This is a genomic window from Burkholderia cepacia GG4 (genome assembly GCF_000292915.1).
GTDB lineage: Bacteria > Pseudomonadota > Gammaproteobacteria > Burkholderiales > Burkholderiaceae > Burkholderia > Burkholderia cepacia_D.
The window spans coordinates 515,051-627,140 of record NC_018514.1 but is presented as its reverse complement, the minus strand read 5'-3'; the positions used below and the strand labels follow the sequence as shown (position 1 = coordinate 627,140).

107 protein-coding genes and 3 pseudogenes (2 of these 110 cut by a window edge) are annotated in these 112,090 nt (G+C 67.8%); 49 read left to right on the top strand and 61 right to left on the bottom strand.

Annotation, left to right across the window (positions count from 1 at the left end; genetic code table 11):
• From GEM_RS18645 to GEM_RS18635, 3 genes are all read right to left on the bottom strand, one after another.
• Window positions 1–465, bottom strand: the start of a protein-coding gene (locus tag GEM_RS18645) for an IclR family transcriptional regulator (protein WP_014898922.1). The gene continues 480 nt to the left of window position 1, outside the view; only the first 465 of its 945 coding nucleotides appear in the window; its start codon is at window positions 463–465; the stop codon falls past the left edge of the window.
• Window positions 466–844: 379 nt separating this feature from the next.
• On the bottom strand, window positions 845–1,051 hold the full coding sequence (locus GEM_RS18640; RefSeq protein WP_014898921.1) for a hypothetical protein: 207 nt from the start codon (window positions 1,049–1,051) through the stop codon (window positions 845–847).
• A 435-nt stretch (window positions 1,052–1,486) separates the two neighbouring features.
• Window positions 1,487–2,092, bottom strand: coding sequence for an alpha-ketoglutarate-dependent dioxygenase AlkB family protein (locus tag GEM_RS18635; RefSeq protein WP_014898920.1), 606 nt, complete (start codon window positions 2,090–2,092; stop codon window positions 1,487–1,489).
• Window positions 2,093–2,328: 236 nt separating this feature from the next.
• Here GEM_RS18635 and GEM_RS18630 point away from each other — a divergent pair, with 236 nt between their 5' ends.
• Window positions 2,329–2,913, top strand: coding sequence for a malonic semialdehyde reductase (locus GEM_RS18630; protein ID WP_014898919.1), 585 nt, complete (start codon window positions 2,329–2,331; stop codon window positions 2,911–2,913).
• A gap of 6 nt (window positions 2,914–2,919) precedes the next feature.
• Here the strand turns inward: GEM_RS18630 and GEM_RS18625 are convergent, their stop codons facing one another.
• Complete coding sequence (locus GEM_RS18625; protein ID WP_014898918.1) at window positions 2,920–4,068, bottom strand: metallophosphoesterase; 1,149 nt, start codon at window positions 4,066–4,068, stop codon at window positions 2,920–2,922.
• Between the two features lie 633 nt (window positions 4,069–4,701).
• Here GEM_RS18625 and GEM_RS18620 point away from each other — a divergent pair.
• The 5 genes from GEM_RS18620 (at window position 4,702) to GEM_RS18600 (ending at window position 10,667) form a co-directional block, all read left to right on the top strand.
• The gene (locus tag GEM_RS18620) at window positions 4,702–4,995 is read left to right on the top strand and encodes a hypothetical protein (RefSeq protein ID WP_041490741.1); all 294 of its coding nucleotides are present in this window, start codon (window positions 4,702–4,704) and stop codon (window positions 4,993–4,995) included.
• The gene (mdtN, locus tag GEM_RS18615) at window positions 4,992–6,041 is read left to right on the top strand and encodes a multidrug transporter subunit MdtN (RefSeq protein ID WP_014898916.1); all 1,050 of its coding nucleotides are present in this window, start codon (window positions 4,992–4,994) and stop codon (window positions 6,039–6,041) included. Before GEM_RS18620 ends, mdtN begins: the two co-directional genes overlap by 4 nt.
• Window positions 6,022–8,118 (top strand): FUSC family protein, encoded by a 2,097-nt coding sequence (locus tag GEM_RS18610; RefSeq protein WP_014898915.1) that lies wholly within the window; start codon window positions 6,022–6,024, stop codon window positions 8,116–8,118. Before mdtN ends, GEM_RS18610 begins: the two co-directional genes overlap by 20 nt.
• Window positions 8,105–9,652: a TolC family protein gene (locus GEM_RS18605; RefSeq protein ID WP_014898914.1), complete on the top strand. Its 1,548-nt coding sequence runs from the start codon at window positions 8,105–8,107 to the stop codon at window positions 9,650–9,652. The genes GEM_RS18610 and GEM_RS18605 overlap by 14 nt, the downstream gene beginning before the upstream one ends.
• A gap of 307 nt (window positions 9,653–9,959) precedes the next feature.
• A complete protein-coding gene (locus GEM_RS18600; RefSeq protein WP_014898913.1) occupies window positions 9,960–10,667 on the top strand; it encodes an MgtC/SapB family protein in 708 nt (235 codons plus the stop codon).
• Window positions 10,668–10,713: 46 nt separating this feature from the next.
• Here GEM_RS18600 and GEM_RS18595 read toward each other — a convergent pair whose 3' ends face one another.
• Entirely contained in the window at window positions 10,714–11,433 is a 720-nt protein-coding gene (locus tag GEM_RS18595) for an autoinducer binding domain-containing protein (protein WP_014898912.1), read from the bottom strand.
• 73 nt (window positions 11,434–11,506) lie between these two features.
• On the opposite strand from GEM_RS18595, the gene GEM_RS18590 reads away from it, so the two are divergent.
• From GEM_RS18590 to GEM_RS18580, 3 genes are all read left to right on the top strand, one after another.
• Entirely contained in the window at window positions 11,507–11,950 is a 444-nt protein-coding gene (locus GEM_RS18590) for a DUF4902 domain-containing protein (protein WP_014898911.1), read from the top strand.
• A gap of 209 nt (window positions 11,951–12,159) precedes the next feature.
• Window positions 12,160–12,768, top strand: coding sequence for an acyl-homoserine-lactone synthase (locus tag GEM_RS18585; RefSeq protein WP_014898910.1), 609 nt, complete (start codon window positions 12,160–12,162; stop codon window positions 12,766–12,768).
• A gap of 52 nt (window positions 12,769–12,820) precedes the next feature.
• Window positions 12,821–13,582, top strand: coding sequence for a hypothetical protein (locus GEM_RS18580; protein ID WP_014898909.1), 762 nt, complete (start codon window positions 12,821–12,823; stop codon window positions 13,580–13,582).
• Between the two features lie 531 nt (window positions 13,583–14,113).
• On the opposite strand, the gene GEM_RS18575 is transcribed toward GEM_RS18580, so the two are convergent.
• Both GEM_RS18575 and ribA read right to left on the bottom strand, forming a co-directional pair.
• Window positions 14,114–14,695, bottom strand: a complete 582-nt coding sequence (locus GEM_RS18575; protein ID WP_014898908.1) for a GNAT family N-acetyltransferase — start codon at window positions 14,693–14,695, stop codon at window positions 14,114–14,116.
• A 243-nt stretch (window positions 14,696–14,938) separates the two neighbouring features.
• Window positions 14,939–15,589, bottom strand: coding sequence for a GTP cyclohydrolase II (gene ribA / locus GEM_RS18570; protein WP_014898907.1), 651 nt, complete (start codon window positions 15,587–15,589; stop codon window positions 14,939–14,941).
• Window positions 15,590–15,766: 177 nt separating this feature from the next.
• Here ribA and GEM_RS18565 point away from each other — a divergent pair, with 177 nt between their 5' ends.
• Window positions 15,767–16,228: a CBS domain-containing protein gene (locus GEM_RS18565; protein WP_014898906.1), complete on the top strand. Its 462-nt coding sequence runs from the start codon at window positions 15,767–15,769 to the stop codon at window positions 16,226–16,228.
• Between the two features lie 152 nt (window positions 16,229–16,380).
• On the opposite strand, the gene GEM_RS18560 is transcribed toward GEM_RS18565, so the two are convergent.
• The gene (locus GEM_RS18560) at window positions 16,381–16,710 is read right to left on the bottom strand and encodes a DUF4148 domain-containing protein (RefSeq protein WP_014898905.1); all 330 of its coding nucleotides are present in this window, start codon (window positions 16,708–16,710) and stop codon (window positions 16,381–16,383) included.
• 513 nt (window positions 16,711–17,223) lie between these two features.
• On the opposite strand from GEM_RS18560, the gene GEM_RS18555 reads away from it, so the two are divergent.
• Window positions 17,224–17,622, top strand: coding sequence for a GreA/GreB family elongation factor (locus GEM_RS18555; RefSeq protein ID WP_014898904.1), 399 nt, complete (start codon window positions 17,224–17,226; stop codon window positions 17,620–17,622).
• Between the two features lie 187 nt (window positions 17,623–17,809).
• On the opposite strand, the gene GEM_RS18550 is transcribed toward GEM_RS18555, so the two are convergent.
• On the bottom strand, window positions 17,810–18,910 hold the full coding sequence (locus tag GEM_RS18550) for a porin (RefSeq protein WP_014898903.1): 1,101 nt from the start codon (window positions 18,908–18,910) through the stop codon (window positions 17,810–17,812).
• A gap of 608 nt (window positions 18,911–19,518) precedes the next feature.
• Between GEM_RS18550 and GEM_RS30235 the strand changes: the two genes are divergently transcribed.
• Window positions 19,519–19,890, top strand: coding sequence for a YXWGXW repeat-containing protein (locus tag GEM_RS30235; RefSeq protein WP_014898902.1), 372 nt, complete (start codon window positions 19,519–19,521; stop codon window positions 19,888–19,890).
• Window positions 19,891–20,443: 553 nt separating this feature from the next.
• Here the strand turns inward: GEM_RS30235 and GEM_RS18545 are convergent.
• Complete coding sequence (locus tag GEM_RS18545) at window positions 20,444–20,830, bottom strand: winged helix-turn-helix transcriptional regulator (protein ID WP_014898901.1); 387 nt, start codon at window positions 20,828–20,830, stop codon at window positions 20,444–20,446.
• 267 nt (window positions 20,831–21,097) lie between these two features.
• Between GEM_RS18545 and GEM_RS18540 the strand changes: the two genes are divergently transcribed.
• The 3 genes from GEM_RS18540 (at window position 21,098) to GEM_RS18530 (ending at window position 24,563) form a co-directional block, all read left to right on the top strand.
• Window positions 21,098–21,574, top strand: coding sequence for a nuclear transport factor 2 family protein (locus tag GEM_RS18540; RefSeq protein WP_014898900.1), 477 nt, complete (start codon window positions 21,098–21,100; stop codon window positions 21,572–21,574).
• Between the two features lie 185 nt (window positions 21,575–21,759).
• Window positions 21,760–22,575 (top strand): helix-turn-helix transcriptional regulator, encoded by an 816-nt coding sequence (locus GEM_RS18535; RefSeq protein WP_272148435.1) that lies wholly within the window; start codon window positions 21,760–21,762, stop codon window positions 22,573–22,575.
• A 362-nt stretch (window positions 22,576–22,937) separates the two neighbouring features.
• Window positions 22,938–24,563, top strand: coding sequence for an amidohydrolase (locus GEM_RS18530; protein ID WP_014898898.1), 1,626 nt, complete (start codon window positions 22,938–22,940; stop codon window positions 24,561–24,563).
• Window positions 24,564–24,614: 51 nt separating this feature from the next.
• Here GEM_RS18530 and GEM_RS18525 read toward each other — a convergent pair whose 3' ends face one another.
• The 3 genes from GEM_RS18525 to GEM_RS18515 all read right to left on the bottom strand — a co-directional run bounded on the left by GEM_RS18525 (window position 24,615) and on the right by GEM_RS18515 (window position 28,148).
• A complete protein-coding gene (locus GEM_RS18525) occupies window positions 24,615–25,226 on the bottom strand; it encodes a cysteine hydrolase family protein (protein WP_014898897.1) in 612 nt (203 codons plus the stop codon).
• A gap of 204 nt (window positions 25,227–25,430) precedes the next feature.
• On the bottom strand, window positions 25,431–26,681 hold the full coding sequence (locus GEM_RS18520; protein WP_014898896.1) for an MFS transporter: 1,251 nt from the start codon (window positions 26,679–26,681) through the stop codon (window positions 25,431–25,433).
• Between the two features lie 150 nt (window positions 26,682–26,831).
• The gene (locus GEM_RS18515; RefSeq protein WP_014898895.1) at window positions 26,832–28,148 is read right to left on the bottom strand and encodes an MFS transporter; all 1,317 of its coding nucleotides are present in this window, start codon (window positions 28,146–28,148) and stop codon (window positions 26,832–26,834) included.
• 292 nt (window positions 28,149–28,440) lie between these two features.
• Between GEM_RS18515 and GEM_RS18510 the strand changes: the two genes are divergently transcribed.
• From GEM_RS18510 to GEM_RS18500, 3 genes are all read left to right on the top strand, one after another.
• Entirely contained in the window at window positions 28,441–29,358 is a 918-nt protein-coding gene (locus GEM_RS18510; protein WP_014898894.1) for a LysR family transcriptional regulator, read from the top strand.
• A 204-nt stretch (window positions 29,359–29,562) separates the two neighbouring features.
• Window positions 29,563–30,099 (top strand): VOC family protein, encoded by a 537-nt coding sequence (locus GEM_RS18505; RefSeq protein WP_014898893.1) that lies wholly within the window; start codon window positions 29,563–29,565, stop codon window positions 30,097–30,099.
• 43 nt (window positions 30,100–30,142) lie between these two features.
• On the top strand, window positions 30,143–30,898 hold the full coding sequence (locus GEM_RS18500) for a glucose 1-dehydrogenase (RefSeq protein WP_041490916.1): 756 nt from the start codon (window positions 30,143–30,145) through the stop codon (window positions 30,896–30,898).
• 190 nt (window positions 30,899–31,088) lie between these two features.
• Here the strand turns inward: GEM_RS18500 and GEM_RS18495 are convergent, their stop codons facing one another.
• Window positions 31,089–32,630, bottom strand: a complete 1,542-nt coding sequence (locus tag GEM_RS18495) for a purine-cytosine permease family protein (protein WP_014898891.1) — start codon at window positions 32,628–32,630, stop codon at window positions 31,089–31,091.
• A gap of 178 nt (window positions 32,631–32,808) precedes the next feature.
• Window positions 32,809–33,042, bottom strand: a pseudogene (locus tag GEM_RS18490) (glutathione binding-like protein); the annotation flags it as partial.
• On the opposite strand from GEM_RS18490, the pseudogene GEM_RS18485 reads away from it, so the two are divergent.
• Window positions 33,031–33,540: pseudogene (locus GEM_RS18485) on the top strand (transketolase-like TK C-terminal-containing protein); the annotation flags it as partial. The pseudogenes GEM_RS18490 and GEM_RS18485 overlap by 12 nt on opposite strands.
• 65 nt (window positions 33,541–33,605) lie before the next feature.
• On the opposite strand, the gene GEM_RS18480 reads toward GEM_RS18485, so the two are convergent.
• Genes GEM_RS18480 through GEM_RS18470 form a run of 3 tightly spaced genes read right to left on the bottom strand, consistent with a single transcriptional unit; the run spans window position 33,606 to window position 39,485 of the window.
• Window positions 33,606–35,087, bottom strand: coding sequence for an efflux transporter outer membrane subunit (locus tag GEM_RS18480; protein WP_014898888.1), 1,482 nt, complete (start codon window positions 35,085–35,087; stop codon window positions 33,606–33,608).
• Window positions 35,084–38,257: an efflux RND transporter permease subunit gene (locus tag GEM_RS18475; protein ID WP_014898887.1), complete on the bottom strand. Its 3,174-nt coding sequence runs from the start codon at window positions 38,255–38,257 to the stop codon at window positions 35,084–35,086. Before GEM_RS18475 ends, GEM_RS18480 begins: the two co-directional genes overlap by 4 nt.
• Window positions 38,258–38,270: 13 nt before the next feature.
• Window positions 38,271–39,485, bottom strand: coding sequence for an efflux RND transporter periplasmic adaptor subunit (locus GEM_RS18470; RefSeq protein ID WP_014898886.1), 1,215 nt, complete (start codon window positions 39,483–39,485; stop codon window positions 38,271–38,273).
• Between the two features lie 79 nt (window positions 39,486–39,564).
• Here GEM_RS18470 and soxR point away from each other — a divergent pair, with 79 nt between their 5' ends.
• The gene (gene soxR / locus GEM_RS18465) at window positions 39,565–40,041 is read left to right on the top strand and encodes a redox-sensitive transcriptional activator SoxR (RefSeq protein ID WP_014898885.1); all 477 of its coding nucleotides are present in this window, start codon (window positions 39,565–39,567) and stop codon (window positions 40,039–40,041) included.
• A 207-nt stretch (window positions 40,042–40,248) separates the two neighbouring features.
• Here soxR and GEM_RS18460 read toward each other — a convergent pair whose 3' ends face one another.
• On the bottom strand, window positions 40,249–40,902 hold the full coding sequence (locus GEM_RS18460; RefSeq protein WP_014898884.1) for a TetR/AcrR family transcriptional regulator: 654 nt from the start codon (window positions 40,900–40,902) through the stop codon (window positions 40,249–40,251).
• 148 nt (window positions 40,903–41,050) lie between these two features.
• Here GEM_RS18460 and GEM_RS18455 point away from each other — a divergent pair, with 148 nt between their 5' ends.
• The gene (locus GEM_RS18455; protein ID WP_014898883.1) at window positions 41,051–42,343 is read left to right on the top strand and encodes an NAD(P)/FAD-dependent oxidoreductase; all 1,293 of its coding nucleotides are present in this window, start codon (window positions 41,051–41,053) and stop codon (window positions 42,341–42,343) included.
• A gap of 44 nt (window positions 42,344–42,387) precedes the next feature.
• On the top strand, window positions 42,388–42,777 hold the full coding sequence (locus tag GEM_RS18450; protein ID WP_014898882.1) for a DUF3331 domain-containing protein: 390 nt from the start codon (window positions 42,388–42,390) through the stop codon (window positions 42,775–42,777).
• On the opposite strand, the gene GEM_RS18445 is transcribed toward GEM_RS18450, so the two are convergent.
• Together GEM_RS18445 and ggt are read right to left on the bottom strand one after the other, a co-directional pair.
• The gene (locus GEM_RS18445) at window positions 42,774–44,102 is read right to left on the bottom strand and encodes a dicarboxylate/amino acid:cation symporter (RefSeq protein ID WP_014898881.1); all 1,329 of its coding nucleotides are present in this window, start codon (window positions 44,100–44,102) and stop codon (window positions 42,774–42,776) included. The two genes, GEM_RS18450 and GEM_RS18445, sit on opposite strands and share 4 nt — an antisense overlap.
• Window positions 44,103–44,321: 219 nt before the next feature.
• Window positions 44,322–46,073: a gamma-glutamyltransferase gene (gene ggt, locus GEM_RS18435; protein ID WP_014898880.1), complete on the bottom strand. Its 1,752-nt coding sequence runs from the start codon at window positions 46,071–46,073 to the stop codon at window positions 44,322–44,324.
• Window positions 46,074–46,439: 366 nt separating this feature from the next.
• Between ggt and GEM_RS18430 the strand changes: the two genes are divergently transcribed.
• Window positions 46,440–47,318: a MurR/RpiR family transcriptional regulator gene (locus GEM_RS18430; RefSeq protein ID WP_014898879.1), complete on the top strand. Its 879-nt coding sequence runs from the start codon at window positions 46,440–46,442 to the stop codon at window positions 47,316–47,318.
• Window positions 47,319–47,345: 27 nt separating this feature from the next.
• Here the strand turns inward: GEM_RS18430 and GEM_RS18425 are convergent, their stop codons facing one another.
• The 3 genes from GEM_RS18425 to GEM_RS18415 form a co-directional block, all read right to left on the bottom strand.
• Entirely contained in the window at window positions 47,346–48,695 is a 1,350-nt protein-coding gene (locus GEM_RS18425) for an AAA-associated domain-containing protein (protein WP_014898878.1), read from the bottom strand.
• Between the two features lie 11 nt (window positions 48,696–48,706).
• Complete coding sequence (locus GEM_RS18420; RefSeq protein WP_014898877.1) at window positions 48,707–50,461, bottom strand: ABC transporter permease; 1,755 nt, start codon at window positions 50,459–50,461, stop codon at window positions 48,707–48,709.
• Between the two features lie 80 nt (window positions 50,462–50,541).
• Window positions 50,542–52,131 carry an inorganic phosphate transporter gene (locus tag GEM_RS18415; protein ID WP_014898876.1) on the bottom strand — a complete coding sequence of 530 codons (1,590 nt, stop codon included), beginning with the start codon at window positions 52,129–52,131 and terminating at the stop codon, window positions 50,542–50,544.
• A 253-nt stretch (window positions 52,132–52,384) separates the two neighbouring features.
• On the opposite strand from GEM_RS18415, the gene GEM_RS18410 reads away from it, so the two are divergent.
• The 3 genes from GEM_RS18410 (at window position 52,385) to GEM_RS18400 (ending at window position 54,949) form a co-directional block, all read left to right on the top strand.
• A complete protein-coding gene (locus GEM_RS18410) occupies window positions 52,385–53,329 on the top strand; it encodes a metallophosphoesterase family protein (RefSeq protein WP_014898875.1) in 945 nt (314 codons plus the stop codon).
• Window positions 53,330–53,352: 23 nt separating this feature from the next.
• The gene (locus GEM_RS18405; protein ID WP_014898874.1) at window positions 53,353–53,694 is read left to right on the top strand and encodes a cupredoxin domain-containing protein; all 342 of its coding nucleotides are present in this window, start codon (window positions 53,353–53,355) and stop codon (window positions 53,692–53,694) included.
• 115 nt (window positions 53,695–53,809) lie between these two features.
• The gene (locus GEM_RS18400; RefSeq protein WP_014898873.1) at window positions 53,810–54,949 is read left to right on the top strand and encodes a patatin-like phospholipase family protein; all 1,140 of its coding nucleotides are present in this window, start codon (window positions 53,810–53,812) and stop codon (window positions 54,947–54,949) included.
• Window positions 54,950–55,101: 152 nt separating this feature from the next.
• Here GEM_RS18400 and GEM_RS18395 read toward each other — a convergent pair whose 3' ends face one another.
• From GEM_RS18395 to GEM_RS18350, 10 genes are all read right to left on the bottom strand, one after another.
• Window positions 55,102–56,826, bottom strand: coding sequence for a sigma-54 interaction domain-containing protein (locus GEM_RS18395; RefSeq protein WP_272148434.1), 1,725 nt, complete (start codon window positions 56,824–56,826; stop codon window positions 55,102–55,104).
• A 231-nt stretch (window positions 56,827–57,057) separates the two neighbouring features.
• Complete coding sequence (locus GEM_RS18390; RefSeq protein WP_272148433.1) at window positions 57,058–57,531, bottom strand: thioesterase family protein; 474 nt, start codon at window positions 57,529–57,531, stop codon at window positions 57,058–57,060.
• Window positions 57,532–57,599: 68 nt separating this feature from the next.
• Window positions 57,600–58,721, bottom strand: coding sequence for a branched-chain amino acid ABC transporter substrate-binding protein (locus tag GEM_RS18385; RefSeq protein WP_051138030.1), 1,122 nt, complete (start codon window positions 58,719–58,721; stop codon window positions 57,600–57,602).
• A gap of 14 nt (window positions 58,722–58,735) precedes the next feature.
• A complete protein-coding gene (locus GEM_RS18380; RefSeq protein ID WP_014898869.1) occupies window positions 58,736–59,455 on the bottom strand; it encodes an HAD family hydrolase in 720 nt (239 codons plus the stop codon).
• Window positions 59,452–60,216: an enoyl-CoA hydratase/isomerase family protein gene (locus tag GEM_RS18375; protein WP_014898868.1), complete on the bottom strand. Its 765-nt coding sequence runs from the start codon at window positions 60,214–60,216 to the stop codon at window positions 59,452–59,454. The genes GEM_RS18380 and GEM_RS18375 overlap by 4 nt, the downstream gene beginning before the upstream one ends.
• A complete protein-coding gene (locus GEM_RS18370) occupies window positions 60,216–61,559 on the bottom strand; it encodes a phenylacetate--CoA ligase family protein (protein ID WP_014898867.1) in 1,344 nt (447 codons plus the stop codon). The genes GEM_RS18375 and GEM_RS18370 overlap by 1 nt, the downstream gene beginning before the upstream one ends.
• Before the next feature lie 13 nt (window positions 61,560–61,572).
• Window positions 61,573–61,989 carry a thioesterase family protein gene (locus GEM_RS18365; RefSeq protein ID WP_014898866.1) on the bottom strand — a complete coding sequence of 139 codons (417 nt, stop codon included), beginning with the start codon at window positions 61,987–61,989 and terminating at the stop codon, window positions 61,573–61,575.
• A 507-nt stretch (window positions 61,990–62,496) separates the two neighbouring features.
• Window positions 62,497–63,426 (bottom strand): DMT family transporter, encoded by a 930-nt coding sequence (locus tag GEM_RS18360; RefSeq protein ID WP_272148432.1) that lies wholly within the window; start codon window positions 63,424–63,426, stop codon window positions 62,497–62,499.
• A 52-nt stretch (window positions 63,427–63,478) separates the two neighbouring features.
• Window positions 63,479–63,949: a RidA family protein gene (locus tag GEM_RS18355; protein WP_014898864.1), complete on the bottom strand. Its 471-nt coding sequence runs from the start codon at window positions 63,947–63,949 to the stop codon at window positions 63,479–63,481.
• Window positions 63,950–64,011: 62 nt separating this feature from the next.
• The gene (locus GEM_RS18350; protein ID WP_014898863.1) at window positions 64,012–64,716 is read right to left on the bottom strand and encodes an SDR family oxidoreductase; all 705 of its coding nucleotides are present in this window, start codon (window positions 64,714–64,716) and stop codon (window positions 64,012–64,014) included.
• A gap of 120 nt (window positions 64,717–64,836) precedes the next feature.
• On the opposite strand from GEM_RS18350, the gene gcvA reads away from it, so the two are divergent.
• Complete coding sequence (gene gcvA, locus GEM_RS18345; protein ID WP_014898862.1) at window positions 64,837–65,736, top strand: transcriptional regulator GcvA; 900 nt, start codon at window positions 64,837–64,839, stop codon at window positions 65,734–65,736.
• Window positions 65,737–65,846: 110 nt separating this feature from the next.
• On the opposite strand, the gene GEM_RS18340 is transcribed toward gcvA, so the two are convergent.
• Genes GEM_RS18340 through GEM_RS18330 form a run of 3 tightly spaced genes read right to left on the bottom strand, consistent with a single transcriptional unit; the run spans window position 65,847 to window position 68,353 of the window.
• Complete coding sequence (locus tag GEM_RS18340; protein ID WP_051138029.1) at window positions 65,847–66,533, bottom strand: trimeric intracellular cation channel family protein; 687 nt, start codon at window positions 66,531–66,533, stop codon at window positions 65,847–65,849.
• Window positions 66,534–66,565: 32 nt separating this feature from the next.
• Window positions 66,566–67,855 carry a M20 family metallopeptidase gene (locus GEM_RS18335; RefSeq protein WP_014898860.1) on the bottom strand — a complete coding sequence of 430 codons (1,290 nt, stop codon included), beginning with the start codon at window positions 67,853–67,855 and terminating at the stop codon, window positions 66,566–66,568.
• A gap of 54 nt (window positions 67,856–67,909) precedes the next feature.
• Window positions 67,910–68,353, bottom strand: a complete 444-nt coding sequence (locus GEM_RS18330; RefSeq protein WP_014898859.1) for a MarR family winged helix-turn-helix transcriptional regulator — start codon at window positions 68,351–68,353, stop codon at window positions 67,910–67,912.
• Between the two features lie 296 nt (window positions 68,354–68,649).
• Here GEM_RS18330 and GEM_RS18325 point away from each other — a divergent pair, with 296 nt between their 5' ends.
• A complete protein-coding gene (locus GEM_RS18325; protein ID WP_014898858.1) occupies window positions 68,650–68,958 on the top strand; it encodes an ArsR/SmtB family transcription factor in 309 nt (102 codons plus the stop codon).
• Window positions 68,959–69,037: 79 nt separating this feature from the next.
• Complete coding sequence (locus GEM_RS18320; RefSeq protein ID WP_014898857.1) at window positions 69,038–70,099, top strand: alkene reductase; 1,062 nt, start codon at window positions 69,038–69,040, stop codon at window positions 70,097–70,099.
• 15 nt (window positions 70,100–70,114) lie between these two features.
• Here the strand turns inward: GEM_RS18320 and GEM_RS18315 are convergent, their stop codons facing one another.
• Entirely contained in the window at window positions 70,115–70,642 is a 528-nt protein-coding gene (locus GEM_RS18315) for a GNAT family N-acetyltransferase (protein ID WP_014898856.1), read from the bottom strand.
• An 83-nt stretch (window positions 70,643–70,725) separates the two neighbouring features.
• Between GEM_RS18315 and GEM_RS18310 the strand changes: the two genes are divergently transcribed.
• Window positions 70,726–71,337 (top strand): LysE family translocator, encoded by a 612-nt coding sequence (locus GEM_RS18310; RefSeq protein WP_014898855.1) that lies wholly within the window; start codon window positions 70,726–70,728, stop codon window positions 71,335–71,337.
• 143 nt (window positions 71,338–71,480) lie between these two features.
• Here GEM_RS18310 and GEM_RS18305 read toward each other — a convergent pair whose 3' ends face one another.
• From GEM_RS18305 to GEM_RS18295, 3 genes and pseudogenes are all read right to left on the bottom strand, one after another.
• Window positions 71,481–71,843 (bottom strand): helix-turn-helix domain-containing protein, encoded by a 363-nt coding sequence (locus tag GEM_RS18305; RefSeq protein WP_041490738.1) that lies wholly within the window; start codon window positions 71,841–71,843, stop codon window positions 71,481–71,483.
• 4 nt (window positions 71,844–71,847) lie between these two features.
• Window positions 71,848–72,131, bottom strand: a pseudogene (locus GEM_RS18300) (type II toxin-antitoxin system HigB family toxin).
• A 130-nt stretch (window positions 72,132–72,261) separates the two neighbouring features.
• Window positions 72,262–73,182, bottom strand: a complete 921-nt coding sequence (locus tag GEM_RS18295; protein WP_014898853.1) for a phosphatidylinositol-specific phospholipase C — start codon at window positions 73,180–73,182, stop codon at window positions 72,262–72,264.
• 6 nt (window positions 73,183–73,188) lie between these two features.
• Between GEM_RS18295 and GEM_RS18290 the strand changes: the two genes are divergently transcribed.
• The gene (locus tag GEM_RS18290) at window positions 73,189–74,211 is read left to right on the top strand and encodes a LacI family DNA-binding transcriptional regulator (RefSeq protein WP_014898852.1); all 1,023 of its coding nucleotides are present in this window, start codon (window positions 73,189–73,191) and stop codon (window positions 74,209–74,211) included.
• A gap of 9 nt (window positions 74,212–74,220) precedes the next feature.
• On the opposite strand, the gene GEM_RS18285 is transcribed toward GEM_RS18290, so the two are convergent.
• The 11 genes from GEM_RS18285 to GEM_RS18235 form a co-directional block, all read right to left on the bottom strand.
• A complete protein-coding gene (locus tag GEM_RS18285) occupies window positions 74,221–75,081 on the bottom strand; it encodes a carbohydrate ABC transporter permease (RefSeq protein WP_014898851.1) in 861 nt (286 codons plus the stop codon).
• Window positions 75,078–75,947 (bottom strand): carbohydrate ABC transporter permease, encoded by an 870-nt coding sequence (locus tag GEM_RS18280; protein ID WP_014898850.1) that lies wholly within the window; start codon window positions 75,945–75,947, stop codon window positions 75,078–75,080. Before GEM_RS18280 ends, GEM_RS18285 begins: the two co-directional genes overlap by 4 nt.
• 34 nt (window positions 75,948–75,981) lie before the next feature.
• Window positions 75,982–77,220, bottom strand: coding sequence for an ABC transporter substrate-binding protein (locus GEM_RS18275; protein WP_014898849.1), 1,239 nt, complete (start codon window positions 77,218–77,220; stop codon window positions 75,982–75,984).
• 187 nt (window positions 77,221–77,407) lie between these two features.
• Entirely contained in the window at window positions 77,408–78,616 is a 1,209-nt protein-coding gene (locus GEM_RS18270; RefSeq protein WP_014898848.1) for a porin, read from the bottom strand.
• 170 nt (window positions 78,617–78,786) lie between these two features.
• Entirely contained in the window at window positions 78,787–79,725 is a 939-nt protein-coding gene (locus GEM_RS18265) for a helix-turn-helix domain-containing protein (protein WP_014898847.1), read from the bottom strand.
• Between the two features lie 69 nt (window positions 79,726–79,794).
• Complete coding sequence (locus GEM_RS18260) at window positions 79,795–80,385, bottom strand: DUF3156 family protein (RefSeq protein ID WP_014898846.1); 591 nt, start codon at window positions 80,383–80,385, stop codon at window positions 79,795–79,797.
• Window positions 80,382–81,884 (bottom strand): APC family permease, encoded by a 1,503-nt coding sequence (locus GEM_RS18255; protein WP_014898845.1) that lies wholly within the window; start codon window positions 81,882–81,884, stop codon window positions 80,382–80,384. Before GEM_RS18255 ends, GEM_RS18260 begins: the two co-directional genes overlap by 4 nt.
• A 254-nt stretch (window positions 81,885–82,138) precedes the next feature.
• Window positions 82,139–83,479: an aspartate aminotransferase family protein gene (locus GEM_RS18250; RefSeq protein ID WP_014898844.1), complete on the bottom strand. Its 1,341-nt coding sequence runs from the start codon at window positions 83,477–83,479 to the stop codon at window positions 82,139–82,141.
• Between the two features lie 76 nt (window positions 83,480–83,555).
• Window positions 83,556–85,058, bottom strand: a complete 1,503-nt coding sequence (locus GEM_RS18245; RefSeq protein WP_014898843.1) for an aldehyde dehydrogenase family protein — start codon at window positions 85,056–85,058, stop codon at window positions 83,556–83,558.
• A gap of 242 nt (window positions 85,059–85,300) precedes the next feature.
• Entirely contained in the window at window positions 85,301–86,032 is a 732-nt protein-coding gene (locus GEM_RS18240; protein ID WP_014898842.1) for a helix-turn-helix transcriptional regulator, read from the bottom strand.
• Window positions 86,033–86,368: 336 nt separating this feature from the next.
• Entirely contained in the window at window positions 86,369–87,250 is an 882-nt protein-coding gene (locus GEM_RS18235) for a neutral zinc metallopeptidase (RefSeq protein WP_014898841.1), read from the bottom strand.
• Between the two features lie 435 nt (window positions 87,251–87,685).
• Here GEM_RS18235 and GEM_RS18230 point away from each other — a divergent pair, with 435 nt between their 5' ends.
• From GEM_RS18230 to GEM_RS18210, 5 genes are all read left to right on the top strand, one after another.
• A complete protein-coding gene (locus tag GEM_RS18230; protein WP_014898840.1) occupies window positions 87,686–88,477 on the top strand; it encodes an SDR family NAD(P)-dependent oxidoreductase in 792 nt (263 codons plus the stop codon).
• Window positions 88,478–88,677: 200 nt separating this feature from the next.
• A complete protein-coding gene (locus GEM_RS18225; protein ID WP_014898839.1) occupies window positions 88,678–89,715 on the top strand; it encodes a LysR family transcriptional regulator in 1,038 nt (345 codons plus the stop codon).
• Window positions 89,716–89,815: 100 nt separating this feature from the next.
• Entirely contained in the window at window positions 89,816–90,502 is a 687-nt protein-coding gene (locus GEM_RS18220; protein WP_014898838.1) for a DUF4286 family protein, read from the top strand.
• An 89-nt stretch (window positions 90,503–90,591) separates the two neighbouring features.
• Window positions 90,592–91,911 (top strand): MFS transporter, encoded by a 1,320-nt coding sequence (locus tag GEM_RS18215; protein ID WP_041490908.1) that lies wholly within the window; start codon window positions 90,592–90,594, stop codon window positions 91,909–91,911.
• Window positions 91,912–91,960: 49 nt separating this feature from the next.
• Complete coding sequence (locus tag GEM_RS18210) at window positions 91,961–92,662, top strand: DUF2848 domain-containing protein (protein WP_014898836.1); 702 nt, start codon at window positions 91,961–91,963, stop codon at window positions 92,660–92,662.
• Window positions 92,663–92,738: 76 nt separating this feature from the next.
• Here the strand turns inward: GEM_RS18210 and GEM_RS18205 are convergent, their stop codons facing one another.
• Entirely contained in the window at window positions 92,739–93,719 is a 981-nt protein-coding gene (locus GEM_RS18205; protein WP_014898835.1) for an NAD-dependent epimerase/dehydratase family protein, read from the bottom strand.
• 98 nt (window positions 93,720–93,817) lie between these two features.
• Between GEM_RS18205 and GEM_RS18200 the strand changes: the two genes are divergently transcribed.
• Window positions 93,818–94,717, top strand: a complete 900-nt coding sequence (locus GEM_RS18200; RefSeq protein ID WP_014898834.1) for a LysR family transcriptional regulator — start codon at window positions 93,818–93,820, stop codon at window positions 94,715–94,717.
• A gap of 42 nt (window positions 94,718–94,759) precedes the next feature.
• On the opposite strand, the gene GEM_RS18195 is transcribed toward GEM_RS18200, so the two are convergent.
• On the bottom strand, window positions 94,760–95,080 hold the full coding sequence (locus GEM_RS18195) for a DUF7660 family protein (protein WP_014898833.1): 321 nt from the start codon (window positions 95,078–95,080) through the stop codon (window positions 94,760–94,762).
• Between the two features lie 60 nt (window positions 95,081–95,140).
• Window positions 95,141–96,013, bottom strand: coding sequence for a LysR family transcriptional regulator (locus tag GEM_RS18190; RefSeq protein ID WP_014898832.1), 873 nt, complete (start codon window positions 96,011–96,013; stop codon window positions 95,141–95,143).
• A 159-nt stretch (window positions 96,014–96,172) separates the two neighbouring features.
• On the opposite strand from GEM_RS18190, the gene GEM_RS18185 reads away from it, so the two are divergent.
• Entirely contained in the window at window positions 96,173–97,633 is a 1,461-nt protein-coding gene (locus GEM_RS18185; protein WP_014898831.1) for an MFS transporter, read from the top strand.
• Between the two features lie 69 nt (window positions 97,634–97,702).
• Here GEM_RS18185 and GEM_RS18180 read toward each other — a convergent pair whose 3' ends face one another.
• Window positions 97,703–97,900, bottom strand: coding sequence for an oxidoreductase-like domain-containing protein (locus tag GEM_RS18180; protein ID WP_041490737.1), 198 nt, complete (start codon window positions 97,898–97,900; stop codon window positions 97,703–97,705).
• 117 nt (window positions 97,901–98,017) lie between these two features.
• On the opposite strand from GEM_RS18180, the gene GEM_RS18175 reads away from it, so the two are divergent.
• On the top strand, window positions 98,018–98,428 hold the full coding sequence (locus GEM_RS18175) for a RidA family protein (protein ID WP_014898830.1): 411 nt from the start codon (window positions 98,018–98,020) through the stop codon (window positions 98,426–98,428).
• 32 nt (window positions 98,429–98,460) lie between these two features.
• Here GEM_RS18175 and GEM_RS18170 read toward each other — a convergent pair whose 3' ends face one another.
• Window positions 98,461–99,174, bottom strand: a complete 714-nt coding sequence (locus tag GEM_RS18170; protein ID WP_014898829.1) for an SDR family NAD(P)-dependent oxidoreductase — start codon at window positions 99,172–99,174, stop codon at window positions 98,461–98,463.
• 103 nt (window positions 99,175–99,277) lie between these two features.
• On the bottom strand, window positions 99,278–100,186 hold the full coding sequence (locus GEM_RS18165) for a sterol desaturase family protein (protein ID WP_014898828.1): 909 nt from the start codon (window positions 100,184–100,186) through the stop codon (window positions 99,278–99,280).
• 558 nt (window positions 100,187–100,744) lie between these two features.
• Here GEM_RS18165 and GEM_RS18160 point away from each other — a divergent pair.
• The 6 genes from GEM_RS18160 (at window position 100,745) to GEM_RS18135 (ending at window position 106,196) form a co-directional block, all read left to right on the top strand.
• Entirely contained in the window at window positions 100,745–101,860 is a 1,116-nt protein-coding gene (locus GEM_RS18160; RefSeq protein WP_014898827.1) for a hypothetical protein, read from the top strand.
• Window positions 101,861–101,971: 111 nt separating this feature from the next.
• The gene (locus tag GEM_RS18155; RefSeq protein ID WP_041490907.1) at window positions 101,972–102,268 is read left to right on the top strand and encodes an EF-hand domain-containing protein; all 297 of its coding nucleotides are present in this window, start codon (window positions 101,972–101,974) and stop codon (window positions 102,266–102,268) included.
• Between the two features lie 44 nt (window positions 102,269–102,312).
• Window positions 102,313–103,026 (top strand): response regulator, encoded by a 714-nt coding sequence (locus GEM_RS18150; protein ID WP_014898825.1) that lies wholly within the window; start codon window positions 102,313–102,315, stop codon window positions 103,024–103,026.
• On the top strand, window positions 103,026–104,372 hold the full coding sequence (locus GEM_RS18145) for an ATP-binding protein (protein ID WP_014898824.1): 1,347 nt from the start codon (window positions 103,026–103,028) through the stop codon (window positions 104,370–104,372). Before GEM_RS18150 ends, GEM_RS18145 begins: the two co-directional genes overlap by 1 nt.
• A gap of 203 nt (window positions 104,373–104,575) precedes the next feature.
• Complete coding sequence (locus tag GEM_RS18140) at window positions 104,576–105,352, top strand: DUF4410 domain-containing protein (protein ID WP_014898823.1); 777 nt, start codon at window positions 104,576–104,578, stop codon at window positions 105,350–105,352.
• Between the two features lie 151 nt (window positions 105,353–105,503).
• On the top strand, window positions 105,504–106,196 hold the full coding sequence (locus GEM_RS18135) for a dihydrodipicolinate reductase C-terminal domain-containing protein (protein ID WP_014898822.1): 693 nt from the start codon (window positions 105,504–105,506) through the stop codon (window positions 106,194–106,196).
• 88 nt (window positions 106,197–106,284) lie between these two features.
• On the opposite strand, the gene GEM_RS18130 is transcribed toward GEM_RS18135, so the two are convergent.
• Both GEM_RS18130 and GEM_RS18125 read right to left on the bottom strand, forming a co-directional pair.
• Window positions 106,285–107,094, bottom strand: a complete 810-nt coding sequence (locus tag GEM_RS18130) for an SDR family oxidoreductase (protein WP_014898821.1) — start codon at window positions 107,092–107,094, stop codon at window positions 106,285–106,287.
• Window positions 107,091–107,924 carry a molybdenum cofactor biosynthesis F family protein gene (locus GEM_RS18125; RefSeq protein WP_014898820.1) on the bottom strand — a complete coding sequence of 278 codons (834 nt, stop codon included), beginning with the start codon at window positions 107,922–107,924 and terminating at the stop codon, window positions 107,091–107,093. The genes GEM_RS18130 and GEM_RS18125 overlap by 4 nt, the downstream gene beginning before the upstream one ends.
• A gap of 170 nt (window positions 107,925–108,094) precedes the next feature.
• On the opposite strand from GEM_RS18125, the gene GEM_RS18120 reads away from it, so the two are divergent.
• The 3 genes from GEM_RS18120 to GEM_RS18110 all read left to right on the top strand — a co-directional run bounded on the left by GEM_RS18120 (window position 108,095) and on the right by GEM_RS18110 (window position 110,960).
• Window positions 108,095–108,889: an AraC family transcriptional regulator gene (locus GEM_RS18120; protein ID WP_014898819.1), complete on the top strand. Its 795-nt coding sequence runs from the start codon at window positions 108,095–108,097 to the stop codon at window positions 108,887–108,889.
• Window positions 108,890–109,090: 201 nt separating this feature from the next.
• Complete coding sequence (locus GEM_RS18115; protein WP_041490906.1) at window positions 109,091–110,050, top strand: DMT family transporter; 960 nt, start codon at window positions 109,091–109,093, stop codon at window positions 110,048–110,050.
• A gap of 337 nt (window positions 110,051–110,387) precedes the next feature.
• Complete coding sequence (locus GEM_RS18110) at window positions 110,388–110,960, top strand: hypothetical protein (protein ID WP_014898817.1); 573 nt, start codon at window positions 110,388–110,390, stop codon at window positions 110,958–110,960.
• Window positions 110,961–111,050: 90 nt separating this feature from the next.
• Here the strand turns inward: GEM_RS18110 and GEM_RS18105 are convergent, their stop codons facing one another.
• Window positions 111,051–111,185: an entericidin A/B family lipoprotein gene (locus tag GEM_RS18105; RefSeq protein WP_006485835.1), complete on the bottom strand. Its 135-nt coding sequence runs from the start codon at window positions 111,183–111,185 to the stop codon at window positions 111,051–111,053.
• Between the two features lie 239 nt (window positions 111,186–111,424).
• Between GEM_RS18105 and GEM_RS18100 the strand changes: the two genes are divergently transcribed.
• A protein-coding gene (locus tag GEM_RS18100) for an aspartate carbamoyltransferase (RefSeq protein ID WP_014898816.1) crosses the window boundary here: on the top strand, window positions 111,425–112,090 show its 5' portion. It continues 630 nt past the right edge of the window; 666 of the gene's 1,296 nt are visible here — the first part of the coding sequence; its start codon is at window positions 111,425–111,427; the stop codon falls past the right edge of the window.

Here is a 112,090-nt window from a genome sequence, read left to right as displayed (position 1 = left end):
GACGAACACGACATCGCGCTGGTCACGGATCAGCAGGTGCGTCGACAGGCCCGTCGCGTCGCGCAGCCGTTCGAGCACGGGCGTGCCGAGATCGGTCAGTTCGAGCGAATTCAGGTATTCGAAGCCGAGCCGCAGCACGCCGACACCGAGCCGGAAATAGCGATCGCCGTTCACGCGTTCGAGAAAGCCGAGCGCTTCGAGCGTCTGCAGCAGGCGGAAGGTGGTCGTGCGCGGGATGCCGATGCGCTTCGACAGCTCGGGCGCGCCGAGCACCGGCTCGCGCGCGGAGAATTCGGCGAGGATCCGCAGCCCGCGTTCGAGCCCCGGCACCAGATACGACGACGCGCCGCCGGACGATTCGTCGTCGCCCGCGCCCTGCTTCGACGCGTCGTTGTCGGCGTCGTCGCTTGCTGCCGCGCGCGGCGCGCTTGCCGGCCTGGCCGGCGGTTTCGGTGCACCGCTCATCGTTGAGTTGACCCTGTGCACATGGACGGAATGGAAGCGTTCACGAAAGACCCGCAATGCTTGATTATGGATTTTCGACCGGACCGGATCAACACGATCCGGCGCAGGCGGCCGACAGCCCGGCGCGCCGGACCGGACAGGCGGACTGCCGTATAGCCTGACGCGATCGAAAGGATAACAGCGATAGACAGGGCTGCCCACCGGAACGTCGCCGCGCGCGGCGGCAGCGCGCTGGCCCTACTCGATACGCGTTCGCGACGCGTCACGCGCGAGATCGGGCGACGCAATCACGGTCGATGTGCAAGGGGGAGACGAATGGAAAAACGTGTGCCAATGAACGACCGCACCGATCCGCGAACGGGATCGGCGCGCCGTGGCGTCAGGCCGTCACGGCGTCGTCATACTCGGCGCGCGCGAGCTGACCGGCGGCGTACGCGTCGGCTTCGCCGCGAAAGCCATCGGTGCTGAATGCAACGACTTTCACACCGACGCCGGACGCCCGCTTCACCGTCAGCGCCCATTGCCATCCGCCGTCTTGTTCGAAGACGTGCAGCGAGGGTTCGAGGGATGAGTCCAGTACGGTCACGGGTTGTGCTCCTGCCCTGCGCGTCGCATCGGCGACGCTCGGGCATGTCCAAAAGGTGCGCCTGCTCTCGGCGCGTTTCTGCCATTCGACAGTCTAGTCAATGAATGTTGCGACGCACCATCAGGGCTTTCACCTGCCTATCGGAACCGGGCGGTCGATGAAATCCACCTGAAACCCATATGGCACGGGCCTCGCCGGCAGATTCCCGCAGCACGGTACCCCACCCGTGCGGCAACGTGCCGCATGGACGACCGATTGCCCGGATCGGTCGAAAAACGGGTCACGACCCCGGCTGCCTGATGCGGCTGCCTGATGCGGCTGCCTGATGCGGCTGCCTGATGCGGCTGCCTGATGCGGCTGCCTGATGCGGCTGCCTGATGCGGCTGCCTGGTGCGGCTGCCTGGTGCGGCTGCCTGGTGCGGCTGCCGGGCGCGGCTACCGGCTCGCGTCCGCGGATATCACGCGCCGGAACGTCAGGTTGACGCGCTCGCCCTGCACCGCGGGCGCCTTCGGCACGCGGTGCTGCCACTCGGCCTGCGTGCGGCCACGCATCACCAGCAGGCTGCCGTGCGTCAGCCGGTACGCATGCACGACGCCGGTCGCGCGATGACGCAGGTCGAACACGCGCATCGCGCCGAGGCTCACCGATGCGATCACGGGCGCCTCGCCGAGCTCGGGCTCGTTGTCGGCATGCCAGCCGAGGCTGTCCTGGCCGTTCCGGTAGCGATTGAGCAGCACGCTGTTGAAACGCGCGCCGCAGGTCGCCTCGACCGCGCGCTTCAGGTCGAGCACGGCCGGCGTCCAAGGCTCCGGCACGTTGCGGATCCCCGAATACACGTAGACGGCGTCCGGCTCGCCCTGCCACGCGGTGAGCCGCGGCAACGGGATGCGACCGCGCGGCGTGCGGATCGTGTCCTGCCGCCACGCGACCTCGTCGACCAGCGCGGCCAGCACACGATCGGCGTCGGCCGGCGCGAGCCAGTCCGGGTACCAGTCCACGTCGGGCGCGGGGGCATCGGCGAACAGATCGGGTGTCGACATGGCGGAATCAGGCGGGCAATGAACGGTGCGTGGGAACCCTGTCTGCATGGTAGCCAACGGCGCGGCACGCCGCCATGCGCTGTCATTGCGGCCCGTCGCGCGCCGCGCGCGAAGCCGCCGCGTTTGCGCGCGCCACGCTATCATCGCGCCGTGTCGCAGCGCGCCCTTATCCAGGGCGCCGCCTTCTTCCGCAATGCCGGCCGGCGCGACCCGGCCGATTTCTTCCCGAACCCACCATGACGCTCTCCGATTCCGCCCTCGACCAATTGTTCCTCACCGCGCGCACGCACAACGCATGGCAGGACAAACCCGTCGACGACGCGCTGCTGCACCGGCTGATCGACCTGACCAAATTCGGCCCGACGTCGGCGAACGCGAGCCCCGCGCGCTTCGTGTTCGTCAAGTCGCCCGAAGCGAAGGCGCGCCTGAAACCCGCACTGTCCGAAGGCAATCTCGCGAAGACGATGGCCGCGCCCGTCACCGTGATCGTCGGCATGGACTTCGCGTTCCACGAGCACCTGCCGCGCCTGTTCCCGCACGCCGACGCGCGCAGCTGGTTCGCCGGCAACGATGCGCTGATCGAAGCCACCGCATTCCGCAACTCGTCGCTGCAGGGCGCGTACCTGATCCTCGCCGCGCGCGCGCTCGGCCTCGACGCGGGCCCGATGTCGGGTTTCGACGCCGCGAAGGTCGACGCCGAATTCTTCGCAGGCACCGCGATCCGGACCAACTTCCTCGTGAATCTCGGCTATGGCGATCCGGCGGGCCTGTTCCCGCGCAGCCCGCGCTTCGATTTCGACGACATCGCGCGCATCGACTGACGTGCGCTAGCGGCCGCGCGTCAACCGGATCAGCGTGATTTCGGACGGCACGCCGAAGCGGTTCGGCGGCCCCCAGTAGCCCGTTCCGCGGCTGGTATAGAGCCACATCCCGCCGAACCGGTCCAGCCCGCCGATCACGGGCTGCTGCAGGCGCACGAACGGCGGCCACGGCAGGAACTGGCCGCCGTGCGTATGCCCGGACAGCTGCACGGTGTAGCCGGCCCGACTCGCCGCCTCCGCGCTGCGCGGCTGGTGCGCGAGCAGGATCTTCGTGGCGACGTCGCGCGGCGCGCCCGCCAACGCCCCTTCGGGGTCGCTGCGATGCGTGGGATCGAACCCGCCCGCCGTGAAATCGGTCACGCCCGCGAGCACCGCGCGTGCGCCATCGTGCTCGATCAGCACATGCTCGTTCAGCAGCACCGTCAACCCGATCCGCCGGAATTCGTCGATCCACGCGTGCGCGCCGGCGTAGTACTCGTGATTACCCGTCACGAGGAAGCTGCCGTGCCGCGACTGCATGCGCCCGAGCGGCGCCGTGTGTTCGCTCAGCCGCTTGACCGAGCCGTCGACCACGTCGCCCGTCACGACGACGAGATCGGCATCGAGCGCATTGACCGCCCGCACGATCCGCTCGATGTAAGGCCGCTTGATCGTCGGCCCGACGTGAATGTCGGACAGTTGCACGATCTTCAGCCCGTCGAGCGCGGCGGGTAGCCCGTCGACCGGAATCGACACGCGCTTGACCGCCGCCGTGCGGCGCGCGCCGACGAACCCGATCGCGCTGACCAGCACCGCGCCCGCCACCACGACGAGCGCCGTGTCGGATGCCGCGCCGCTCCACGCGGCGTCGTGCCCCAGATAGCGCCTGACGACGACGCCGAGCAGCACCAGCTCGCGCAGGAACGTCAGCACGAGCAGCGACGAGAAGAAGCCCATCACGAGCGAGCCGGTCCAGCCGACCAGCGTCGCGGCCCAGCCTTCGTCGAAGCGGCGCGAAAACATCCCGACCGGGATCAGCACGACGAAGCTCGCCAGCACCAGCGCCGCAATCGTGCGCGCGAGCGGCGACGCGAATGCGTCGGGAATGATCCGCAGCCCGACATACAAATGGAACAGCACGCCGATTGCAATGAACCGGACAAAGAAACTTCGCATGGAACGCTCATCCTGGTTGCGATACCGCTTCCGCGCCGCGCGTCGAACGGAGCCGTGACCTCAGATCTCCTCATGCCCCGCGCCACACGTCGCGCCATACGTACGATGGTACACAGATACCGGCCGGCATGACCGGGCACGGCCGCCGCGGGCGGGCCGGCCCGCTTCACGCGATGGCCGGGGGCAGCGTTCCGGTCGATCGCACCGCCCGATGCATCGCCAGGACGACGACACGGCGCCGAACCTCGGTTGTCCGCTCACGTCGCGGAAGAACCCGGCCGCTCCCGTGCACGAGCGGACGCCAATTCACTCGCATCCGGGCGGCAATCCCGCGTTCACGCGCCGATTCCGCCGCGTCCGCAAACAAACACGGCACGTGTGGTTTCGTCTGACGATCCTTTACAGTCCGTTAGCAACCCTACCGGAGCTCGCGCTGGCAGAATCGCGGACCGTCCGCCACCGCACCGCGCAGCCTGCCGACCGGCCGGCCCTTGCCACAAGCGCGCTCGGCACGGCTGGCGGTCTGCATCGCGCTGATTTATGATCGGCTCCGTATCGCGGAATCGTCGTCGCGGCGGCGAACCGTATTGCGCCGCGCCCGGCATCCACCCCCACCGTCGAGCTCGCCCCACCATGAGAAAAACAATGCCGCGCGCGCCGCTGCGCGTCGTCGCCACCCTGGTGCCAGCCCTGCCGCTCGCGGGCTGCGCATCGCGCGGCGCACCGTCGTTCGCGTTGTTCGGCGCGTATTTCCCGCTCTGGCTCGTCAGCGCGATCGCCGGCATCGTCGGCGCGATCGTCGCGCACCGCGTGTTCGTCGCGACCGGCTGGGCCGCCACGGTGCCCTACCAGCTCGCCGTGTGCACCGCGATCGGGATCGTGGTCGCCGTGATCGTCTGGCTCACCGGCACGGGGCCGTTCGCATGAAGGCCGCCGGAACCGCCCGCCCCTCCACCAAAGGCCGCGCGATCGCGCTGGCGATCGTCGCGCTCGGCATCGCGGCGCTCGCGTACGCGTACCACCGCACGACCGCCTACCCGTCCACCGACGACGCATCGATCGACGCGGACGTCGTGCACGTCGCGTCGCCCGTCGGCGGGCGCATCGTGCAGCTCGCGGTGCACGAGAACCAGCGCGTCGCGAAAGGCGACCTGCTGTATGAAATCGATCCGGTGCCGTATCGGCTGACGGTCGCGCAGGCGCAGGCCGATCTCGAACTCGCGCGCGCGTCGCTCGACACGCGCCGCCGGTCACTGATCGGCGAGCGCTCGAACGCCGCAGTCGCCGCCGAGCAGGTCAAGCGCGCGACCCAGAATCACGATCTCGCGCTGCGCGACGTGAACCGGCTCGCACCGCTCGCCGCGCAGGGCTACGTCAGCGCGCAGCAGTTCGACCAGGCGAAGGTCCGGCAGCGCGACGCGGCCGTGTCGCTCGCGCAGGCGCAGGAACAGCAGCGGTCGTCCGCGCAGACGATCGGCGACGATGCCGACGCGATCGCGACGCTCCACGCACGCGAAGCCGCGCTCGCCCGCGCGCAGCACGCGCTCGACGATACGGTCGTGCGCGCGCCGCACGATGGGCTCGTGACGGGCCTGACCGTGCTCGCCGGCGAAACCCTCGCGCCGAACCAGTCGATCTTCACGTTGATCGACGCGAGCGAATGGTTCGCGGTCGGTAATTTCCGCGAGACGTCGCTGAATCGCATCGCGGTCGGCGACTGCGCGACCGTTTATTCGATGATCGACCGCAGCCGTCCGCTGACGGGCAAGGTCGTCGGCATCGGCGCGGGCATCGCGGACAGCGATCGCATCAACCTGCCGCGCGCGCTGCCGATCGTGCAGCGCTCGGTGAACTGGGTGCATGTCGCCCAGCGCTTCCCCGTGCGCGTGAAGCTCGACGAACCCGACGGCAAGCTCGTGCGCGTCGGCGCGAGCGCGATCGTCGAGGTCCGGCATGGCCCAGCCTGCCGCTGAGGTCCGCTCGCCGGGCCCGCGCGAAGTCCTGCGACTGCTCGCGCCGTTTCCTGGACGCAGCGCAATGGCCGTGCGGGTCGCGCTGATCTGCGCGCTCGTCGTGCTGGTGACGAGCGGCTACGGCACGCCGGAAGCCGCGATCTCCGCGTATGTCGTGTTCTTCCTGAACCGCGCCGATCGCGTGACGAGCGTCGTGCTCGCGGTCGCGATGATGCTCCTCATCACGCTCGTGATCGCGCTCGTGATCGGCGTCGCGATCGTCAGCATCGAGTATTCGGTGCTGCGCGTCGCGTGCATGGCCGTGCTGTCGGTCGGGCTGCTGTACCTCACTTCGGCGAGCAAGCTGCGCCCCGTCGGCGCGATCCTCGCGATGATCGTCGGCTTCGGGCTCGACCAGCTCGGTCTCGCGCCGGTCGGCGAAGCCGCGACGCGCGCGCTGCTCTATGCATGGCTGATGGTCGCGATTCCGGTCGGCGTCGCGATCGTCGTCAACCTGCTGATCGCACCGTCGCCGCGCAAGCTCGCGCTCGCGCAACTCGCGACACGGCTGCGGCTCGCCGCGCGGCGGCTGCGCGGCGACGAAGACGCGCGCGCGGCCCTCGACGCGAGCCTGCGCGAAGGCGACAAGCAATTGCTCACGTGGCTCAAGCTGTCGACGCTCGAAGGCTCGACGCCGGCCGCCGACGTGCCCGCGCTGCGGCAAGCCATCGCATCGAGCACCGCCCTGCTCGTCGCGGTCGCGCTCGCCGACCGGGAACCGGACGCGCGGCTGCCCGCCGCGTTCGCGGAACCAGCTGCGGCGACGCTCGACGAGATGGCCGGGATCCTCGAACAAGGCGGCTATCCGGTCGACGTAACGCTTGCGCTGCCGCCGGCCGATACGCTGCCGCCACTTGCGCGCGTCGTCGCAACCGACCTGCACACGGCCATCACGCATTTCGCCGAGCCGGTCAAACCGGCTGCACCGGCTGCTGCACCGCCCGACGCGTCGGCGTCGGCGTCGGCGTCGGCGTCGGCTTCGGCTTCGGCTTCGGCTTCGGCGGCGAACGCGCCCGCCGCACCGCCCGCGCCGCACGGCGGCTTCTTCCTGCCGGACGCCCGCACCAACCCCGATCACATCCGCTACGCACTGAAGACGACCGTCGCGGCGATGTTCTGCTACCTGCTGTATTCGCAGCTCGACTGGTCGGGCATCCATACCTGCTTCATCACCTGCTATATGGTGTCGCTCGGCTCGACGGCCGAAACGGTCGAGAAGCTCACGCTGCGGATCGCCGGCTGCATCGTCGGCGCGCTGATCGGGACCGCGGCGCTCGTGTTCGTCGTGCCGGCGCTGTCGTCGATCGGCGAGCTGATGGCACTCGTGTTCGTCGGCGCGTGGCTGTCCGCGTGGGTCGCGTTCGGTTCGCCACGCATCGCGTACGCGGGCTTCCAGGTCGCGTTCGCGTTCTTCCTGTGCGTGATCCAGGGCGCGGGCCCCGGCTTCGACCTGACGCTCGCGCGCGATCGCACGATCGGCATCCTGCTCGGCAACATCGTCGTGTATCTCGTGTTCACGCGCATCTGGCCCGTCAGCATCGGCAAGCAGATCGACGTCGCGCTCACGGCGCTACTCGATCAATGGCGCCGTGTCGCGCTGATCGTTCAGCCGGCCGAACGCCGCACGCTCGCCGCCGAAGCCTTCGCGCGCCATGGCGCGATCGCGCAGGAGCTCGGCCTGATCCACTACGAGCCGTCGTGGGTGCGGCCGGCCGCCACGTGGCTCGCCACCCGGCGCCGCGCGCTCGCGGAACTCGGCGCGCTCGAGGGCCCGCTGTTCCTGCTCGCCGAGCGCGCGCCGGGCGACGCGGCGATCGATGCGCGGCTCGCGCGCGTGGTCGAACTGCTCGACGGCGAACCGGCCGCCCACACCGCTGCGCCGCCACCTTCGGCAGCCGCAGGCACGGCGCCGGCCGGCGCCCCGGCGGACTCCGCACACGACGCACTGCTGAATCTGATCGACACGCGGCTCGCGCAGATCGCCGACGCCGACCGTCAAGCCACCTCGAAGGAGCCTGCCCCTCATGTGCGTCCCTGAACCGCCGGCCGCGTCGATCGCCGCCGCAGCACTCGCGACCGCTGTCGCGCTGGCCGGCTGCGCGACGTCGTCGATCGATCTGGCGCCGCAGGCGCCCGACCGACCGTGGCAGCCGCAGACCTCGGCTGCCGGCGACATCGTGCCGGCCCCGGCGCTCGCGTCCGCGCAACGCGCACCGCACGACTACACGCTGCCGGCATCGCCCGCGCTCGCGTCGGTATCGCCGCCCGCCGCGCTCGACGCCACGCATCCGTACACGCTGCCCGAGCTGATCGACCTCGCCGAATCGACGAACCCGCTGACCCGCATCGCGTGGAACGACGCGCGCAACGCGGCGCTCGCAGTCGGCATCGCGAAGGCCGCGTACCTGCCGAACCTGTCCGCGACCGCGATGGGCGCATACCAGGCGAGCCACGGCTCGACCTCGACGATCCTCGGCGACGCGTCGAGCAACACGACCGTGCACGGCACGATCTCCGCGCTGTCGCTGCAATGGCTGCTGTTCGATTTCGGCGGTCGCGCGGCGCGCGTCGAGGCGGCCGAACAGGCGTCGGTCGCATCGAACGTCGCGTTCACGGCGGTGCACCAGCAGGTGATCCACGACGTGACCGTCGCGTACTACCGCTACGAAGCCGCACGCTCGCGCGCGGCCAGCGCGCAGCAGGGCCTGGCAAACGCGGACGCGATCCTCGCGGCATCCCGCGCGCGGCTCAGGCAAGGCGTCGGCACGGTCGTCGAGCTCGCGCAGGCGACGCAGAACCGCGCACAGGCGAATCTCGCGCTCGTGCAGGCCAACGGCATGGAAAGCGACAGCTACCTCGCGCTGGTTTCCGCGCTCGGCATCTCGCCGCTGTCGAAGCCGTCGATCGCCGCGCTGCCGAAGCGGCCGCTGCCGCCCGCCCTCGCTTCGTCGGTCGACGCGATCGTGTCGGACGCGATCGCGCGCCGCCCCGATCTGCAGGGCGCGTACGCGCTCGAGCAGGCCAATCGCGCGAAGATCAAGGCTGCGGAAGCCGCGTTCATGCCGAAGATCTTCCTGTCCGCATCGACATCGTATGCAAGCGGCGGCACGGCGATTTCCGCGCTGCCCGCGATCGGCGACCAGGCACCGACCGTCAACCTGAATGGCAGCCGCTACGGCGGCGGCGTGTTCCTCGGCGTGACGATCCCGCTGTACGACGGCGGCCTGCGCTCGGCGGTGCTGATGCAGGCGCGCAACGATGCGCAAAGCGCGTCCGCGCGCCTCACCCGGACCAAGGAAGAAGCCGTCCGCCAGGTCGTCGCCGCGCAGAACGCGGTGCAGACGAGCCTTGCGTCTCACGATGCCGCGACGGCGCTCGTCGATGCCGCGCAAACGAGCTACGACGCGGCACTGACCGCGTACCGGAACGGCGTCGGCTCCGTCACCGACGCGACGATCGCGCAAAGCCAACTGCTCGCCGCGCGCAACGCGGAAGTCGACAGCTACGCCGGCGCGCTGTCGGCCGCCGCCGCGCTCGCGCTCGCGACGGGGACGATCGGATCGTCGCAGTGACGCGCCGCCCGACCCGAACCGATTGACGCCTGCGCGGGCGACCCACTAGAATGCCGCCCATTCTTCCTTCAGGAACCATCGTGGACAGTTGCAGCACTCCGTTGCGTGCGCCGCTTGCCGCCTGAACGCCTGTCCGCCGCAGTTCTCCTGCCGCGGCTCGCGTTCCGCGAGCCCGCACGCCGCCCGTTTCACACTGAATGACGCATTCGCGCGGTACAGTACCGCGCGCTGACGGCCATCGTGTCGCCTTCGGCATCGCGCCGCCGCGACGCGGGCCGGCACGCGCTCTTTGCACGGCAGGACAACCATGACTCTCGATTTCGCACTCCGTCTTTTCACCGCGTTCGCCTGCGGCGTCGCGATCGGCCTCGAACGCCAGATGCGCCAGCGCACGGCGGGCCTGCGCACCATCACGCTCGTCGCGAGCGGCGCGTGCCTGTTCGTCACGCTCGGCGTGCTGACCGGCAACGGCGTGGCCGGCGTCACGCAGATCGCCGCGTACGTCGTGTCGGGCGTCGGCTTCCTCGGCGGCGGCGTGATCATGCGTGACAAGGGCTCGATCCAGGGCATCAACACGGCCGCGACGCTGTGGTGCTCGGCCGCCGTCGGCGTGCTGGCCGGCTCCGGCCATTTCGTGCCGGCGCTCGCCGGCACGGGCGTCGTGCTGCTCACCAACACCGTGCTGCGCGGCGTCAGCCAGGCGATCAATGCGACCCCCGTGTCGAACGCCGATCTCGTGCGCGAATACCAGATCACCGTGATCTGCCTGACCGCCGACGAAGTGCACATCCGCACGCTGCTGTCGAATTCGATGTACGCGAAACCGTTGTCGTTCCAGAGCCTGACGAGCGAGGACGTGCCCGACCAGCCGGACCGGCTGAAGGTGACCGCGACGCTGAAGCTGCATCCGAAGGATCAGCAGAAGCTCGAGCAGATCGCGAGCCGGATGAGCATGGAGAAAAGCATTTCCAGCGTGAGCTGGACCGCGAAGGAAGCGGAGCCGATGATGGAGTGAGCGGCTGCGGCCCGTGCGACACGGCCGCCCCGCCGCCGCGGCCGTGTCAGGGCGTCTCGATGAGCCCGGCCCCAATCGCCTTGACGACCGCCTGGACCTTGTTTGTCGCGCCGAGCTTCTCGAGGATGTTGTTCACGTGGAAGTTGACCGTGCGCTCCGAGATGCTGAGGATCTGGCCGATCTCGCATGCGGTCTTGCCTTCGGCCGTCCAGCACAGCACCTCGCGCTCGCGCGCGGTCAGCGTGACGCCCGACTCGGGCGACAGCTTCGGCACCACGAAGCGGCTCATCAGCGAATGCGACAGGTTCGCGAGCCAGTTCGTCTGCAGCGTCAGCATGTTGATCTCGGCCGGCGTGAGCCGGTCGGCATGGCGCGCGATGCTCAACAGCCCGAACGCACCGCGCGCCGCCCAGCTCGACTGCGCGACACCCACCGACAGCCCGTAGTCGCGTGCGTCCTGCCACAACGGGCACGGCTCGATCCGGTCGACGTCCGGCCAGACGATCATGTTGGTGCTCTGCACGCCGTCGCGAACCGTCGAGTCGATCTCGATGTAGTTCTGCGCCTGGTAGTGCGCCATCCAGCCGTCCGGATAGGTGTTGAAGATCGCGACCGCCGGCTTCGAGACGGGCAGCGGCACGCGAATGCCGTAACAGCAATATTCGAAGCCCAGGCGTTTAGAATAAGCAGCGATCCGCTGGAAGAGCTGCTGCTCGTCTTCCGCGGCACTGAATTGTTGGTAGGCATCCTGCCAGCGCAATTCCATTCTTTCTCCGACAACGTCACGCTGTCATACCTGTCAGGTGCCAGCGCCGGTTCGGGGCTGATACATTCCGCGCATGACTTCACTTTTGTTGCACCCGGTCCGCAGTCCGTCTCCGGACGGCTACGTGCGCCTGTCCGAAAGCGCACTGGCCGCGCTCGCGCTCGACCATGTCGCGAGCGGCGTCGATGCATCGCTGCTCGCGGAACTGCGCGACAACACCATCGACGCGCGCCTGGCCGGCTATACCGAATGGCAGCGCCCGGCCAGCGCCGGCGTCGCATACCTGACGGTCGGGTGGGACTGGTATCTCGAACGCGCGACGGGCACGTTCGTGATCGCGGGCGGCGACGTCCGCAGCAACATCATGGCCGTCGACGCCACGGGCGCCGACCTCGGCATGTTCCGCACGGCCGCCGTGCTCGCCACGCGGCTCGCGTGCATCGACTGGCCCGCCGCGGTCGCGTCGTCGCTGCTCGGTCGCAACGACGCCTATCATGCCGGTCCAACGCTCCAGTGACAACCGGCCGCGCTTTCCTCTGATGTTTCCGCAAGACTGGCGCTCTTTATAAGCAAAAGCCGCCGGTATTTCAATCCCGCCGATCAAGAAACCGTTCCCACCGGTCGAATGGTGTCGGCGCGGCCTCACCCTGTAAGAGTTACCAGTTACCGCCTCCTCGGGACGCGCGATGTAATGCGGGCATACCAAAGTACCGATCCGAGGACACCATGCGGACCTTCGTTCACGAGGAAGGGCGGTTGCCACACGAACTTGCAGCGGATCTCGGGCGCTATCGGCGCCGCGTGTTCGTCGAGCAGCTCGGTTGGGCGCTCCCGTCGGCGAACGAAAGCTTCGAGCGCGACCAGTTCGATCGCGACGATACCGTCTACGTGTTCGCGAGAAACGCCGGCGGCGACGTGTGCGGATGTGCGCGCCTGTTGCCGACCACTCGCCCGTATCTGCTGAAGTCGCTGTTTGCCGACCTGATCGCCGAAGACGTCGCGCTGCCGCAATCGGCCGCCGTCTGGGAGCTGTCGCGGTTCGCGGCGAGCGACGACGAAGGCGGGCCGGGCAACGCCGAGTGGGCCGTCCGCCCGATGCTCGCCGCGGTCGTCGAATGCGCGGCGCAACTGGGCGCGCGGCAGCTGATCGGCGTGACGTTCGCGAGCATGGAGCGGCTGTTCCGCCGGATCGGCGTGCACGCGCACCGGGCAGGTCCCCCGAAACAGGTGGACGGTCGTCTGGTTGTCGCGTGCTGGATCGACATCGATCCGCAAACGTTTGCCTCACTAGGAATCGAGCCGGGACGGGCTGCCCGGCAAGCCATCGCCGCCTGAGCCGGAACGCGCGTAGTCCGGCCGGGCGGCATCGTAACGAAGGAGAACCACCTTGGACCAGTCTCAGGTCTTTCGCGCGATGATGCCCGGGTTGACGAGCGCCGGCGGCGCCCGCATCACGGTCGCCTACCCGTCGTTTCCGCGGCCGCTGCCGCTCGTGCGGCTCGATCGCCGCGGGCTCGTGTTTCGTGCGGCCGGCGCCGCGCCGCTCGTCTGCGGGCTGCCGCGCGCGGCGACGCTGCTGGTCGCCGACGAGCCGCTCTGCTCGCTGCGGCTCGTGATCCGCGACATCGCCGCTACCGGCGACGGCCGGCACGATCTGACGATGCAGCCGTCCGGCGCCGCCGGCGACGAACTGCTGTGGCACGCGCTGCGCGATCATGAACCGTACCGGCACATCCGGCACCCGCTCGCACCCGTCGATGCCGCCATCGCGCCAACCGGCGAGCCGCAGGCCACGGGCGACGCCACGCAGCGGCCGTCGCGCAGCGCGGCGTTCCGCCTGCGGTGCCACAGCGATGCACTGTTCTTCGCCGACTGGCTCGAATATCACTTCGACGAATTGCGCGTGCTGTCGCAGCGGCACGGGCCGCAACTGCAACTCAACCAGTTGCAGCGCCAGGTGTCCGACGACGAGGTGGGCGTGCGATTCGTCTACGACATCGACGGGCACACGACACGGCACGCGCTCACCGATTGCGCACGCGAGGCCTGTGCGTGGATCGAGACGGAGATGCGCGACAAGTACGCGCTGCCGGTCGCGCAGGAACGGTTCGGTGCGTTTGCCGCGCATGCGCGGGCAGGCGGCCTGTGAGCGCGGGAACGGCGGTGCCGAACTGCGACAGCCGCCGCCGCACTGGCGGACGACCGGCCTGCGGCAGGACTCGGCGGGACGATGAAACAGGCCCGACGAACGGCTGCCCCGCCCTCGCGGAGAGGATCCGGCAGCGCTGCGTTGCACAATTACAACTAGGGCTTGCCATCCCTCGGGTTTTCCCTTAAAGTTGCGTCTGTCTCCTCCATGTCTCCAAACATGGATTCAGCCCGCTCCAGTAGCGGGCTTTTTCTTGCCTGCGTGGTTTATCGGGGACATATCGCCGCCACGCGCATTTGCCTTCCACGCACACCGAGCGCCCTCTCGCTCGCCCATCCGTGCATCAGCCGTCGCACCACCCGAAGTCCTGACCGTGGGGCGTCGCATGCGCACGCGCAACCGCACCGCTTCATGCGCGTGAGGTCGTTCAATCCGTATCGGGAAACATGCAGACAGACGTCGAGGACGCCGGGCTACCGGATCGCCCTGCAGAACGCTGGATGGCGTTGACAGGCACGCATGCCCTGGCCGTCAAGCCCGGACGTCGCCGTCGAAGCCCACGGTCGCTGCGCGCGCAACAAACACGACATGCCGCCGCAACGCATGCCCTTCCGGCAACGCCGGATGATCGAAGTCGCGTGCCGATTGCCGCAGCATCCCGAGGCGCTGTGCCACACACCGCGAACGCAGGTTGGTAGCGGCCGTCCACGCGAAGATCTCATCGAGTCCGATCCGTCCGAACCCGTCGGCCAATACCGCAGCAGCCGCCTCGGCGACATGGCCATGCCCCCACGATGAGCGGGCCTGGCGCCACAGGATCTCGACGCACGGCGCCATCGGATGTTCGCGGCGCACTTCGCGCGACAGGCCGCAGAGCCCGATCAGCGCGCCATCGGCGCGGCGTTCGATCGCCCACACACCGAAACCATGTGCGTCGAAAGGCGTGTCGAAGCGTGCGATGACGCCACCTGCTTCATCGGCGGACATCGGTCCACGCGCGAGCCACGCGGTCACGTCGGGATCCGCATGCATCGCCGCCAGCGCGCCGGCGTCGTCCGGTCGCCAGCGACGCAACGTCAAACGCTCGGTGTCGATCTTCAACGGCAGGTTCATGCGTGATCGCAACGTCCAGAAGGTGCCGGGGCGCGACGGACCACATGCACGCAACACCGTCGCGTCACAAGCCCGAATGCGGAAGCGGAGGAATCGCGATCGACGCGCCGAACGGCAGGCAATGCTGACGGCCGAGCGTACAGGCCGCGAGAAATGAATGCCGCGGGATGCACCTTCCCGCACGGGGTTCGCCGGATGAGCGAGCGCGCGACGCCCGAACGGACGTCCGCGCGCCGACCGGGGTTACTCGTTTTCTTCGAAGTAATGCCCGAACTTCGCCTGCTTGGTGCGGATATAACGCTCGTTTTCCTCGCGCACCGGCACCGCGAGCGCCACGCGTTCGCAGACGGGAATGCCGTGCTTCACGAGCGTGTCGAACTTCTTCGGGTTGTTGCTCATCAGGCGCACCGACGTCACGCCGAGGATCCGCAGAATCGCGGCGGCCGAATCGTATTCGCGGGCATCGTCGGGCAGGCCGAGGTCGAGATTCGCCTCGACGGTGTCGCGCCCTTGCTCCTGCAGCGCGTATGCGCGGATCTTGTTGCTCAGGCCGATGCCGCGCCCTTCGTGGCCGCGCAGATACAGCAGCACGCCGCGGTCTTCCGCCGCGATGTAGCGCAACGCGAGATCGAGCTGCTCGCCGCAATCGCAGCGGTAGGAGCCGAAGACGTCGCCGGTCAGGCACTCGGAATGCAGCCGCGTCAGCACGGACTGCTCGCCGGCAACGTCACCCATCACGAGCGCGAGATGTTCGGCATCGCTGCCCGATACGCGGAAAGCGTACGACGTGAACGTACCGTAGCGCGTGGGTAGCGACGCGGTGGCGACGAGCGTCACGCACTCGTCGGCCTGGCCATTGCCCGGTGTGGGCGATTCGGGACGCGAAGACATCATGAATTCAATCGAAACGATCAGGAATGTAGGAGTTGTGTGGATAGTGCGTGACCGGAGTTTACCGCTAATCTGGAAACGTCACGCGACTGCCGCAGCCGGCCCGGCTATACTGGGCCCGTCGGATGCCGCGCATCTCGCCCTGCCTTCCCTGCATCGTCCTGCACACGGAGCAAGCAAATGAGCACGACCGTCGCGCAAATTCTCAAAGCCAAGCCGGATTCGGGCCGCACCATCTACACCGTCGCGAAAGCCGATTTCGTCTACGACGCCATCAAGCTGATGGCGGAAAAGGGGATCGGCGCATTGCTGGTCATGGACGGCGAAGACATCGCAGGCATCGTCACCGAGCGCGACTACGCGCGCAAGGTCGTGCTGCAGGATCGTTCGTCGAAAGCCACCCGCGTCGAGGAAATCATGACGGCCAAGGTGCGCTACGTCGAACCGTCGCAATCCACCGACGAGTGCATGGCGCTGATGACCGAGCACCGGATGCGCCACCTGCCCGTCCTCCACGACGGCAAGCTGATCGGCCTGATCTCGATCGGCGACCTCGTGAAAAGCGTGATTGCCGACCAGCAATTCACAATCAGCCAGCTCGAACACTATATCCACGGCACCCCGGCGGTCACGTCCGTCTGACCCGCACCAGCAAAAAAGGCCCAAACGCGCGAGCGTCTGGGCGGGAAAGCCGCCGGAATGCGGCGACGGAGGTTCTGCTCTTGCTGACGGAGGCGCGCAATTGGTGCGCGCTCCGTCGCTCACATGCTGTGCTCGGGCAGACCCGGGGGTGTTCAGTTGCCGAAGTAGACCGAGTTCACGGGATTCGGGGCTTCACGCGTCACGCGGCGGCCCGACTGGCCGGCAGCGCTCGCCACCGCACCGTAGCCGCTCGTATCGGCTTGTGCGAGCATCGGCTGGTTCGGCTGGATCCGTTGTTCCGCGGCCTGGATGTTCTGCGGGTATTGCGAATCGCTCGCCAGCGGCTTGTAGCCGTTCTGTTCGAGTTGCACGAGGTCGGCCCGGACCTGCTCACGGGTCAAGCCCTGCTCGGACTGCGCGAACGATGCGATCGGGGCGGCAAGGACGGATGCAGCGATCGCTGCGTAGATGATCGACTTCATGATGAACCTCCGAAATATGTTCTCTTTTGACCTCGCTTCCGGCTGGACTGTCTGAAGCGATGGAGGAAGTGTAGTGCTCGCAATACCAAGGGGAAACCCTTGGTTTGAACATACAGCGTTGCAATTTTGGAAAATATCAGCGGCTCCCGCTCGGCGAGATCGCTATCACTTGAACCATTTCCACAACAATGCCTGACGAAAGGCCGACATCCGGATCACCGATCCGGAAGGTTGTGTTGTAGAATCGTAAGGTTTTATTCGCCCGCCGATATTCCATCCACCATGCACGCGCTCACGCCCCTTTCGGTTTCGCTGTCCGGCCCGGCCGGCGTGCGTGTGCGCGCCGGTCATCCGGCGCACCCCTGCGTTCGACGCACGGCCCAGGCGCCGCTCGCCCCTGCCCGGCGCCTGATCTGACAGCTCGGTCTCCTCCCGGAGCCAGGTCAGACAGGCTCCGGGCGATCCTCATAGGCACGCCACGCCTGCCCCATGCCGATCATTTGGAGAACTTCCATGAAGCAACGCCTTTACCAGTTGACCGAACTCGACGTCGCTCGCCTCGAGAAGCACGCCGAGCACAACCCGCGCTTCCAGGCGATGCTCGACACGCTGCTCGAGCGCGCCGACATCGTGCAGCCCAACGCCATCAAGGCGAACGTCGTCACGATGAACTCACAGATCACGCTGCTCGACGAGGCATCCCAGGAGCAGGCTACCTGGACGATTGTTTATCCGGATGCCGCCAATCTCGAACTCGGGCGCCTGAACGTGTTCTCGCCGGTCGGTATGGCGCTGCTGGGCACGCAACGCGGCCAGTTGGTGAAAGTGATGCAGCCGAGCGGCGCGGAGAAGCTGATGAAGGTCTCGGCGATCGTGTTCCAGCCGGAGGCCAACGGCGAATACACGCGCTGACGCCACCGCCGGCCTGCGGCGCACCTCACGGCACAAAAACGTAAAGCGAGGTCCAGGGCCTCGCTTTTTTGCGTCCTGACGCGATGCATCGTCGCTGCTGGATGCGTTGCTGCCACCGATGGACGAAAAAAAGGCGCCCGAAGGCGCCTTTTTTGATGCTGCGAAGCTGGTTACCCAGCCGTCACGCTTAGAAGCGGTGACGCAGACCAACCGTTGCTGCGGTTTGGTTGATCGACGAGCTCGGAGCCGTGTTGATGTCGCCGTTGTAGATCGAAGCGCCGCCGGCGTTCTTCGATGCACGTTGGTACACAGCTTGTGCGTACACGTCCGTGCGCTTCGACAGCGAGTAGTCAGCTTGCAGGCCGAACTGGTTCCAGTGCGCGCTGCTGCCTTCGAACTTCGCGTTCGTGTACGTGTAAGCAGCACCCAGGCCGAGAGCCGGCGTCAGGTTGTACTTTGCGTTGACTTCGTAGTTGTCAGCGCGCAGCGAGCCCGTGCCGTTTGCTTGGTTGTCCAGACGCGATTGCGTCCATGCTGCACCGACTTGCGCCGGGCCGAATGCGTATGCAGCAGCTGCGCCGAACGTACGGTTGCGGCCTTGTGCGGCGAACGCGTTGACTGCGCCTGCCGTGTTCAGCGGATCACCGATGTTCGATTGCGAGTAAGCTGCACCCAGCTTCAGGCCTTGGAACTGGTACGACACGCCGCCGCTGTATGCGCGGTTGTTGCCGAAGTTCGTGTTGTTCGAGAACGAGTACGTGCCGCCGAATTGCAGGCCAGCGTAGTTCGCGCTCGTGTACTTGACGGTGTTGTTCAGCGCGACGTCGCCGTTCGTGCTCAGACGGTCATTGTTCAGCGGGTGCGCGAAGTACGTGCCGCCCCACGAACCCGTTGCCGTCAGCGGCGCCAGGTAGTCTTGCGTTGCGTCGTATTGCTTACCCAGCGTAACCGTGCCGTACTGGCTCGACAGGCCGACGAATGCTTGACGGTTGAACATGCCGCCGTTGCCGTTCGCGAACTTGCCGTTGCCGATGTTGAAGCCGCTCTCCAACGTGAAGATCGCCTTCAGGCCGCCACCGAGGTCTTCCGAACCGCGCAGGCCGAAGCGGCTCTGGTCAATGCCCGAACCCATCGACCACAGCGACTTGCCTTGGCCGGCTGCGTTCTGGACGTTGCTTTGGTAGGTGATGCCTGCGTCCAGCACGCCGTACAGCGTGACGCTGCTTTGCGCGTGAGCGACGGTAGCGAACGATGCTGCAGCTGCTGCAACGATCAGAGTCTTGTTCATTCGTGGAGCTCCCTTCTAAAAAGAGGCAGGTCTCGCGACCTTGTTCATAAACGGTCTGCAACCGCCCGGAAACGCCATCGGTCCTGCTGGCTGCGCCCGGATAGTTGCCCGTTTGGGAACCGTGAGTTTAGGGGTGTACCCTAGGGGCGCGATCTGCAAATAAAGAAATAAGCTTTTCCAAAACTAGAAATAATGAAAGTAGGGACTAGTCATAAGTATTTGTTTTAACGTCTTTTTTTGACTTCTTGACGCCTGCTTTTTGGAGGCCTTCATCCCATCATTCTTTCATGTCATCGTCTTGACGGTTGCATAGAAACAACAAACGGAAACCGTGCAAACCCGAAAAAACGGTAATTTTTACTCAATTTAGTCCCAAATACTAGGTTTGTCCACCTAAAACCCGGTGACCCAACAGTAAACACAGGGCGAGCGGCTGCGGCGGCCGTCATGCGTCCTCCGGGCCCCGCGAAACGGGTGGCCTGCACTACGCGGCCGACGGCGCCCCGCGCCGCCGTGACATGCGGTAACAGCCTTAACGGCCCGCGTAACCCGGCCGCGGGACCGGCAGGCTAATGTAAGGCAGACTCGATTACACCAGAGGACCCGCCATGAATCGACGCTCGTTGTTGCGCGCCATCGGATTGACCGCCGCCCTCGCCGGCACCGGCGGCTGGCTGCGTACCGCCTCGGCCCAGCCCGTGCCGCCCGGGTACCGGCCGGGGCCAAACCCCGGGCCCGGCAGGCCGCCCTATGGCGATCGCCCCGGCTTTGCACCGCCGGCACCGCGGCACGACCGCCGGCCGCCGCCGCCGAGGCCGCACGGCTATATCTGGACCGACGGCTACTGGCGCTGGGAGCGCGGCCACTATATATGGGTGTCCGGCCGCTGGGTCGCGCGCCGCCCGGGGCGTCGATGGGCCCCCGGCTACTGGCGCCGCCAAGGCCCGGCGTGGGTCTACGTCGACGGCGGCTGGCGATAGGCAGCCGCCCGCGCCGCCCCTCGGACGGCGCGCAGCCGGACGGCGGGCGCGCCCGCACCGTTCGGCCGCAGGGCGACGGGCCCGGCCAGTGGGCCGGCCCATACCGGTATCGGCCGGCATCGCCCGATCCGGCCCCCGCCAACGGTCCGCCACGCACGCGCAGCGGGATGCGCCACTGCATTTCATATCAGGGACGCCCGCGTCTCACCGATCGGGCGTATCGGACTCAGGCGAATGCCCGATGCCCGCCCTCACCTTACCGAATCGCCTCGTGCCGCAACTCGCCGCTTCTGCGCCCCTGACGATCGGCACGTCGCAGCGTCCGGCTCGCACGCCGGCGCACCGCGCGGATGTCAATCGCAGATGCGTCGATCACGACAGGCCGCACGCTTCAGCAGGCGCCAATCGCTTCACGAGCACGCTGCAGCCTGCGTGACAACGCTCACGCAAGCCATCCACGCCGCCCAAAACATTCGGATGACGAAATTATCCGGCACCGCAGCCGATCCATGCAGACGTGCCGTGCCCACGCGGCCGCATGAGCGCGGCCCGCTCAACGCCCGCTGCCGTCCAGCTCGCGCGCCCGGCGACGCGCCGCACAAATCGCACGATGATGTTCGTCGGCCCAGCGGATCATCGCCTGCATCGGCGTCAGGAACGAACGCCCGAGATCGGTCAGCGCATCTTCGGTGCGCGGCGGCACTTCGGCGAACAGCGTGCGGCTGACGAAGCCGTCCTGCTCGAGGCGCTTCAGCGTGCGCGACAGCATCTGGTTCGACACGTCGCCGATCTCGCGGCCGAGTTCGTTGAAGCGCATCGTGCCGCCGGACAGCGCTTCGAGCACGAGCAGACTCCACTGGTCGCCGATGCGGTCGAGTACATCGCGGATCGGGCATGGCTGATCGAGTTCGACGGATGCGTCGGCGGACGGAAACGGCATGACAGGACTCTCCTTCACGGGCAACACACGGTCATCGCGGTGTGACCTGTTCACTCCGCGATGACTTCTTGTGACGGGTTCGCGGCAACTGTACCATTCGATCGTCCTGACAGCCGCACCGATTTTCCAGTTCTCCGAAGCATGCGGATGCGCTCCGGCCACGCGTGTCGCCGGGCTCCCCGTCGCCCGCCGATGGCTGCGATCGGCATCATCCCCACTCGCGCACCGCGCGCCCGTCAACGAATCGCCAGACAAGGAACACGCCACATGCCATCGCTCCGCTCCCCCGTTCGCGCCGTTGCCGCGTTCGTCCTGCTTGCCGCTTCGGCGGCCGCGCTGGCCGCCGCCCCGGCCACGCGCGACCTGGCCGCCGAGGAAGCCAACCGCCAGCTCGTGCTGACGTTCTACGACCGCTTCTTCAACAAGCACGAAGCGGTCGAGGCCGCAGCCGTCGTCGCGGACAACTACAAGCAGCACAACCCGCATGTGTCCGACGGCAAGCAGCCGTTCGTGTCGTACTTCGTCGGCGCGTTCAAGCAGAATCCCGCATCGCGCGCGCGCATCGTCCGCAGCGCGACCGACGGCGATCTCGTGTATCTGCACGTGCATGCGACAGAGCGCCCGGGCGATCGCGGCGAAGCGGTGGTCGACATCTTTCGCGTGAAGGGCGGCAGAATCGTCGAGCACTGGGACGTGATCCAGCCGGTGCCCGAAAACGCCGCGAACCCGAACACGATGTTCTGATCCGGCGCGGCCGGCACCGCGCGAAACGGCACGGCCGCCCGGCACCGGCGAAGTCCCCTACAATCGGGCTTCGCCGCCACGCCGCCCCGGCCCGCATGACCGCACCGGGGCCGTCGCCCGCCCGCACGCCGCCGCGCGCGCGGCACGACCGGCGCAGGCGGCCGTTCGCGAAGATGGTGTCCAAGATGAGCCCCGCCCACATTTCCCTGAACAGCGCCGGCGACCTGGTCGCCAGCCTCGGCAGTCCGCAGTTCCCCGCCCGGCTCTGGGCGTGGCTGCGCGAAACGGTCGACCCGCAGTCCCACTACAGCGTCGCGACCCGCTACCGACGCGGTGCGGGGTCGCAAGCGGTCGACAGCGTCGACGTGCTGTTCTTCGCGGGCGGCGACGATCCCGGCGGCACGCGCCATGCGCTCGATCTGTATACACAGGGCGACTGGCGCAACGACACGCTGCTTCCGCATATCGAACGCGTCACCGATTCGCAGCTCGTGTTCTCGTGCAACGAGGACATCGACACGGCGACCGAATACGGCCGCCAGTTCGCGCTCGGCGAGCTCGGCGAGGACTGCACGCTGCTCGGCAGCGAACGCGACTACGTCTATGCGTTCTCGCTGTTCCGCCGGCGCGGCCAGCCGTCGTACACGCTGGCCGAGCTGAGCCTGCTGCGGCAACTCGGCGATTTCGTGCTGCCGCTGCTGATCCAGCATGCGCGGCTCGCGCGCCTCGCGCCGCGCCCGGACGACGGCGCGCTGCTGCAGCGCTTCGAGCAAAGGCTGGCGGCCAGCGGCGCGGCGCTGTCGCAGCGCGAGCGGCTCGTGTGCCGTGCCGTGCTGCAAGGCCGCCCCGTCCCGCAGATCGCCGCTACACTCGAGCTCAAGCCGAGCAGCGTGCGCACCTATCTCGGCCGCGCGCTCGCGAAGCTCGGCGTCGCGAACCGGGCCGGGCTGTTCGCGTGGTGCGTGACCGAAGATGACACGCCCGCCGACGGCGCCCGCTAGCTCGCCGCGCCCGCCCCCAGCCTTCCCGCGCCTTTGTCGCGGCTTGTCCTTAAAACGATGACAGACAGCCGGCCGGCCCGCTCCTAGTATCTGACTCACCCGACGCCAGCGGCGCGCCGGATGCAACGGAGACACGGAATGCCGAATCCCGGATGGACGCCGGCCAGCACGGCCGCGCACGCGTCCCCCCTCGACCTGCCGACGCGCATCGATCGGCGCAACCGGCATCTCGTGCCGCGCCGCACGCGGGCCTGACGCCCGTCATCCCATTCCAACCCGACCGGGTCCACGCGACCAGGCGCGCCCGACGGCCCGCCCGATGGATGCGTGCGTCCGTCGATTCCCCGAACCGGAGGAGACCCATGCAATACGCCGACACCATCTACCTGAACGGCCTGCTCTACACCGGCGACGCGCAGCGCCGCTTCGCGCAGGCGCTCGCCACGAAGGACGGCAAGATCGTCGCCGTCGGTCGCGACGACGACATCCGCCCGCTCGCCGGCCCGGCGACGCGCAATGTCGATCTCGGCGGCCGGCTGATGCTGCCGGGCCTCATCGACGGCCACGTGCATCCGCTCGAAGGCCATCAGATCCTCGGCGACTTCGACCTGTCCGGGATCAACGATCCGGACGCGATCCTGCAGCGCATCCGCGCGTGTGCCGATGCGACGCCGAACGAGCCGTGGGTCTATCTCGGCGGCGCCAACCTCGCCGCGTTCGGCGCGTACCCGACCCGTGCATTGCTCGACCGGATCGTGCCCGACCGGCCGCTGCTCGTGGTCGGCTTCGACGTGCACAGCGGCTGCCTCAATACGAAAGGGCTGGAGGCAGCCGGCATCACGTCCGACACGCCCGATCCGACCGGCGGCGTATACGAGCGCGATGCGTCGGGTATGCCGAACGGAGTCGTGCACGAAGCGGCGTTCTACCGCGTCTGCCCGATCATTCCGCAACTGAGCCCGGCCGGCTATCCGAAGTCGCTCGCGAAGGCACACGCGATGGCACACGGCTACGGGATCACCGGCTGGTTCGACGCGCGCGTCGACGAGCCCGAGCTCAAGGCTTACGCCGACGCGCAACGCGCAGGCCGCTTGAAGACGTACGTGAGCGCGGGCCTCTACGCGAACCCGCGCCGCGATCTGCGCGAGCAGATCGAGCGCTTCGCCGCGTGGCGTCGCGAATACGAATGCGACAACCTGCGCCTGCATACGGTCAAGATCTTTGTCGACGGCGTGCCCGAATCGAAAACCGCCGCGCTGCTCGAACCGTACGCCGGCACCGACGACTGTGGTCTCGCGCTGTGGAGCCAGGATGCGCTGAACGAAATCTGCCTGCTCGCCGATACGGCCGGCTTCGACCTGCATTTCCACACGCTCGCCGACCGAGCGGTGCGCATGACGCTGGACGCGCTCGAACACGTACAACGCCGCAACGGGATGCGCGACCGGCGCGCGCAGCTCGCGCACCTGCAGCTGGTCGATCCGGCCGACATGGGCCGCTTCAACCGGCTCGGCGCGATCGCGAGCGTGCAGACCCTGTGGACGGCCGCGCGCGAGGAACAACAACAGCTCTACCGCGACCTGCTCGGCGCCGAGCGCACCGCGCGCAACTATCCGTTCCGCAGCCTGCGCAACGCGGGCGCGCTGCTCGCCGCCGGTTCCGACTGGTCGGTCAGCACCATGGACCCGATGCAGATCATCCAGACCGGTGTCACGCATCGGTTGATCGAGCAGCCGGACAGCCCGCCGTGGAATCCGCACGAACGCCTCGACCTGCTCACGATGCTCGAGGCGTATACGGTGAACACTGCGTATGCGCTGCGCTTCGACGACTGCACGGGCTCGCTGGAAGCGGGCAAGGATGCGAGCCTCGCGATCCTCGACCGCAATCCGTTCGAGCACCCGGTCGGCACCTTCGCGCAAACGCGGGTGATCGAGACGTGCTTCCGCGGCGAGGTCGTGTACGCCGCGCCGGGCTGGGCGGATTGAGCGCCGCTTGAGTGCGGCTCGCGTGCCGCTTGCGTGTCGGCCGGGCGTTCGTCAGGCGACGCGGAGCGCGAGCACCTGCTCGGTCGACAGCACGTCGCCGAACGTGTCCGACAGTGCGGCCAGCGTGGCGCGATGGAGGTCGCGGTGCGGCACCGTGCCGCCGTCCGCGACGTCGAGGTCGCGCGTCGCACACGCGTCGTCGACGATGATCACCGCATAGCCGAGCGGCACCGCATCGCGCGCCGCGCCGGCGACGCACGCATGCGTCATCAGCCCGGTGACGATCAGCGTGTCGATGCCGGCCGCCTTCAGGCGCGCGTCGATGTCGGTCGTCGGAAACACGCTCACCGACGTCTTCTTCACGACCGCGTGATGCGGCGCCGGCTGCAGGTCCGCATGAAAGCCGAAACCGTCGCTGCCGTCGGCGAAGATCGGGCCGTCGGCCGCGCCGACGTGCTGGATGTGGAAGACCGGAATACCCGCGCGCTCGGCGAACGCGATCACGCGCTGCGCATTGCCGAGCGCGCGCGGCCCTTCCGGAATCGGAAGGCGGCCGCTGAAATATTCGTTCTGGAAATCGATCACGAGCAGCGCGGTGCGGGCAGCGTCGATCGACGCCGGCGCGCTCGCGCCGGCCAGCGTGCGGATGGTCGGATGTTGCATGGGTCGCTCTCTACTCCAGGTTGGCACATCGAACGGAACGGCGATCCGGCCAGGCCGTGGTCGCCATGCGAGGCCCCGGTCGGGTTTGCGCCGGTGGCAAGCCTGCCGTGACCGCGAGACGCCAGTGTCGGGCCGCTCGGCCATCCGCGACAGCGGCCGTCAGGACAACGTCCGACAGGATCGGGCCAACCTGCGCACGGCCGCCTACGACAGCGCCGCCGTGCGCCCGCCCGCCTGCTTGCGTCCGTAGAACACCATCATCACGAAGCTGAGCAGGAACCCCGCGCCGCCGATCAGCAGCAGCCCGATCTCGCCGACCACCGGCAGCAGGTTCGTGAGCGCGCCCGTCACGACCCACGCAACGGCCATCACCGAGCCCGCGACGCCGAGCGCCCAGCCCTGCCGGTCCGCACTGACGGCATCGGAAAACGCGGTGTACATGGTCGTGTAGGCAACCATGTCGAAGCAGCCGACCACCATCGCGAGCGTCCACAGCACCGGCTCGTGGGGGAACCACGCGGACAGGATCTGGCCGAGGCCCGCGACGAGCAGGCCCGTCTTCGCGATGTCGATCACGCGCCAGACGCGCAGCATCAGCCGCACGACGAACAGCAGGCCGAACACGAAGCAGATGCCGATCACGCCGCTGAACAGCCCGAGCCGCGCGCTCGTATAGCCGAACCTGGCCTGCAGCAACAGCATGATGGTCTGCAGGTAAAGCCCGTAGCCGACCTGCATCAGGAAGAACACCACCGACAGGAACGCGACGTTGCGCTGGCTCGCGGCTTCGCGAATGATCCGCAGCGGCAGCAGCGGATCGATACGCGTGTCGCCGCGCGGCGCGGCCGTGTCGCGATACGACGCCCAGGTCCAGAACGCGCAGGCCAGCGACAGCGCGGCGACGAGCACGAACGGCGTACCGTAGTCGAACAGCGGCGAAATCGTCCGGTCGGACGTGACGCCGCCGAGCACGGGGCCGACGATCACGCCGGCGCTGAATGCGAGCGACATGATGCTCATGTTGTACGCCTTGTTCCCGGGCGTGCTCACGTCGGTGATCGCCGCCTGCGCGATGCCCTGGCAGCCGGCCGCGAGGCCGGTGAGCCCGCGGCCGGCCAGCAGCAGCGCGACGCTCGCGTGCCACGCGCCGGCGGCCATCAGCGCATAGCCGGCCGCGAGACCGAGCACGCACAGCAGCAGGATCCTGCGGCGGCCGTAGCGATCCGACAGCTCGCCCATCAGCGACGAGCCGAAGAACATGCATAACGGATAGATCCCGTAGCCGAGACCGAGGTAGAAATTGCGCGCGTGCTCGCCGGCGTCGGCCGGCAGGATGCCCGCGTGCGGATCGCTGAAGATCGCGGACATCATCGGGTAGACGAGCCCGAACCCCATCGCGTCGATCGCGATGGCGAGCAGGCAGGGGCCGAGCAACGTGTAGTCGAGCCGGGACATGGCGACCTTCCGGACGGAGTGGATGATCGCCCAAGCGTAACGAGCGGGCGGCGGCCCTGGTAGGCCGCCGCCCGCGATGCTAACCATCGGCTGTGCCGATACCCTGCCTGCCGTCCGAGCCGATGGTTGACCGCCCCGGACGGCGCCCCGCTATTCGGCGCTCAGCGGCTCGCCGCGAAACTGCCGGCGCGCGAGCACGCACGGCGCGCCGTCGTGCATGAACACGGTCGCAACGAGCCCGAACGACGCCGCGAACAGCACATACCACGCGGGCGCGACGGGCGACCCGCTCGCGCGCGTCAGCCACGTGACGATGAACGGCGCGAAGCCGCCGAACACCATCACCGCGACGTTGTATGCGAGCGCGACGCCGGTCGAGCGCGAACGCGTCGCGAACTGCTCGGCGAGCGTGGTCGGCGCGGGGCCGTAGATGATGCCGATGATCGTGCAGATCACGAGCTGCATCACGAGCAGGCGCCCGACGCTCGGCGCGGCGGCCAGCCACGAGAACAGCGGATAGGTGACCGTCAGCATCGCCAGCATGCCGGCGAGCAGCACCGGGCGCCGGCCGATGCGGTCGGACACGATCGCGGACACCGGGATCGTCACGGTCAGCAGCGCGACCGCGACCATCTGCGCCTTGAACACCTGGTCGAGCGGCAGCCCGAAGGTCTTGTGCGCGAACGTCGGCATGTTGACGAGCATCACGTAGAACACGGCCGTGCCGGTGATCGTCTGCCCCATCGACACCAGCACGCCGCGCAGGTTGTCGCGCAGCACGCGCGACACGCTCGCGGGCGGCTCGACGACCGACTTGCTCGCGTCGAGGAACGCCTCGGTCTCTTCCATATGGCGGCGGATCCACAGGCCGACGGGCCCGATCAGCAGCCCGAGCGCGAACGGCACGCGCCAGCCCCAGCTATGCAGCGCGTCGATCGACAGCGACTGCGTGGCCCACGCCCCCATCGCCGCGCCCGAGAACACCGCGAGGCACTGGCCGATCAGTTGCCATGAGCCATACAGGCCGCGCCGGTTGGCGGGTGCGCTCTCGACCAGGAACGCGGTGGCACTCGCGTATTCGCCGCCGGTCGCGAAACCCTGCAGCAGCCGCGCGACGACGATCAGGACCGGCGCCGCAGGGCCGATCGTTGCGTACGACGGCGCGAACGTGATCAATGCGATCGACAGCGTCATCAGGAAGATGATGAGCTGCATCGCGGCCTTGCGGCCCTTGCGGTCCGCATAGAGCCCGAGCAGGATGCCGCCCACCGGACGCATGAAAAAGCCGACGCCGAACGTCGCGAGCGACATCAGCAGCGACGCGTACTGGCTTTCGGCGGGGAAGAACAGCCGCGCGATGATGCCGGAGAAGAAACCGTAGACGATGAAGTCGTACCACTCGAGGGTATTGCCGACGACCGCGGCAATCACTTGCCGATGCCGCGTGTTCCGACGTGAGTCGCGCATGCTTGTCTCCTGCAGTCTCGTGGGGCGGTGCCGGCCGCCGCCCGTGCGGGCGATCGTGAACCGCTGCGCGCAACGGGACGGGATAGAACGTCCCGCACCCACGGGCAACCGGCATGAACCGATCATAGGGACGCCGAAAACCCGCATCAATTAACGGGAGCGGCGGATACTTAGCCGCAGATTAAACGTCGTCCGGATATGACGTCGTCCTCCGGAAATTGCGGATATTCGCGCATTGTTGCTGCCGGCGTTCTGCGGCAGAATCGTCGATCGCCCTTCCCGCCGCCCGACCATGCGCAATCGCATCAACGAAGAGATCACCTTCCGCAAGCTCGAGGTGCTGCTCGCCTTCATGGAAGCCGGCAGCCTCGCGAAGGCCGCCGAAGCGCTCAACGTCAGCACGGTCAGCGTGCATCGCGCGCTGCACACGCTGGAAGAAGGGATGCATTGCGCACTGTTCCGCCACGAAGGACGCAACCTGATTCCGACCGAAGCCGCGCAGGTGCTCGCCGAAGTCGCGGGCGAGGTGCTGAAGACGATGGCGGACGGCATCCGCTCGACGCGGGAAGCGGCCGGCTACGGCGCCGGGCAGTTGAAGATCGGCTCGCTCTATTCGCTGACGATCCGCACCGTGCCCGAGGTCGTGATCGCGCTGAAGGAGCGCCGCCCCGAGCTGCAGGCCGAGCTCGTGCTCGGCTCGAACGCCGACCTGCTCGACAAGCTCCGGCACGGCGCGATCGATGCGACGCTGATGGCCCTGCCCGAGCCGGACGCCGAAATCGAATCGATCGCGCTGTTCGAGGATGAAATGTTCTTCGCCGCGCCGATCGATTCGCCGTACGCGCAACGCGACGCGATCGATCTCGCCGCCTGCCGTGACGCACCGTTCGTGTCGCTCGGCGAAGGCTTCGCGACGCACGACGGCTTCACGGAAGCGTTCCGGGCCGCGGGCGTCACGCCGAACGTCGTGATGCGCGTGGGCGACATCTTCTCGCTGATCAATCTCGTGTCCGGCGGCGTCGGCCATTCGCTGCTGCCGGGCCGCGTGCGCGACCTCTTCTCGCACAAGATCGCACTGGTGCCGCTCGCCGGGCCGACGATCCGCCAGACGATCGGCCTGAGCTTCCTGCACCGGCGCGAACGCGATCCGAACCTGCTCGCGCTGGCGACCGTGTGCCGGCTGACGGTCAAGGGGCCGAACGCGCGGTAGCGCGCGGATCGTCCCGCCTTCCCTCCTCCGTCGTACACGCGCGTCTTCGCGACGCGATTCAACCGGCACATTCTCGTTCGCTCTCATCCGTTTGGACGGCACGCAGCGCCGGCTTTGTTGCCATCATGGCCGTCATTCGTTGCGCGCCGCATCCCACGCCGAATCACACGGCGCGTGCCCGCACACCCCCGCCACGGAAACACCATGAACGACCCCGTCCTCGGCCCGATCGACCAGCTCGGCTATGTGGTCGCCGATCTCGACCGCAGCATCGCGCGCTGGCGCGCCCGCCACGATGCAGGCCCCTGGACGGTGTTCCGCAACGTGCGTCTCGACGGCCGCTACCTCGGCGAACCGGTGACGGTCACGATGGACGTCGGGCTCGCGTATCGCGGCGACCTGCAGATCGAACTGATCCACGTAACGAACGACATGCCCTCGCCGTACCGCGATGCGCACGGGAAACCGCTCGTGGGCCTGCATCACGTCGCCTGGGTGGTCGACGACCTCGATGCCGCCGTGGCGCGGCTCACGGCGCGCGGCCTGCGCGTCGTGTTCGAAGCGCGTAACCCTGCCACGCGCGTCGCCTACCTCGACGATGCCGACGATCCCGGCGTGCGCGTCGAGGTGATCGAAGGCGCGGGCATGCGCGACATGATCGCGCACGGCATCGCCGAAGCGCGCACGTGGGACGGCACCGATCCGGTCCGCATCATCGACGCGTCGGCCGCCGCCGCATGAGCGGGCCCGCCTGCGCCCCCCATCACTCACAGGAGCAGACATGATGAAACGACTCGAAGGCAAGGTTGCGCTGATCACGGGCGGCGCCCGCGGCCAGGGCGAAGCGGAGGCGCGCCGGTTCGTCGCCGAAGGCGCACGCGTGGTGATCGCCGACGTGCTGGACGACGCGGGCAAGCGCGTCGCGGCCGAACTCGGCGACGCCGCGCGCTACCAGCACCTCGACGTGACGAACGAAGACGACTGGCACACTGCCGTCCACGCGACGCTCACGCATTTCGGCCGGCTGGACATCCTGGTGAATAACGCGGCGATCCTGAAGCTGGTGCCGATCGAATCGTGCTCGCTCGACGACTATCGCAAGGTGATCGACGTGAACCAGGTCGGTTGCTGGCTCGGCATGAAAGCGGCGCTGGCCGCGCTGAAGGATGCGGGCGGCGGCTCGATCGTCAACGTGTCGTCGACGGCCGGGATGGAAGGCGTGGCCGGCGGCAGCGCCTATGTATCGAGCAAGTTCGCGGTGCGCGGGATGACGAAGGCCGCTGCGCTCGAGTTCGGCCGCTACGGGATCCGCGTGAACTCGGTCCACCCGGGCGGCATCGACACCGTGATGGCGCGACCGCCCGAGTATGCGAACTTCGACCCGTCGTCGATCTATAGCGGGCTGCCGATCGCGCGCATCGGCAAACCCGACGAAGTAGCCAGCCTCGTGCTGTTCCTCGCCTCCGACGAATCCGCGTATTGCACGGGCTCGGAATTCATCGTCGACGGCGGGATGCTCGCAGGCAGCACGTTCCACTGATCCGCATCGCAGTCGACACGCGCCCGCCTGTCCGGCGGGCGTTTTCGTTTGCAGGCGGCCTCGGTGGGCGGTCGGGGCGGGCCTGTCATGCACACCGACAATCACGCATCCGGAAATAACCATGCCGCCCGCGGCTCTCCCGCGCGGCGGCACTGTGACGTCCGAAGCGACGCACCACGCGATGCGGCGCTCAGTACCCCTTCGACTGGATCGCCGGGGCGCCGACACCGCGCGCCGCCTGCTTGCCGCCACGCACGAGGAAGCGTCCGCGCGAACCGTACACGCCTTCCGCTTCCGGATAGACGGTCAGCAGCACGAAATACAGCAGCCCGCCGACCACCAGCGACACCGGCACGCTGAGATCGAGCCCGCCCGCGAGATTGCCGAGCGGCCCGACGAACTGCCCCGGCAGGTTCACGAACGACAGCCCGATGAACGCCGCCGGAAGCCATGCACCCATCGCGCGCAGGTTCCAGCCGTGCGTGAACCAGTAGTGGCCGCCGCGCAGCCCGCGGTTGAACACCTGCAGGTCGTCGCCGAGATAGAAGCCGCGACGCGTCACGTAGCCGATCACCATGATCGCCATCCACGGGCAGCTGAACGTGTCGATCAGCGTCGAGAACGTCGCGACGCTTTCGACGAGGTTGAACCAGAACCGGCCGACGAAGATGAACGCGATCGCGATCGTGCCGATCAGCAGCGTCGCGCGCACGCGGTTCAGGAAGCGCGGGAACATGCTCGACACGTCGAGGCCCGTACCGTACAGCGCGGTCGTGCCGGTCGACATCCCGCCGATGATCGCGATCAGGCACATCGGCAGCAGGAACCAGCGCGGCGACACGGCGAGCAGCCCGCCGACATAATCGTTCGACGCGATGAACGCGGGCGCCTTCGACGCGATGATCGTCGCGGTCGCGAGGCCGAAGAAGAACGGTACGAAAGTCGCGACCTGCGCGGCGAACACGGCGCCCATCACGCGCCGCTTCGGCGTCTGCTGCGGAATGTAGCGCGCCCAGTCACCGAGCGTCGACGCGAACGACACCGGGTTGCTCAACGCGACCAGCACCGCGCCGACGAACGCGGCCCAGAAGCCGGCGCTGCCCTGGCTCAGCGTGCCCGCGTAGTTCATGTCGAACATCCCCGCGAACGCGAACAGGCCGGCGACGAACAGCAGGCTCGCGGCCCACACGGCGATCTTGTTGACCCACAGCATGAAGCGGAAGCCGTAGATGCAGACGATCAGCACGAGCACCGCGAACACCATGTATGCAGCGCCGAGCGTGAAGCCGTTGACCGGCACGCCGACCATGTTGTGCGCGCCGCCGACGAGCGCATCGCCCGAGCTCCACACCGCGAGCGAGAAGAACGCGATCGACGTGAGCAGCGCGAGGAACGACCCGACGATCCGGCCATGAATGCCGAAATGCGCGCCGGACGAGACCGGGTCGCTCGTGCCGTTGCGCGGGCCGAACAGGCTCATCGGCGCGAGGATGCAGGTGCCGGCGAGCACGCCGAGCACGATCGCGCATACGCCCGCCTTGAACGACAGCCCGACCAGCACGGGAAAACTGCCGAGCACCGACGTGGAAAACGTATTGCAGCCGCCGAACAGCAACCGGAACAGATCAATCGGACGCGCATAGCGCGATGCGTCGGGAATGCGCTCGAAACCGAACGATTCGACTTGCGTAATTCTGCCTTCACCGATTTGTCTCCAGCTCCTCTGGTGCATCGGTACGGCCCGCGACTGCGGCCATACGACACATCGTCATCAATTCGCGGCCACTCTAAACCGGATCAGGCAGCGCAAATATCACGCATTCGAGACGTTTACGACGAAGGAGAACAATGTTTCGCGACAGGGAATCGGCCGGTTGCCGCGCCGCGCATGCGGCGCGGGCGATGCGACGTCAGTGCGCGGGCGCGGCCGCCGGCGCGCGGCAGGCGATCAGGCCCCGCTGAACGGCAGGCCGGGCCTCGATATCGGCGAGCCAGCGCTCGACGTGCGGGTAGCCGGCGAGGTCGAGACCGAGCTCGGCCGCCGTACGCAGCCACGGGAACGCGGCGATGTCCGCGATCGAATACCGCGACGACGCGCGATACATCGATTCCGACAAGCGTCCGTTCACGACGCCATAGAGGCGCCGCATGTACAGCTGATGGGCAGCGGCGTGATCCTGCGCGAAGTGCTCACCGCGGGCGACCTGCTCGCGCGGGACTTCGGCGTGACGAGCGGCGTATGGAGCGCGACGAGCCTGACCGGGCTGCGCCGCGACGGACTCGCCGCGGAGCGCTGGAACCTGCTGCATCCGGACGCCCCGGCACGTGTGCCGTACGTGCGGCAATGCCTCGACGGCCGCACAGGGCCCGTGGTCGTCGCAACCGACTACATGAAGATCGTCGGCGACCCGATCGGTACGTTCGTCGACGACCGGCGCATCGTGTCGCTCGACACCGACGGCTTCGGCCGTTCGGATACGCGCGAGGCGCTGCGCACGTTCTTCGAGGTCGACCGGCACTTCATCGTGATCGCGGCGTTAAAGGCGCTCGCCGACGACGGCACGATTCCGCGCGCATGCGTCGGCGAGGCCATCCGGCGTTACGGGATCGACATCGATAAAGTCGACCCGGCGACGGTGTAGGCACGCAGGCGCGGCGCCCCGCGGCAGGCACCAGCGCTTCCGCCTGCCGCGCGGCCCTGCTCGCATCAAGGCCGCGACTGCGCGAGCGGACCCGGTGCGGGCTGCGCCGTTCCCGCCGGCCAGCCACCCGCGAGCGCCTGGTACAGCGCGACCGTCGACGCCGCGCTGCGCATCCGTCCGTCGGCCGCCGCGTCCTGCGCCTGGAGCAGCGTCCGCTGCGCGTCGAGCACCTCGTAGTAGTCGATCGCACCGGCCGAGAAGCGCGCCTGCGCGAGCTGCGCGGCGCGTGCGCTGTCGTCCGCGGCACGCACCAGATGGGTGGTCTCGTCACGCGTGCGCGCGACACGCAACAGCGCGTTCTCCGTTTCCTCCAGCGCGCCGAGCACGGTCTGCCGGTACTGCGCGAGCTGGCCGGCCGCTTCCGCGCCGCTCGCGGCGATTCGCGCACGCACGCGGCCGACGTCGAGGAACGACCAGTCGATGCCGAGCGCGATCAGGTTCGTGTCGCTGCCCGCACGGAAGAACCCGTAGCTGCTCGTCGCGCTGCCGAGCAACCCCGACAGCGTGAAGCGCGGAAACAGGTCGGCCGTCGCAACGCCGACCCGCGCGGTCGCCGCATGCAGCCGCGCTTCCGCGGCGGCGACATCCGGGCGCCGGCGCAGCAGGTCGCCCGGCGTGCCCGGATCGAGGTCTGCGGCCAGCGCCGGCAGCGGCACCGGCGCGTCCTTCGGCGCGTCGAAGCGACCGATCAGCGCGTCCGGCATCTGCCCCGTCAACACTGCGAGCCGGTGCTCGTCGACGCCGATCGCCGCTTCGTACACGGCGATCCGCGACGTCGTCGACTCGTACTGTGCCCGCGCACGTGCCGCGTCGAGTTCGGAACCGCGCCCCGCGCCAACGCGCGCATTGATCAGCGCGAGCGTCTGCTTCTGGTTGTCGGCGTTCTCGCGTGCGATCCGCAGCCGCTCCTGCGAGCCGCGCAGATCCACGTAGGTGCCCGCGACCGCGCCCGCGATCGCGACGCGCACCGCACGCACGTCGGCCGCGCTGGCCGCCGTTTCCGCACGCTGCGACTCGATCGAGCGGCGCACGCGGCCGAACAGGTCCAGTTCCCACGCCGCATTGATCCCGACGCTGGAAATCGGCGTATCGCGCTGGCTGCGCGGTGCGCCGAACGCCTGGTCCTTGCTCGTCAGCTGATGGCCGATCCGGCCGCTCGCGGTGAGCGTCGGATAGCGGTCGAACGTCGCTTGCGACAGCAGCGCGTTCGATGCGTCGTAGCGCGACACCGCGACCTGCAGGTCCTGGTTCGCCGCGAGCGCCGCATCGATCAATCGTGTCAACGCCGGATCGCCGAAGCCGTGCCAGAACGCGGCATCGGCATCGGCCGACGCATCGGGCGGCGCCGCGTCCTGCACGGCCGGATGCGCGTCGCGCGCAAAGCGCGCGGCAGTCGCCCGGTCGGGCTGCTTGAAATCGGGGCCGACCGCGCAGGCGGCGAGTGTCATCGACATCGCGAGCGCGGAAAGACGGAAAGCGGCGCTCATCGGTTTTCTCCTTCGAGGGTGCCGTGCTGTTCGCTCCAGACGGCCGGCGTGCCGCCCGCGAGCTTGCGGATCGCCACATAGAACACGGGTGTCAGGAACAGCCCGAACAGGGTGACGCCGAGCATCCCCGCGAACACGGTCACGCCGGTGGCGGCACGCACTTCGCTGCCTGCGCCGCTGCCGATCAGGAGCGGCACCGAGCCCGCGATGAACGCGACCGACGTCATCACGATCGGGCGCAGCCGCAGCTTGCACGCTTCGAGCGCCGCTTCGATCACGCCCTTGCCCTGGATTTCGAGTTCGCGCGCAAATTCGACGATCAGGATCGCGTTCTTGCACGCAAGCCCCATCAGCACGACGAGACCGACCTGCACGAACACGTTGTTGTCGCCGCCGGACAGCCATACGCCGAACAGCGCCGCACACATGCACACGGGTACGATCAGGATCACCGCGAGCGGCAGCGTCCAGCTCTCGTACAGCGATGCGAGCACGAGGAACACGAGCATCACCGCGAGCGGGAACACGACGATCGCCGCGTTGCTCTGCGTGACCTGCTGGTAGCTGAGGTCGGTCCATTCGAGCGTGATGCCGGGCGGCAGCACCTCCTTCGCGATCTGCTGGAGCTTCGCGATCGCCTGCGACGACGACATCGCCTTCGGATCGGCATCGCCGATCAGGTCGGCGGCCGGATAGCCGTTGTAGCGAACGACCGGGTCGGGCCCGTACGCAGGCTCCACCGTCACCATCGAACCGATCGGCACCATCTCGCCCTTCGCGTTGCGCGTGCGCAGGTTCGCGATGTCGGCGGCCGTCTGCCGGTGGCCGGCATCCGCTTGCGCCATCACGCGATACACGCGGCCGAAGATGTTGAAGTCGTTCACGTACATCGAGCCGAGATACACCTGCAGCGTATTGAACAGGTCGGTCAACGCGACGCCCTGCGCCTTCGCCTTCAGCCGGTCGACCTTCACCTCGAGCTGCGGAATGTTCGCCTGGTACGAGCTGACGGGATAGCTCATCCCCGACGTCTTCGCGACCGCGCCCTGGAACGTCGTCAGCGCCTTCTGCAATTCGCCGTAGCCGAGCCCGCCGCGATCCTCCAGGTACAGCGAATAGCCCGAACCGTTGCCGAGGCCCTGGATCGGCGGCGGCATCAGCGCGTAGGTAATGCCGCCATTGATCGCCGCAAAGCGTGCGTTCAGGTCCGCATTGATCTGCGCGGCGCTGCGATGCCGCTGGTCGAACGGCTTCAGGATCACGTACGAGTTCGTGATGTTCGGCGTGTTCACGCCCTGCAGCGCATTCAGCCCCGCGAACGCCGGCACCATCTCGACGCCGTCGGTGCCGAGCGCGATCTTCGTCATCTGCTCGGTCACCGCGCTGGTACGTGCGAGCGACGCACCCTCCGGCAGCTTCGCGCCCGCGAACAGGTACAGCTTGTCCTGCACGGGGATGAAGCCGCCCGGCACCGCGTTGAACAGCAGCGCGGTCGCCGCGAGCAGCGCCGCATAGACCGCGAACACCACGCCGCGCCGCTTCAGCGTGCGACCGACGACGCCGTGATAACGATCCGAACTGCGCTCGAAGAAGCGGTTGAACGGATGGAACAGCCAGCCGAATGCACGATCGAGCGCGCGCGTGAGCGCATCCTTCGGCGCGCCATGCGGGCGCAGCAGCTTCGCGGCCAGCGCGGGCGACAGCGTCAGCGAGTTGATCGCGGAGATCACCGTCGAGATCGCGATCGTCACCGCGAACTGCCGGTAGAACTGGCCCGTGACGCCCGACATGAACGCCATAGGCACGAACACCGCGCACAGCACGAGCGCGATCGCGACGATCGGCCCCGACACCTCGCGCATCGCCTGGTGCGCGGCATCGCGCGGGCTCAACCCCTGCGCGATGTTGCGCTCGACGTTCTCGACGACCACGATCGCATCGTCGACGACGATCCCGATCGCGAGCACGAGCCCGAACAGCGTCAGCGTGTTGATCGAATAGCCGAGCAGATGGAGAAACGCGAACGTGCCGACCACCGATACCGGCACCGCGACGAGCGGAATGATCGATGCGCGCCAGGTCTGCAGGAACAGGATCACGACGAGCACGACCAGCACGACGGCCTCGATCAGCGTGTGCTGCACCGCGCGGATCGACTCGCGCACGAACACCGTCGGGTCCCACACCGGGCGGTACGCGACGCCGGGCGGGAACCGCTTCGACAGCTCGTCGAGCTTCGCATACACGGCCTTCGCGACGTCGAGCGCGTTCGCGCCCGGCGACAGGAAGATGCCGACCACGGCCGAATGCTTGTCGTTGAAATACGAGCGCAGCGTGTAGTCGCCCGCGCCGAGCTCGATGCGCGCGACGTCGGACAGCTTCACGACCTGGCCGTCGTCGCCGTTGCGCAGCACGATGTCGCTGAATTCCTGCACCGTGCGCAGGCGGCCGCGCACGTTGATCGACACGAGGAAGTCGTTTTTCTTCGGCGACGGTTCCGCGCCGAGCTGGCCGGCCGACACCTGCACGTTCTGCTCGCGCACGGCCGCGATCACGTCGCTTGCGGTCAGCCCGCGCGACGCGAGCCGGTTCGGATCGAGCCACAGCCGCATCGCGTAGTCGCCGGAGCCGTACACGCCGACGTCGCCGATGCCGGTGAGCCGGGACAGCTCGTCCTTCACGTGCAGCGTCAGGTAGTTGCGCAGGTACAGGGAATCGCGGCTGTTGTCCGGCGAATAGAGGCTCACGTACATCAGCGGCGTCGGCGACTGCTTCTGCGTGGTCACGCCGTACTGCCGCACCTCGTCGGGCAGGCGCGACAACGCCTGGCTCACGCGGTTCTGCACGCGCACGGCGGCCGTGTCGGGATCGACGCCCTGCAGGAACGTGACGACGACCTGCAGGCTGCCGTCCGACCCCGCAACCGACTTCATGTACATGATGCCTTCGACCCCGTTGATCGCCTCTTCCAGCGGTTCGGCGACCGATTCGGCGATTTCCTTCGGGTTCGCGCCCGGGTACGTCGCGCGCACGACGACGCTCGGCGGCACGACTTCCGGGTATTCGCCGGCCGGCAACATCGGGATCGAAATCAGGCCGATCGCAAAGATGACGATCGACAGCACGACCGCGAAGATCGGCCGGTCGATGAAGAATCGGGAGAAATCCATCGCATGTCTCCCGTTAATGCGCGGCCGGCGGGCCGGCGTCGGCCACCGACTGCGTGCCGCTGCCCGGGTCGGCGCCGGCGCCCGCGTCCGCGCGTGCCGGCAGTGCCTTCGGTTTCACCTGCGCGCCGGGATAGTAGATCCGCTGCACGCCGTCGACGACCACCCGATCGCCCGCCTGCAGCCCCTTCTCGACGATCCGCTCGCCTTCCAGCGCACGGCCGATCGTCACGTCGCGACGCAGCGCCTTGTCGCCGGCGCCGATCACGTACACGTACTTGCGATCCTGGTCGGTGAGCACCGCCTTGTCGTCGACGAGCAGCGCGTCCTGGTCGCGGCCGCTCACGAGCTGCACGCGCGCATAGAGCCCCGGCGTGAACGTATGCGCCGCGTTCGACAGCCGCACGCGTGCGCGGATCGTGCCGGTTTGCGGGTCGAGCCGGTTGTCGAGGAAGTCGACGGTGCCCGCGTGCGGGAAGCCCGTCTCGTTCGCGAGGCCCACGCGCACCGGATCGGCGCCGATCGCGCGATGCTTCGGATCGGCGCGCCGCGCGTTGTAGCGCAGGTAGCTCTGCTCGTCGCAGTCGAAGTACACATAGACGGGATCCTGCGACACGACCGTGGTCAGCAGCGTGTCGTCGGCGCGCGCGAGGTTGCCGGCGGTCGCGATCGCGCGGCCGACGCGGCCCGCGATCGGCGCCCGCACTTCGGTGAAGCCGAGATTGAGCTTCGCGTCGGCGACGGCCGCATCGGCCGCCTGCAGGTCGGCACGCGCCTGCTCGGCGCTCGCGCGCGCATTGTCGAGTTCCTCCTGGGACGTTGCGTGCGCATCGATCAGCGTCTGCACGCGCTTGAGCTGCACGTTCGCGAGGCTCGCGGCCGCACGCGCCCGTTGCTGCTGCGCGTTCGCGCGTTCGAGCGCGATCCGGTACGGGCGCGGATCGATCTCGAACAGCATCGCGCCCTGCGCGACGAGGTCGCCCTCCTTGTACGCGACGCGCTGCAGATAGCCGCTCACGCGCGGCCGCAGCTCGACCGCGTCGACCGCTTCGACGCGTCCGTTGAATTCGTCCGCGAGGCGGATCGTGCGCGGCGCGACGGTCGTCACGCCGACTTCGGGAAGGGGCTGGGCCGACGTTTCGCCTTTGCCGTCGTGACAGCCCGACAACGCCAGCAACAGTGCGCAGGCCGCGCCCAAAGGCGAGGTCCTGCGTAGGGATAAGGAGAGCATGATGCCTCGCGACGGGTTAAACTGCCGCGTAGCATAAAAGTTGAAGTTAACTTCAAGTCAAGCTTTCCCGGAGGGCGTCATGGGTATCGACGAAATCCCGCAATGGCCGCTGATGTCGATCCGCGAAGTGGCCGCGCGCAGCGGCGTACCGGCATCGACGCTGCGCTTCTACGAGACGCGCGGGCTGATCAAGTCGCACCGCAACGGTTCGAGCCATCGCCACTATTCGCGCGCGGTGCTGCGGCTGATCGCGTTCATCGTGTTCGCGCAGAGGATCGGCTATTCGCTCGACGAGATCGCCGAGCAGCTGGTGAGCCTGCCGGAAGACACCGCGCCGACCAACAAGGACTGGCAGCGGCTGTCGCGCGGCTGGAAACAGCGCGTCGCGAACCGCATCGAGGAACTGCAGCGGCTCTACATCAATCTCGACGAATGCATCGGCTGCGGCTGCCTGTCGCTGAAGCGCTGCAAGCTGACCAATCCCGAGGACCGCGCGAGCCGCAACGGGCCCGGCGCGCGGCGCTGGCTCGGCGATGCGCCGCCCGAGCTCGACTGACACACGCGGGCGCGGCAGGCGCGATCCACGATGCCATGCCGACCTCCCGCGTCACCCGATCCGCCTGTCGCCGATCACCGCGATCGCCGCGCCCGTGATCGCCAGTCTTCCTGATGTTGACGGTTGCTAACAATCACCGTCCGGGCACTGCACGGCGACAGGTCGATCACGCGTGCGCGCAGGCCGGTTCCGCGCCGCGCGCTGTGCTCAAACGTGCAGGATGTTCAGCGCGACGTCGAGTACGGCCTGCCGGAACGCGTCCTGCCGCGTAGGCAGCGAAGTGAACTCCAGCATCATGTGGCTGTACGACACCGTCGTGCCGACGGCGCTCGCGATCATGAAGAACAGCACGTTCGGATCGACCGCGCGGATCACGCCGGCCTCGACCGCGTCCGCCAGCAGCGGCAACATCGCGTCGTGATACGGGCGCACGATCCGCTCCTGCAGCCGGTCGAGCCGCCCGCCCTCCTCGGTCGCCGCGGTCGAGAAGAACATGCCGATGTCCGGCTCCTCGAATTCGTGATCGACGCACAGCTCGATCGCGCGCCGCACGCGCTCGCGATGCGGCAATGACGATGTGCGCAGGGTGCGCAGCGCGTCGAACAGCGGCTCGGCGAGGTCGGCGATCTGCTCGACGACGGCCACCCACAGCGTTTCCTTCGTGCCGAAATGATGGGCGATCAGCGCCGCGTCGATACCCAGCTCGCGTGCGACTTCGCGCACGCTCGTCGCATCGTAGCCGCGCTTCGCGAACGTGCGGCGCGCGGCCCGCAATATCACGTCCGGACCGACGGACGCGTCCGCCAGCGGCCGCCCGCGCGTACGCCGCTTCGCCGGCGCGCGCTCAGTGACTTCAGCCACGTTTTCCTGCTCCCGTTGAGTGATTCGAATGCCCGTGTTCGGGCCCCGGTTTCGCGTCGCCGCAACCGGGCCGCCTGCCCCGCTCCGTTGACACGCGAAGCCGGGAAGCGCTAGGATCATACCTTATTCATCACATGATGATTTATCCATGACAACCCCTACTCGCATCGTCATCGTCGGCGGCGGGATCGCCGGATTGCAGCTCGCGACCCGCCTCGGCGAACACCTCGGCCGCGCCGGGCGCGCCCGGATCACCGTCGTCGACCGCAGTCCGACCCATGTGTGGAAGCCCATGCTGCACACGATCGCGGCCGGCACGCGCGACGTGCAGCAACAGCAGGTGATCTTCCTCGCCCATGCACGCGATCACGGCTACACGTACCAGCCCGGCGAACTGAAGGGGCTCGATCGCGCACGCCGGCGCGTGCAGCTCGGCGCAATCCGCTCGCAGGACGGCCAGCTGGTGATCGACGCGCGCGAACTCGAATACGACGTACTGATCCTCGCGCTCGGCAGCCAGGCCAACGATTTCGGCGTGCCGGGCGTGCGCGAGCACTGCTACTTCATCGACAGCCAGCAGCAGGCCGAGACCTTCAACGAAGCGCTGCGCATGCGCGTGTTCCGCAGCATCGCGCGCGACGAGCCGTTCCGCGTCGCGATCGTCGGCGCGGGCGCGACCGGCGTGGAACTGGCAGCGGAGCTGAGCCGGCTGCTGGAAGTGGCGCAGGCATATGGCGATGCGACGGTGCGCGAGCGGCTGCAGCTCACGCTGCTCGAAAGCGGCCCGCGCATCCTCGCCGCGTTTCCGCCGAAGATTTCCGCGTCGGCGCAGCGGCGGCTCGAACAGATCGGCTTTCAGGTACTGACGTCGACGCGCGTGACGTCGGCCGATGCGAACGGCTTCCACTATGGCGACGGTTCGTTCGCCGAAGCGGATCTGATGGTGTGGGCGGCCGGCGTGAAAGCACCGGATTTCATGCAGGCGCTGGGCGGGCTCGATACGAACCGCGCGAACCAGATCATGGTGGGGCCCACCCTGCAGGCCACGGCCGACGAGCACGTGTTCGCGATCGGCGATTGCGCGAGCCTGCAGCCCGACGGGCATGAACGGCCGCTGCCGCCGACCGCGCAGGTGGCGACCCAGCAGGCCGAGCATCTCGCGAAGCACCTCCCCGCGTGGCTCGACGGCAAGCCGTTGCCGCCGTTCGCGTTTCACGATTTCGGCGCGCTCGTGTCGATCAGCGACTACGACGCGTTCGGCACGCTCGGGCAATTCGGGTTCTTTCGCGGCGGCTTCATCCAGGGGCGGTTCGCGCAATTCAGCCACCTGATGCTGTACCGGCGGCACCAGCAGGCGCTGCACGGATTCTACAAGGCGACGCTGCTGTGGATCGCCGAACGGATCAATGGCTGCGTGCAGCCGCGCATCCGCCTGTCGTGACGCCGCGCGTCGTGACATTGCGTAACGTTTCGAGGAAAGCAGACATGAACGACAGTGCAGCCCCCTGGCTCAGGACCGTCGCCGCGATCGGCAGCTTCGACATGCCATCCGTATCATGGGGCGAGCCACGCCGGCGCACCATCACGCGCGACCGCTTGCCGTCGTGGGACGCGACGAGCCGGCCGACGATCAGCGTGCTCGAGCGGCCCACGGCCGACACCGTGATGATTTCGTGGTGCGACGCGTGCACCGGTCACTACGGTTACCAGAAGTGGCGGCTGTTCACGACGCGCAAGCGCGGCATCTGCGCGCTGTCGGGGCGGCCGATCGCGGCCGGCGACAGCGTCTATGCACCGCAATTGCTCGGCTCGGCGCCGGGCAACGCCGCCGCGATGGTGCTGGCGGCGTGCATCGACGCGGCGTGCGTCGCTTAAGCGGACGTCGCCTGACCGGCGCCATAGGCCGGATCGTTGTTCTGCCGTTCCAGTTCGGCGTCGAGATGCGCGGCATGCGCTGCGGCCTCGGACTCCGACATCAGCTCGCCCTCCCACTTCGCGACCACCGCGCTGGCGATCGAGTTGCCCACCGCATTGGTGGCCGAGCGCCCCATGTCGAGGAACGTGTCGACGCCGAGAATCAGCAGCAACCCCGCTTCCGGGATGTCGAACTGGTGCAGCGTCGCCGCGATGACGACGAGCGATGCACGCGGCACGCCGGCCATCCCCTTCGACGTCAGCATCAGGACCAGCAGCATCGTGATCTGCGTGCCGAGCGACAAGTGGATGTTGTACGCCTGCGCGATGAACAGCGACGCGAACGTGCAGTACATCATCGAGCCGTCGAGGTTGAACGAATAGCCCATCGGCATCACGAAGCTCGAGATCTTGCGCCGCACGCCGAACCGGTCGAGCGCGTCGAGGATCTTCGGGTACGCGGCTTCGGAGCTCGCGGTCGCGAACGACAGCATGAACGCTTCCTTGATCAGCACGAGCAGCTTGAACACGCGTCGGCCGAGGAACAGCAGGCCGGCGATCACGAGCGTGCTCCACAGCAGGAACAGGCTCACGTAGAAGTCGCCCATGAACACCGCGAACTTCAGCAGGATCGACAGCCCGTTGATCGCGACGGTCGACGCCATCGCCGCCAGCACCGCGAGCGGCGCGAGCTTCATCACGTAGCCGGTGATCTTCAGCATCACGTGCGCCAGCTGGTCGATCGCGGCGACGAGGATCTTGCCGCGCTCGCCGAGCGCCGACAGCGCGACGCCGAAGAACATCGAGAACACCACGATCTGCAGGATCTCGTTGTTCGCCATCGCTTCGGCGATCGACTTCGGCACCATGTGGCTGACGAAATCCTTCAGCGTGAACTTGGAAGTCGCGAGATGCGCGGATGCGCCGATGTCCGGCAACGGCAGGCCGAGGTTCTCGCCGGGGCGCAGCAGGTTCGCCATCAGCAGCCCGAGCAGCAGCGAGATCAGCGACGCGGTGACGAACCAGCCGAACGCCTTCACGAACACGCGCCCGACCGACGATGCGTCGCCCATGTGCGCAATGCCGACGACGAGCGTCGAGAACACCAGCGGCCCGATCACCATCTTGATCAGCCGCAGGAATACGTCGGACACGAGCGAGATGTAGCCGGCGATCTCGGTGGCCGACTGCTTGTCCGGAAACTGCGTGTAGATCAGGTAGCCGATCAGGATGCCGGCCGCCATCGCGAGCAGGATCCAGACTGCCGCAGACATTCGTTTGTTCATAACGGAACTCGACGCACGGTGCAGGAATGGAAAAAGGACATGCGCGCGCCGGTGCCGTGCCACGGTACGCGCGTCGCGTGGCGGTCGTACCCGGCATTCCGGGCACCCGCCACGCGCGATACTGCGGAAGTCCGCGAACGGACGCGCTGCTGCTGCACCGGCGTTCGCGCGATGACGAACACCGGTTGCAGCCGTTCAGCGTGATGCGACCGGATCAGGTCAGTACCCGATCGCCGAACCGGCCGGGCGGCGCGGATCGTTGACGCCGTAGATGTAGCCGACGCGCACGTTGCCGGACACCGACGAGTCGTTGCCGGAACTCTGGCGGCTCACCGCCTCGGTGCCGGGCAGGCCGACCATGATCAGCTCGGCGGCGCCCCACGGCGTCTGCTCGACCATCTTGTAACCCATGTTGCGCATGATCGCGAGCGTGTCGGGCGACAGGCCGCGGGTCTCGTAATAGACCTCGTCCGGCAGCCATTGATGATGGACGCGCGGCGCACCGACCGCATCCTGCGGCGTCATCCCGTAGTCGATCACGTTCAGCACGGTCTGCAGCGTGATCGTGATGATGCGCGAACCGCCCGGCGAGCCGACCACCATGAACACCTTGCCGTCCTTCTTCACGATCGTCGGCGCCATCGACGACAGCGGACGCTTGCCCGGTGCGATCGAGTTGCGCGTGCCCTGCACGAGACCGAACAGGTTCTGCGCGCCGACCTTCACGGTGAAGTCGTCCATCTCGTCGTTCAGGAAGAAGCCCGTGCCCGGCGCGATCACCACGGCGCCGAAGCGGCCGTTGACGGTGTACGTGGTCGACACCGCGTTGCCATCGCGGTCGATGATCGAGTAGTGGGTCGTCTCCGGCTTCTCGTGCACGCCGACACCCGGCTGCACGTCGACCGACGCCGTCGCCGTCTCGCCGCTGATCTGCTTGCGGATCTCGGCCGCATACTGCTTGCTCGTCAGCTTCGCGACCGGATTGTCGATGAAGTTCGGGTCGCCCAGCAGCGTGTTGCGATCCTCGTACGCGTGGCGCATCGCCTCGGTCATGTAGTGGACCACGGAAGCCGACTGGTAGCCGAACTTGCGCAGGTCATACCCTTCGAGGACGTTCAGCGTCTCGCACATCGTCACGCCGCCCGAGCTCGGCGGCGGCGCCGACACGAACTCGTAGCCGCGATACGTGCAGGTCAGTGGTGCGATGTCCTGCGCGCGATACGACGCGAAATCCGCGGCCGTGATCAGCCCGCCGCCGCGCTTCGCTGCCGCTTCGACGATCTTCGGGATTTCGCCGTGATAGAACGCGTCGGGGCCGTGCTCCGCGATACGCTCGAGCGTGCGGGCCAGGTCTTTCTGCACCAGGCGATCGCCCGGCTGCAGCGGCGTACCGTCCGGGCGCAGGAAGATGCGCGCCGCGTCCGGATCCTTCTTGAAGCGGTCGATCGTCGTATCGAGGATGTCGGTATCGCCGCGTGTCAGCACGAAGCCGTCGCGCGCGAGGCGGATCGCCGGCTCCATCACCTGCCTGCGCGTCAGCTTGCCATACTTGCGCTGCGCGAGGTCGAGACCCGCGACCGTGCCCGGCACGCCGACCGCGCGATAGCCGTACAGGCTGTCGTCCGGAATGACGTTGCCCTTCGCATCGAGATACATGTTCGCCGAGGCCGCGGCCGGCGCGGTCTCGCGGAAGTTGATGAAGCGATCGCGGCCGTCGGCCATGTGCAGGGTCATGAAGCCGCCACCGCCGATGTTGCCGCAGCACGGATTGGTCACGGCCTGCGCGTAGCCGACCGCCACGGCGGCGTCCACGGCGTTGCCGCCTTCCTTCAGGATGTCGACGCCGATCTGCGACGCGAAGTGCTGCGACGACACGACCATGCCGTTCTTCGCTTCCACCGCGGGTTCCGAAGCGGCGAGCGCACCCGCGCTCATGGCCGACAACAGGGTGAGTACGACGAGCCGCCTCATGACGGAATCCTCCAGACGAATGACCGGACCATGCCGGGATACGTGACCGGCCCCGAGGGCCGGCCGACGCTGTTGATCCGGCATGTAATGAACAATACATTCCGGCAAGGCCGCGATCATAGCATCGGCATTTTCATCTCAAAACCTAGGGTTATCACTGAATTTATGCGCGAAATCTGGCACTAGTCGGCCGCACGGAATGTTTGTTTTATTACACATATGAATGATCGAGGACCGGTGCGATGCGTCCCTCTAATCTGCAATCGCACACGGCCCGCGGCCCGTCGATGGGCTAACATGCATGGAGTCGCCGGCAGACGCATGTCTGCCGTTTGTCATTCAGATACGAGCAAGCCGGAGTGCCCGATGGGGACAAGCATCAGGGCGTTGCTGCTATCCCAGATGGATAGCTTCACGCCGTCGGAACAGAAGGTCGCGCACGCGCTGCTGGATCGCTATCCCAGTCTCGGGCTGGGGCCGATCGCGAGCTTCGCGAAGCAAGCGGAAGTCAGCGACCCGACCGTGTTTCGCTTCGTCGTGCGGATTGGCTTTCCGAACTACTCGTCGTTCCAGCAGGCGCTGCACGACGAGATCGATACCGCGATGAATTCGCCGCTCGCGCGGATGGATGCGTTCCACTCGGAATCCGGGATGCGCGACAGCCATGCGGCGATCTTCCAGCGGCTGTCGCAATCGCTCGCCACCACGATCGAGGGACTCGATGCGGCGGCGTTCGACGAAGCGGTGACGCTGCTGGCCGATCCGGATCTCCGCGTGTTCTGCGGCGGCGGGCGCTATACCGCGCCGCTCGCGTCGCTGTTTTCGTTCACGCTCGCGTATGCGCGCCCTCATGTGCAGTACGTCGAGCCGAACGTGAATCTCGCGTCGGTCACGCTGACGGACATGGGGCCCAACGACGTGCTCGTCATTTTCGACTTTCGCCGCTATCAGAAGGACAGTGTGCGGTTCGCGCAGGCCGCGCATCGGCTCGGCGTGCGCGTGCTGCTGATCACCGACGAATGGCGCTCGCCGATCAGCGCATTCGCCGAGATCGTGCTGCGGATCCAGGGGCGTCCGTTCGCGATGCTGCAGACCAACGTGCCGGCGCTCGCGCTTGCGGAAGCGCTGGTGATCGGCGTGACGAACCGGTTGCCCGAGCTGGCGCGGCAGCGGATGGAGAAGATTGAGCGGCTGAGTACGGGCGGGATCGAGCAGGATTCGAATCAGTGGGATTTGCCCGAATGACGGTCGATCGTCATTCGGGCGCGGGCATCAACTCTCGACATCCTCGAGACTGAACACCTCCGTCTTGTCGTTGTACGAGAAGACCTCGCCGTAGCGGCCCCAGTCGATCACCGCGTCGAGCGTTTCCTCGGCCGCTTCGTCCGACAGGAAATCCTCCAGCTCCTGCTCGAAGCGCACACGCGGCGCACGATGGCCCGGACGCTCGTTGAGCACCTTCCGGATCCGCGCCGCCAGCGGCACATGCTTCAGCAGATGATCGGCAAACATCAGCTTGCGCTCCTGCGTGCCGAATTCCGCGAACACGCGTGCGGGCGGCGTCAGGAACACGTCACCTTCGCGCACGTCCGCGAAACCGAGGTACTGCAGCACTTCGGCGATCGGGAACAGTTCGTCCACTTCCAGATGCAGCGTACGCGCGATTTCCGGCATGTCCGCGCGGCCGTGATACGGCGCCATCGCGAGCGTCTCGATCAGGCCGGCCATCAGGTTGGTCGACACGCGCGGCATCCAGCTGCCGAGCTCCAACCCCTTCTTCGTCGCCTCGTTGGTCTGGCGCGCGGTCATCTTCGCGTAGATGTCGTCGACGAGCTTGCGAAAATCGGTGTCGAGCCGGTTGCGCGGATGCTTGAACGGCACCTTGATCTCGGCGATCACGCGGCCCGGGTTCGACGACAGCACGAGGATCCGGTCGCACATGAACACCGCTTCCTCGATGTTGTGCGTGACGATCAGCACCGACTTGATCGGCATGCGGCCTTGCGTCCACAGATCGAGCAGGTCGGTACGCAGCGTTTCGGCCGTCAGCACGTCGAGCGCCGAGAACGGCTCGTCCATCAGCAGGATCGTCGGGTCGACGACGAGCGCGCGCGCAAAGCCCACGCGCTGCCGCATCCCGCCCGACAGCTCGCGCGGGTACGCGTTCTCGAAGCCGTCGAGACCGATCAGGTCGATCGCGGCGAGCGCGCGCTCGCGCCGCTCGCGTGCGCCGACGCCCAGTGCTTCGAGGCCGGCTTCCACGTTCTGCAGCACCGTAAGCCACGGGAACAGCGCGAAGGTCTGGAACACCATCGCGACGCCTTCGGCCGGGCCGCGCAACGGCTTGCCGAGATAGGTCACTTCACCGCCGGTCGGCTCGATCAGGCCGGCAATGATGCGCAGCAGCGTCGACTTGCCCGAGCCGGAACGGCCGAGCAGGCCGACGATCTCGCCTTCGCGCAGCGACAGGTTCGCATCGTCGAGCACGAGCAGTTCGCCCTGCGACTTGTTGAAGCCGCGGTTCACGTGCTCGACGCGCAGGATTTCTTCGCCGAGACGCGGCGGCTGCAACGGCTGGGACGTCTTGACGGGGGCGTTGATAACGGTCGAATTTTGTTGCATCGCGCTTACTCTCAATCGAGACGGAGCCGGGATTCCGCATAGGCGTACATCGGACGCCACAGCAGACGGTTGAACAGGGTGACGAACAGGGACATCACGGCGATGCCGAGGATGATCTTCGGGAAATCGCCGGCGGCGGTGGTCTGCGCGATGTACGAGCCGAGGCCGTGCGCGACGACCTTCGTGTCGCCCCACTGCACGAACTCGGACACGATGCTCGCGTTCCACGCGCCGCCCGATGCGGTGATCGCACCGGTCACGTAGTACGGGAAGATGCCGGGCAGGATCGCCTGGCGCCACCACTGCCAGCCGCGGATGCGGAAATTCTTCGTCGCTTCCTTGTAATCGTTCGGATAGGACATCGCGCCGGCGATCACGTTGAACAGGATGTACCACTGCGTGCCGAGCACGATCAGCGGCGACAGCCAGATGTCCGCGTTCAGGTGAAAGTGGACGATCACGATCACGAACACCGGGAACAGCAGGTTGGCCGGGAACGCCGCGAGGAACTGCGCGAGCGGCTGGATCTTCTCGGCCAGCTTCGGGCGCAGCCCGATCAGCACGCCGAGCGGCACCCAGACCACCGACGCGATCGCGATCAGCACCAGCACGCGCAGCAGCGTGATCAGCCCGAGCACGAGCACGTGACCGACCTCGCCCATCGTCACGCCGGTCGCGACGAAGCTGACGACGCGCCACATGACGTACGCGGTCAGCAGGATCACGAACGCGCCCCACACGATGTCGCCAACGCGCGACGAACGGCGCGCCGCCGTGCCGCGCGAGCGCTTGCCCGTCAGCAACGGCACGCGCAGCGGAATCCGCGCAGCCTGCGACAGCAGCCAGCCGGCCGGCACGAGCAGCTGATGGATCAGGTGCGTGCGGCGCATCATGTCGAGCAGCCAGGATTGCGGCGCATCGCCCGACGCGGTGTTCTCCATCCGGAACTTGTCGGCCCATGCGACGAGCGGACGGAACAGGAACTGGTCGTACGCGAGGATCACGACCGACATCGCGACGATCACCCAGCCCACCGCGCCGAGGTTCTTGTCCGAGATCGCCTGCGCGAGATACGCGCCGATGCCCGGCAGCGTGATCGTCTGATTGCCGACCGTGATGGCTTCCGACGCGACGACGAAGAACCAGCCGCCCGACATCGACATCATCATGTTCCAGATCAGCCCCGGCATCGAGAACGGCACCTCGAGCTTCCAGAAGCGCTGCCACGACGTCAGGTGGAAGCCGCGCGATACTTCGCTCAGGTCGCGCGGCACCGTGCGCAGCGACTGGTAGAAGCTGAACGTCATGTTCCACGCCTGGCTCGTGAAGATCGCGAAGATCGCGGCCAGTTCGGCGCCGAGCACGCGGCCCGGGAACAGCGCGAGGAAGAACGTGACCGTAAACGAGATATAGCCGAGCACCGGCACCGACTGCAGGATGTCGAGGATCGGAATCAGCACCATGCCCGCGCGGCGGCTTTTCGCGGCAAGCGTGCCGTACACCAGCGTGAACACGAGCGACGCGACCATCGCGGCGAGCATCCGCAGCGTGGTGCGCAACGCGTATTCGGGCAGGTTCGACGGATCGAGCGAGATCTTCTGCGTCTGCAACACGCCGATCGGCGCCATCGTCTGATGGAAGCCGACGATCGCCATCGCGAGTATGCCGATGATCAGCGGAAACGCGACCGCGTCCCAGCGGTTGGGGAGCACACGCCACGCGGACGCGTTGGCGGTGCGATTCGGATCGAAGAAACTGATATCCATCGGTAGCGTCGTGGTCGAATTGAAAATCGATGGGGCCGGCCGCGCGGCACGCGGCCGGGTATGGCGTCAGCCGGCGCGGCTCAGAACAGCTTGTGCAGCGCCCAGTACAGGGCCGCCGACAGCGCGATCGACGCGGGCAGCGTCAGCACCCACGCGAGCACGAGGTTGCGCACCGTGTCCCAGCGCAGCCCCGCGCCGCTCGCAGTCATCGTGCCGGCCACCCCGGACGCGAGCACGTGCGTCGTCGACACCGGCAATCCGTATGCGTCGGCCATCCCGATCGTCAGCATCGCGACGGCCTCGGCCGACGCGCCCTGCCCGTAGGTCAGGTGCGACTTGCCGATCTTCTCGCCGACCGTCACGACGATCCGCTTCCAGCCGACCATCGTGCCGAGCCCGAGCGCGATCGCGACCGCGACCTTCACCCAGGTCGGGATGAACTTCGTCGCGCGGTCCATCTGTTTCTTGAATGCCTCGAGCGCGCTCGCGTCCTCGATGGAGAACGCCGGCACCTTCGCCTTCTGCATCAGGCGGATCGCCTCGGACGCGACGTACATGTTGTTGCGCACGTTGTCGACGAGGTTCTGCGGCACGCTCGAGATGCCGCCGGCCTGCGCGACCTGGTCGGCTATCGTGTCGGTGAGCGTGCGCAGCGCGGGGATCGTCGCGGGCGTCAGCGTGTGCGTGCGCACGTAGGTCTCGACATCGGCGCGCGCGTCGGCCGGCTGCGCCGCGGGGTCCCCGTACTTGACGAGCGTCGTCGACGCGTGGCGCGCGACCGCGACGAACGTGCTCGTCTGGTCGGGCGTCACCGCCTTGTTCAGCGCATAGGCGGTCGGCATCACGCCGATCAGGATCAGCATGATCAGGCCCATGCCCTTCTGCCCGTCGTTCGAGCCGTGCGCGAACGACACGCCCGTGCAGGTGAGGATCAGCAGCAGGCGGATCCAGAACGGTGGCGGCTTGCTGCCCTTCGGCTCTTGATACAGCGCCGGCACGCGCACGAGCGCCTTCAGCAGCAGCAGCACGAGTGCGGACAGCACGAAGCCGACCAGCGGCGAGAACAGCAGCGCCTTGCCGACGCCGAGCGCCTGGTTCCAGTCGACCCCGCTCGTGCCCGACGGGCCGCTGACGAACTGGTTCATCAGGCCGACGCCGATGATCGAGCCGACGAGCGTATGCGAGCTCGACGACGGCAGGCCGAAATACCAGGTCGCGAGGTTCCATGTGACAGCCGCGATCAGCAGCGCGAACACCATCGCGAAGCCCGAGCCGCTGCCGACCTGCAGGATCAGCTCGACCGGCAGCAACTGCAGGATGCCGAACGCGACGGCACCGCTCGACACGAGCACGCCGAACAGGTTCCACAGGCCCGACCACACGACCGCCAGATGCGGGTCGAGCGAATGTGTATAGATGACAGTCGCGACCGCGTTCGCGGTATCGTGAAAGCCGTTCACGAATTCGAAGCCGAGCGCGATCAGCAGCGCGACGACGAGCAGCACGAACGGCAGGGCCGAACTCTCCTTGACCGAACCGAGATCCGCACTCAGGTGAATGCCGATGTAGACGACGCCGCACGCAATGATCAGAAAAAACAGCGCAAGGCTGATGGTGCGCGTGCGACTGCTGGCCGCACCGCTGGTTTCCGTTGCCGCGAGATTCGGCATGAGTGGCTCCGGAGAGGTGATTCGGTGTCGCAGGCTATCGGGCGGGCGTGACGCAAATGTGACATGTCACTTACAGGACATTGACAGCCCCCCGTCAGCGACCCTGTTTCCCCCCGCAAGCCGCAAGCATCGGGGTGCGGCCTCGTAACAAGCGGGAATAAATCCGCCGCCGCGTCGGTATGGCATGCGAAAGCGCCGGTTTATTCCCGGACGACCCGGCCGTCCGGTTCCGTCATACGATTGCGAGGCTCACATGTCTTCATCGACCCCCACCCGCCCGTCGCGCCGCAAGGCCCTGCAATGCATGGCGTTCGGCGGCCTCGGCACGCTGTTTACGCTGTCGGGCGGCATCCTGACGCCGTTCGACCTGGCGCTCGCGCAAAGCGGCGCCGCCGTCCCCGCCGATGCGGGCCGGCCGCTGTTCGTGCAGATCAGCGACACGCACATCGGCTTCAACAAGGACGCGAATCCCGACGTCGCGGCCACGCTGCGGCAGACCATCGATCTCGTCAACGGGATGCCGGCGATGCCCGCGCTCGCCATCCATACCGGCGACATCACGCACCTGTCCAAAGCGGCGGAGTTCGACCAGGCGTCGCAGTTGCTGTCCGCGCTGCGCGTGCCGGAGCTGCATACGGTGCCCGGCGAACACGACGTCACCGACGGTTCGGGCGCCGAGTATTTCAGCCGGTTCGGCAAGGCGTCGAACAACCGCGGCTACTACAGCTTCGATCACGCCGGCGTGCACTTCGTCGCGCTCGTCAACGTGATGCATTTCAAGCCGAACGGGCTCGGCAGCTTCGGTGACGAGCAGCTCGCGTGGCTTGCGCAGGATCTCAAGGGGCAATCGTCGAGCACGCCGATCGTCGTGTTCTCGCACATGCCGATGTGGACCATCTACGAACCGTGGGGCTGGGGAACCGGCGACGCGCCGCAGACGATGGCGCTGCTGCGCCGCTTCGGCTCGGTCACCGTGCTGAACGGGCACATCCACCAGATCGTGTCGAAGGTCGAGGGCAACGTGACGTTCCACACCGCACGCTCCACCGCGTTCCCGCAACCGACGGCCGGCAACGGCCCGGGCCCGGTGCCGCTCACGGTACCGCGCGACCGGCTGCCCGCGATGCTTGGCGTGACGACCGTCGAGTTCGCCGGCCATCCCGCTGCTGCGTCGCTGCACGACGCGACGCTCGCCTGATCCCGATACGCAAGGAGACCGACATGCCCCTCTTCAAGCCCTCGACGCTGCTGGCGACGCTGACCCTGTGCGCGGCCGCCGCCGGCACGCCGCTCGCTGCGTTCGCGCAAACCCCGGCCGGCCCGCTCGTGACGATCCACAACTTCATGTTTTCGCCGATGTCGACCACGATCAAGGCCGGCACGACGATCACGTGGAAGAACCTCGATGCGGAGCCGCATACCGTCGTCAACGATGCGGGCATCTTCCACTCGAATGCACTCGACCAGGACGAAACCTACTCGTTCCGCTTCGACAAGCCGGGCGTGTACAAGGTGTTCTGCGGGATTCATCCGTACATGAAGGAGACCATTACCGTCGAATGACGCGGCGCGCCATGAAACGTGCACAGCGCCGACACCGCTGACGCCGCCCGCCGATCGCCTACACTGGTTCAATCCGGCCGGCGCCCGCCGGCCGTCATTGACCGCGAGGCAAGCTATGACGGCAAGTCGACCCGCACATCCGAAACTGCCGGGCCAGGTCGTGCTCGTGCTCCAGGGCGGCGGCGCACTGGGCGCATACCAGCTCGGCGTCTACGAGGCGATGGCCGCGTCGGGAATCCAGCCCGACTGGGTCATCGGCACGTCGATCGGTGCGATCAACGCGGCGCTGATCGCCGGCAACGCGCCCGGACACCGCGCGCAGCGGATGGCCGAGTTCTGGCGCCACGTCACCGAACGGCCCGCCGTCAACGTGCCGGGCTTCCCGACCAGCTGGGACAAGATCGGCTCCGAGCTCTCGATCATAGGCGCGGGCATCCCCGGGTTCTTCCGGCCGAATCCCGCCGCGTGGCTCGGGCCGCTCGCGCGCGTCGGCGTGGAGCACGCGTCGTACTACGTGGTCGAGCCGCTGCGCGACACCCTCGCGTCGCTCGTCGACCTCGACCTGCTGAACGCCGGCCGTCCGCGACTGACCGTCGGCGCGGTCAATGCATGCACGGGCGCGATGCACTATTTCGATTCGCGCGACCGGCCGCTCGGCATCGAGCACGTGATGAGCTCGGGCGCGCTGCCACCCGCGTTCCCGGCCGTGCGGATCGACGGCGCACCGTACTGGGACGGCGGCGTCTATTCGAATACACCGGTCGAAGTCGTGCTCGACGATGCGCCGCGCCGCAGTTCGATCATCTTCTCGGTGCAGATGTGGAATCCGGTCGGGCCCGAACCGCAGAGCATCTGGCAGGTGTCGGAGCGGCAGAAGGACATCCAGTACGCGAGCCGCACGGACAGCCACATCGCGCGCCAACAGCAGATTCACGGGCTGCGCCACGTGATCCGGGAACTGGTCATGCGGCTACCGGAAGCGGAGCGCACGTCGGCCGACGTGCAGGCGCTCGCCGCGTGGGGCTGCCAGACCACGATGCGCGTGATCAAGCTCGCGGCGCCGCGGCTCGACGGCGACGATCAATGGAAGGATATCGATTTCACGCCGGCCGGGATTGCCGCGCGCCGGGAGGCCGGGTTCGAGGCGACGATGCAGGCGATCGCCGCGCGGCCGTGGGAGATCCCGATGGATCCGACGGAGGGGTTGAGCGTGTGGAGTCCGGAGGAGAACCGTATCGGGGAGCGGCATGGTTGATGCCGATGCGGCGAACAGCGTCGCCGCACGGATCGCCTATCCCCTGACATCGAGGTGCGCACTCGCACTCGCGCCGCCATGGCGTGGCGGCGCTCGACCGACTGAGCCAATCGGCACCGGCATCGACCCATGCGCCGAATGGCCGGATCGCGCTAATGCAACGGCCGCTCGAGCTTGATGTTGTATCGCTTCACCTTTGCATACAACGCCGGCTTCGAGATTTCGAGCAGGGCCGCGCAACGCGTGACGTTGAACCGGCACGCGGCCAGCGCGTGATGGATTGCGTCGCGCTCGACGTCCCGCAGCGATTGAATCGCATGATCGCCCCGCGTGTCGGGCTTTGCGTGCATGTCAGGTGCCGGTATCGGATCGGACATCCCACCTGCGCCTCGCGGCGGCCGCAACAAAGCCGACACGTCGTCGATGATGCCTTCGTCGCTCAGGTTCACGGTGCGCTCGACGAGATTCTCCAGCTCCCGGACATTGCCGGGCCATGCGTATGCATGCAGCTGATCGAGCGCCCGTTTGCTGAACCCGAATATCTTCTTGTTCAGCAGCGTCGCGTACTTGCTCAGGAAAAAGTTCGCGGTCGCCGTGACGTCGGCCTTGCGCGATCGCAATGGCGGAATCGAGATCTCGATGACGTTGCAGCGATAGTACAGATCCTCCCGGAACTCCTTCGCCGCCACCATCGCTTCCAGATCGCGGTTGCTCGCACAGATGATGCGTACGTCGATCGGGATTCCCTTGGTATCCCCGAGCCGGGTCACTTCGCGTTCCTGGAGCACGCGCAGAAGCTTCGCCTGCACGTCGATCGGAAGCTCCGAAATTTCATCGAGAAACACGGTACCCCCGTCGGCGGACTCGAATTTCCCCGGCCGCCCTTCCTTGGTCGCCCCGGTAAAACTGCCCGGCGCGTGCCCGAACAGCTCGCTTTCGATCAGATCGTGCGGCAGCGCGGCGCAGTTGATCGCAATGAACGGCTGGGCCTGGCGCGCGCTTGCGTTGTGGATCGACTGCGCGAAAACCTCCTTGCCGACGCCGCTTTCGCCGCTGAGCAGCAGATTCGCCGAACCGTGTGCCGCCTTGCGGGCGGCGCCGATCGCGTCGAGCAGACTGTCGCTCTGCCCGACGATGTTCTCGAACGTATAGCGCGCATAGCTGCCCGCATACTTGCCGGCGATGCTGCGTACGCGCTTGATCTCGCGGAACGTGTTGACGACGGAAACCACCTGCCCGCAGCTGTTCTTCACGGGAATCGCCGTGTCGATCAGGTGCAGGTGACGGGCGGGCGAGTCGATGATGAGCTCACGATCGACGTAACCCACGCCCGTCGTGAAGATCGGCGCAATGATCGGCTCGAAGTCGATCAGCGCCTCGAGCGGCCGCCCGATGCTGGCCACCGGATCGATCCCGAGAATCCGTCCCGCGACGGTACTCGCATGACGCACGATGCCGCCTCGACCGAGCACCATCAGCCCGTCGCCGATGTGGTCGATGATCGCCTTCTGTTCCTCCACCAGTGTCTGGTGCGCGACGAGATCGAAATGACTTTTCAGCGAGACGCCCAGCGTGATGTCGAGCAGCGCGAGCATGTCGTGCAGCGATCGTGCGTCGCGCTCCGCTCGCCGCAACGCGAGCAGGTAGACCCTGGCGGATCCGGCCGACACGCAGGTAGCGGCGCAGTGCAGGCCGTCCGCGGCGGCGAGCGGCACATCGACCGTTGCGTTGTCGCTTTCCCGCAGCGAATCGCGGACATCGTGCAGCAGCCGGTCGAACGCCAGCGCGCCGACGTCGATGTCGCACTGCGCAGCCAGCGCGCGCGCATCGTCGTCCACCGCTTCGAGCGGAACCGCGTCGTCGCTCAACGTCAGCACATACGCGCCGAACCGGTGCGCCGCAACACGTCTTGCATCGCGCCAGCAAGCCGTATCGATCGCGGACCGGAGATCGCCGGGTCGATCAGCAGCGCTCAGACTTCGCTCGTCCATTATCGTTCGCAGCACGTTGGCAGATCCGCCCAGCTTACCAGCGCAAAAACCGTTCATGTTGAACCCTGTTGCCGCCCGTGCGACGAACGCTCGCGCCACTGCCGGCCAGTGCCGCGATCAACGGCGCGACGCAGCCTTTTTCTCGATGGCCGCGCGATCGACGATCGCGCGTGCATGCGTTCCGCTGCCGACCTGCCCTTTGGGATCGTGCACGACGACATCGAATACGAACAGGCTGCCTTCCCGACCACGGAAGCTGGCCGTGGCGCTCACTTGCGCATCGACCGGCGTGGGCGCCGAGTGCGTCAGCTGTGTCGTGACGCCGACCGACAACTGCCCGTCCTCCAGTTCGCCGCGCATGATTTCCGCACATGCCCGCTCCATGAGACCGAGCATCGCGGGCGTCGACATCACGTCCGGATACGTTTCATCCGAATCGTTGCCGAAGGCGGAAGCCAGGTCCTGCACGGCGACCCGACGCTTCAGAGTCGCCGTCGCTCCGGAATTGATCATGAAATCTCCTTGTCGGTAAAACCATTGCCGCACTGCCGATGCAGCGCGGCTGAATCGGAACGGCGTCGGGCCGTTCATCCCTGTATCGATGCACGGCCCGGCGCGACCGCGGTGCTGCCCGGAACCTGGCTTCGACGCCGCGTTCGCTACTTCGCGCCGACCGGCGTCAGGGTGCCGCCCGACAGCTTGTAGACGGTCACCGGCGCATCGACCCAGTCGCCCTGCCCGTCGAACTTCACCGGGCCGAGCATGCTGCTGAACGATTGCTCGCGCATCACCTTCGAATACACCTCGGGCGACGTCGAATTGGCCTTTTGCATCGCATCCGCCACGACCAGCGTCGCCGCATAGAAACTCGGCGCATAGGTATCCACGTCGGCGCCGAACGTGCTCTTGAACCGGCTCCTGAAACGCTTGCCGTCGGGCAGGCTGTCGAGCGGCGCGCCGCCCTGCGCGCAGAACATCTTGTTGTCGAGCACGTTGTTCGACAGCTTGCTGAATTCCGGCGAGCAGATGCCGTCGCCGCCGACCAGCACCGCGTTGATGCCGAGATCGACCATCTGGCGTGCAAGCAGCGCCGCCTGCGCGTAATAGCCACCGTAGAACACGACCTGCGGATTGGTCGCCTTGATGTGCGTCAGGATGCCCTTGAAGTCCGTCGTCTTGTCCGTGCTGTATTCACGCGCGACGACGCTCATGCCGTTCTTTTCCGCGGTCTTCACGAACACGTCCGCCACGCCGGTGCCGTACGCGGTCCGGTCGTCGACCACGGCCGCGCGCTTGAGCTTCAGCACGTTGACCGAATAGTCGGCCATGCGCCGGCCCATCACATTGTCGTTCGTCGCGAGACGATAAACGTACGGAAACCCGAGCCGGGTCAGCTCCGGGTTCGACGATGCGCCGGTGATCATCACGACATGCGCATCGTTGTATATCCGCGCGGCCGGAATGCTCACGCCGGAGTTGTAGTGTCCGATCACGGCCGCCACGCCGCCGTCGACCAGCTTCTGCGCGACGTTCACGCCCACCTTCGGGTCGCCCTGATCGTCGACCGACACCAGTTGAAACTTGACCGGCTGTCCGCCGATCACCAGCCTGCGGGCGTTCAGCTCGTTGATGGCCAGCTGCACGCCGCGTTCGTCGTCCTTGCCGCTCTGGGCCGAGCTGCCCGTCAGCGGGCCGGCCGCGCCGATCTTGACGACGGTATCGGCACGCGCACCGGACGAAAATCCGGTAACGCCGGCACCGACGACGGTGACGGCAAACATCAGGATCGTGCGTTTCATTTCATTTCCCCCGAAGTGGCGGACTGCGACTGGGTCAGGACATCGCGAACGGGCGACAGCGTCTTGAACTCGAAATCGGGGCGCGGCTGCCACGGGCCGAGCTTGTCCGCGGAGCGGTTGATCCACGCCACGTGCATGCCGAGCGGCTTCGCACCATCGATATCAGCCCAGCTGGCGAGCGAACAGTGCAACACGTTGTGCGCGTCCAGCCCGAGGCGATCCAGCGCGAGGCTGAATATCAGATGCGAAGGCTTGTACGCCTTGGCCATCTCGGCCGTCGTGACGTGCTCGAAGTAGCGCGTGAGCTGGCTTCTGCGCCAGAGATCGCTGTCCATGTTCGTGATCGGCATCAGCGGATATCGCGACCCTGCCCAGTCGAGAAACTCGAGCGCATCCGCGTGCGGCGGCGACGACTCGACGAGATGCGTGAGCAGCACGTCGGTGAGCGCCTCGACGTCGTGGCCGTCGAGCGCGTTCGGGAACAGCGCGTCGATGCAGCCGGTCAGTGCGTCCTGTGCGACCGCGCGATAGCTGCGGTACGCGCCGCCGCGATAGGTTTGCACGTTGCGCATGTCCCAGTCGAGGTACACGTCGAATACCGGGCGCGAAGATTCGACGCCGAGGATGCGCATGACTTCGGCGATCCCCGCCATGCCGCCCTTGTCGACATCCACCAGCGTGCCGAAATAGTCGAACGTCAGTGCTTTGATATTCATGGACAATTCCTCGCGGCAAAGGCCTGGACACGGCGGGCGGCGTCGGGTGTCGCAAACGCCGCCACGGTTGCGGACTGCTCGAGCTCGAGACTGCGGGTCAAATCGGCCGACAGCTCCATCGTCAGCAGACGCTTCAGCCTCGATACGGAAAAGACGGAACGTTCGGCGACACGCGTGGCAAGTTCCAGCGCGGCTTCCACGACCTTCCCCGCCTCGACGACCCGATTGACGAGGCCCAGCGCATGCAGTTGCCGGGCCGACTGGCGCTCGCCCAGCAGCCACAGCTCCATGGCGCGCTGATGGCCGACGCTCTGCGGCAGGAGTTGCGTCACGCCTCCGGTGACGAACTGCCCCCACTCCATTTCGGGGAAAAAGCACACCAGATCGTCCGACGCCACGACCAGGTCGCAGTTGAGCAGCCACTCGAATCCGCCGCCGACGGCAAACCCGTGCACGGCGCCGATGACCGGTTTGCCGTTGAACATCAGGTCGCGCGTGATCTGCTGGATGCGTTCGACGTGACTGCGGATGCTTGCAGCGCTCTCGGTCTGCTTGTCGAACTCCTTCAGATCGTCGCCCGCGCAGAAGGCCCGGCCGGCCCCTGTGAGTACGATCGCGTTGCAGCCTTCATCGACGTTGACCTCCACCAGCGCCCGATGAAGATCGTCCAGCAGGTCGCCGCTGATCGCGTTCAGCCGCTCCGGGCGATTGAGGATCACCGTCGACACGGCCCCCGATTTCTCAATTCTTGCGTAGCTCATCACGCCTCCTTTTCGACCCAGCGGGTTTTTCCTTCGGTGCGCGGGAAATGCTCGAACGGCACCATCGTCACGTCTGCCGTCGAACCGACCCTCGTGCGGATCGCCGCCTCGACCTGCTCCCTGGCCTTCGGCCAGTCGGCGGCCGGCAACCCCTGCGCGGCTTCGACCGTCATCGTGATCCGGTCGTACGGGCCGTCCCCCTTCAGCACGATTCGGAAGATTCCCGACGCCCATTGCGGCAGCGATTCGACGGCCACGCGAACGGCGCTCGGGAACACGTTGATGCCGCGCACGTTGAACATGTCGTCGGTCCGGCCGGTGACGCGGAATCGCCACCCCGTGCGGCCGTCCGGCCCGCGATCGACGCCGGTCACGGTGACGACGTCTCGCGTGCGGTAGCGAACGAGCGGCTGGCACTCCTTCTGCAAGTGCGTACAGACGAGTTCGCCGACGGTCCCCGCTTCGATCGGCAGGCGTTGCAACGTGACGGGATCGACGATTTCAGCAAAGACGACGTCGCTCGCGTGATACAGCAAATCGTTGGTCCAGTCGGTTTGTCCGCCGAGAATGCTCAGCACTTCCGACAGACCGAAGTTGGCGTTGCGGATCTTGAAGCCCCACTTCTCTTCCATCGCGTTGCGCAGATCCAGGTTGTCGAGCCCCGCCTCGCCGCCGAACAGACCCAACGTGAGCTTCAGGTCGCGGGGGCGAAGATCGGTCGATTCACGCAAGATCTGTTCGATGAGCCCCGGATACGAGGGTGTGCACGAAATCGCGTTGATGCCGAGATTGATGATCGAATCGATCAGCAGACGCGTATTGCCCACGCCGAACGGCACGACCGTCGCGCCGGTCGCCTCGAGAATCGTGTGATCGGTGAAGCCGCCGGTCCACATGCAGTAGTTCAGGCAGTGGACCACGCGGTCCGTCGGTCGCAACCCGGCGGCCCACATCGACCGCGCACCGACCCGCGCGATCCGGCACGCATCCGCCGCGCTGTTCGCAAGAATCAGCGGGCGTCCGGTGGTCCCGGACGTGCGATGAAGCCGGGACACGCCCGCCTCGCCGCAAGCCACGTAGTCACCGAATGGAGAGGCCGCCTCCTGGCTGATCCGGAGCTCGTCCTTCTCGGTGAAAGGCAATTCCTGCAGCGAATCCAGCGTCACCTCCCGGTCGATCCAGCGCGACAGCTTCCCGCGATAGAAAGTCGACATCGAACGGATGTAGTCCCACTGGGGCGACCATAGCCCGTCTTGATGCCGGCGCACCTGCCCGGGCGGCAGGGTTTCGAATTCCTCGTCGAAAAGCGCGGTGTTTGCGTTGATTGACGACTCCACTTTCATGTTCTCGTTTCCTTTAGCATGACGAATCTATCTTGCCGACACAGCTGCGACGGCTTGCACACTGGAACTCAAGTGCGGCACGCTCCACGATCGAGCGCGCATGACTCACGCTCGCCACCGGACCGGCCGCATCGGCCGCAACGACATCGAACCAGTACCGTTCGCCGTCGAACGTCCGGAACGTCGCCGTGACGAAAACCGGGACATCCGATGGCGTCGGCGCCAGATGCGTGACATGCGTCATGCGGCCGATCGAACACTCATCGCCCCGAATTCGGCCGCTCATCGCGTCGACGCAAGCTGCTTCCACGAGGCCCATCAATGCGGACATGGACAGCATCTCGGGATCGCATGCCTCTGCGTCGCGACGATACTCACCCGGCTTCGGTATCCCCATCGCTTTCGCGACCGTCGTACGTTTCGCTGGCATCGGGCTGGCTCCCCGGTTCATTTGCGCTCTACTCTCGCAAAGCCCGTGCCAAGCCGAAACCAAACCGCAAACCCTTGTCCGACGGGCGTGTGCGGTCAACACGGCAGAACGCCGTATTCGATTTGAACGGAAAAGATCTTTACGATCGGAAGGAAAATTGACTGTGACCGGCGAGCAGGCTGAATGCGTTCCGGGAAGCATCCGGCCCCTATATTGCGGCCGTCATGAGGCAACACCTGTCAACCCCATAGACGGCAGTGCCTTCCGTGCATATCGTCACTTTCCGATATCGATTCGGCCATCGACGATACCCGTCGGCACCGGCTCACCTGACCGAACGCGCCGACTACCCGCCCTTCCATGCCGACCGCACTCGACAGCGACGCGATCCTCCCGGAGGAGAACAGGGTCGGCGAGCGGCATAGCTGATGCCGCTGGCGGAACGTCTGTCGGGTGCCATGCGGTTCGGGTGCCGGTCCGATCGCTCGCTACCGTGTCCGCACGCGTTCAATTCCGCTGACACGCGTTCGCACGCGCAAGACCGAGCGCCGACTGGATGCCGCTCCCGAATTGCGTGACGCCTACGCCGGCGAGAATCAGCACGACCGCCAGGTACTCGGCCGACGTCGTGGGTTCGCCGACCAGCGCCGCGCCGATGAACAGCGCCACCACCGGCGGAATGTACGTCACGCTCGACGCCGCGAGCGCCCCGAGATGATCGACGATGTGATAGTACGCAAGGTACGCGACGCCGGTGCCCAGCATGCCGAGACCGACCACCAGGCCGATCGCCGCCCGCGGATGCTGCAGCAGGACGGCGGTGCCGTCGAGCGGCGTGAATGCCGGCAGATACAGTGCGGCGAGGCCGACCTGATACGTCGTCAACGCGACGCCCGATATCTTCAGCGGCGTAATGAACTTTCTGGCGTAGATGAACGACAGGCCCATCGCGAACGACCCACCGAGCATCCAGCCCACGCCGGCCATGTCGATCCCGCTCACGCCCGCGGACCAGGGGCGCGCGATCAGCGTCACGCCGACGAAACCGAGCGCCACGCCGAGCGACTTCCACACGTCCATGCCGCTGCGCCCGTGCAGCATCGCCGAGCACACCACGGCAAAGATCGGGATCGTGCCGCTGAGCATGCCCGCGACGCCGGACGGCAGCCGTGCGGCGCCCTGCGCATAGGTGAAGTAGTCGAGAAACGTCGCGAGGAACGACATCACGAAAAAGTGGTGGACGTAGCGCAGATGCGCCCATTCGAGCGCCCGCGTCGCCAGCGCGTAGACCAGGATCGGCGCGAAGCCGCACAGCACGCGCAGCAGCGTCATCTGCGCCGGCGTCACCACGTCGGCCGCCCATTTCATGAAGATGAAATTGGTGCCCCAGATGCCGCCCAGCAGGCAGAAAGCCAGTACCGCTGATTTCCTCATCATTGTTCCATCGACCTGATCGTCGCACCTTCGACACCGCGCCTGCGACCGGCGCTCAATCGTCCTTCAGCTCGAAGACGGCCTCGATCTCCAGCGGCGCGTTGAGCGGAAGCACCGACACGCCCATCGCGGAACGCGCATGACGTCCGCTTTCGCCGAGCACGTCCACGAGAAAATCCGACGCGCCGTTGACCACCGCCGGCTGCTCCACGAATCCGGGCACGCACGCGACAAAGGCCGACAGCCTGACGACGCGGGACAGGCGTTCGAGATCGCCGGTCGCCGCCTTCACCTGCGCGAGCATGTTGATCGCGCAGATCCTGGCCAGCGCCTGCCCTTGCGCGACATCGAGATCCCGGCCGAGCAGGCCTGTCGTTTCGAGCCGGTTGTCCACGAACGGCAACGCGCCCGCGAGAAACAGCAGGTTCCCCGTCCTCACGAACGGCACATAGTTGGCTGCCGGTTTCGGCGCGACAGGCAGCACGACGCCGAGCGCCTGCAGGCGCCCTTCGATCTCTTTTTGCATATTCACCTCGCACGGACCTGGCGCCGGGACGCGCACGCGCGTCGTCCCGGTCCGGGTCAGCGTTACAGCGCGCGCACGATGCCGCCGTCGACCCGAATGTTCTGCCCGGTGATGTAGCCCGCGCCTTCCGACAGCAGGAACGTCACGGTCTGCGCGATCTCCTGCGTCTTGCCGAAACGGCCGACTGGAATGCGGGCGACGATCTCGGGCGTCTCCGGCCAGCTGTCGATGAAGCCGGGCAGGACCGAATTGATGCGAATGTTGTCCTTCGCATACCGATCGGCGTACAGGCGCGTGACGGAACTGAGCGCCGCGCGCAGCGCGGACGACACCGGCATCGCCTGTTCGGGCGCGTCGGCCGCGAAGCTCGAAATGTTGACCACCGCGCCGCCGCCCTGCTTCAGGAACACGGGCGTCACGCGGCGCAGCACGCGAACGACGTTGAGCACGATCAGGTCGAGCCCTTCGTGCCACTTGTCGTCCTCGATCGCGAGCAGGTCGCCCTTCGGCGGATGCCCGGTATTGTTGACGACCGCATCGATACGGCCGTACTTCGCGAGCGTCTCGTTCACGAGACGCTCGATGTCGGCGTCTTCGGTGACGGACCCCGCCAGGCCGAACCCGCCGAGTTCGTTGGCCAGCTCGACCGCGCTGCCGGACGGCGACATCAGCGCGACGCGATAACCGTTGTTCGCAAGGTCGCGCGCAATCGCGGCGCCCATGCCCCTGCCCGCCGCCGTCACCAAAGCCACTTTCTCTACAGTCATGTCGTTCTCCAGGATAGGTCGGCTGTGCGCCGTGATCATCGTCTATAGCAGCACTCTAGGGCTCTATAATCGACTTGTCGAACGATGATTTCTCCATCCACCCTGTAGAATTTCTACTGCATGAAGGCTCTATCGCGTACCCGTCGGCTGCCACCGCTCAATGCGCTGCGCGCGTTCGAGGCCGCCGCGCGCCATCTCAATTTCCGGCTGGCCGCCGACGAACTCGACGTGACCCAGGGCGCGGTCGCGCAGCAGGTCAGGCATCTGGAGGACGTCGTGGAGGTTCAGCTGTTCCGGCGGCTGCCCAGGGGGCTGGCGCTGACGCGCGAAGGGCTCGAGTATTTTTCGTCGGTCCAGCGCGCGCTGCAGATCATCTCCGACGCAACCGACGCCCTCGGCCAGCGCCCCACGGTTCTGGCGGTCAGCACGACGCCGTCGTTCGCGTCGAAGTGGCTGATTCCGCGGCTGGCGGACTTCGGCCGGCTGCACCCCGACATCGAGGTTCGCGTTATCGCCGACGAACGGCTTGCGTCGTTCCGGGCCGATGGCGTCGACATCGCGATTCGGCTGAGCAAGCCGCCGTTTCCGGCCGGCCTCGCCGCAGAGCTGCTGGTTCCGCTCGACATCTTCGCCGTCGCCAGCCCGGCGCTGCTCGACCGCGGCGCGCCGATCCGCACGCCCGCAGACTTGTCGAAGCATGCGCTGTTGCACGACGCGCACGATCTGTGGCCCGAGTTCATCGAGAAACTCGGTGGCGAAGGCCGGGCCGATCCGACGAAGGGGCCGCGGTTCAGCCAGTCGCTGCTCGCGATCGACGCGGCGATCGCCGGTCAAGGCATCGCGCTGACCAGCGCGCCGCTCGTCGAGCGCGATATAGCGGAAGGCAGGCTGCGCCGCGTGTTCGATTTTTCGTTTCCGATGTCACTCGGGTTTTACGTCGTCTTTCCGCAGGCCAATGCGCATTCGGATGCGCTCGAGGCGATGCGCCGCTGGCTGTTTGCGCAGTACGGGAACGCGTGACTCCGGCAAACCGAAGCCCCCTTCGATCCCGCTGCGGCTCCGGCCATTCGCATCGCGGCAGACGAACCGGGGCTCTCGTGAAATTCGGCGGAGCGCCGGCAAAGACCCGCTCAGTCGTTCAGTTCGTAGTGCCGGCCATCTTCGGCTTCCTGCGCCCGCATGCCGGTTTTCCGTCTGGTTTCCGGCGTGCGGAAAGCCGGCAAACGCCAGCCGAACTGCAACGACGCGAGCCGCAGCAGCACGCAGGCAGTCGTCGCGATCCACGGCGTCCAGACCGACGACGCGTCGATCGACATGAGCCCGATCTGCAGCGTCGCACCGAGTAGCGCCGCCGATGCGTAGATCTCGCGCTCCAGGATCGCTGGCACGCGAGAGAGCAGCATGTCGCGCAACACGCCTCCGCCGACCGCGCTGACCATCCCGAGCACGATTGCCGTCTCCGCGCTTTGGGTCCAGACCCAGGCCTTCTGCGCGCCCGCGACCGCGAACAGGCCCAGCCCGATCGCATCGAAGAACAGCACCGGATGGCGCAGCCGGCGCACCGTCGGATACGCGACGAGCACGAGCAGCGCGGCAAGCGCCGTCACTGCCAGATAGACCCAGTCGGACAGCCCCGCAGGCGGCGTCGCACCGATGCACACGTCGCGCATGATCCCGCCGCCGCACGCGACGATGAAGGTCACGACGAGGATGCCGAGCAGATCGAGCCGCCGCTGCCGCGCCGCCACGGCGCCCGAGATCGCGAACGCAAACGTGCCGATCAGATCGAGCGTGCGGTATGCGGCATGGGCATTCACGTGCGCGCCGACTTCGGCGCCCCATCCGATGCTCACGCTGCCTCGCTCGTCGATTCGACGGCGGCTGCGCCGAGCCCGAGCCACGCCCCTGCCGCACACAGCATCGCTTCGAGACCGGCACGCAGCGTCGGATCGATCACCGGTGCGAAGAGCGGCGAATGATTGCTCGGAATTTCGTTGATCTTCTTCGCTGCACGGGCTCTCTCGTACACTTCGCGATCGGTGCCGCCGATGAACCAGAATGCGTACGGCACGCCCCATTCGCGGCCGAACACGCTGAAATCCTCGCTGGCCGCCGCCGGTTCCGTCTCGTACGCACGGTCGCCGAAATGCGCGTCGAAGGCCGTGCGCAGCCGCGCGGTGGTCGCGTCGTCGTTGACGGTCAGCGGGTAGCTCGACAGCGTGGTGAATTCCGGTTCGCGTGGTGCGTTGGACGCCATGCATTCGGCGCAGCAGATGCGCCGGATCGCGCCCAGCATGTATTCGCGCACGTCCTCGTCGTAGGTGCGCATGTTGAGCTTGAGCGTGGCGTCGTCGGGAATGATGTTTTCCTTGGTGCCGGCCTGCAGGCTGCCGATGGTCAGCACCGCGCTGTCACGCGGCGCGATCTCGCGTGACACGATGGTCTGCAGACGCAGCGTAGTCGATGCGGCCATGATGACGGGATCGATCGAAGTCTGCGGCTGCGAGCCGTGCGAGCCGCGCCCGAACAACCTGACTTTCAGGCTGTCGCCCGCCGACAGGATCGTGCCGCTTCGATAACCGACCGTTCCCGCCGCGCCCACCATCACGTGCTGACCGAGAATCACGTCGGGCTTCGGAAAGCGTGCCAGCATGCCGTCGTCGACCATGCTCCGTGCGCCGCGCCCCACCTCCTCGCCCGGCTGGAACACGGCCATCAGCGTGCCGCCCCACTCGCCGCGATGTTCGGCCATCAGGCGCGCGACGCCCAGCAACCAGGTCACGTGCATGTCGTGCCCGCAGCTGTGCGCAACGCCGACCTGCACGCCGTCCTCGTCTTTCGCCACCGCCTTGCTCGCGTACGGCAGGCCCGTGGCTTCGGCCATCGGCAACGCATCCATGTCGGCGCGCAGCATCACCGTCGGGCCGGCACCGTTGCGCAGGATCGCCACCACGCCGGTCACGCCCACTTCCCGCGCGACGTCGTAGCCGAGCGATTCCACGTAATCGGCAACGATCTTCGCCGTGCGGAATTCCTGCATCGACAGTTCCGGATGTTCGTGGAAATCCTTGTAGAGCGCTTCGAGTTCGGGCAGCAGTACACCGATGGCGGGCGCGAGCGTATCGATCAGATGCGTCATGAACGACTCCAGGGAGGTTGAGGGATGTGAATGGCGCTGCTGCTTTCGATCCGTTCAGGCCGCGTCGTCAATCAGGCTGTCGGACAGCTTTTCGAGCAAACGGTCCAGCGTCTTGCGTTCGCTCGCGGTCAATCCGGCGACGAGCGTGTCTTCGAGCGCCTCGCCGACTTGCGCTGACGACTGCGCGACCTCGACACCTTCGGGCGTGCTGTGCAACGTGACGCTGCGCCGGTCCTGTTCATGCGTGACGCGGGCAATCAGCCCGCGCGCTTCCAGCTCGGCGAGCGTCTTGGACAGCAGCGTCTTTTCGATCAGCGCGCGCTGCGACACGATTTTCGGCGTGATGCCCGCTTCCGAACAGATGAGCCGCAACACGCGCAACGCACGCACGTCGAGGCTCCAGCGCTCCCGGTAGATCGCATTCGCGCGCGCGCTGAGCAGCGCGCTCGCGAGATCCAGCCTGAAGGTAAGGAATCCAGGGGTCGAACCGGTAGACACGTGCGCGCTCCTTTTGCATGAGCCGGCAGGCGACGACACAGCACGCACCCGGCAATGCGTCGAAGTATAGATACTTAGTTGAAATTTTCAACTATTTCCCTGCGATGACATCGGGCGATAGCGCGCGAAAACCGGGCCATATCCGCGCCGTCATGCGGATCTTTTTCCGCCGTTCCACAACCGATCAACCCCACTCCCGATAGTGCCTTCGCATATATCGTCACTTTCCGATATATGATTCGACCATCGACGATACTCGTTTGCACCGGTTTCCCAACCGAACACCACGCCCTTCCATGCCGACCGAACTCGACATCGACGCGATCCTGAAAGCGCTCTCGAACCCTGTACGCCGGGATATCCTCGTCTGGCTGAAAACGCCGGACGCGCATTTCCCGGAGCAGACGCTGCCGTATGACCACGGCGTCTGCGCCGGGCAGATCGATGCGCGCTGCGGGCTGTCGCAGTCGACCGTCTCCGCGCACCTCGCGACGCTGCAGCGCGCGGGGCTCGTGACGTCGACGCGAATCGGCCAGTGGGCGTTCTTCCAGCGCAACGAGGCCGTCATCGACGCATTTCTCGACGCAATGCGCCGCGAACTCTAACCACCGGCCGAACCGGCCTTGCGGTACTCGCCGCGCCACACGCGCCGGCGAGCCCGTTTTTCGTGAAGAGGTTATCTCCATGCCCACCCTGTTCGACCCCATTACCCTCGGCGACCTGACCCTGCCGAACCGCGTCGTGATGGCGCCGCTCACCCGTGCCCGCGCCGGCGATGCGCGCGTACCGAACGACCTGATGGCCCGCTATTACGCCGAGCGAGCATCGGCCGGCCTGATCATCAGCGAAGCGACCTCGGTCACGCCGCAGGGCGTCGGCTACGCGGACACGCCCGGCATCTGGTCCGACGAGCAGGTGGAAGGCTGGAAGCGCGTGACGCAGGCCGTGCACGCGGCCGGCGGCCGCATCGTGCTGCAACTCTGGCACGTCGGCAGGATTTCCGATCCGGTGTTCCTGAACGGCGACCTGCCGGTCGCGCCGAGCGCGATCGCCGCGGACGGCCATGTGAGCCTGGTGCGCCCGCCGCGTCCGTACGTGACGCCGCGTGCGCTCGAACTCGATGAAATTCCGGGCATCGTCGCCGCGTATCGCAAGGGCGCGGAGAACGCAAAGAAGGCCGGCTTCGACGGCGTCGAGATCCACGGTGCGAACGGCTACCTGCTCGACCAGTTCCTGCAGGACAGCACCAACCATCGCACCGATGCGTACGGCGGCCCGATCGAGAACCGCGCGCGCCTGCTGCTCGAAGTGGTCGACGCAGCGATCGACGTGTGGGGTGCCGGCCGTGTCGGCATGCACCTCGCGCCGCGCGGCGACGCGCACACGATGGGCGATTCCGACCCGGCCGCGACGTTCGGCTATGTCGCGCGCGAACTCGGCCGCCGCAAGATCGCGTTCATCTTCACGCGTGAATCGTATTCGGGCGACCAGCTGAGCCCGCGCCTGAAGGAAGCGTTCGGCGGCCCACTGATCGCGAACGAGCAGTTCACGCTCGAATCCGCACAGGAAACGCTCGCGAGCGGCAACGCCGACGCGATCGCGTGGGGCAAGCTGTTCATCGCGAACCCGGACCTGGCGCGCCGCCTCGAACTCGGCGCACCGCTGAACAAGCCGGTGCCGGAGACGTTCTACGCGGTAGGCGAAACGGGCTACACCGACTACCCGGCGCTCAGCGACGCGGCCTGACGGCCGGCAACCCGTTCATGCGTGCACGTCCGCGCGCATGAACACCCGCTGCGTCTCGTCGAGCCCGCGTGCAACGTGATGCGCGCGGATCGCGCGCAGCGTGTCGTCGAGCGATGCGTCGTCGATGATGTGGAAGCCGAGGCGCGCGTAGTACGGCGCGTTCCACGGCGCGGCGCGGAACGTCGACAGTACGACCTGTGCGATGCCGTCTTGCGCCGCGCGCGTCATGATCCGTTCGATCAGGCGTGCGCCGATTCGCTGCCCGGCATGCGACGGCGCGACATCCAGCTCTTCGAGGTAAAGCCGCTGCGCATCGAGCAGCCGGTAGAACGCAAAGCCCACGCACGTCCCCGTTTCGTCCGTCGCGACATACGCGCGACCGTCGTCGATGCGGGCGAGCACGTCGGCCGTATCGGTCGGCTCGCCTGCGGCGATGTCGGGCATGCCGATGTCGCGAAAGCGCTGAGCGGCGGCCACTTCCACGGCGGCCATCGCGGCCGCGTCTTCCCGCGTGGCGGGACGAATCCGGATCGATACTGTCATCACGACGAGGTAGGCAGGCAGGAACGGCCGTCACTATAATCGAAACTTCATACGTTTCGAACGCCCCGCCCACGAGGTTCGTCATGACGCTGTCCGCGCTCGCCGTGTTCGCCATCGCCCTGCTCGTCACCGCCGGCACCCCCGGCCCGAGCGTCGCCGCGCTCGTCGCGCGCGTGCTGACGAACGGCGTGCGAGACGTGCTGCCGTTCCTCGCCGCGATGTGGATCGGCGAGGCGCTGTGGCTCACGCTGGCGGTCGCCGGGCTGTCCGCGTTCGCGCGCACGTTCGAGACGGGCCTGCTCGTGCTGAAGCTGCTCGGCGTCGCCTACCTGCTGTTCCTCGCGTGGAAGATGTGGACCGCGCCGACCGACACGAAGGCCGACGAGCTGCCGCGCGGCCAGTCGCCGTGGCGCATGTTCGTTGCCGGCACGCTGGTTACGCTCGGCAATCCGAAGATCGGTCTGTTCTATCTCGCGCTGCTGCCGACGATCGTCGACCTCACGCATGTCGGTGTTCTCGCGTGGGCCGAGCTCGTCGGCACGATGCTCGCGATCCTGATCCTCGCCGACTGCTTCTGGTCGTTGCTCGCGGTGCGTGCGCGGGCTTTTCTGACTTCGGCACGCGCGAAGCGGATCGCGAACCGGACGAGCGCGACCGCGATGGCCAGTGCGGCGGTGGCGATCGCGACGCGCTGAGTCGGCGTCGGGCATCGACAGGCACGGCCTTTCTTGCACGCAACTTCTGCATGAAAAATGGCGCCTCATGGCGCCATTTCTTCAAACTACCCGCCTTCCAGTACACATCGGCAACTCAAGCAGGCACTCCCGGACCCGTTCGCTCACGACGCCCCGATCAGCCCGTCCGCGGGAATGTTCAGTCCTTCGTGCAACTTCCGGATCATGGCGAGACTCAGCGATCGGCGACCAGCCAACACGTCGTACACCCGGTTGGTATTCCCGATGCACGGTTGCATGTCGGGGACCGGCAAGCCGGCTTGCTTCATCCGAAATTTGATCGCGTCGATCGGGTTCGGCGAAGCCAACGGGAAGGTCTCGGCCTCGTAGCGCCCGATCAGGATCGCCAGAACCTCCAGCTCGTCGCCCTCCCGCGTGCCCGGTGCAGGGTCTCGATCGACGAGCGCGGACACCGCCTTCAGGGCGGCCTTGTAGTCGGCCTCTGTTCGAATCGGGTGAATGTCCATCTCGTTACGCCATTTCCACGGTTGGCGCATCGATCCGGTCATATTCCGCGTGCGTACCGACAAACTTCACGTACACGACGCCGACCTGATAGGCCACCGCATCAATCAACCGTTGCCCTTGATGTTGAACACCACGCGGTTCCGACCAATGAAACTGGTACGGGCATACTGATCCTTGATGTTCTGCGGAGCCTTCCAGTTGGCCTTTGACGCTTCCATATGCCACGCTAGCCGCGCCTGGCGCAAGGGGGAACACGTGCAGATGCAGCACAATCGCTCGATCACCACCGCTCCTCCGCGCCACGACTGCGCATCGGTCTGATACACGCACGCTTGCGGCCCGCTGATTCGTCACGAAGTGTGACGAGCAAAGCGGACGCGTTAACGAAGCTAACGAAGTGCTCGACACGAACCTGCACTAACAGCCCACCAACCTGCGCCTACCGCCGGACGCAGGCAGATGCTCATTGCACGCAACCAGCGCCCGCACCAGCACCCAGTCATCGTCGTCGCAGAAATCGAGCAGCATCGCGCCGCAGGTCCCGCGCTGCTCGCGCAACCGCTCGGCGAGCCGCGCCTGAATCCCCTGCACCCTGCCATCGCCGCGCGCGACCACCGACGGATTCGCGCCCATCCCCGTGCCGCTGCAGAAGTTGATCGCCCAGCGGCCGCTCTCCGGCGACGGCATGCGGCTCAGCAGCGCCTCGATCACCCGCCACTTGTAGTGGATCGAACCGGCTACAGGCACACGGTACTCATCCTGGATCACGAACGCCGCATCCGGATGATCGATCGTAAACGTCGCATTGTCGGGCCACGCAGTGAGGTCGATGCCGAGCGGCCGGCTGCTGCGGAACCGCCGCAACAGCACCACTGCGCCGCGCACGTCGCCGAGCGACGGCAGCGCGCCGCCTGCATGCCAGCGCAGCCGCGGATGCCGCGCGCAATGCGCGTCGAACGTCGCATCGAAGCCGCGCGTGCACGCGTGCGCGGGCCATTCGTCCTTCACCGACATCACGATGCATTCGCGTGGATGGGCATCGAGAAAGCGCGTGCAGTCCGCGAGCACGTCGTCGAACGACATGCCGAGCGCGATCCCGCCGTGATGAATGTCGAACGCGTCGCGCCGATGCCGGCAGCGGATGTCGAGCAGCCGCACGCCGTGCGCGAGCTGCGCATCGAGCGGCGCGCGCTGCGTACGCACGAGCGGATCGTCGACCGTATACGCACAGGTGTCATGGCTGCCCGGTAGGGTCAGCGTATGCAGCGGCCGCGCGTCGTCGAGCGCCGACATCCAGTCGGCCAGCGGCGTGGGTGCTTCGTGTCGCGAAGGAATCATGAATCGATGAATGACAAGGAAAGAAAAACGTGGGTGACCGCGTCGGATGTCGCGGTGCGTGCCGGCGTGTCGCGCTCCGCGGTGTCGCGCGCGTTCTCGCCGACGGCGAGCATCGCGCCCGAAACGCGCGAACGCGTGATGGTGGCCGCGCGCGCGCTCGGCTATCAGGTCAATCTGATCGCGCGCGACATGATCACGCAGCGCAGCAGCATGATCGGCGTCGTGACGGCCGGGTTCGAGAATCCGTTCCGCGCGCGGCTGCTGTCGGACCTGATGGCCGCGCTCGGACAGCGTGCGCTCACGCCGCTCGTGACCAACGCGGAAGATCCGCGCCAGGTCCGGCAATCGCTCGAACGGCTGCTCAGCTACCGGATCGCGGGCCTCGTGATGACGTCCGCGTCGCCGCCGCTGTCGGTCGCGCGGCAGTATCTCGAACACCGGATTCCCGTCGTGATGATCAACCGCGAAGCGAACCTGCCGGGTGCGGACGTCGTCGTCAGCGACAACGCGGCGGGCGCCGCCCATGCCGCGCAACGGCTCGTGCGGGCCGGCGCGCGCCGGCTCGCATTCGTCGGGCCGCGTACCGCGAGCTACAGCGCACGATCGCGCGCGGACGCGTTCGAGCACGCGCTGCAACGCGGCGATGCCTTCGATGCGACGCTCGTGCGCGCGATCGATACGCACGCCGACACGCATGCCTGCGGCATCGACGCCGCGCGCCAACTGTTCGCGGCCGGTGAGCGCCCGGACGGCGTGTTCTGCTCGTCCGACCTGCTCGCGCTCGGCGTGATCGACGCCGCGCGCGACGCCTTCGGCCTGCGCGTGCCCGACGACCTGTGCGTGATCGGCTTCGACGACATCCCGGCCGCCGAGTACGACGCGTATCGGCTCACGACGCTGCGCCAGGATACGCAAGGCCTCGCGCACGCCGCCGTCGACCTGCTCGCCGACCGGATCCAGACCTTCGACGGCGCATCGCGCACGCGCGTCGTGCCGGTTACGCACGTGGTGCGGCATAGCTGCGCGTAACACCCCGCGTCACTTCAGCCCGCCCGCGAAGCCGCGCAGCAGGTAGCGCTGCACATAGCCGGCCACGGCGAGCGTCGGCAGCGACGCCAGCAGTCCGGCGCTCATCAGGTCGCCCCAGTCGATGCCGTTCTCCGTCACGTAGCCGGCAATCGCGAGCGGCAGCGTTAAGCGGCTCGGCGTCGACACGAACAGCAGCGCGATCAGGAACTCGTTCCACGCAGCGATGAACACGAAGATCGCGGTAGCGATCAGCCCCGGCGCGCACAGCGGCAGCACGATCTGCACGAGCCGCCGCGCGAGCCCCGCGCCGTCGATGCAGGCGGCCTCCTCGTATTCGACCGGCACGTCGCGCACGAACGCGAGCAGCATCCAGATCGCCATCGGTAACGCGTAGATCTGGTAAGCGAGCATCAGCCCCGGCGTCGAGTCGAGCAGATGCAGCCGCTTCGCGAGCGCGAACAGCGGCACCGCGATCGTGATCGGCGGCATCAGTTTCAATGCCAGCACGAGCATCAGGAACAGCACATCCAACCGCGCCGGAAACCGCAGCCGCACGAGCGCATACGCGGCCGGAAACGCGAGCGTCAGCGCGAGCAGCGTCGTGCCGAATCCGACCAGCAGCGAATTGGCGAGCGGTGCGCCGATGCCGTTCGACCACACCGACGCGAAATGCTCGAGCGTCGGCGCGGCCGGCCAGATCCGCAGCGGATGATCGAGGCGTTCGAGCGTCGGCATGAACGCAGCACCAGCCATCCACAGGCACGGCAGCAGCAGCAGCGCGAGCGCAACGAAGCGCAGCACCCACGGCGCCGTGCGGCCGAATGCGGCACCCGTTCGCGCGTACGAAATGCCTGCGGGGCGCGCCGTCATGCGCGCCGCTTGCGAACCGTCTGCCATACGTACCCCGAGACCAGCAGCGCGGACGCCGCGAGCATCAGCACCGACGCGGCACTCGCCGGCCCGACGTTGAAGAAGCGGAAGCCCGTATCGTAGATGTAGGTCGACAGCGTCTGCGTCGCGTTGCCGGGGCCGCCGCCCGTCAGCGCATAGACCTTGTCGAACAGCTTGAACGTGTCGATCGAGCGCAGCAGCAGCGCGAGGCCGATCTGTGGCGCCGCGAGCGGCAGCGTGATGTCGCGCAGGCACTGCCATTCGCTCGCGCCGTCGGTGCGCGCGGCTTCGTACAGCTCCTGCGGGATCGATTGCAGCCCGGCCAGCACGATCAGGAACGCCATCGGCGTCCACTGCCACACGTCGACGAGCGCGAGCGACCACAGCGCGAGATGCGGATCGGACAACCAGCGCACGCCTTCGATGCCGAACCCGGCGAGCAGCGCGTTCAGGAAGCCGTCGAAGTTGAGCCAGTTGCGCCAGATCGCCGAGCACACGAGCGTGGACAGCATCATCGGCAGGATCGCGAGCGGCAGTGCGATGCGCCGCCCCGGGAACGCGCGCACGAACAGCAGCGCGAGGCCGAAGCCGAGCGCGACTTCGGCGAGCGACGCGACGATCGTGAAGCGCAGCGTGTTGCCGAAGCCGGCCGCGAACGCATCGTCGCCGAGCACCGCGCGATAGTTCGCGAGCCCGGCGAACGCGCGGCGGCCGGCCGCATAGTCGACCTGGCAGAACGAGTCGACCAGCACCTGCGCGACCGGATACAGCGCGAGCGCGGCCAGCACCAGCAGCGCGGGCCCGAGCAGCGCGACGAACGGCAGGCTGCGGCGGAGGGCTTTCATGCGCGGGTGCCGGGCGATGCGGGGCGGCGGGCCGTCACTTGCCGGCACCGGCCATCGCCTGCGCGATCTTCTGCTGCGCCTGGCGCAGCGCTGCGTCGGGTGCGGCCTGCCCGGTCAGCGCGAGCTGCAGCTGGTCGCCGAGAATGCTCTCGACCTGCTGCCAGTCCTTCACACGCGGCCGCGCACGGCCGGCCTCGAGCGCCTTCAGCTGATCGGGATACCAGCGGTACTGACGCACCAGCGCCGGATCGTTGAACACACTGCGGCGGGTCGGCGGAATGCCGATGCCGGCGAGGCGCGTTTGCGTATCGCGTGCGCTCAGGTACGCGAGGAAGTCCTGCGCGAGCTTCGCGTGCGGCGCATCCTTCGGAATACCCATCTGCCAGATGCCGAGCATCGGCGCCGGGCCGGCGGTCTGCCCGGGCGGTGGCTGCAGCGCGATCTGCCCGACCACGCGCGACTGCTTCGGATCGTCGAGCGCCGGCACCCACGCCGGCCACACCTCGATCGACTGCACGGCCGTGCCGCGCTGCAGCGCATCGCGCACTTCGGCGGCGCCGTACACGTCGACGTCCTTCGGCGCGGACGCCTTCAGCGCGAGGAAGGTCTTCAGCGCGGCCTGCGACTCGCGCGAATCGATCGTCACGTTGCCGGCGCGGTCGAACACGTCGCCGCCGTAGGCCCACAGGATCGGCAGGAAGCCGGTCACGACCGGATTGCCCTTGGTGCCGCGGAACACGACGCCCGACACGCTCTTGTCCGCGCCGCCGACGGTCTGCGCGATCTTCAGCACATCGTCCCAGTTGCGCGGCGGCTGCAGCTTGTATTTCGCGAGCAGATCCTTCCGGTACGCGAACATCTCGACGTTGCCGACGATCGGCAGCGCGTACAGCGCGCCCGCCGCGTTGCGGCCGAGCGCGACCGCGGACGGCACGAGATCGGCGTCGGCGAGCGACGCCGGCAGCGGCTTCAGCCAGCCGTTGCCGATGAATTCGGGCGCCCACGTGTCGTCCATCATCACGAGGTCGTACGCGCCGGTGCCTTCGCGCATCGACAACTTAAGCTTCTGGTACAGGTTCGCGTTCGGCAGCTTGAGCAGCTCGATGTCGGTGCCCGGGTGCAGCTTGTTGAAGCCGGCGACGGCGTCGGCCAGCCCCTTGCCGTAGATGTCGTCGCGGCCTGCGATGACGAGATCCGCCGCGAAGGCGTGCGAGGCGGCAAAGGACAGCGCAACGGCGGCGGACAGCGCGCGCAGGCGGCTCAGCAGGGTCATGAGGTCTCTCTCGATCGGCGTGGTGGCGGGACGGCCGGACGTTGCACACGTGTGCAACGCGGGCGACGCTTCGGGCAGCCTGAAGCGAACGCCATTGTTCACGTCGATCGTTAAGAATTTGTGGCACGCGGCGGTGCGGGCGGCCAGCGCAGCCGCCCGCCTCGCGCGCTTCACCGCGTGCGTGCCGTCAGAAGTTCACGCGAATCCCGGCCATCACCGCGAGCTGCCGGCTCGAATTGCTGTTCGCGAGCACCGGGATCTGCGCGTAGTTCACCGCGTTGCCGTTCGCATCGGTGCCGAGCCCCGTGCCGCTCGCGATCTGCCCGATCGCGACCGCATACAGCGCGGTGCGCTTCGACAGGCTGTAGTTCGTGCCGACGTTCACCTGGTGGAAGCGCGTCGTGCCGCGCCCGTTGGTATGGGCGGCGTTGAAGATGTACGCGACGCCGCCCTGCAGCGCGGGCGTGAACATGGTCGTGACGTTCAGCTCGCCGATGTCGAACGTGAACGCCTGCGTGCGCGGCTGCGCATCGGTCGAGAAATAGCGACTGTCGCCGAGGCGCGTATGCGTGTAGGTCAGCGCGACCGTCGTCGCGCCGAGCGTCACCGAGCCGCCCGCGCCGAACGCGCGCATCGAGCCGGCATCCTGCAGCAGGCAGTACATCGCGCCCGGGTTGCTGCACGCGAAGTCGCCGATGTAGCCGCTCGCGCCGCCGAGTGCCGCATCGAGCGGCTGGTGCAGGTCGAGATAGCCGACCGAGAACGCAACCGGCGCGCGGGTGTAGGTCGCGGCGACCGCATAGCCGCGCTTCGCGGAAAAGTCGCCGGCCTGCCCGCCGAAGCTGAACGTGCCGCCGAACGTCAAGCCGTTGAAATCGGCGCTGGTGAACTTCACCGCGTTGTTGAAGTTGAACGCGGCGTTCAGGTTGTCGACGTCGCCGAGGTGCGAGCCGTATGGCGTCGCCCAGTTGTTGCTCGAGACGTAGGCGCCGAGCATGTCCGTGTACGAGTCGTATTGCCGGCCGAGGCCGAGCGTGCCGATCGAATCCTGGCGCAGCCCGACCCACGCCTGCCGGCTGAACGCGGTGCCGCCCTGCAGCGCCTGCCCGTTCGCGGACAGGAATTGCTGCTCGAGCGAAAACACCGCGTTGAGCCCGCCGCCGAGCGGCTCGGCGCCCTGGAACCCGAAGCGGGACGGCACGAGGTTGCCGCCGCCCATCTGCCACGCATGGCCGCCGCCCGTGCTGCCGTCGGCGCGCGTGAACTGCTGGTTCGTCGAGTAGATGATGCCGGTGTCCACGGTGCCGTACAGCGTCACGCTGCCCGAGCTCTGCGCGTGTGCGTGCATGCAACCCAGCGTGGCCGCGGCTGCGGCCAGTCGTCGTCCGATCTTCATGTCCCGCCCTTTGGTTTCATCGATTCGCACTGCAAACCGATGGTGTTGTCGATATGGGTGACAGGACTCTATCCAGCGAAAATTCGGGACCTCTATCCCAAATCAGCAAATGGTGAAGCGGGCGGGCGACACGCGACGGCGCCCGGCGGCACCGTCCTGGTGCGAAGACGTCATTCGGGCCGCAGGGTTTGCGACGGCAGCTCGCCGAACAGGTCGCGATACTCGCGTGCGAAATAGCCGAGATGCGTGAAACCCCAGCTCGCGGCGGCCTCGCCGACGCCGAGTTGCTGCGCCGAAGTCGTGCGCAGCAGGCGCCGCACCGCATTCAGCCGGATGGTGCGCAGATAGCCGACGGGCGTGACGTCGGCAACGCGCTGGAAGCTCGTCTGCAGCGTGCGACGGCTGCAGCGCAGCGCGCGGCACAGTTCGAGCACGGTGACGGGCTCCTCGGGCCGGTCGCGCAGGTGCTTCTCGCAGCGGCTGACGATATCGCTGTAGGTGGCATGCGTGATGTCGCGTTTCTCGACGCCGATACCCTGGTCGAGCGCATCGAGGAACATGCCGAGCATTGCGTCGCGGAACATCTTGCGGGTGGCCGCGTATTCAAGGCAGCCGGGGTTGCGTTGCGCATCGTCGATCAGCGACGACAGCCGCGCGCCGAGCGCGACGCCCTGCGCATCGGACAGCCGCGTGATATGGCGCAGCTTGCGCGCGCCGGCCGCGCCGAACTCGGCTTCGCACAGCTCGTCGACCATGTCCGACGCGGCGCTGATCCCGACGAGCCCCATCCCTTCCGGCGTGTGGAACTCGAAATCCTCGCCGGCGCGCAGCGCGAGCAGCGCATAGCCGTCGATCGGCTGGCCCTGGAACGTGCCGGCAAGCGACACCGACAACGGCACCGCGAGCGACGTGCGCCCGGCCGGTGCGAGGCCGGTTTGTGCGACACGCCGGTTGGTCGTCTCGCGGAAGAAATGGAAATCGTCGTACAGCACCTGCGTGACGGTGCCCCTGAACCGGCCCGGCGTCATCTGGCGGTAGACCTGATGCCAACCCGCGATCGCGAGCCCGTGGTCATGCACGTCTTCGTGTGAGCGTGACTGGAACAGCATCGGCATCTCCGGTGAAACCCTGAATCCACGTTGCGTCCGCCGGGTTCGCACGGCACGCAGCGTCACAGCTTACCCCCGCAAAATTCCGCGCAGCGCGGTTTCGAACGCAAGACAGGCCGCCGACAGCGCGGCGGCCTGCTCGCCGGTCAGGCGAACGTAGCGGCGAAACGACGGCATCCGGTTCACGACCTCGCTGCCGCCGAACGGCACGACGGCGAGCGTCCAGCGCCCGTCGCGCGCGGCGATCATGCAGTCGGTCAGGTGCAGCGGACACAGCGCGTCGGCGAGCGACGGCTGCGCGACGAGCGCGGCCACCGTCCGCACGAATTCGGGGTCGCATCCCGGCGCGAGTTCGGCGGCGACGCCGGTGCGCCGCAGCCAGCCGGTCTGCTGCACGCGTGCGCGGCCCTGCCCGGCCGGGCCGCGCGTGCCAACCGACACCTGCACGCTGACCGTATGCATCAGGAACTGGCGGTCGACCCGTTCGTCGACGCTCACGCGCACGCCGTTCGGCAGTCGGGCCATGGTTTCGCCGACGCCGCCGTCAGCCTCACGCGCGGCACCCAGGTCGGCCAGCACGCGCGCGGCGATCACGCCGGGCCGATGGCCGGGCGGCGGCGTATCGGGCGCCGCGCGCCAGCGGGTGAGCGCGGCCCTCACGATGCGACGTGCTCGTTGCGCAGCACTTCCTCCACCGGCACCGGCTTGAACGGATGCCGGCGCTGCACGACGATCGTCCAGAACAGCGCGTACAGCGCGGTGAGCCCGAGCATCGCGCCGAACGGCACGTAGATGTCGCGCGCGTTCATGCCGGGCGGCGTGATGTACCAGATCGCGAGCACGATGCCGACGCTCGACACGATCTGCGGCAGCGGGAACAGCGGCGAACGATACGGGCGCGGCAAGTCCGGGCGACGGATCCGCAGCATCACGACCGACGCGGTGACGAGCAGGTACGCGGTGCCCCACGCGCAGGTCGCGGCGAGCACGAGGTGCAGGATGCTGTCGAGGTTGCCGTTGATCAGCCACGCATGGGCGATCGGCACGATCGCCGCCGCGACGATGCCGACCACCGGCGTCTTGAAGCGCGGATGCAGATACGCGAAGCAGCGCGGCAGCGCACCGTCGATCGCCATCCCGTACAGGATGCGCGGCAGCCCGGCCATCAGCGTGTTGATCGTCGCGGCGCCCGCGCACAGGAACGCGATGCCGAACCACACGCGGCCGAAGGGCCCAAGCACTTGCAGCGCGAACGCGGGAATCGCGCCCGGCGTGTCGAGCAGGTGCGTGAGGCCGTCCGGGCTTACCGGCACGTTCGCGACCTGGCGGCGGATCGCCGCGCCGTACAGGAACATGCAGATCGCGACGCCGACGAGGCCGAGCGCCATCGCGCGCGGAATCGTGCGGCCCGGCGCCTTCATTTCCGGCGCGAGCGGCGTGACGAACTCGCAGCCGACGAACATGAACATCGCCATCCCGACCAGCGACAGCACGGCCGGCACCGACGTGCCGACTTCCGAGCCGCCGAACCAGCCGTCGAGGTGCACGGCCGGCGCGGCCGCGAGGCCGAGGATCCCGAAGATCATCAGCGACAGCCACATGCCGGCCGTCAGCACGATCTCGAGCTTGCTGAACACCTTGACGCCGATGATGTTGGTGATCGCGAACGTGACCACGAGGCCGACGCCGACGAGCCACGAGCTGTTGTGCTTCTCGAATGCGGCGTTCAGCGATTCGAAGTTGACGAGCGCCATAATGCCGCTCAGGATCGTCTCCGCCGTGCCGGCGAACACGTGCACGAGGAAATAGGCGGAAATCGTGCCGGTGATCGCCCAGAAGCGGCCGAGCCCGCACGACAGGTAATCGTAAACCGAGCCGGCCGTCGGCAGCATCGCGGCGGCTTCGGAGAAGGTCGTCGCCTGCGCCTGCATCATCACGAACGCGATGATCATCGCGACCGCGAACGCCCAGCCGCCCATCCCGAAGCCCGACGTCGCGGTGAGGATCACCGGGCTCGCCATGATGAGGCCGACGGCACTCGCCAGCGCGGTCGGAAAACCGACCGCGCCCGCCTTCAGCACCGTGCCGCCGCCCGCTTCAGCCGCCGCACCGGCGGGCGTATCGCCCGCGGCGCCGGTCACTCCTGGCCATCCCGACATCTTCGTCTCCTTCCTTTATCGGCCGGCGCCAGCGCTGCGGCGCCCGCTCCGGTTCCGTGCTTCGCGGTCGGCCCGGGGCGGCGCTTCAGCGCTTCGGCACCCGGGCCACTGTCGATCCAATCTGGATCCGATGTCGAGAAAATACGCAGGCAAAATAATCCGGTCATAGCGCAAATCGGCAAACCGGCGGTGGCGAGCGGGTTATCCCGCCCGCCACCGCCGGTTCGTCGTCACGCGTTCACGGCGTCACGGCCTCACGCGAACGGCACGGCCTCGAAGCCGGCCGCGAGCGCGTCGACGATCCGGTCGAGCTGCTCGCGCTGGATCACGAGCGGCGGCGACAGGATGATCTTCGTGCCGACCGGGCGCACCAGCACGCCGTGCTCGCGCGCGACTTCCGCGACCGCGTTCGCATAGCCGGACAGCGGGTCGATCGGCTCGCGGGTCTGCTTGTTCGCGACCAGGTCGAGCGCGAGCATCAGCCCCTTGCCGCGCACTTCGCCGACTGCCGCGAAACGTTCGGGGAACGACTGCAGCGCTTCGAGCAGATACGCACCCTGCTTCGCCGCGTTCGCCGGCAGGTCTTCCTTCATGACGATGTCGAGGCTCGCGATCGCGGCCGCGCACGCGACCGGGTGCCCGGCATACGTGTAGCCGTGCATGATCGCGCCGCCGAAGTCCGCGTTCGCGGCAAACGCATCCTCGATCCGCGCGTTCACGGCCGTCGCGCCGAGCGGCACGTAGCCGGACGAGATTCCCTTCGCGAGACACATGATGTCCGGGCGCACGCCCCAGCCGCGGCTGCCGAACATGCTGCCGCTGCGGCCGAAGCCGGTCACGACTTCGTCGGCGATCAGCAGCACGCCGTAGCGGTCGCACACCTCGCGCACGAGCGGCCAGTAGTTGGCCGGCGGCACGATCACGCCGCCCGCGCCCTGCACCGGCTCCGCGATGAACGCGGCGACCGTGTCGGGGCTCTGGAACTGTATCTCGCGCTCCAGCATTTCCGCGCAGATCCGGCCGAGCTCCTCCGGATCCTGCGTGAACGGGTTGCGGTACAGCCACGGCGTCTCGACGTGGAAGCAGCCGGGCAGGTTCGGCTCGTAGTTGCGGCGGAACACCGTGTTGCCGTTCACCGACGCGCCGCCGAAGTGGGTGCCGTGATAGCCCTGCTTCAGCGAGATGAACTTCGTGCGGTCGGCCTGGCCACGCACTTTCCAGTACTGGCGCGCGATCTTCAGCGCGGTCTCGATCGAGTCCGAACCGCCCGAGCTGTACAGCACGCGGCGCATCCCTTCCGGCTCCAGCATGTCGATCAGCTTCTTCGACAGCTCTTCCGCACGCGGATGCGAGATGCCGTCGAACAGCTGGAAGTATTCGAGCTCGTCGAGCTGGCGCACGATCGCGTCCTTCACCTCCTGGCGGTTGTGCCCGACGTTCACGTTCCACAGACCCGCGACGCCGTCGACGAGTTGCTTGCCGGTTTCATCGAACACGTAGCAGCCGTCGCCGCGCACGATGCGGATCGGCTTGCGCCGTTTCATTTCGTTCGGGTGCAGCATCGGGTGCCAGAACTTCGCTTCGTTGTAGCTCATTGCAGTCTCCACTCTCGGATCGGTTGAACCTTGGGTTGTCCAGGTTCGAGGTTCAAGGTTCGGGATGCGCGCCGCGTCAGTGCGCGATGCAGACGGATTTGGTTTCGGTGAAGCCCTCGATCGCGTACTGGCCGAACTCGCGGCCGATGCCCGATTGCTTGTAGCCGCCGAACGGCATCGACGGATCGAGCGGGATATGGCAGTTCACCCACACGGTGCCGGCCTCGATCTGCGGCACGAGGTTCATCACGCGCTTCAGGTCGTTGCTCCAGATGCTCGCGGCGAGGCCGTACGGCGACGCGTTCGCGAGACGCACGGCGTCGGCCGCGTCGTCGAACGGCACGACGACGATCACCGGACCGAACACCTCGTCGCGCACGATCGCGCTGTCCGGGTGCGGATCGGCGATCACGGCCGGTTTCACGTAGTAGCCGGGCAGGTCGTCGGCCGGCGTGCCGCCCGCGAGGAACGTGAGTCCCGCGCGGCGCGCGCCTTCGATGTGCTGGACCACCTTGTCGCGATGGTGCGCGGAGACCAGCGGGTTGATCTGCGCGGTCGTGTCGAGGCCCGCGCCGAGCTTCATCGACTGCGCGACGCCCGCGAGGCCGTCCGCGAGTTGCGCGAACTTGCTGCGATGCACGTAGAGGCGCGACGCGGCCGCGCACACCTGCCCCTGGTTGAAGAACGCGCCGGCGGCGACGCCGTCGAGCGCCTGCGCGACGTCGACGTCGTCGAGCATCACGATCGGGTTCTTGCCGCCGAGTTCGAGCGAGAAGCGCGTCATGTTCTGCACGGCCGCCGCGCCGACCAGCTTGCCGGTCGCGGTCGAGCCGGTGAACGAGATCTTCGCGATCGACGGGTGGCTCGACAGCGCGGCGCCGCAGGTGCGGCCGCCGGTGACGACGTTGAACACGCCGGGCGGCACGCCGGCTTCACGCGCGAGTTCGGCGAGGCGCAGCGCGGTGAGCGGCGTTTCCGGCGACGGCTTCAGCACGATCGTGCAACCGGCCGCCAGCGCCGGAATCAGCTTCCACACCGCGATCATCAGCGGGAAATTCCACGGCACGATCGCGGCGACCACGCCGACCGGCTCCTTGCGCGTATAGGCCGTATAGCGCGCGCCGGGCGGGAACGGGATCGACACGTCGAGCGTCTGGCCGGTGATCTTGGTGGCCCAGCCGGCCATGTAGCGCACGTATTCGACGCTCGCGCCGACCTCGATCGCACGCGACACGTGGATCGACTTGCCCTGGTTCAGCGTTTCGAGCTGGGCGAGCGTTTCGGCGTCGGCTTCGATCAGGTCGGCGAGTTTCAGCAGGATGCGCTCGCGGTCGGCCGGGCGCAGCCCGCTCCATACGCGCGTATCGAATGCGTGCTTCGCGCTCGCGACTGCGCGGTCGACGTCGTGCGCATCGGCATCCGCGACCGTCGCGAGCGGCTCGCCCGTCGCCGGGTCGTACACGTCGAGCCGGGCGCGCGCGTGCGCAGGCTGCATGGCGCCGTCGATGAAAAGGCCGAAGTCGCGCGCGACGAAGGTGCGCACGGTGTCGCTGACGGCGACGAAGTTCGTGAAAGTCATGCGTGTCTCGAAGATTGTCGTGGCTAGGCGCATGCGTTCGGGCATGCGGGCGTCGAACCACTGTATCGACGAGGGATCACGCCCGGTGAGCGCAAATTGGCAGCGCGTGGGGGATGAAGGCGCGGGCGATTCGGGAAGCTGTGACGACGGCGCGCTATCGTCAGATCAATGGCGCGGCGCGAATGCGGGTGCGAATGCGAATGCGGGTGCGGGTGCGGGTGCGGGTGCGGGTGCGGGAAAAATTACAGGAACAACGCACCGACCAGCCCGGTGCGGTTCGACACCCCCAGCTTCCGATACATGCGCATCAGATGCGTCTTGATGGTCGGCTGACCAAGCGCGAGATCGCGCGCGATCTCCTTGTTCGAGCGGCCGTCACGCACGAGTCGCGCGATCTGTTCCTCGCGGTAGGTCAGCCGCTCCTCGCAGCCGATCCGGTGAATCCCGCGCCGCGCGCGCAGCAACGGGGCCAGCGCGGCTTCGGCAACCGGTTGCAGCCGCGCCAGCGCGTCGATCTCGCCCGGCGCGAACCGCCCCGCCGGGCGGTTGCCATCCACATCGCCGTTCCCGAAGCGCAGCAGCGAGAACGCGCCGACCGTCCGTCCGGCATCGTCGCGCAGCCAGATCTCGACGACATCGGCGACATCGTGCCGCCGCAGGAAGCGGGTCCAGTATGCGGACGCGTCGCGTCTTTCGTCAGGCAATTGGGAAGCGAGCGTCACGACCGCGTGCACGCCCGCCGCGCAGCGCGACGGATGCAGCGGATCGAGCATCCGGTAGCGCGCGAGATAGGTGCGATGCATCGACTCCGGCATCCCGAACAGCTCGAAATCGGCCGGCTCGCCGCTCAGGTCGAGCCGGTAGAACACGATCGCGGACGGGCTCGCGAATGCGTCGAACGCATCCACGCACGCGCGCAGCGCGCGTTGCCAGTCGGCGGCTTCGTGGTCGGCGGGAACGGATGAGGTCGGCATGGTGGGATCGGCAGTCGGCCGAACGCGTCGAAGTTCGGGCCAGCCTACCGGCGCCGAAATGTGCCGGTGAGCACAAATCGGCAAATCGTCCGCGGGCGGAAGATGGAGCGCCCGCCAGCCATGTCGCGACAACGGAATCCATCGACGAGATAGCGCCCGTTGTGCGCCGCGCGCTCGACGATCAGCCGCGGAGGGGGTGCGGAACATCGCGCGCGCCGATCGGGTCCGAGCGGAACCATCGGCGAAGTTGACGTAGCGGCACGCGCGTGCGGCCTCGAAACGGAGGCGGAGGCGGAGGCGGAGGCGCAGCAGCGTGTGCGCCCCGCCCCGTCAGTGTCAGTGCGCGTTCGCGGCGAACGTATCGCAGGCGCTGACCTCGCCCGACTCCATCCCGCGCCGCAGCCAGTACACGCGCTGCTCGCTGGTGCCGTGCGTGAAGCTCTCCGGCACGACGTAGCCCTGCCCTTGCTGCTGCAGCCGATCGTCGCCGATCGCGGCCGCCGCCTTCAGCCCCTGCTCGAAATCGCCGGGCTCCATCAGCCGCTGGTTCGCGCGCTGCGCATTGTTCGCCCACACGCCGGCGAAGCAGTCGGCCTGCAGTTCCATCCGCACCGACAGCGCGTTCGAGCGCGCCTCGCTCGAACGCCGGCGCGCGGCGTCGACCTTGTCGGAAATGCCGAGCAGGTTCTGCACGTGGTGGCCGACTTCGTGCGCGATCACGTAGGCCTGCGCAAAATCGCCGCCCGCGCCGAAGCGCTTGCGCAGTTCGTCGTAGAAGCCAAGATCGATATACACGTTGCGGTCGCCCGGACAGTAGAACGGCCCCATCGCGGTCTGGCCGGTGCCGCACGCGGTCGGCGTCGAGTTCGTGAACATCACGAGCTTCGGCGGCTCGTACTGCGCGTGCAACTGCGTATTGAAGACGCCCGTCCACGTGCGCTCGATATTGCCGAGCACCTTGCGCGTGAACACCGCGCCGGGGTCATTCGCCGGTGCGCCCTGGCGCTGCGTCGGCGCGGGCTGCGCCTGCTGCTGCTGCCGGCCCTGCAGCGCCGATGCGCCTTCGAGCACGACGCGCGGGTCGATCCCGAAGAAATACGATGCGGCCAGCGCGACCACGATCGTGCCGATGCCGATCGTCGCGCGGCCGCCGCCAAACCCGCCCCCGCCGCGTCGGTCCTCGACGTTGACGCTTTCACTTTCGTCGTCCAGCCGCATTGCCGGCCCCTCCCTGCTCTTGTCGATGGTCCGGCCGCGCCAGCGCGCAACCGGGCGATCCGCCGCCGTCGCCGTCACACGATCCATCGGCGGACGCGATGGCTCCGCATCGCGCGCACGCTCACGCCGATCTCGTCGCCTGCCGCTCCGCTTGCACGACGGAATCGGCCGGCCGACGCGCCGCGCACCGGTGTGCGGGCTCGCCCGCGCCATTTTGCCGGGCTTTCGTGACTTATCCCAAAAATGTGGAGGATAGATCGATTCGGTGCCGAACATCGTCAGCCTTTGCAAAATGGGCCGCCATCTCGCTGGTCGGCCCGGTGCCGGGCGCAACGCTCGCTCGTCCGGCCGGTTCGCGTTCATCCTTTCGGCGGATACCGGCGTGCGCCAGCGCCGCCTAAAGTGACCGGACACGACACCCTTCCGGAGCACGACATGACGCACCCGCAACCCCGTACGATCGCGATCACCGGCGCAGGCACCGGCATCGGCGCCGCGTGCGCGCGCCGCTTCGCCGCACGCGGCGACCGCGTCGTGCTGATCGGGCGGCGTCGGGCGCCGCTCGACACGCTAGCCGCCGAGACAGACGGCCTCGCGCTCGCCGGCGACGCCGCGAGCACGGCCGACTGGGCGCGCTTCCTGCCGGAGATCGCCGAGCGGTTCGGCCGTGTCGACGCGCTCGTCGCGTGCGCGGGCGGCCACGGCCTCGGCCGCGCGGACGAAACCGATGACGCTCAGTGGCGCGATGCGATGCGTGCGAACCTCGACACCGCGTTCGTCAGCGCGCGCGCATGCCTGCCCGACCTGATCGCGCAGCGCGGCAGCATCGTGCTGGTCGCGTCGATCGCCGCGCTCGCGGCCGGCCCTGGCGTGTGCGGTTATACGGTCGGCAAGCATGCGCTGCTCGGGCTCGCGCGTTCGCTCGCACGCGACTACGGGCCGCACGGCGTGCGTGCGAATGCGGTATGCCCGGGCTGGGTGCGCACGCCGATGGCCGACGCGGAAATGGCGCCCCTGATGTCCGCATACGGCGACACGCTCGACGGCGCGTATGCGCGCGTGAGCGCCGACGTGCCGCTGCGGCGCGCGGCCGATCCGGACGAGATCGCGGCCGTGTGCGCGTTCCTCGCATCACCGGATGCGTCGTTCGTGACCGGCGCGACGCTCGTCGCCGACGGCGGCGCACTGGTCGTCGACGTACCGACGCTCGCGTTCGACCAGCTGTGACGGGATGCATGGGGACACGCCGCCCGCGCGACGCATCGTTGCGGGCGGCCGCGCGACGTTCCGCACTCGCCTTCCGGCACGCCACCTCCCGCCCCGGCGCCCGGCACACGCACACGGCCCGCTCGTTTGCCGTCTTGAAAATCCGCTAACATCGACCGATCCCGCCGCCCCGCGCGGCACCGCCTCACCGTCGGAATTCGATGAACATCCGGTTTCTTGAAACCTTCGTCTGGCTCGCGAAGCTGGAAAACTTCCGGCTCACGGCCGAGAAACTGCACACGACGCAGGCCGCCGTATCGAGCCGCATCGCGTCGCTGGAAGAGGCGTTCGACGTGCGGCTGTTCGACCGCAACACGCGCTCGGCTACGCTCACGCCCGCGGGCCGGCGCATGCTCGCGTACGCAGAGCGGATCGTGCGGCTCGACAGCGAGATGCGGCGCGACATCGACGCGGCGAGCGACGCCGGCCTGATCCGCATCGGCGTGATCGAGTCGATCGTGCACAGCTGGTTTCCGGCGCTGATGGCGCAACTGCGCGAGCGCTATCCGCGCCTCGACGTCGAGATCACGAGCGACACGACGCTGCACCTGATCCGGCTGCTGAGCACCGACGGCGTCGACCTGATCCTGCAGACCGACCCGGTGCCGGGCCCCGACTTCACGAACCTGCCGCTGTGCGAGTTCCCGGTGCGCTGGGCGGCGAGCCCGCGCCTCGGGCTCGGCGGCGAACGGCTCGACGTCGCGCGGCTCGCCGCGTATCCGATCATCAGCTTCTCGCGTCACTCGGGGCCGCACGCGACGATCGAGCGGCTGTTCGCGGCCGTCGAGCGGCCGGCCAGCATCAACTGCATCACGTCGGTCGCCGCGATGATCCGGCTCGTCGCCGACGGCTTCGGCGTGGCTGCGCTGCCGCCCGCGATCATCGGGCGCGAGCTGCAGGAAGGCGCGCTCGAGCTGCTCGATGTCGAACCCGAATTCCCCGCGCTGCCGCTCGTCGCGTCGTATCGCACCCAAGGCCTGCCGGTCGCCGCGCGCATCGCCGAACTGGCGAGTGAAGTCGCCCGCGCGATGCCGGCTGCGTCGAATCGTGCGAAGCCGGACACATCGGCAAAGGCCGAGGCCGACACCGTCGACAAGCGCCCCGCCCGGCCGGCGACCAAAAAGAAAATCGCTGCGGCAAAACGCACACCGCCATCCGCGCCCGCCACCCCGGCGAAACGCCGTCCGCGCCGCTCATAAGAAAACCTGTTCACCGCGAATTTGTTTTCTTGTTGGACGGGCGCGGCACGTCTTCGGGAAACTGCGGTTCCTGACACACCCCGTCACAAGGAACCCCGCGATGACCCGCCTTTCCCTTCCGCACGGCCAGCTCTGCGTCTGGACGGATATCGACCCCGCATACGAAACCGATTTCAACGCGTGGTACGACCGCGAGCACATGCAGGAGCGTGTCGCGATTCCCGGCTTCACGCATGCGCGGCGGTTTCGCGCGACCGATGACGGCCCGCGCAAATACCTCGCGCTGTACGTGACGGACACGCTCGACGTGTTCCGCAGCGACGCCTACCGGCGCGCGTTCACGCAGCAAACGACCTGGTCGCTCGCGAACTTCGAGCGCATGACCGGCACGCAGCGGCGGGTCGGCGACCTGACGATCGAGGCCGGCGACGGCGAAGGCGCGCATCTCGCGCTGTTCGTGCTGCCGCCGGAGCGCATCGACGTGCCGCACCTGCGCGAGCGCTTCGAGGTCGCGCTGCGCGAATCCGGCATCCACGCGGCACGGCTGTTCCGCACCGCGCCGGAGCTTTCCGCGCCGATCGGCGCCGCTGCCGCCGCACGTCCGGCCGCCGACGCACTCGTGCTGATCGAGGGCAGCGACGCGGCCGTCACGCGCCGTGTCGCTGCCGCCACCGCCGGATCCGACGACGTGCGCACCTTCGACCTGCTGTGGCGCGCCGTTGCACCGCTGCCGGTTGCGCCCCGTGGCGCCGAAGCGAAACCGGCCGCCGCCGCACTGCCCGCCTGATCCCGGACGCCGCCACCGGCCACGCCGCGCGCCCTGCGCACGCGGCCGGCGCATCGGCACCTGCTCGTCATCCCGTCATCCTTCACGACCTGCCCGACACCATGAGCACTCTCGCCCAGCCCGCCGCCCACGCGCCCCGCCGCGTCCGCAACAGCCGACTCGCGACCGCGAGCATGATCGGCACGTCACTCGAGTGGTACGACTTCACGATCTACAACACGCTTGCCGCGCTCGTCTTCAACCATCTGTTCTTTCCGTCGGTCGACCCGCTGGCCGGCACGATCCTCGCGTTCTCGACCTATGCGGTCGGCTACGTGTCGCGTCCGCTCGGCGGTTTCGTGTTCGGCAATCTCGGCGACCGCATCGGCCGCCGCGCGGTGCTGATGCTCACGCTCGTGCTGATGGGGGTCACGACCGCGCTGATGGGCGCGCTGCCGACCTATGCGCAGGCCGGCATCCTCAGCCCGATCCTGCTCGTCGCGCTGCGCTTCGTGCAGGGCGTCGCGCTCGGCGGCGAATGGGCCGGCGCGGTGCTGCTGTCGGTCGAGCACGGCGACCAGAAGCGCCGCGGGCTGTCCGCGTCCTGGACGCAGATCGGCCCGTCGTTCGGCACGCTGCTCGGCACCGGCTGCATCGCGCTCGTGACGATGTCGACCACGTCCGACACCTTCCTGTCGTGGGGCTGGCGCGTGCCGTTCGCGGCCAGCGCGCTGCTCGTCGTGTTCGGCTTCTGGCTGCGACGCGGCGTCGACGAAACGCCGCAGTTCGAGCAGCTCGCCGAATCGCACACGACCGCCGAGGTGCCCGTCGCCGAAGTGCTGAAGTGCCACTGGCGGCGCCTGCTGATCGCGGGCGGCTCGCGGATCGGCTCCGACGTGCTGTACGCGCTGATCGTCGTGTTCACGCTGACCTACGTGACGACCGTGCTGCACCTGTCGCGCCCGGTCGCGCTGACGGCCGTGATGGTCGGCACGGCCTGCAACGCGCTCGCGGTGCCGTTCTTCGGCGCGCTGTCGGACCGCTTCGGGCGCCGTCCGGTGTACCTCGCCGGCGCGATCGCCGGGATCGTGTGGGCGTTCGTGTTCTTCACGATGCTCGATTCGGCGCGGCCGGGTGCGATCGTCGCGGCCGTCGCGATCGGCCTCGTGATCCACGCGGTGATGTACGGCCCGCAAGGCGCGTTCGTCACCGAACAGTTTCCGACGCGCGTGCGTTACGCGGGCTCGTCGCTGGCCTACACGCTCGCCGGCATCGTCGGCGGCGGCTTCGCGCCGCTCGTGATCGCCACGCTGTTCCGCCAGACGGGGACGACGACGGCCGTGTCGCTGTACGTCACCGCGTCGCTCGTCGTGACCTCGATCGCCTTGCTCGTCGCGCGCGAAACCGCGCACCGGCCGCTCGCGGATTGAGCTTCCCCGTCGATCGTTCAATTCATTCGCACTTCAAACGGATACCCGCATGCAAGCCCTGTCGTTCAACGTGATGTCCCTGCAAGGCGCGCCGGCCCATATCGACGTCGAGATCGAACGCGTCGTGATCGCCGGCTGGGCCGGTCGCGATCCGGACGCGATCCGCGCGCACATCGACGAACTCGCGGCGCTCGGCGTCGCACCGCCGTCGACCACGCCATGCTTCTATCGCGTGTCGTCCGCGCTGCTCACGCAGGCGCCGTCGATCGGCGTGCTCGGCGCACGCTCGGGCGGCGAGATCGAGTGCGTGCTGATCGACAGCCCGGTCGGCACGCTGGTGACGGTCGGTTCGGATCATACGGATCGGGAAGTCGAAGCCTACGGTGTCGCGGTGTCGAAACAGGTGTGTGCGAAGCCGCTCGGCCGCGATGCGTGGCGCCATGCGGACGTCGCCGGTCACTGGGATGCGATCGAGATGCGTTCGTGGTTGATCCAGCCCGATGGCGAACGCGTCGCGTATCAGCACGGCGCGGTCAGCGGGCTGCTCGCGCCGGACGCGCTGTGGCAACGCTTCGACGACCGGCGCACGATGCCCGCGCGCTGCGCGATGTTCGGCGGCACGGTCGCGGTGCATGGCGCGATCGCGGCGATGGGCGACGGTGACGCGTTCGAGATGGAACTGCACGATCCGGTGCTCGGGCGCAGCCTTCGGCACCGCTATGCGGTCGAGGTGTTACCGGTCGTGGCGTGATGGAAGTTGGCGAGTGCGCGGGCCATCAAGGGCATGACCCGCATGCGGGCCCGCCACCCGCCTGCGCCGCTCGCCGTCATCGCAGGCACCCCAGCCCCGCCAGCGCCTGCTCCACCGCCGTATCGAGCGGTGTCACCGGCTCGCGGCCCAGCACCGCCGTCACCCGCGCGTTGTCCATCCGGAGCGGCTCGCGCCACAGATAGCGCATCTCGAGCATCTCGCGCATCGTCGTGACGAACGGCGCCGCGACCCACACGAGCCACCACGGGAACCGCCGCACCGTCGGGCGCATCCCGTGCCGCTGCGCGACGCGGCGCACGGCCTGCGCCATCTGCGTGCCGTCCGCATCCCAGTGGCCGCCGAGATGAAACCGCGCGAACGGCTCCAGCGTGTCGCGTCGCTCGAGCAACTCGACCATCGTGCGCGCGACGTCCGGCAGGTACGCCCATTGATGGCCGACACCCGGCCGGCCCGGCACGCTGATGGCCGCGACGGGCCGTCCAGCCTTGACGAGTCCCTGCCCGAACCAGTTGTTGCGCGCGTGCGCCCCGAAGAAATCGCCGGCGCGCACGATGATCGTCCGCACACCCTGCGCGGTCGCCGCCTGCAACCGCCGCTCCATCTCGACGCGGATCGCGCCCTTGCGCGTCACCGGATGCTGCGGCGCCTCTTCGCGCAACACCGGAAACGTGTCGGGGCCATAGTTGTAGACCGTCCCGGGCAGCACGACGGTCGCCTGCGCCACCGTCGCCGCCGCGATCGTGTTGTCGATCATCGGCAGCACCTGCTGACCCCAGTTCCGGTAGCCGGGCGGGTTCACCGCATGCACGATCACGCTGCAACCGCGTGCGGCACGGACCACCGCCTCGCGATCCAGCGCGTCGCCGCGCATCCATGCGATGCCGTCGCGCTCCACCGTCTCGGCGTCGAGCCCGCGCTTGAGCGCGCGCACCTGCCAGCCGGCAGCGCGCAACTGCCGCGCGACCTCGCTGCCGATGCCGCCGCTCGCGCCGAGCACGAGGGCCTGTCGTTGGGTCCCGCCTGCGTTCGTCGTCATGCCGTTCTCCGTGAGTGAACCGTCGTCAGCACGCATTCTGGCGCTCGTCCGGCTAACAAGGAATTGCAGAACGCAATGGATCAGCTATACATTTATGCATGACCACCGACCTGAACTGGGAACGCTACCGCACCTTCCTCGCGGTGCTGACGGAAGGCTCGCTGTCGGGCGCGGCGCGCGCGCTCGGCATCACGCAGCCAACGGCCGGGCGCCACGTCGCAGCGCTCGAAGCCGCGTTCGGCCAGACGCTGTTCACGCGCTCGCCGTCGGGGCTGCTGCCGACCGAGGCGGCCCTTGCGCTGCGCGGCCATGCCGAGGCGCTGCGCAGCGCGGCGGCCGCGTTCGAGCGTGCGGCTGCGAGCCACGGCGCGGGCGTGCGCGGCACCGTGCGGATCTCGGCCAGCGACGTGATCGCGGTCGAGGTGCTGCCGCCGATGCTCGCGCAGTTGCGGCGCGACCATCCTGGGCTCGTGATCGAACTGGTGCCGACCGACCGCATCCAGGACGTCCTGAACCGCGAGGCCGACATCGCGGTGCGGATGGCGCCGCCCACGCAGGACGCGCTCGTCGCACGGCGGGTCGGCGCGATCGACGTCGGGCTGCATGCCCGTGACGATTACCTGGCACGCAACGGCACGCCGGCGACGATGGACGAACTCGCGCATCACGCGCTGATCGGTTTCGATACGGTGACGCCGTTCATTCGCGCGGCCGGACGCGGCATGCCGTTCTGGAAGCGCGATGCGTTCGCGCTGCGCACCGACAGCAATCTGGCGCACCTCGCGATGATTCGCGCGGGCTGCGGGATCGGCTTCTGCCAGAACCGGCTCGCGCAACGCGATGCGCGGCTCGTGCGGGTGCTGCCGGACGGGCCCGCGATGAAACTGGAAACCTGGGTGGTCATGCACGAGGATCTGCGGACGAGCCCGCGCTGCCGGGCCGTGTTCGATGTGCTGGCGAACGGGCTGCGCGCGTATGCCGAAGGAACGGCCGACTAGGCCGTTCGAACCGGCCGCGCACGCGACTCGCCGCGGATCGCGCTACTCGTAGATCTTGCCGGCGAGCAGGATGTCCGCCATGCGCCGCCACGGGTTGTCGGGCAGGTCGTAACAACGCAGCCCTTCCTCGGACGCTTCGGCCCAGTCGACCATCGCCGCCAGGTACGCTCCGATCGAGTTGTTTTCCCAGCCGAGCGCGGCGGCCGCGTACGGCGACGGCGGCACGTCAGCCTCGAGCTGGCGCTCCTTGTGCCAGTCGTGGCCGAGCACGCGCAGGAAATGGATCAGCGAGCGCTCGTCGACCACCCGCTCCAGCGCGTGCTGCAGCCGCTCGGCCATCTGGGCTTTCAGTTCGTCGTTCATGCGTATCGTTCCGTGCGGGTCCATTCGAATGCGTGCCGATGCCCCGCACGCGGCACGTCTTCACATCAGCAACTGCCGCGACAGCACCTCGCGCGCTTGCGTGACGGTCTCGCGTTCGCCCGGCATCGGCGGCGTCAGCGAGAACACCGCGTCGGGCAACGCCGGCAGCCGGTATTTCGCACCGAGCCGTACCAGGCCCTCGCCGATCGCCGACGCGCACAGGCAGCCGACGCCGAGCCCCGCCGCCAGCATCGACTGCAGCCCCGCGACGCCCGACGCACTGTGCACCAACACGTACGGCGCGTGCTGCTCGTCGAGCGAGCGCACCGCGATCTGATGCATCATGCAGTCGTCCGGCAGCAGCACGAGCGGCAACGGCTCGGGCAGCTGCTCGGCCAGCGCGGGCGACGCGACCCACGACAGCGGCTCGCGCCGCAGCACCCAGCGGGTATCGGCCGACGCGGGCCGGAACGGGCCGCTCGACAGGTTCATCACGACGCCGAGATCGATCTGTCCGCGCGCATGCGCGGCCTCGATCTCCGCGCTCTTCATCGCGCTCACGTGCAGGCTCAGTTGCGGGTAGCACTCCCGCAGCCGCGCGAGCAGGCCCGCGACTTCATGCGTCCGGTAGTAGTCGGTGATCGCGACGCGCAACTCGCCCTTGATCGCCTGCCCGCGCAGTTCGTCGAATGCGGCCTCGTTCAGTGCGACGATGCGCCGGGCGTGCTGCAGCAAGCGCGCGCCGGCCGGCGTCGGCTCGACGCCGCGTTTGCTGCGTACGAACAGCGGCACGCCGGCGCGCGATTCGAGCTTGCGCACCTGCTCACTGACCGTCGACTGTGACAGATGCAGCAGCGGCGCGGCCGCCGTAAGGCTGCCCGCATCCGCCACCGCCGCAAAAGTGCGCAACTGATCCAGGTCGAATCCGCGCATGGCCCCTCCATCCATCGAATAACCCGATGGATGCTACCACCAATTCCCGCTTTTCCGAATCATCGACGGTGCCCAGAATATCGGTTCAACGGCCCGCCCGAGCCCGTTTCAGCGGGTTTCGACATACGGTGCGGCCCTCATTCTTCCAGACCTCCGTTCATGACCGACAACACCCTCGCTCCTTGCGCACCGGCCGGCGCGGCCGCCGCGGCACCGCCGCGCAGCCATCACGGCTGGGCGCTCGTGGTCCTGCTGGTCGGCGCCATTCTGCCGCCGCTCGACTACTTCATCGTGAATCTCGCGCTGCCGGCCATTCGTGACGGCATCGGCGCGCGCCCGGCCGAGCTGCAGCTCGTCGTATCGGCGTATGCGTGCGCGAACGCGGTCGTGCAGATCACCGGCGGCCGTCTCGGCGACCTCTACGGCCGCAAGCGGATGTTCATGTTCGGCATGGCCGGCTTCGTGGTCGCGTCGACGCTGTGCGGGCTCGCCGGCAGCGGCGCGGTGCTGGTCGGCGGGCGCGTGCTGCAGGGGCTGTTCGCCGCGATCCTCGCGCCGCAGGTGCTCGCGACGATCCGCAGCGTGTTCAGCCCGCAGGAACAGGTGCGCGTGATGGGCTTCTACGGCTTCGTGTTCGGCCTCGCGGCGGTGATCGGCCAGCTCGGCGGCGGTGCGCTGATCAGCCTGCATCCGTTCGGGCTCGGCTGGCGTGCGATCTTCCTGGTCAATCTGCCGATCGGCATCCTCGCGCTGCTCGGCAGCTGGCGCTTCATCCCGGAAAGCCGGCCGCCGCGCGGCCAGCGCATCGACGTGCCCGGCACGGTGCTGCTGTCGCTGTTCCTGCTGATGCTCGTCTATCCGCTCACGCACGGGCGCGACACCGGCTGGCCGCTGTGGATGGTTGCATGCGTCGTCGGCGCGCTGCCGATGCTCGGTGCACTGCTGGCGGTCGAAGCACGCCGGCTCGCCGGCGGCCGCGATCCGCTGCTCGACGTGCGCCTGCTGCGCAACCCGGTGGTCGCGCTCGGGCTCACGCTCGCGTTCCTGTTTTACATGCTGAGTGCGTTCTTCCTGAGCTACGGGATCTACCTGCAGGGTTGCCTGAACTGGTCGCCGCTCGCGTCGGGGCTGGCGATCCTGCCGCTCGGCGTCGGCTTCCTCGCGAGCCCCCTGCTGATGCCGCGCCTCGTCGAGCGGTTCGGCGGCTATCGCGTGCTCACGCTCGGCTTCGCGATGCTCGCGGCCGGTGTCGCGACCGCCGCCGCGCTGGCCAGCGACCAGGCGCCCGGCCCCGGCTTTTATGCCGGAATCGCGGCGATCGGCATCGGGCAAGGCCTCGTGCTGCCGTCGGTCGTGCGGATCGTGCTCGCGGAAGTCGACGCGGCACGCGCGGGGGTCGCATCCGGTATGGTCACCGCGATGCTGCAGATCGGCGCGGCCGTCGGCGCAGCGACGCTCGGCGGGCTGTTTTTCGCGCGGCTCGGCACGCAGCCGGCCGCGGTCGATTACGTGCAGGGGTTCAGGACGGCGATGGGGGCGCTGACGGCCGTGCTGCTCGTGTGCGTCGCACTGTCGGCCGCGCTCGGGCCGATGCATCGGCGGGTGCGGGACGGCGCGTGACGACGCGGGTCTGAGAACGCATCGCCGGCAGCGAATCGGGGCATGCGCGACCGCTTGCCGGCATCGGGCTCACTGATGATGCTTGAGTTGCGCGTGCCGCGCTTCCCATTCGGCCAGTTCGACGCGATAGCGCGCCAGCGCTTCGTCGTACAGGTCGAAAACGCACGGCGAGCAGCCGCTGTTGCAGCAGTCTTCCAGTTCGGGTTGTTCGGGCGGGGTCGGACGCGGATCGTCGGCGAGCGGATCCGCAGAGGCAGGCTTGGTCACGGCTTCAGTCACATGATGTCGAATGCCAAGTATAAGGTGATGATCAGCGGCATGCAGGCACACGACCCACGCAGTCGAGCATCCGCACATCCACCACCGATCGACAATAGTCGTGTCATGGCCGAAGCAGTGAATCCGCCGGAACTCTGGGCGCCGTTCGGCGCGTTGTCGATGGCCGTGATCCGGGGCGACGGCCGGATCGTTCATCTGAAGGGACAGGTCGCACTCGACCGGGACGGACACGTCGTCGGTGTCGGCGACCTGGGCGCGCAGGTCCGGCAAATGCTCGACAACATTCGCAACGTGCTCGCCGCGCTGGGTGGGCAGATGCAGGACGTGATCTCGCTGGTTCACTACGCGACCGACATCGATGCGTTCATGCAGGCCGGCGACATCCGCAAGACGTTCTTCGCTGAACCCTGTCCCGTGAAGACAACCGTCCAGGTCGAACGTCTCTACCGCCGCGATCTGCCGATCGAAATCGCGGCGATCGCGGAAATTCCGCGGGCGAGATTTCGCATGCCCTGACGTCGTCATTGAGTGCGATGGCCCGCCCCCCGCTACGCCACGCGACCGCTCACCGGAATCGATGCGCCGGTGATCGCCTGCGCATCCGTCGACAGCAGGAATCCGATCGTCGCCGCGATCTGTTCAGGCCGGACCCAGCGCGTGAAATCCGCGTCGGGCATGTCCGCGCGGTTCGGCGGCGTGTCGATGATGCTCGGCAGCAGCGCATTCACGGTCACGCCGCGATCGAGCAGTTCCGCCGCCAGCGCTTCGGTGAGCCGCGCGACGCCCGCCTTCGCGGCCGCGTATGCACCCATCCCCGCGCCGGCCTTGAACGCCGCGCCTGCGCCGATGTTGACGATGCGGCCGGCCGGGCTCTCCACCAGATACGGCAGCGCGGCCTTCGACGCGTTCAGCGTCGTCTTCACGTTCAGGTCGTACATGCGGTCCCACGTCGCCGCATCACCGTCGGCGATCGTCTGCCACACGAATGCGCCCGCGATGTTGAGCAGCGCGTCGACCCGGCCGAATTCGCGACGCACGGTGTCGAGCGCTCGCACGGCCGCCTGCGGATCGACCAGATCGATTCCGCCGATGCGCAGCGCATCGGCCGGCACGCCGGGCAACGCTTGCGCGTCCGGGGCCGCGCCGCGGCCGATCAGCGCGACGCGAGCGCCGCGCTTGCCCAGCCATGCAGCCGTCGCGACGCCGAGGTGGCCGAATCCGCCGGTGATCGCGACTGCCTTGCCGTTCAGTTCTTGTTCCATCGAGGTGCTCTCCTGGTCGAGGGGGATTGGATGATGCGTGGTTCGGGGTCGCTGCCGGCCGCGACACGGGCGCCCGGCCGGCGTTTCGACAGCGTAGCGCCGTTCACGCTTCCGTGCGCACTGCGACGAGGCTGCGGCGACGCAATTCCTCCGTCGTTTCGCCCTGATTGTCGGGCCGCCAGCCCGGCGGCAGCATCACGAAGCGCAGCGCAGTCCACACGTCGCGGGCCGTTGCGACGTCGCGGGCGAGGCTCGCCCAGTGCTCGAGCTCGACGACGAACGGATTGCACGAACGGGTCGGCGTGACGAGGCCGTAGCGGCACGGTTCGTCGGCGCGTTCCGCGACATAGGTGCCGAACAGCTGGTCGAACACGATCAGCACGCCGCCGTAGTTCGCATCGAGATAGTCGAGATTCGACGCATGATGCACGCGGTGCGCGGACGGCGTATTGAACACGTATTCGAGCCAGCCGAGCTTCGGCATCCACGTGTTGTGCAGCCAGAACTGGTACATCAGGTTGAACGACAGGATCGCGAGCACGGCTTCCGGACGCACGCCGAGCCAGACGAGCGGCGTGAAGAACATCGCCGCGCCGGCGATCTTGCCGGTCCAGCCGAGGCGAAACGCGGACGACAACGTCAACTGGTTCGGCGAATGATGCACCGCATGGGTCGACCAGAAGAAGCGGACCCGATGCGACGCGCGGTGGTACCAGTAGTAGCAGAACTCCTGGCCGACGAACACCAGCAGCGCGAGCACGACGCTGTGCAGCGGGATCGTGAACCAGCGGTGCGCCCATGCGAAATCGAAGATCGGCGTCGCGAGCGACAGCGGCACCAGCGCGAGCAGCTTGCGACCCGCAAGATCGGCGAGCGACAGCCAGACCTCGTTCCAGTCGAACGGCTCGGGCTGGCGGCTGCGGCGCCAGGTGAGCACGGCCGCCTCGACGAGCGAAACGGCGATGATGAACAGCGTGACGTAGTACGCGAGCTTGCCGGTAGTAGTAAGCATGATGGGTCGTTCCTTCGGTTGAATCGGACGCGTCATGTGCGGCACGTGCCGCCGTCGCGTCGAATGGAACGCACTGTAGTGGGCGGGACGCGGGAAAGCCACGAACGAAATGTGTCGCCGTATGTCGCGGCGGGACCGGCTCGCGGGGGATTGCGGTCGTAGGCCCGCGTGGACGGGCGCCTTGGCGGCCTGCGGCGCCACGTTGCGTTTGGCAGGCGTGAAATATGTCGGCGTATGTCGTCACGCGGCGCCTCCACGAGTCGGCCGGCAAATATGTCGCCGCATGTCACGGCGACATGAATTCGGACTGCGCACGGCGCCGCTCCCCTGGATCACACCGCCCTTCGAACACACTCGACCACCACCCGCGAAGCCCCGCCGGGCTTGCGATGCCGGCAACCGGCGCGGCCCCGCCCCCCGATTCGTCGTACCGAAAAAAAGCGCGCCACGTGTAACACCGCGACATCTTTCATGACGCGACTGGCGCGTGCCGTCGTCCTAAAGTTCGTCCCGTCGCCACGCCACCGCGTGCACCGCAACGAACCGCAAGGACACCCGATGAAAACCCGCTTCCTCGTCACCGCCGCCCTCGTCACGCTCGCCAGCGCACCGGCCTTCGCCGGCTGGTCCGGCCACGGCACCGCGTACACGCCGCACGGCACCTACAGCGGCGCGCACGCCGGCTCCTGCAGCGGCGGCAGCTGCTCGCATGCGGGCGGCGTGATCGGCCCCGGCGGCGGCCTCGCGACCAACACGGGCACCGTCACGCGCACTGCGCCCGGCCAGTTCTCGAATAGCGGCACCGCGGTCGGCCCCAACGGCCGCTCGGTCCAGCACAGCGGCGACACGAGCTGCGCGGACGGCACCTGCTCGCATACCGGTTCGCTGACGGGCTCGGACGGCCGCAGCGCGTCGACGTCGGGTAGCGTGACGCGCAACGGCCCGGGCCAGTATTCGTCGAGCGGCACGATCACCGGCGCGAACGGCAACACGGCGGGCCACACCGCATCGACGAATTGCGCGGGCTCGACCTGCTCGCGCTCGGGCACCGTGACCGGCGCGGACGGCCAGAGCGTCACACATGCCGGCAGCGCGACGCGCGTGGCCCCGGGCGTCGTGACGACGTCGGGTGGCTCGACGGTCGTGCACGGCGGCACGGTGTCGACCGGCGGCACGGCCGTGATCCACGGCAGCACGACGGCGAGCGGCACGGTTGTCGTCGCTGGCACGGTGCCCGTACCGGTGCCGGCCCCGGTCGTCGTTCCGGTCGCACCGCCCCCGCCGTCCGCCGTGGTCGTGACCGCGCCGCCGCCGGCAACCACGACGGTCGCTGTTGCGGCGCCTGCGCCGGCTCCGGCAGCGGTCGTCGTCGCCGCACCGCCACCCGTGCCAGCTACTGTCGTCGTCGCACCGGCGCCCCCCAAGGCCGTCGTCGTGACGCCAGCGCCGAAAGTCGTGCGTATCGCTGCGCCGAAGGCCGTCGTGGTCGCACCGGCCCCGCGCATCGTCTACGTCGCGCCGCCGCCGCCGAAGGTCCTGTATCTCGCGCCGCCGCTGCCGCGTTCCGTGTACGTCGCGCCGCGCGCCGTGTATGTCGCCCACCCGCCGCGTGCAGTCGTCTGGGTGCCCGCCCACTGGGCCGGCCGCGTGTGGGTGCCCGCGCACTGGGCGTAACCCGGCATCGGCACCGCCCGCTCGACCGACCCGTTTCGTATTCCACCCGTTTCATCAACCACCCGGCCGGCTCAGACCGTCGGCCACGCAAGGAGAAACCCCGTGAAGTCCATCAAGAAGATGATTGCCGCCGTCGTTTTGTGTATCGTCTCAGCAGCAGCGTCGGCGCAGCAGGTGCCGCCGGGCGCCGCGAACGGCGGCGCACGCGTCGAACGTGCGCTCATGCAGTTGCAGACCCGCTTCGCGAACGCGAACACGACGCACGACGGCAAGCTCACCCGCGAGCAGGCCGCAGCCGGCATGCCGATGGTCGCGCAGCATTTCGACGAGATCGACACGCAGCGCAACGGCTACGTCACGCTCGAACAACTCGCCGGTTTCATGCGCCAGCGCATGGCGGCCCGCTGACCGCGGACGGCAACCCGGGCGCGCGCCACGTACGGAGGCAGCCGATGGAACAGTCCAGCAGGATCATCGTGCTCGACGACGAAGCGGAGCTGCGCAACATGCTGCAGCGCTTCCTCACCGGCCACGGCTTCGAGGTCCGCGCGGTTGCCGACGGCAAGCGTCTCGACCGCCTGTTGCAGCGCGAACCGTACGACCTGCTGGTGCTCGACCTGATGATGGAGCCGGAGGACGGCCTGAGCGTCTGCCGGCGCCTGCGCGCGGAAGGCCAGACGCTGCCGATCCTGATGCTCACCGCGAAAGGCGACGCGGCCGACAAGGTGGTCGGCCTCGAGACCGGCGCCGACGATTACCTCGCGAAGCCGTTTCTCCCCGATGAACTCGTCGCCCGCGTCCGCGCGCTGCTGCGGCGACAGAAGATGGCGGCCGGCGAGCCGACGGTGACGTCGCAGCGGCTGCGCTTCGGCGCGTTCACTTTCGACGTCGGCCAGCAGACGCTGATGCGCGACGGCGTGCCGGTCGAGATGCATTCCGCGCAGATGCTGCTGTTGCATGCGCTGGGTTCGTCGCCGAACCGCGCGGTGAGCCGCGAAAACTTGCTCGCCCGCGCCCGCGGGCGCGATCACGCCGCGCTCGATCGCAGCGTCGACGTGCAGATCCTGCGGCTGCGCCAGATCGTCGAGGACGATCCGGCCAAGCCGCGCTTCATCAAGACCGTCTGGGGCATCGGCTACATGCTGGTGGCCGGCGTCGAATCGTGATGCGGCTCCCGCTGCCGCGCTCGCTGCTGGCGCGCAACATCGCGCTGCTGGTCGCGCTGGTCGCGCTGTCGCTCGCCTGTTCGCTCACTGTGCTGCTGCACTATGTGCAGCGGCCGCGCATCGAGCGCGCGTCGATCATTTTCTCCGACTACGTGCAGTTGCTCGATCGCACGCTCGCCCGTCTGCCGCCCGACACGGCCCGCACGGTGGTCGCGCAACTCGGCGGCCAGTCGCTGCCGCCGCCCGCCGCACCGCCGCATCCGCCGAACCTGTCGGCCTTCTTCCGCACCTGGCAGCGCGACGTGTTCATGCAGGCGCTCGAGCGTCACCTGCCGGCCGAGCTGCCGGCGCGCTGGCAGTCGGGCGACGACGAACGGCTGTGGATCCGCCTGCACGCGGCCGCCACGCCGGTCTGGGTCCCGCTGCCGATGGCCGCCGACGCTCAGGCGAGCGGGATCACGACCGCCCTCGTGCTGTCGGTCGGGCTCGCGCTGCTGGCCGCGCTGACCGGCTATCTGATCCAGCTCCACCTGAACCGGCCGCTCGACGCGCTGGCGCGCGCCGCGCAACGGGTCAGCGCAGGCGAGCGTCCACCGCCGCTCCCCACCGACGGGCCAACCGAAATCGCCGACGTGAGCCGCGCGTTCAACCGGATGGCCGATGCGCTGCAACAGGCGGAGACCACGCGTTCGCTGATGCTGGCCGGCGTGTCGCACGACATCCGCACGCCGCTCACCAAGCTGCGCCTCGCGATCGCGATGGCATTGCCGCGCGGCACGCACGATGCGCTCACCGAATCGGCCGAGCATTACCTCGACCAGATCGACACGATCCTGCAGCAATTCATGGACTACGCGGGCAGCGGCGAGCGCGAGACACCGCAGACTGGCGACCTGAATGCGCTGATCGGACAGCTCGTCGCGGATTTCGCGGGGCTCGGGCACGAATTCGAGTTCGACGAAGGCGACGTGCCGCCGTTCGCGTTCCGTCCGATCAGCATGATGCGACTCCTGATGAACCTGATGCAGAACGCTGTCGTGTACGGCCGCACAGGCCTCGGCGTGCGGACCTGGACCGAACGCGGGATCGCATATGCGGTGGTCCGCGACCGCGGCAACGGCATCGGCGCCGCGGAACTCGAGCGGCTCAAGGCGCCCTTCAGCCGGGGCGCGAACGCGCGCGGCCATACGGGCGGCACCGGTCTCGGCCTCGCGATCGTCGACCGGATCGCGCGCCTGCACGGCGGCTCGCTGACGTTCCGTGACCGCGACGGCGGCGGCCTGGAGGCCGTCGTCGCACTGCCGCTCGACGCGCCGCACGCGGCCGCCGCACCGCCTTCCGCGTGACGCGCCGTGCGGGTCGGCGCATGACACACGCCGACATAATTCCCGCGTGGCGCGTGCCGCCCGTTCTCCGCATACTTGCGCCTGCGTGCTGCGCAACGGCATGAAACCCCTGCTCCGCCGGCGTCCACGCCCAGCTTCCGATCGTTCGCGCTCCTGAATGCCGCGACAGTATCGGCACCCTCATCCAGGCCACGGAGATCGACATGTCCCTTTCCCTTCACGCACGCGCCGCCCACGCCAAACGTCTGACCAGCGCCGCGCTGATCGCCAGCGCGCTCGTCATGACCGGTTGCGCGTCGACCGCCGCGACCACGGCCGCCACGGCGACGCCGGTGGCCCGCACGCTGCCGCAGGTGCATGCGACCGTCGTCTACGTGGCGGCGTTCGACGCGGACGCGACCGGCGTGAAGGTCGACGGCGGGATGATCGGCAAGCTCACGACCCTCGCGAGCGGTTCGTCCTCCGACGAGCAGCGGCAGCAGACCGCGCTGAAGACCCGCGCGCAACTCGCCGACGCGCTCGTGCGCGAACTCCGCGCGCAGGGCATTCCTGCACTGCGCGCAGACGGCCCGGTGCCGAACGACCGCGACGCGCTGGTCGTCCAGGGCCGGTTCGACACGATCGACGCCGGCAACCGCCGCCGCCGCATCCTGATCGGGCTCGGCGCGGGCAGGAGCGAAGTGGGCGCATCGGTCGCGGTGCTGTTCCAGCCAGCCCATGGCGCACCGCAGCCGCTCGACGCGTTCTCCGCCAGCGCGAACAGCGGCCATCTGCCCGGCATGGTGGAAACCGCGGGTGTCGGCGCGGTGGCGGGACGCGTCGCGACGTCGGCGGCGGTCGGCGCCGGCCTGCACGGCGCATCGGAAGCGAAGCACGACACGGTCGCATCGGATACGGACCGCCTCGCACGCTCGATCGCAAAGCAGTTCGCGGCGAAGAACACGACGCATGCGTGGGTGCCGACGACGTCGGCGAGCTGATACGCCGGCGCGGCACGAGCGCACGCGCCGGCCGGGAGCCGGGCATAATGCGCGATCACGGTGCGCCGCGCGGTGCAGCGTGATCGCGCCAGGCCCTTGAACGGCCTGCGCAGCTTCCGTATCGAAACCCGAACCTCAGCCCGTCACTCCCATGCAAGTACTCGTCGTTGGCACCGGCAAGCTGGCAACCGAACTGCTCGGCTCGCACCGGCTCGACCCGGCAACCTGCCGCGTGATGGCCTGGTCGGACCACGCACGTACCGACGCCCGACGTAGCGACGCCCGATCGATCGTCGTACACGCCGGATCGGGCCGCGAGCTGCCCGCCGCGATCGAATTCTGCCGCGCCACGGGTTCGCCGCTCGTCGAGCTGTCCACCGGCTCCGACCTCGAAACCGGCTCGCACGACTTCCCCGTCGTGCTCTGCCCGAATACGAACATCCTGATGCTCAAGTTCATGAGCATGCTGGAAACCAGCGGCCACCTCTTTCGCGACTGCCACATCAGCGTGACGGAGTCGCACCAGGCCGGCAAGACCTCCGTGCCCGGCACCGCGGTCGGCATCGGCCAGTCGCTCGGCGTTCCAGCGCAGGACATCCATTCGGTGCGCGACCCCGTCGAGCAGCGCAACGCCCTGCAGATTCCCGACGATCAGCTCGGCCGTCACGCGTTCCACCGAATCCGCATCGAGGATGGCGCGTGCAGCCTGCAGTTCGAATCTCGCGTGTACGGCGCATCGCCCTACGCGGACGGCGTGTCGCGTATCGTCGAGGCGGTCCGGCAGCACGAACTCGAACCGCGCCGGTACTCGATCGTCGAGTTCATCCACAACGGCTGGCTGTAGGCACGACGATGCGCGGGGCGGCCGCCGACGCGGCTGCCGGCCCACCCGACGGCCGCAACCGCGCAAGCGTCGACGCGCCCGTTATCCGTCACCCGTCGCCCAGCACGGCTCCGCTCTCCGGCAATGTCGCGCCGCCGTCGACGACGATCGTCTGCCCGGTGATGTACGCCGCATCGGCCGACGCGAGAAACAGCATCGCGTTCGCGATGTCCTCCGGCTCGCCCATCCGCGCGAGCGGAATGTCGCGCGCGATCTGCGCGGCGACCGACGCATCGCCGAGATTGCCGGCCGCCGGCGTGCGGATCATCCCCGGCTCGACGCCATTGACCGTCACGTTGCGGCGCGCGAGTTCGAGCGCCGCCGCGCGGATGAAGCCGTTCACACCGGCCTTCGACGCCGCGTAGTGCGCGAGCCCCGGATACACGACGCGCGGCCCGGTCACCGACGACGTGACGAGCAGCCGCCCGGCCCCCGCGCGCTCGAATGCGGGCAACGCGGCCTGCGCGAGCCAGAACAGCGCGGACAGGTTGACCGACAGCGTGCGTTCGAGCGTCGGCGCGTCGATCCGCGCAAACGGAGTCAGCGGAAAATACGCGGCATTGTGTACGACCACGTCGAGCCGCCCGCCGTCGCGCTCGACTGCCGCGACGAGCGCGCCGAGTTCATCGCGGCTCGCGGCGTCGACGCGATACGCGCGCGCAACGCCACCCGCGCTGGCGAGCGCGTCCGCCTGCGCGGCGGCGGCATCGCCGTTGAGATCGGCGAGCGCGACGACCGCGTCGGATTCCGCGAAACGGCGCGCGATTGCCGCACCGATCCCCTGTGCGGCACCCGTGACGAGCACAACCCGCCCGCTGAAATCCGCACGCAGGCGGCCGCTGCCCGGCACCGCGCTCATTGCTGCGCCTCGCCGTCGAGCGGATGCACGGTTTCGTTCAGCACCTGCGCATGCGCGCCGATCGGGAAATTCGACAGCGTGCCGAAATCGCCGCCCTGATAGCCGAAGATCTTGCCGTCGGTCTTGCGTTGCGCGAGGTCGATCAGCACGACGCCGAGCGTCGGCACCACCTTCTCGCGCCACACGAACAGATACAGTTGCTCGGCGATCCTGAAGTAATGGCAGCGGTCCACGTCGGCCAGCCCGCCTTCGACGCCCTGCAGGCACTGCCACGCGTAGAAGTTCTCGTTCAGGTAGATATGCTCGTAGCACTCGGTCGGGCTGTAGCGGTACATCGTCCGCTTGCCGATCAGTTCGCGCGTGGGGCCGTGCAGCGGGCCCGGTTGTGCGTGACCGCCCAGCGCGCCGTGCCGGAACGCTGCGTCGACGCCCGTCAGCGGCAGCCCGCGCGCGACGCGCGTGAACGCGTCGATGTGCGTGTCGGCTTCGGTCGGCAGCGTGCCGACCACCGACGTCCATACGCCGTTGCCGATGTCGATCACGAGGCTGACCGACGTCGCACGCGCGGTCGGGTCGATGTAGTCGACGAAGTACAGGTCGTCGCGCAGCCGCGTCACGCGGCACGGTGCGCGGCCGCCCGTGTCGGTCGCCGCATCGCGCCATTGCAGCGCGCCCGCCTCGAACGTATAGACGCGCCATGCGCCCGACGCGTCGCCGAGCGTCAGCGAGCGCCCGGCGAGTCCGTTCACGGGCGTGAGGATGTTCGCGTCCGGCGCGAAACCGTCCGCCAGCGCACCAACCTGAATGAATACCGGATCCTGTCGTTCCACCTACCGTCTCCCGCGCAGCTTCAGGCCCGGCGGGCCGTATACGCTGCTCATGGGCACATGGTGCGGGCTGCGCGCACCGCGCGGTATCGGCCAAAAGGATGAAGGGCGCGCGGCGCCGGAACGCGCTAAAGTGCACGGGATCCGCGCCGATGCCGGCGCGAGGAGCGCCCATGCACCGTGTCACCCATTACCGACGGACTGGTGAAGGAATCGAGGCGATCAGCCTCGAGTCCGATCGCGCGTTTCCGCGGCATGCGCACGACGAATTCGGCGTCGGCGTGATCGTCAGCGGCGCGCACCGGTCATGGAGCGGCCGCGGGCAGGTCGACGCGCTGGCCGGCGACGCGATCATGGTCAATCCCGGCGAAATGCACGACGGCATGCCGATCGATGCGGGCACGGGCCGGCGCTGGCGGATGCTGTACCTCGCGCCCGCGCTGGTGGCCGACGTCGCGGCGGAAGAAGGCCTCGGCGGCGTCGAGCTCGCGCATCCGGCGGTGCGCGATGCACGGCTCGCCGCCGCGTTCGGCCGATTGCATGCGCGGATCGTCGAAGGAGCAACGTTGCCGCTCGCCCGCGACGAGGCGCTCGTGATGCTGGTCGCCGGGCTGCTCGCGCGGCATTCGAACCGCGCGCTGCCGGCCGTCGGCGTCGCGCCGGCGATCCGCATGGCCCGGGAACGGCTCGACGCAGCGCCCGCCGCGCCGGTTTCGCTTGCCGAGCTGGCCAGCCTGAGCGGCGTGAGCCGCTTCCAGTTGCTGCGCGGGTTTGCGCGCGAGCTCGGCATCACGCCGCACGCGTACCTGATGCAGTCGCGCACGCGGCTGGCGCGTGCACTGCTCGCGAGCGGCCTGCCGATCGCGGATGCCGCAGCCGAAGCCGGTTTTGCCGATCAGAGCCACCTGACGCGCGCGTTTGCACGCCAGTTCGGGATCACGCCGGGGCGCTTCACGCAGGCCGGCTGACGGGCTTCGCGAATGCGGCACGACCGCCGCTGGCGCGACGATGTCGATCCTGTTCGTGCGGCGGCGATGACCCTCGATGCCGGTGCTACCAGTCATTCAGAAACGCCGGATGCAGCGCCCTTCCGCACGGCCGCTTCGCGCGCCGACGTCGCTGCAATTTCGTTCAAGACGCCCCCACCGCCGCACGCGATGATGCGGCGCATGAAGACACGACTGATCGGCTATCTCTATCTCGCCACCGCAATGGCAGGCGTCGGCAGCACCGTCATCGCGAGTCGCCTCGCGGCCGGCGGCCTGCCGCCGTTCACGGCCACCGCGCTGCGCTTCCTGATCGCGACCCCGCTACTGTTCGCGCTGATGCGTGCGCAGCGCATGCGATGGCCGCGCATCTCCACACGCGACGCCGTGCTGCTCGTCGTCCAGGCCGCGGCCGGCGGGGTCGGCTATACGGTGCTGCTGATCAGCGGCACGAAGCTGTCGTCGCCAATCGATGCGGGCGTGATGCTCGGCACGCTGCCGGCGATGTCGACGCTGATCGCGGCCGTCGTGCTGCGCGAGCGGCAGACGCCGCGCGACTGGAGTGCGGCGGCGCTCGCCACCGTCGGCGTGCTGTTCGTCACGTTCGCGCCCGGCCAGGCGATGCCGTCGCTGCGGACGCTCGCCGGCGACGCGCTGGTGCTGGCCGCCGTTGCATGCGAAGCCGTGTTCATCCTGCTGAACCGTCGGCTGTCGGCACCGTTGCGGCCGCTCGCGCTGTCGACGGCGATGTCGGGCCTCGGCTTCGTGCTGGCGCTCGTGCCGGCCGCGTTCGAATGGCACGCGGCGGCAAGCGGCTGGACCATCGGCGCCGTTGCGGCGATCGCGTACTACGCGCTGGTACCGACCGTGCTCGGCTATCTCTGCTGGTATGCGGGTTCCGCACGCACGAGCGGCACCGAAGCCGCGCTGTTCACGGCGGTCGCGCCGGTCTCGGCCGTGCTGTTCGCCGTTGCGCTGTTCGGCGAGACGCTCGGCGGCACACGGCTGCTCGGCATCGCGCTCGTCGTCGCGGGGATGCTGGTCGGCGCGACGCGGCGGCGCGAACCCCCGGCACGCGAGAAGGAAGTACGGTCGGGATTGCCGGCCGGTCGGGCGGCGTCCACGCCGACCGTTGCCGACTGATCCACGCCCGGCGCGCCGCCTCCGCCGCGTCCGGTTTCACTTGCGGTTTCGCGTCAGTTCGAGCCGGGCCTGACTACGCCGTGCGCGGTATCGCACCGCTCCGTATCTCAGCCACCAGCCCGGCCGTCACATCCTCCGCGTCGCATCGCGTCAGCCGGCCGTCCCGGCGAAACGGCGCGCCACCCGACCGTCGATCGTCACCCCGTCTCTGCCCGACGCCCGCGACGACTGTAGGAATGTGTCCACGCGCGGCAAAACCGTTGCGCGCCTTCGCGCAAGATGCAATATTCGCGTGGCCGGGCCTTTTGACAACCATCGAACAATAATTCGCATCGCCATGAACAAGAAGGAAGCCAAAACAAGAATCGCGGCGCTGCTGTCCGCGGGGGCGAGGAAAGCCGACGTGCTGGATGAACTGGCCGGACAGGGCCTCAAGGATCGCGTGCTCGCGCGCCTGATCGCGTCGCGCCCCGACCCCGAACGCTGCCGCAAGAACAAGGTGCACACCTGGATCCTGGTTGCGCTCGGCATCGTGCAACTGCTGATCAGCCTCACGCTCGCGTACCTGTTCTCTGCCGCTGCCGATCACCTCGGTGCCGTGGGCCCGCTCGGCAAGGGCCTCGCGGTGGTGTTCCTCGTACTGACCGTGCCGCTGTCGCTGCTGTTCATCTGGGGCTTCGCGACGCACCGCGTCGGCGCATATCACGCGTTCATCATCCTGTCGCTGCTGCAACTGCCGAAGACCATCGCCGATCTCGGACACGATCCGTCGAGCGCGCTGCCAAGCGTCGCGGTGACGGCCGTGCTGGTGGGCTACGTCTGGTTCGTCCGCAACCGGATGTTCCCCGACTTCGGCTGGTTCACGCCGCGCAAGGTCGAACGCCGTTACGTGTTCGTGGAAAGCGCCTGACGGCGCGCGCCCCGGGCCATGAAAAAGGCGCCGGGCCGTCCCGCAATCGCGGAACGGCCCGGCGCCTTCTGCATTGCGGAACCCGTCGGCTTACTTGGCCTTTTCAGCCGAATCGCTGATCGCCTGGCCACCCTTCGAAATGTCCTGCCCCACGCCTGCAACGGTATTGCAACCGGCGAGCGCGGCGGTCACCACCAGCAGCATTGCAGCAATCGTACGCGTCATTCTCATTCTCCTTCGAATCAGGAAGCCCGACCGGGCGAATCGTAGGCGGCGCGGCGCCCTGCAACGTGCGACGTGCAAGGCACGGGGCCTGACCTGATTATACGGAGACGGCCGCCGCACGCCAGTGCAAGCCGGGCCCCGTCACACGGGATCCACGGCTGGTCGCACAGATTTTCCTTGACTTCGTCGCCCCCCGAACTAATATACGCACCGCGTATATTTTTCATCAGGTGCCGCCGATGACCGTTCCCCAGCAAGCCTTCCTGCGCGACGCGATGCGCCGCCTCAACATGACCCGCGAAGCGTTCGCGAGCCGCATCGGCGTGAGCCGCCGTGCGCTGGATACCTGGCTGTTGCCCGACGATTCGCAGGAATCGCGCGGGATGCCGGAGATCGTCGAGCGCTTCGTGTCGGAAATCGTCGAGCGCTCGGCGCCGGAAGGCGGGGAATATACGCAAAGCGTAGACAAACAAGGCCTTTCCAGGCAATTCCTGTTCGAAGGCAAGCCGCAGCTGATTTCCGTCGACCAGTTCTCGCGGGACTCGGTCGAGGCACTGTTCCGCGTCGCCGACGTGATGCAGCCGATCGCGCGCCGCCACAAGATCTCGCGCGTGCTCGAAGGCGCGGTGCTCGGCAACCTGTTCTTCGAAGCCAGCACGCGCACGCGCGTGTCGTTCGGCGCGGCCTTCTGCCGGCTCGGCGGCTCGGTGTGCGACACCACCGGCTTCACGTTCTCGTCGATGGCCAAGGGCGAATCGATCTACGACACGAGCCGCGTGATGGCCGGCTATGTCGACGCGCTCGTGATCCGCCACCCGGAAAAGGGCTCGGTTGCCGAATTCGCGCGCGCGACCAACCTGCCGGTGATCAACGGCGGCGACGGCCCGGGCGAGCATCCGAGCCAG

What these genes read in the sequence shown, in the direction of transcription:
- GEM_RS18635 (WP_014898920.1), bottom strand. Translation starts at nt 2,092, where the DNA reads ATGTCGACACCCGATCTGTTCGCCGATGCCCCCGCGCCCGACGTGGAC.
- GEM_RS18630 (WP_014898919.1), top strand. Translation starts at nt 2,329, where the DNA reads ATGACGCTCTCCGATTCCGCCCTCGACCAATTGTTCCTCACCGCGCGC.
- GEM_RS18625 (WP_014898918.1), bottom strand. Translation starts at nt 4,068, where the DNA reads ATGCGAAGTTTCTTTGTCCGGTTCATTGCAATCGGCGTGCTGTTCCAT.
- GEM_RS18620 (WP_041490741.1), top strand. Translation starts at nt 4,702, where the DNA reads ATGAGAAAAACAATGCCGCGCGCGCCGCTGCGCGTCGTCGCCACCCTG.
- mdtN (WP_014898916.1), top strand. Translation starts at nt 4,992, where the DNA reads ATGAAGGCCGCCGGAACCGCCCGCCCCTCCACCAAAGGCCGCGCGATC.
- GEM_RS18610 (WP_014898915.1), top strand. Translation starts at nt 6,022, where the DNA reads ATGGCCCAGCCTGCCGCTGAGGTCCGCTCGCCGGGCCCGCGCGAAGTC.
- GEM_RS18605 (WP_014898914.1), top strand. Translation starts at nt 8,105, where the DNA reads ATGTGCGTCCCTGAACCGCCGGCCGCGTCGATCGCCGCCGCAGCACTC.
- GEM_RS18600 (WP_014898913.1), top strand. Translation starts at nt 9,960, where the DNA reads ATGACTCTCGATTTCGCACTCCGTCTTTTCACCGCGTTCGCCTGCGGC.
- GEM_RS18595 (WP_014898912.1), bottom strand. Translation starts at nt 11,433, where the DNA reads ATGGAATTGCGCTGGCAGGATGCCTACCAACAATTCAGTGCCGCGGAA.
- GEM_RS18590 (WP_014898911.1), top strand. Translation starts at nt 11,507, where the DNA reads ATGACTTCACTTTTGTTGCACCCGGTCCGCAGTCCGTCTCCGGACGGC.
- GEM_RS18585 (WP_014898910.1), top strand. Translation starts at nt 12,160, where the DNA reads ATGCGGACCTTCGTTCACGAGGAAGGGCGGTTGCCACACGAACTTGCA.
- GEM_RS18575 (WP_014898908.1), bottom strand. Translation starts at nt 14,695, where the DNA reads ATGAACCTGCCGTTGAAGATCGACACCGAGCGTTTGACGTTGCGTCGC.
- ribA (WP_014898907.1), bottom strand. Translation starts at nt 15,589, where the DNA reads ATGATGTCTTCGCGTCCCGAATCGCCCACACCGGGCAATGGCCAGGCC.
- GEM_RS18565 (WP_014898906.1), top strand. Translation starts at nt 15,767, where the DNA reads ATGAGCACGACCGTCGCGCAAATTCTCAAAGCCAAGCCGGATTCGGGC.
- GEM_RS18560 (WP_014898905.1), bottom strand. Translation starts at nt 16,710, where the DNA reads ATGAAGTCGATCATCTACGCAGCGATCGCTGCATCCGTCCTTGCCGCC.
- GEM_RS18555 (WP_014898904.1), top strand. Translation starts at nt 17,224, where the DNA reads ATGAAGCAACGCCTTTACCAGTTGACCGAACTCGACGTCGCTCGCCTC.
- GEM_RS18550 (WP_014898903.1), bottom strand. Translation starts at nt 18,910, where the DNA reads ATGAACAAGACTCTGATCGTTGCAGCAGCTGCAGCATCGTTCGCTACC.
- GEM_RS30235 (WP_014898902.1), top strand. Translation starts at nt 19,519, where the DNA reads ATGAATCGACGCTCGTTGTTGCGCGCCATCGGATTGACCGCCGCCCTC.
- GEM_RS18545 (WP_014898901.1), bottom strand. Translation starts at nt 20,830, where the DNA reads ATGCCGTTTCCGTCCGCCGACGCATCCGTCGAACTCGATCAGCCATGC.
- GEM_RS18540 (WP_014898900.1), top strand. Translation starts at nt 21,098, where the DNA reads ATGCCATCGCTCCGCTCCCCCGTTCGCGCCGTTGCCGCGTTCGTCCTG.
- GEM_RS18535 (WP_272148435.1), top strand. Translation starts at nt 21,760, where the DNA reads ATGAGCCCCGCCCACATTTCCCTGAACAGCGCCGGCGACCTGGTCGCC.
- GEM_RS18530 (WP_014898898.1), top strand. Translation starts at nt 22,938, where the DNA reads ATGCAATACGCCGACACCATCTACCTGAACGGCCTGCTCTACACCGGC.
- GEM_RS18525 (WP_014898897.1), bottom strand. Translation starts at nt 25,226, where the DNA reads ATGCAACATCCGACCATCCGCACGCTGGCCGGCGCGAGCGCGCCGGCG.
- GEM_RS18520 (WP_014898896.1), bottom strand. Translation starts at nt 26,681, where the DNA reads ATGTCCCGGCTCGACTACACGTTGCTCGGCCCCTGCCTGCTCGCCATC.
- GEM_RS18515 (WP_014898895.1), bottom strand. Translation starts at nt 28,148, where the DNA reads ATGCGCGACTCACGTCGGAACACGCGGCATCGGCAAGTGATTGCCGCG.
- GEM_RS18510 (WP_014898894.1), top strand. Translation starts at nt 28,441, where the DNA reads ATGCGCAATCGCATCAACGAAGAGATCACCTTCCGCAAGCTCGAGGTG.
- GEM_RS18505 (WP_014898893.1), top strand. Translation starts at nt 29,563, where the DNA reads ATGAACGACCCCGTCCTCGGCCCGATCGACCAGCTCGGCTATGTGGTC.
- GEM_RS18500 (WP_041490916.1), top strand. Translation starts at nt 30,143, where the DNA reads ATGAAACGACTCGAAGGCAAGGTTGCGCTGATCACGGGCGGCGCCCGC.
- GEM_RS18495 (WP_014898891.1), bottom strand. Translation starts at nt 32,630, where the DNA reads ATGCACCAGAGGAGCTGGAGACAAATCGGTGAAGGCAGAATTACGCAA.
- GEM_RS18480 (WP_014898888.1), bottom strand. Translation starts at nt 35,087, where the DNA reads ATGAGCGCCGCTTTCCGTCTTTCCGCGCTCGCGATGTCGATGACACTC.
- GEM_RS18475 (WP_014898887.1), bottom strand. Translation starts at nt 38,257, where the DNA reads ATGGATTTCTCCCGATTCTTCATCGACCGGCCGATCTTCGCGGTCGTG.
- GEM_RS18470 (WP_014898886.1), bottom strand. Translation starts at nt 39,485, where the DNA reads ATGCTCTCCTTATCCCTACGCAGGACCTCGCCTTTGGGCGCGGCCTGC.
- soxR (WP_014898885.1), top strand. Translation starts at nt 39,565, where the DNA reads ATGGGTATCGACGAAATCCCGCAATGGCCGCTGATGTCGATCCGCGAA.
- GEM_RS18455 (WP_014898883.1), top strand. Translation starts at nt 41,051, where the DNA reads ATGACAACCCCTACTCGCATCGTCATCGTCGGCGGCGGGATCGCCGGA.
- GEM_RS18450 (WP_014898882.1), top strand. Translation starts at nt 42,388, where the DNA reads ATGAACGACAGTGCAGCCCCCTGGCTCAGGACCGTCGCCGCGATCGGC.
- GEM_RS18445 (WP_014898881.1), bottom strand. Translation starts at nt 44,102, where the DNA reads ATGAACAAACGAATGTCTGCGGCAGTCTGGATCCTGCTCGCGATGGCG.
- ggt (WP_014898880.1), bottom strand. Translation starts at nt 46,073, where the DNA reads ATGAGGCGGCTCGTCGTACTCACCCTGTTGTCGGCCATGAGCGCGGGT.
- GEM_RS18430 (WP_014898879.1), top strand. Translation starts at nt 46,440, where the DNA reads ATGGGGACAAGCATCAGGGCGTTGCTGCTATCCCAGATGGATAGCTTC.
- GEM_RS18425 (WP_014898878.1), bottom strand. Translation starts at nt 48,695, where the DNA reads ATGCAACAAAATTCGACCGTTATCAACGCCCCCGTCAAGACGTCCCAG.
- GEM_RS18420 (WP_014898877.1), bottom strand. Translation starts at nt 50,461, where the DNA reads ATGGATATCAGTTTCTTCGATCCGAATCGCACCGCCAACGCGTCCGCG.
- GEM_RS18415 (WP_014898876.1), bottom strand. Translation starts at nt 52,131, where the DNA reads ATGCCGAATCTCGCGGCAACGGAAACCAGCGGTGCGGCCAGCAGTCGC.
- GEM_RS18410 (WP_014898875.1), top strand. Translation starts at nt 52,385, where the DNA reads ATGTCTTCATCGACCCCCACCCGCCCGTCGCGCCGCAAGGCCCTGCAA.
- GEM_RS18405 (WP_014898874.1), top strand. Translation starts at nt 53,353, where the DNA reads ATGCCCCTCTTCAAGCCCTCGACGCTGCTGGCGACGCTGACCCTGTGC.
- GEM_RS18400 (WP_014898873.1), top strand. Translation starts at nt 53,810, where the DNA reads ATGACGGCAAGTCGACCCGCACATCCGAAACTGCCGGGCCAGGTCGTG.
- GEM_RS18390 (WP_272148433.1), bottom strand. Translation starts at nt 57,531, where the DNA reads ATGAACGGCCCGACGCCGTTCCGATTCAGCCGCGCTGCATCGGCAGTG.
- GEM_RS18385 (WP_051138030.1), bottom strand. Translation starts at nt 58,721, where the DNA reads ATGTTTGCCGTCACCGTCGTCGGTGCCGGCGTTACCGGATTTTCGTCC.
- GEM_RS18380 (WP_014898869.1), bottom strand. Translation starts at nt 59,455, where the DNA reads ATGAATATCAAAGCACTGACGTTCGACTATTTCGGCACGCTGGTGGAT.
- GEM_RS18375 (WP_014898868.1), bottom strand. Translation starts at nt 60,216, where the DNA reads ATGAGCTACGCAAGAATTGAGAAATCGGGGGCCGTGTCGACGGTGATC.
- GEM_RS18370 (WP_014898867.1), bottom strand. Translation starts at nt 61,559, where the DNA reads ATGAAAGTGGAGTCGTCAATCAACGCAAACACCGCGCTTTTCGACGAG.
- GEM_RS18365 (WP_014898866.1), bottom strand. Translation starts at nt 61,989, where the DNA reads ATGCCAGCGAAACGTACGACGGTCGCGAAAGCGATGGGGATACCGAAG.
- GEM_RS18360 (WP_272148432.1), bottom strand. Translation starts at nt 63,426, where the DNA reads ATGATGAGGAAATCAGCGGTACTGGCTTTCTGCCTGCTGGGCGGCATC.
- GEM_RS18355 (WP_014898864.1), bottom strand. Translation starts at nt 63,949, where the DNA reads ATGCAAAAAGAGATCGAAGGGCGCCTGCAGGCGCTCGGCGTCGTGCTG.
- GEM_RS18350 (WP_014898863.1), bottom strand. Translation starts at nt 64,716, where the DNA reads ATGACTGTAGAGAAAGTGGCTTTGGTGACGGCGGCGGGCAGGGGCATG.
- gcvA (WP_014898862.1), top strand. Translation starts at nt 64,837, where the DNA reads ATGAAGGCTCTATCGCGTACCCGTCGGCTGCCACCGCTCAATGCGCTG.
- GEM_RS18335 (WP_014898860.1), bottom strand. Translation starts at nt 67,855, where the DNA reads ATGACGCATCTGATCGATACGCTCGCGCCCGCCATCGGTGTACTGCTG.
- GEM_RS18325 (WP_014898858.1), top strand. Translation starts at nt 68,650, where the DNA reads ATGCCGACCGAACTCGACATCGACGCGATCCTGAAAGCGCTCTCGAAC.
- GEM_RS18320 (WP_014898857.1), top strand. Translation starts at nt 69,038, where the DNA reads ATGCCCACCCTGTTCGACCCCATTACCCTCGGCGACCTGACCCTGCCG.
- GEM_RS18315 (WP_014898856.1), bottom strand. Translation starts at nt 70,642, where the DNA reads ATGACAGTATCGATCCGGATTCGTCCCGCCACGCGGGAAGACGCGGCC.
- GEM_RS18310 (WP_014898855.1), top strand. Translation starts at nt 70,726, where the DNA reads ATGACGCTGTCCGCGCTCGCCGTGTTCGCCATCGCCCTGCTCGTCACC.
- GEM_RS18305 (WP_041490738.1), bottom strand. Translation starts at nt 71,843, where the DNA reads ATGGACATTCACCCGATTCGAACAGAGGCCGACTACAAGGCCGCCCTG.
- GEM_RS18295 (WP_014898853.1), bottom strand. Translation starts at nt 73,182, where the DNA reads ATGATTCCTTCGCGACACGAAGCACCCACGCCGCTGGCCGACTGGATG.
- GEM_RS18290 (WP_014898852.1), top strand. Translation starts at nt 73,189, where the DNA reads ATGAATGACAAGGAAAGAAAAACGTGGGTGACCGCGTCGGATGTCGCG.
- GEM_RS18285 (WP_014898851.1), bottom strand. Translation starts at nt 75,081, where the DNA reads ATGACGGCGCGCCCCGCAGGCATTTCGTACGCGCGAACGGGTGCCGCA.
- GEM_RS18280 (WP_014898850.1), bottom strand. Translation starts at nt 75,947, where the DNA reads ATGAAAGCCCTCCGCCGCAGCCTGCCGTTCGTCGCGCTGCTCGGGCCC.
- GEM_RS18275 (WP_014898849.1), bottom strand. Translation starts at nt 77,220, where the DNA reads ATGACCCTGCTGAGCCGCCTGCGCGCGCTGTCCGCCGCCGTTGCGCTG.
- GEM_RS18270 (WP_014898848.1), bottom strand. Translation starts at nt 78,616, where the DNA reads ATGAAGATCGGACGACGACTGGCCGCAGCCGCGGCCACGCTGGGTTGC.
- GEM_RS18265 (WP_014898847.1), bottom strand. Translation starts at nt 79,725, where the DNA reads ATGCTGTTCCAGTCACGCTCACACGAAGACGTGCATGACCACGGGCTC.
- GEM_RS18255 (WP_014898845.1), bottom strand. Translation starts at nt 81,884, where the DNA reads ATGTCGGGATGGCCAGGAGTGACCGGCGCCGCGGGCGATACGCCCGCC.
- GEM_RS18250 (WP_014898844.1), bottom strand. Translation starts at nt 83,479, where the DNA reads ATGAGCTACAACGAAGCGAAGTTCTGGCACCCGATGCTGCACCCGAAC.
- GEM_RS18245 (WP_014898843.1), bottom strand. Translation starts at nt 85,058, where the DNA reads ATGACTTTCACGAACTTCGTCGCCGTCAGCGACACCGTGCGCACCTTC.
- GEM_RS18240 (WP_014898842.1), bottom strand. Translation starts at nt 86,032, where the DNA reads ATGCCGACCTCATCCGTTCCCGCCGACCACGAAGCCGCCGACTGGCAA.
- GEM_RS18235 (WP_014898841.1), bottom strand. Translation starts at nt 87,250, where the DNA reads ATGCGGCTGGACGACGAAAGTGAAAGCGTCAACGTCGAGGACCGACGC.
- GEM_RS18230 (WP_014898840.1), top strand. Translation starts at nt 87,686, where the DNA reads ATGACGCACCCGCAACCCCGTACGATCGCGATCACCGGCGCAGGCACC.
- GEM_RS18225 (WP_014898839.1), top strand. Translation starts at nt 88,678, where the DNA reads ATGAACATCCGGTTTCTTGAAACCTTCGTCTGGCTCGCGAAGCTGGAA.
- GEM_RS18220 (WP_014898838.1), top strand. Translation starts at nt 89,816, where the DNA reads ATGACCCGCCTTTCCCTTCCGCACGGCCAGCTCTGCGTCTGGACGGAT.
- GEM_RS18210 (WP_014898836.1), top strand. Translation starts at nt 91,961, where the DNA reads ATGCAAGCCCTGTCGTTCAACGTGATGTCCCTGCAAGGCGCGCCGGCC.
- GEM_RS18205 (WP_014898835.1), bottom strand. Translation starts at nt 93,719, where the DNA reads ATGACGACGAACGCAGGCGGGACCCAACGACAGGCCCTCGTGCTCGGC.
- GEM_RS18200 (WP_014898834.1), top strand. Translation starts at nt 93,818, where the DNA reads ATGACCACCGACCTGAACTGGGAACGCTACCGCACCTTCCTCGCGGTG.
- GEM_RS18195 (WP_014898833.1), bottom strand. Translation starts at nt 95,080, where the DNA reads ATGAACGACGAACTGAAAGCCCAGATGGCCGAGCGGCTGCAGCACGCG.
- GEM_RS18190 (WP_014898832.1), bottom strand. Translation starts at nt 96,013, where the DNA reads ATGCGCGGATTCGACCTGGATCAGTTGCGCACTTTTGCGGCGGTGGCG.
- GEM_RS18185 (WP_014898831.1), top strand. Translation starts at nt 96,173, where the DNA reads ATGACCGACAACACCCTCGCTCCTTGCGCACCGGCCGGCGCGGCCGCC.
- GEM_RS18175 (WP_014898830.1), top strand. Translation starts at nt 98,018, where the DNA reads ATGGCCGAAGCAGTGAATCCGCCGGAACTCTGGGCGCCGTTCGGCGCG.
- GEM_RS18170 (WP_014898829.1), bottom strand. Translation starts at nt 99,174, where the DNA reads ATGGAACAAGAACTGAACGGCAAGGCAGTCGCGATCACCGGCGGATTC.
- GEM_RS18165 (WP_014898828.1), bottom strand. Translation starts at nt 100,186, where the DNA reads ATGCTTACTACTACCGGCAAGCTCGCGTACTACGTCACGCTGTTCATC.
- GEM_RS18160 (WP_014898827.1), top strand. Translation starts at nt 100,745, where the DNA reads ATGAAAACCCGCTTCCTCGTCACCGCCGCCCTCGTCACGCTCGCCAGC.
- GEM_RS18150 (WP_014898825.1), top strand. Translation starts at nt 102,313, where the DNA reads ATGGAACAGTCCAGCAGGATCATCGTGCTCGACGACGAAGCGGAGCTG.
- GEM_RS18145 (WP_014898824.1), top strand. Translation starts at nt 103,026, where the DNA reads ATGCGGCTCCCGCTGCCGCGCTCGCTGCTGGCGCGCAACATCGCGCTG.
- GEM_RS18140 (WP_014898823.1), top strand. Translation starts at nt 104,576, where the DNA reads ATGTCCCTTTCCCTTCACGCACGCGCCGCCCACGCCAAACGTCTGACC.
- GEM_RS18135 (WP_014898822.1), top strand. Translation starts at nt 105,504, where the DNA reads ATGCAAGTACTCGTCGTTGGCACCGGCAAGCTGGCAACCGAACTGCTC.
- GEM_RS18130 (WP_014898821.1), bottom strand. Translation starts at nt 107,094, where the DNA reads ATGAGCGCGGTGCCGGGCAGCGGCCGCCTGCGTGCGGATTTCAGCGGG.
- GEM_RS18120 (WP_014898819.1), top strand. Translation starts at nt 108,095, where the DNA reads ATGCACCGTGTCACCCATTACCGACGGACTGGTGAAGGAATCGAGGCG.
- GEM_RS18115 (WP_041490906.1), top strand. Translation starts at nt 109,091, where the DNA reads ATGAAGACACGACTGATCGGCTATCTCTATCTCGCCACCGCAATGGCA.
- GEM_RS18110 (WP_014898817.1), top strand. Translation starts at nt 110,388, where the DNA reads ATGAACAAGAAGGAAGCCAAAACAAGAATCGCGGCGCTGCTGTCCGCG.
- GEM_RS18105 (WP_006485835.1), bottom strand. Translation starts at nt 111,185, where the DNA reads ATGACGCGTACGATTGCTGCAATGCTGCTGGTGGTGACCGCCGCGCTC.